Genomic DNA, 113,378 nt, shown 5'->3' on the forward strand with positions numbered 1-113,378 from the left:
ATTACGCCTGGTGCCGCATCTCCCGGCCGGGACACCAGCCTCTTCCTGGGCGAACCGCAGCGGTTTTCGGGCCGGGGGCGGCCGCCAAGGATGACCCAGCGCAGGTAGTACTGGCGCATCTGAACAGTGATGATCTTCGTGATATCCATCATGAAGACCACGCCACACGGTCCTGACCTGATCAAACAGGCCGAGCGGTGTGCCCTCCCGCAAGGCGGGAGCAACAGACCAACTTTCTCGCCGCGTGCCCGTCAGACGGAAAGCGGCCCCGGACATCGCGCGAGTGTCATCGCTTTCCGGAGACTCAACCCCAGACGGTCCCGGCAACCTCCGGGGCTGCGTGCTTCCCGGAGAAGGCCAGTGCAGACCTACGAGCCCCTCCCCCAGTCAGCCGACCGCAGACTTCTCCATCTGTTCCCGGTGCGCCCGGGCCGTGGCCATCAGCCCGTCGAGCGTGTCCCTGGTCCGCACGAGGTCGGCGATGTGCGTGGAGAGCCGCTCCCGTTCCAGTGCCATCCGCTCCAGCGCAGCGTCGGAGTTTTCCTCGCTGGGTGCGTCGACGCAGGGCAGTAGCTCGGCGATGGTGCGGCTGGACAGGCCGGCGGCGTACAACCGCTGGATGAACGCGACCCGTTCGACCTCGCCGTCCGTGTAGTGCCGCTGCCCGCTCTGGCTGCGGGTACTGGTAAGCAGCCCCTGCTCCTCGTAGTAGCGCACGGACCGGACGCTGACTCCGGCGCGTGACGCGAGCTCCCCGATCCTCACAAAGCCCCCTGGCTGAGTTCTGCGTCACAGACCCTTGCCTCTGACGTCAGTGTGAGGTTTTAGCGTAGCCGCTGTGCCCGAGGTGCGGGCACGGCGGAACCCGAAGGAGTCCTGACATGACGACCCTCTTCACCAGCTATCGGCTCGGCGGCCTCACGCTGCCCAACCGAATGGTCATGGCCCCGATGACCCGGGTCCGAGCCGCGGCCGGTGGCCTGGCCACGTCGTCGATGGCGACCTACTACGCTCAGCGGGCCACAGCCGGGCTGATGGTGAGCGAGGGGGTGCAGCCGAGCGCGATCGGGCAGTCCAACCCTGGTACACCGGGACTGCACACCGACGAGCAGGTCGAGGCATGGCGCCCCGTGACCGCCGCCGTCCACGCCAACGGCGGCCGGATCTTCGCCCAGCTCATGCACGGCGGCCGGGTCTCACATTCCGACACCACCGGCCTGCAGCCGGTCGGGCCCTCGGCCGTCCCCGCCGTCGGCGACGTGTTCACCCCCACCGGACCCCAGCCCGCTCCGACGCCGCGCGCTCTGGACATCACCGAAATGCCCGAGCACGCGCGGTCGTACGCCGAAGCTTCGCGCCGCGCCGTCGACGCGGGCTTCGACGGCGTTGAACTCCACGGCGCCAACGGCTACTTGATCTCGCAGTTCCTCTCGTCCAACGCCAACCTGCGCACGGACCGCTACGGGGGCCCGATCGTCAACCGGATCAGGTTCGCCGTCGAGGCCGTCGCCGCTACCGTCGAGGCCGTCGGCGGGGACAGGACCGGCGTCCGTTTCTCACCGGGCGGGACCTTCTGGGGAGTTCAGGAGACCGACGTCCGCGAGCTCTACACCGCGCTGCTGGCCGAGCTGGCCCCCCTCGGGCTGGCATATGTACACCTCGAGGCCACCGCCGACGAGGAGGTGCTCGTCGCCCTGCGACGAGCGTGGCCGGGCACCCTCGTCATGAACCCCGTCCTTCCGATGGGACCGAAGCAGACCAGCCGGGAGGACGCCGAACACTGGCTCGGTCTGGGCGCCGATCTCATCAGCTTCGGCCGCGCCTTCCTCGCCAACCCCGACCTGGTCGAGCGGCTGCGGGGCGGACTTCCGATCGCCCCCGTCGACGAGGCCACGTATTACCAGGGCGGTGACGCGGGCTACCTGACCTACTCGGCCCACCAGTACGCGGCTTGATTCCGAGCTGCGGCGAACGAGCGAAACCAGCGCGGGCGGTGGTGCTCAGCCTCGCTCACGAGCACTCCCGCCAGCCGCCGGTGCAGTCCTCGTCGAGATCGGGGCCGAAGGCATCAACCCTGGTGAGACCGCCCTCCGCACCGGCGCCCCGCACCACCGGCTCCCCGCCGCCTTCCCCTCCGGTCAGGGCAGCGCCACACCCACGGCAAGATCCCCCTCATCCCCTGATCCCGGCTCCAGGACCTGGAGCTGGACGCGATCGGCATGCAGCCATGCCCAGGTGCGCCAGGATGAACAGCCGGTGCAGACAGGCACGGTCCATTCGGGAGGCCTGCCCCTGATCGGCGCACACGCGAAGGGCCTGGTGCCTACCGCTCCGAGACGGGTAATACCTCTCAAGAAACAGACACCACCGCAGGCTGGCTCTCCTGCTCCCGAAGGCTGCGTAGGCGGCGAACCCGACTTCGAGGGCGTGGGTGGGGCAGGAGTTCGTCTGCCGTGTTCTCCATGTGCCGTATGCGACGCGCCCAACACTGCTGGCGATGAACGGCGTTTCCGATTCAGCCCCGACGCGTGTGAGAGCGCTGTCGTCTCCCCCGCATCCTCCACCGGTGGTCGGAAGCGCGCCGCAGCTCACCGTACCGACTCGGCGGGCGGACGTTCGCGCATCGCGCCGTAGCCGATGAAGTACGCCGGCACGCGCTTGAGCCACGGTGCGGTGGTGAGCAGTTCACTCATCCGCTCCGCCCACCTGGCTTTGCCTGGCGGGCGTCCCGTGAGCACGGGCGTGATGACCCGCGCGTGGGCGAACCGCTGCAGTGCCTGTGTCGCCGCTGTGGTCGGCCACCGGCGCCGCTGGACGCCGCGTACGTCCCGCAGGCCGACCTCACCCCTGCGCAGCGGTTCGACGAGGTACCGCGCGGCGGCAACTGCGTCTTCGACGGCGAGATTGATACCGATGCCGAAGACCGGTGACATCGCGTGCGCCGCGTCGCCGATGCACAGCAGCCCAGGGCGGTACCAGCGCCGGAGGCGGTCGAGCCGTACATCGAGCATTCTCACCTCCTCCCACGACCGCAGCGCATGCGCCCGGTCCGCGAGCCAGGGCACGGCGGCCGAGAAATCGGCCATGAATTGCTCGAGACCGGCGGCGCGGCGCTCGGCGTTGGTCCCCTTGGGGATCAGCCCGGCACACTGCCAGTACTCCCCGCGGTCGATCATCGCGGTGAGGAACCGGTCGCCGACACCTCCCACAAGCCCGTGCGGGTCGCCTTCCCGCCGTGGCAGCCTGAACCACCAGGCGTCCATGGGGCAGGTGAACTGCCGCAGCCGCAGTTCGGGCCGCGACCGGGCCAGCGAGCCCCGGCCGTCGCAGGCCACCGTGAGGGTGGCCCGCAGTTCGCCGGTACGGCCGTCGGACGTGCGATAACGCACACCGGTGACCCGTCCGTGCTCCACCAGGAAGGACGTCGCCTCGGTGCTCATCCGCAGGAAGAAGGACGGCTCTTTTCGAGCCTCGTCGGCAAGGAGGTCGAGCAGGTCCCATTGGGGCACCATCGCCACGTAGTTGTACGGGCCCGGTAGCGCGCTGATGTCCGAGACGGTGATCAGCGACCCATCCGCACCGAGCGGCAACTGGACCGTGGTCACCCGACGTTGCGGCAGACGGGCGAAGCGCTCGGCCAGACCGAGGTCGTCCAGCAGCGCCAGAGTCGACGGATGCACAGTGTCGCCGCGGAAGTCGCGCAGAAAGTCGCCGTGCTTCTCCAGGACCGTGACGGCCACGCCGGCCCGGGCCAGCAACAGGCCGAGAACCATTCCGGCGGGGCCACCGCCCACCACGCAACACATGGTCCGCTCCATCGCAGCCCCGCCCTTCGACGACATCGACTATCCGCACTAATGGGACGTATACCATTAAAAGCGAAGACATTCCCCGCATGAATGCGCGACGGGCCCCGAAGGCCCGATGAGCCAGCAGCCGACCCTTCCGCCCTGCGCCGATCCAGCCTTCAAGGCGGATCCCCTCCCACTCCACCAACAGTTGCGCGAGGACGGCCCGGCGAGGTGCGAGTTCAAGCCATGATTGGCCACCCGCTACACAGACCGTTCAGGTTGATCGTGATGACACATCCGGCCGCCCCTCGCTTCACCCCACAGGGCTCGGGGTGGAAAAACATGGAGGCACATCCCCCGCACATCTGAACCTGCGAGATGAAGACCGCTCACGGCCGTACCCGCGCCCACCAGGTGTTACCGGAACGGCACTGACCGTAATATTTGGGCCGGCATGTCGGAAGCGGCCAGTAGCCTCAGGCACCATGGGCATTCAGATCGATGTAGTGGTGGGCTACCCCATCAACGATGAGATGGAGAGAGTGCTCGGGTTGGCCGAGGCGGTCGGCGAGCCCGTCGCTGTCACGTTCATGTGGGAGGGGCGTGAAGAGGCGGAACGCGCGGTGCTCGTGCCCGCGGCCACGCTGGCGCTCTGGGAGCATTGGGCCCCCACCGCCTACCCGACGAGTGGCGCTGGGGATGAGAACCAAGCTGTGGTGGAGGAGCGGGAACTGGCCTACCCAACGGAGTTCGGCGCGTTCACGCTTTTTCGTCGTCGCGTAGGAGGGCGCACGGCGGTTGCTCGCGCAGGCGTGGTGGTCGCCGAGCTACTGGACCCCGACGAGGCGCACTGGCCCCAGGAGAAGGCCCGCAAGGTCCGCCAAGGCTTCATGGATCCGAAGCAGAAGGCGGCGTTCGAGGAATTCCTTGCCCGGCAGGCATCCCTCGATGATCAATGACGCGCCGACTTACGCTTCGCGGCAAGTCCGGCAACGACATACTCGTGCTCCATGTGCCGTCCCAACAGCAGAATCTCGATCAACGCTCTGGTCCCGGCCGCCTCGCCGTGGGCGGCCCGGGCTGCGGTCCACCACGCGTCATGAGCCGGCATGAACTTCCCTGCGGCTTTGGCCTGTTCGAGGGCGTCGCACCGGGAAAGGCACCCGGCTTGCGCATAAGGGCTTCCAGATAGCGGTCCAGAACCAGCCGGGACTCACCCCTGCCGCTGAGACGTTCGTGGTGGGTGACCACCGTGCGGCCGTCATGGACGACCAAGTCGTTGGCGTGCAGCGGCTCCCGCATCTTGCGTCCGATGAAGCGGACAGAAACGGAGCAGGATTTGCAGCGGACGGTGACCTACCCGAAGCGGTTCACTCACGGGGTGAGCCACCGGCCGGTCTCGAACACCTCCCTCGGCAGCGGCCTCAGCAGTGGCTGTTCCTGGGCGAAGTGCCCACCGACCGTGCGGGTCTTCGACCGCAACCGGCGCCCCTCGTCGTCCAGGGCTCACTGGTCGACTATCGCATTCAGCTCGGTCGGCGACGCGCTCTCGGGAACCTTCTCTGCACATGGAACTCCTCACAAAATGATCTTCGAGGTGGTTGGATCGCTCCGGGAGTTGATGATCCGGGGTGCGGGGTGGTGCGGCCGAAGCCGTGGGAAGTCTGTGACGAGTTGTGGGCGGTGATGGAGCCGCTGCTGCCGAAACTCGAGCGTCGAAGCCGGCATCCCGGACGCGAGCGGCATCCGGACCGGCTGGTGTTCCAGGGCGTCTTGTTCGTGCCGCACACCGGGATCTCCTGGGAACACTTGCCGCAGGAACTCGGCTTCGGGTCGGGCATGACCTGCTGGCGGCGCTTGGCCGAGTGGACCGGGGCCGGTGTGTGGCCCCGGCTGCATGAGGTCCTGCTCGCCAAGCTTCGCAGCGCGAACGCCCTGGACTTCTCCCGGGCGGCGGTCGACGGCTCCCCTATCCGGGCGTTGAAGGGGGAGCCAAGACCGGACGAAGCCCCGTAGACCGGGGCGGGACGGGCAGTAAGCACCACCTGATCACCGACGCCACCGGCATCCCGCTCGCCGCCACCCTGACCGGCGGCAACCGCAACGACGTCACCCAGCTGATCCCACTCCTCCAGGCGGTACCGCCGGTGCGGGGCAGGCGCGGCCGGCCCCGGCGCCGCCCGGACGTGGTGTGGGCCGACCGCTGCTACGACCACGACAAATACCGCCGCCTGGTCCGGGATCTCGGCGTGAGACCGCTGAGCGCCCGCCGGGGTACCGAACACGGCTCCGGACTCGGCACCCAACGCTGGGTCGTGGAGCGCGCGTTCGCTCACCTGCACTGGTTCCGCCGCCTGCGGATCCGCTGGGAGATATGCGACGACATCCACGAAGCGTTTCCTCACCCTCGGATGCGCACTGATCTGCTGGCGACGCCTGATCGGGTTGCGTGAGGAGTGCTGGGTGAGATGACGCGTGGGACCTTCAGGATCGCGCGGTTGTGGTGATGCGTGACGCGGCGGTTGCTCAAGGTTTCTTGTCGTGTCGGTAGGTCGGGTCAGCGGTTGAAGGCGACAGATGCCGCAAGGTCCTTTTGGGTTTCGAGTGCGGTGAGACGTTCGGTGAGTGCGGTGTGGATGGCGTGGTAGGTGTCGGAACCGAGAGTGAGGCGCAGGGGCGGGTTCGGGTGGCGGGTCGTGTCGTAGATGGCGGCGGCGAGCCTGGCCGGGTCGCCTGTGAAGACGCTGTCGTCGGCGGTCTCCAGGTAGCGCCGCGTCTGGCCGACGGCGTTGTCACGGTAGGCGGCCGTTTCGGTGGTGTAGTGCAAGGCCGAGGCGAAGCCGGTGCGGGTGGCGCCGGGTTCGACCAGGGTGAGGTGAATGTTGAAGCCGCAGACTTCGCGGCTGACGCTCTCGGTGAAGCCTTCCAGCCCCCACTTGCCCGCGTGGTAGGAGCTGTGTGTGGGGGTGCCGATCTGGCCGCCCATGCTGGAGATCTGGATGATCCGGCCTCCGCCCTGCTCGCGCATCGGCTTCAGGAAGGCCCGGGTGATCAGCATCGGAGCGAGCAGGAGGACCTCGATCTGGTCGCGGATCTGCTCCACGGCCATCTCTTCCGCGGCGCCCACTACTGCGTATCCGGCGTTGTTGACCACGATGTCCACCGGTCCGGACTGGAGAGTCCTGCCGACCACCTTGTCGACGTCGACCGGCCGGGTGACGTCGAGGATTTCGACGGTCAGCCGGTCGCCGTACGTTTCGCGCAGGTCTTCCAGAGCTGCGGGGCGGCGGACCGTGGCCGTGACGCGGTCGCCGCACTGGAGGGCGTGCTCGGTGAGTTGGCGGCCCAGGCCGCCGGAGGCTCCGGTGACGAACCAGTGTCGTACGGCCTTGTCGGAGGGGGTGGGCATGGATGTCTCCTGGAGTAGAGTCTTACCGGAATGTGTTCCGTTTAGTTAAGCGGAACGCATTCCGGAATACAATCGCAGACAGACACCGAAGGAACCCGCATGCCCGCCACCCCCCGCCGGACCAGGAGCGATGCGCAACAGAACAGGGCACGCCTGCTGGAGGTTGCAGCGCGGGTCTTCGCGGAGCAGGGGCTGGACACCGCCCCGGCCGCCATCGCCAAGCAGGCGGGCGTCGGTGTCGGTACGCTCTACCGGCACTTCCCGACTCGCGAAGCCCTCATCGACGCTGCCTACCGGCACCAGCTCACCCGTGTATGCGAGAAGGCGGCCGACCTGCTCGCCCGGCACCCGGCCGCGGAGGCCACCCGGATGTGGATGGAACACTTCATCAACTACGCCACGGCCAAGAGCGGTATGTCCGCAGCACTCAACGCGGTCATCGCCTCCGGAGTCGACCCATACGCCAACAGCCACGCACTGCTCACCAACGCCGTCGCCACTCTCCTTGAGGCCGGCGGCCGGGACGGAAGCCTGCGAACGGACGTCACCTCCGATGATGTCCTGCTCCTCATGGGCGGCATCGCCTATTCCGTGCAGCACGGCACCGAAGAGCAGGCCCGTCGACTCGTCGACCTCCTCATGGACGCGCTGACCAAGGACTCGACTGCAGGCTGAACCCAAGCTGGCGGACCAGCGCGTCGAACGCACGCGCAAGCGCGGCCACGCCAACCTATTCATCGAGCGGCTCTGCCGACACTCGTGAGGCTCCGGACACAGGACACGCACCGAGCTCCGAGCGCGCGTTCCGCTAGGAGTTCTTGAGCGATTCCCGACGTCCTGCCTGTAACTGCTGGGGGCAGGGGCTCGCCAAATTGGCTTGTACCACGAACACGGCTCGCCCTAAGGTCAGATCACTTCGACGTCACGCTCCCCAGAAACACGCCGCAGAGCGGGAGCGTCCCACCTCGCTGAGGTGCCGGAGGGGCGGCAGCAGTCTTTGTCGACCCTTCCTTTCGGAGGTCTCCTTCATGAACGTCGGTATCGGCCTGCCCATCGGCGACCCGACCACCCTGCTCACCTGGGCCCAGCGCGCCGACGCCGGGCCCTACAGCACGCTCGGCCTGCTCGACCGACTCGTCTACGACAACCCCGAACCCCTGGTCGCGCTCGCCATCCTCGCGGGCGCTACCTCCCGCATCCGCGTCCAGACCGAGGTGCTGCTCGCCCCGCTGCGCGATACCGCCCTCCTCGCCAAGCAGGCTGCCACCTTGGACCGGATGACCGGTAGCCGCCTGGTCCTCGGCCTGGGCATCGGCGGCCGGGACGACGACCACCAGGTCACGGGGATCGACAAGCGCACCCGAGGCCGACGTCTCGACGAGCAGATGGCGGTGATGCGCCGCCTCTGGTCCGGCGAGCCCTACGGCGACGGCGTCGGCCCGATCGGCCCCGCGCCCGCCCGGCCCGGCGGCCCCGAGGTGCTCTTCGGTGGCTTCAAGCCCGTGGCGCTCGAACGCGTTGCTCGCTGGGGGGACGGCTTCCTCGCCGCCGCGGCGCCCTCGTGGGCAGGCGGCCTGTTCGACACTGTCCGCACCTTCTGGAAGGAGTACGGCCGCGACGGCGAACCGCGCATTGTCGCGCAGGTCAACGTCGCCCTCGGCCCTCAAGACGTCATCGATGACGCCCAGGCCAACCTGCACGCGTACTACACCTTCACCGGCATGGCCGACCGGATGGTCGCCGGATTGCTCACCACGCCCACCGAGATCCGCGATGCGATCGCCCGCTTCGCCGACCTCGGCGCCGACGAGGTCATGCTCTACTGCTACGGCCTCGACCCGAACCAGGTAGACCGCCTCGCCGACCTCCTGTGACGGCCTCCTGACTTCGGCGTTCCAGGGGTCGGTTCGGTCTGTCGAGAGCGAGGCCGGTCCCGGCGAGCAATCCGCTGAGGATGCCGTGCCGGCACCGCAGCGCCTTGAGTCGCCTGCGGAGGAGGGTCTCCCATTCGCCGAGGGCGCGGGCTGCCAGATTGGCCAGCTCTGCTTGATACGTGCCCACACCAACCGTAACCGTCGCAGATCGCGGATCCACGTTCGCACTGGTGCAGCACGAGCCACGGCCGCTCGAGGTTGCCGACGTCGAAAGCAGCAACGGGTGGAGGGAAGGGGCAGCGAACGAGGTCACCGGCCCGGTCAGCAACGGTGAAGAGCAGCGGGGCCGGCAGCCGTCCCAGGGCGAAACGTCTGAGACTGTCACGGCGCCGACACCCGGTACGTCGGCCTCGCCGCCGCCCGAACCGGCTCCAGCAGAACCTCCTGCGGCCGCAGCCCCAAAGGATGCGGAACAAGAGCAACGGGAGGACGGCGATCGGCACATGGACAGCGTGCTTCAGGCGGCAGCCATCGCTTCAACCCGGGTGATCTGCCATCGGAACACGTGGTCGTTCCTGATCGAGCAGACTCCGCAGCACCCTCGTTTCCGTCTTCCTGAACGCATCAACGACCTCGACGACGGAATGATCGAGACGTTCCTGTCCGGCCGCTCGGTGCTGGCAGTCCTGGTCACCATGCGGAAGGTCAGCGATGACTACCTTGCGGTCACCACGATCGTTCTGGACGACCGGCCACTGGCCACCGGTGAGGCGGCCTGGCCGACCGGCCGGCGGCAGGCCCCGCGGTCCAGGACCGAGACCGGCCCGTACGGAGGTACGGCGGGCGTACGAAAACAACCCCGGCGGGGAGGGATCCCGGCCAGGTCTGCGACGTGTGTGTGGTCATGAAGGGCGGTCGCCTACGCGGCGACAGGCTCCATGAGCCTTCAGCCGAACGATCGTCCTCTTGGGCTATGGGTGGGGCCTGGGGACACGGTCCCCTCCACAGCCACGCTTTCTGTAACCAGAACGCACCCGCCGTCAACGACTCTCAGCAGTATCGACGTTCGGCCCGAGCGAACCCGTCGCTGAAACCATCGGCGTAGCCGCGGGTGTAGTCACCCATCTTGTGCCCGTGGTCTCCACGAAGTCTGTTGTTCCTGTGGCAGTCGTCCCTGGCGTCCGAGTACCCATCCCGGAAGCCGTCCCTGTAACCCTGTCGGTAGTCACTTTGATGGGAAACGTTCGTGGTCACACTGACGGGAGCGGCACTTGGTGTGGCCGCTGAAGCCTGCTGAAAACCAACAGGGGCGAGGGCGATGGTGGCAGCGAAAAGGGCGGCGCTCAGGACGGCCGCCCGCTTGCCATTGCTAGCACGCATGACTGAGTCCCCTTTCGGGAGCTATATCATATGTGGTCACTTTCCACTCTAATCGCCCTTCTGGGTGACGCAACTCGCCGACATCTCACGACGACACGGCACCCGACAGGGCGTGAACGACCCTCCCACCGCCCGGAGTTCGGTCTCATGTCCGGTTTGCGACCTTGCCCGGTCATACCCCCCACCCTGATCAGGTTGACCGACGACAAGGGGGCTTGTGGCGATCTTCGGCAAAGGGAACGGCGACGACGACGTGCTGCACCAGATCCTGAGTGAACTCGCAGCTCTACGGCAGCAGATGGCAGGCCAGCAGCACGCCATCGACCCAGCACGCCAGGACACCAACGCGGCAATCACGACCGTGTTCGCCGAAATCCGGGCCGCCGTCCGCGACGGTCTCGAGCGGAGCCGGCCCTACGCGCTCGCCGCCGGCTCGCCCGCGTCCGGCCAACCGAACCGCGGCGGATTGTAGAGACGCTGCGCCTGCCTCTCGTTCTCCCCGCGCATGACCGTCAACCACATCCACGGATTCACCTCCGGCAGCCCCGGACACACCAGACGGTGCGGAATCCGGCACACCGCGCCCGGCGTAGGCTCCGCCAGCCACGGATTCCACGCCACCCCATCCGCATTGATCAGCCAACGGAACCGCGGCGGCACCATGTGCGCGGGCACCACATTCACTGGATCCAACCGCTCCAGCAGCACCCACGCCTTCGACAGCGTCGGAAACCGGTCCGCCCCCAACCCGCACTCCCGGCACACCGGCGGCAGCGGAGGAGCAGGCGCGGTCGCCCCCTCCTCCCGAGCCTCAATCCGATCCGTCACCTGCTCGACCCGGCCCCAGTAGTCGTCATCCGACTCGTCCGGCCGCCGCTCAGGCAGCACAATCCCGTCCTCGAAAACCCCCATACGGTCAGAGTCCGCAGCCAAGCAGCATATGCGTAGAGCGCGAATCGGACGGGGCAGCCGGGACTGAACAGGCCCCCAGCGGCACGCGGGGCACGCCACGCCGCTCGCAGGGCCACACGGCACGCACGTGACGGCCGGGACAGGCGCGCTGGACAGAGCAACGCCCACCAGCGGGGTTCACAGAGAGGCCCACCGGGCCGACCATGACTCAACCCGGTCACCCGATGGTGGCGGTTATCCAAAAGGTCGACCAGGCTGAACACTGAGTCTCGACAGCGCTTCACAAGCGAGGCCGCCGCGCGTCGCCATGGCCTGCGATCGGGCGAATCGTCTGTGGCCGAAGAGAAACATCACGAGTATGGGGACACCCATCCCGTTGTGCGAAACGGCATTTCATGACCTCTTCCACTGGCCGGTACGGTCGGATTCATGGAGTGGAAATTTCCGACTGCCGAAAAACTCGCGGCTGCCTTACGTACCGGTGAAGTGACCTCGGCGGAACTGACCGACGAGGCAATCACCCGTATCGAGCGGGACGACAAGGCGATCAACGCGATCTGTGTGCCGGACTTCGACCGTGCACGGGCCGCCGCGCGCGATGCCGACCAGGCGCGCGCCCGCGGTGAGGACCGGCCGCTGCTCGGCATTCCGGTGACGGTCAAAGAGTCCTACAACATCGCCGGGCTGCCCACGACCTGGGGCATGCCGCAACACCGGGACCATGTGCCGGCCGAGGACGCGGTGCAGGTGTCGCGGCTCAAGGCCGCAGGCGCGGTGGTGCTCGGTAAGACCAATGTGCCCTTGGGGCTGCAAGATGTGCAGAGCTTCAACGAGATCTACGGCACCACCAATAACCCGTGGGATCACGGTCGCACGCCGGGGGGATCCTCCGGCGGATCAGCGGCGGCCCTGGCGTCCGGATTCGGCGCGCTGTCCATCGGCTCCGACATCGCCGGATCGTTGCGCACCCCCGCACATTTCTGCGGTATCTACGCACACAAGCCGACACTCGGGCTGGCGGCCAACCGCGGCATGGTCCCGCCGTCCGCACCGGCCTTGCCGGTCGACCTCGACCTCGCCGTCGTCGGTCCGATGGCACGCACCGCCCGCGACCTCACGCTCCTGCTCGACGTCATGGCCGGACCGGATCCGTTGACGCTCGGCGTGGCGCACCACTTGAGGTTGCCGCCCGCGCGCCACGAACGGCTCCGCGACTTCCGGGTCTTGATCCTCGACGAACATCCGCTCATTCCAACCGGGTCGGCGGTGCGGGCGGGCGTGAACCGAGTCGCCGACGCGCTTGTCGACGGCGGCGCCCACGTCGAACGGCACAGTCCGCTGCTACCCGATCTGACCGAGGCCGGGACGCTCTACAGCCAGTTGCTGGTCTCGGGCTCCGTCGCACGTTTTCCCGTCGAACCGTACGATCGGCTGCGGACCCGCGCCGCCGCACTGAGCGCGGACGACCAGAGTCTCGACGCGGCACGGCTGCGCGGGATGGTGTTCAGCCACCGCGACTGGCTCCAGGCGAACAACCGCCGCGAACTGCACCGCCACGGCTGGCGGCAGCTGTTCGCCGAGTTCGACGCCGTGGTGTGCCCGATCACGCCCACTCCCGCGTTCCCGCACGACCACAACCCCAATCCGCTGGAACGCCTGCTCGACATCGACGGCGTCGAGTACCCATACTTCGACCAGCTCGTCTGGGCCGGTCTGGCCACCATGCCCGGCCTACCCGCCACCGCCATACCAGCGGGCCGGTCCCCCGAGGGTCTGCCCGTGGGAGTGCAGCTCATCGGTCCGATGTTCGAGGACCGCACCCCGCTGCGGCTGGCCGAACTGCTCGAGCAGAACATCGGTGGCTTCCAGGCACCGAGGTAGGGCGCACTGCCTGGGTGTTCGTCGAGGACAAAGTGCGGATCACGGATCACGACGAGATCCTCCGAATGCGCGCAGTCGCTGCCCGGCACGCGCATGTCAGCCGCTTCCTGCACCACGACAGGAGGTCGTCGCCTCAGGTCAGCGGCGTGCACTCTCATCGCCGGCCTGCCGAACCACAGGGACGTGCGGTGGAGTTGAGACGGCCCACCGGTGAAGCAGCCTGAGACAGCGCGGAAGGCGCAGGTCACAGAGCCGCCCTAGGGAGGCTACGGATCTGAGTCTGGCTGGTCACCCCGTTCACTGATGGGAGTGAATCGAACGTGAGGCAGACCTTCGATGGAGAGTGTCTTGTTAGTGCAACGACTGGACGCGCACCCGGGACAGCGCCGCGACTTCATTTACGGAGGTTGATCACCCGCGGGTCAGGCCCAGCTCGCCCGCGCGTATCCCGGCCTGGAATCGCGAATCCGCGTCGAGAGCGACGAGGAGTTCGACGACCCGGCGGCGGTAGGTGCGCACCGACATGCCACGTTCTCGTGCGGCTGCCTCGTCAGTGGCACCAGAGCCGAGCGCCCGCAGGACCGTGCGTGCCTGAGCATCCAGCTGGGGGCGATCCGAGCTGAGGAAGACCTCGAGATCGGCGGCGATCTCCCAAGCGGCTTCGAACAGCGCATAGACCCCGCTGACCAGCGCGGGCGCGGCACTCATGGCGTACTGGAGCAATACGGCACCGCGCCACTGCTGTTCCGCCCGCCCTACGGCACGTACGACGAGAACACCAAGGTCGCCGTGAGTGAGTGCGGGCCCCGGGCGATCATCTGCTGGCGGGAGTCCATGCAGATCACCGACATGCGGTATCAGGGGGCCGACAAGAAGCTGCACCCCGGCGACATCATCCTCGCTCACATCCGCGGGCCCAAAGAACTCAACGGCACCACGATGACGAAGATGTTCGGCAATCTGCTCCAGCGCATCCACGAGCAGGGGTTCGCAGTGGCGCGCCTGGAGGACTACATTCAACAACCGGCAGGATGAGTCCGTGGGGAGAACCTCTCCGCGCACCATCAGCACGGACAGGACTCACCACCGGAGCCGCAGCTACGCTCTTCGAACGCGCCTCGGCTGCCCCTCCTGCAGCGTCCCTCTCCCCCACCGAGTGCCTCAGCCGTCGCCCCAACGAGCCCATTCACCTCACCCTGGCCCGCTCGTGCCGTGACCACGGACGTTCACCGTGTCGGCTGCCACGGCATGGGCCGAGCCGGGCGTACGGCGTTGCAGTGGTGGAGCATCCGCAAGCTCCGCTTCAGCCTCCCAGTGTGACCGCACGGTGTATGTCGCCGACGTAGACCTCGGGTTGCTCCCAGGCTGCGAAGTGGCCGCCGGCTGGGTGTTCCACATAGTCGCGAATGTTCAGGAACGCCTCGGCGTAGCTTCGCGGCTCCGGTTTGATGTCGCGCGGGAACACGGAGAGCACGGTCGGCGTGTCGATCCGGTCGGGGAGGGCGGCCGGTTCGACGTAGGTGGTGAAAGAGGTGCCGATCGTGCCGGTGACCCAGTAGGCGGTGACCCAGGTGAGAAGCTCGTCCGGAGTGAAGGCCGCCTCGTCGGACCAGGACTCCAGCTTCTCGACGATCCACGCCGCGAGACCGGCGGGTGAGTCGCCGAGGGCGACGGCGAGCGTGTTCGGCCGCGTCGACTGCTCCGCGATGTACCCGCCGTCGGTCCGGAACCACTGCGCCGCCCGGCCGAGATAGGCCGCCGCGTCGGGCGCGAGCTTCGCCGGGTCCGCCGTGAGCGCACGCTGCGGGGCAATGTTCGTGAGGTGCAGGGCGGCCACCCGGTCCGGGTGTCCGGCCGCGAGGAGTTCCGCGACGGTGCCACCCACGTCCCCGCCGGACACCGTGTACCGCGAGTAGCCGAGCTCCTCGAGAGCGTCCGCGACGATCCCGGCGATCCGGTTGACCGACATACCGGGAACGGTGAGCGGGGGCGCGAACGGGAAGCCCGGCAGCGCGGGAACCACCACGTGCAGGTCCGCGAGCAAGGGCAGGACGCGCTCGAACCGCAACACCGAGTCCGGCCAGCCATGCAGCAGCACGACAACCGGGGCGCCGGGATCCGCGGACCGCTGGTGGATCACACGCAGGTCGGTGTCGCCCGCCCGCACCGTCACCCAGGGGAACGCGTTGATGCGGCGCTCGTGCACACCCCAGTCGTATCCGTTCGCCCAGCGTTCGAGCAGTTCGTCGAGGTGGGTGCCGCTGATGCCGCGCGTCCCGTCGTCACTCCACGGGGTCGTGACACGCCGCGTCCGCTGGAGTCGTTCCCGCATCTCGTCGCTCATGTGTATCAGCGTACACATGATGTGTATGCTCGTACACATGACCTTGCGCAATGCAGCCGCCACCAGGCAGCGGATCCTGGAGCACGCCCAACGCCAGTTCGCCCAGCACGGGTACGCGGCGGTCACGGTCAAAGGGGTGGCCGACGCGGCCGGCGTGTCACCCAACCTCATCACGCGCTATTTCGGCGGCAAGGACGGCCTGTTCCTGGCGGCGACCCAGGTGGAGATCCCGGTCTCGAACTCCTTCGACGGCGACCGTTCCGCGCTGGGTTCGCGCCTCGCGGCGAGCATCGTCCAGCGCTGGTTCGGTGCGCCTGGGGAGGATCCGCTGCTCGTGCTGCAACGCGCGTCCGGCGAACGCCCGGAGGCGGCGGAGGCGCTGGCCGCCTTCCTCGACACGAACTCGCTGGAGCCGCTCCACCGCTACCTGCGCGACAGCGGCCTGGACGACGCGGACGCCCGCAGCCGAGCCGCAGCGATCGACGCCTTCGTGCTCGGCGTCTCGACCCGCCGCCGGGTCCTGCGTTCCGAACTCGGCGACCCCGCCGATCTCCAAGCCTGGCTGAGCGCCACCATCCAACGCCTCGCCGACGGGTGACGCACGACAGCAAGAAGTACGGAAACTCCGCTTCTGGTCAGCACCTGCGGTCCAGTCATCACCATCTGCCCGACCATCGCGATCACGGCATGCGTAACGGCCCGAACCGGGCCTCGATGGGGTTGGCCCAGGACGCGTGGGCCGGGGTGAAGCACAGTTCGACCTTGTTCCGGGCCACCCATGTTCGGATCTTGGCGCCCTTGTGGGCGGACAGGTTGTCCAGGATGACGTAGATCGGTGCTCCGTCCGGCCACGCTCGGCGGATGGATTCGAGTGCGGCGAGGGTGTTCGCGGCGCTTCTGCGCCGGTGGACGACACCCCAAAGCTGGTCGTCGCCCACGCGGTAGCAGCCATGGAACTGCCGGACGCCGTGCAGCTTGTGATAGTTCGCCGGCAGCCGGTCGGGATGCACCGCGGGCGCCCACCCGGCACCGAACTGCGGGCGGATCGCGAGGGGTTGGGTCGGGGACGAGGCGCCGTGCACCCTTCCAGGTGTCGGTTCTCCCGTCCCCGCCCGCCGGACCGGACGTGCCCGTTGGCCGGGCATCCGGCTCTCCACGTGATTCGCGAGGTCAGGTGAGGTGTTCGCTGACCTGGCCGACGAAGGCCATGTCGTCGTGGTCGATCCGACGGAAACGCGCTCCATCGGGATCGACCTCGTCGATGTTCCATGGCGTACTGATCTACGCTCCGCGGTAGCGGTAACGCTCGACCCGCATCTTCGCCGGGTTGTAGAGGACCATACGATCCTCCGCGATGCGGTCAGCTCCGCTCCGTTGTAGCGCCGCCGCAGCTGCTTCCAGGTCAGGTGAGGGTGCTTGCGACGAATCCACCGAAGCATCCTCCACCACGCGTACCAACCGAGCTAGGAGAACGTCTTCTTCGATGCGCCGTAGCGGAAGTAGCCCGCCCAGCCCCGCAGGACCGGGTTGACCTTCCGCAGCACCTCCGCCAACGAGAGCGAGGTCATGCCCTGCCCCGTCAGCCTCTTGATGTTGTGCATCACCGATGCCGGCCCCTGCTTTGCCGGAATCGTCAGCACGACGCGGCGTCCGTCACCCCGGAGCTTCCTCTGGATGTGGAAGCCCAGGAGGACGAAGCCGTCGTCTATGTGGGTGATGTGCGTCTTCTCGACCGAGAGAGCACGACGAGGTCGTCGTCGGCGTAACGCTCCAGCCGGAAGTTCGGCAGCCCTCTCTTGCGCCGATACTGCCGACGCCAGCGCGGGCTCATCTCTTCGTCCCAGAGCCGAGCGAAGTTCCGGTCCAGCACGGAGAGACAGATGTTGGCCAACAGAGGCGAGGCAACCTCACCTTGCGGAGTTCCGTTCAGGCTGTTCGCGCAACTGCCGTGCAGTTCGACGACACCAGCCCGCAAAAACGCACGGAACAGACGCAGGGCCTTCCGAAGCACGCGGTGATGTCCCCTTCCACCACCCACTCGTAGGTGAGGCTGGTGAGATGGTGGATCTCGGCGATGACATCCTGGGCCCGACGACCAGGCCGATACCCGTACCTGGACGGGTAGAAATCGACCTCGAAGTTCGGCTCCAGGACCAGTTTGAGGGCCATCTGCGCGACGCGGTCGCGCAGGGTGGGGATCCCCAAGTGACGGACCCTGCCGCCCTTCTTCGGGATCACCGCCTGCTTGACCGGCAGCGCGCTGACGGATCCGTCCTTGAGAGAGGATGGCAACTCATCCAGGAACGGAATCACTCCGTAGTCCTCGACGTGATGGCGCGTCACCGCGTCCACGCCCGGCTCGGCCCTTGCCCATCGGTGCAGCTTGAGCTGATGGTCGAGTACCCGTCGCTCGGCCGCGAAGAAGCTCGGCCACGATACCGACGGCGCGTCGCTGTTCAACAACGCTCCTCCCCGGCAGCAGCACCACTGCCATCACGCTGTCGCCCTTCCCCATGCGGCAGGCTTTCCCGACCTCGGAGTACTACGGCGACTCCGCCACGATCCGGTGCCATCAGTGAGCGTCGCACCTGCCCGTCGTCCGGCTGGCTGCTGGACGGGGAGGGCGACACCGGATCGCTTCCCACGTTCACTGAGGATCTCTGCGACGGCTTCGGTGCCCAGCTCTACCCCGGCGGCATCACCACGGACCGCACATCGCAGTCTTGGTCCGGGTCTCCAGCCGCCCAGCAGGGCCGTCGGACAGGAGAGGCCATCGGACAGGGCACTCTCCAGTACCGCAAAGCGACCCATCCACCAGGTTCAGCAGGTCGCGAACGACTCACGGGGCTTCGACCACTGGTTCAGTTTCGTTACGCCCATTCCGTCTTCGCTTGCGGGCACGAACCGTCTGGTGGTGTCGGTCCGCCCCTACGTTGTCGAGGCTACTTCCGGCCTCACCCCCAACCTGGGGTTCAGCCTGCCTCCAGCTTCAACCGGTCACCGCGATGACCAGCGGTGGGTTCCTCCTCCCACACGATTCCTCAGCGCCTCGTGGCGCACGCCCGAACTCGTCGAACGCGAACACGCACTGCGGGAAGTGCCCGGTTACGTACTCGATGCGGGCGAGTTTGGCGTTCCGGTCGCGGTCGGTGGACTCCTTCCACGACTTGGTCCGCTGGAAGGTGATGCCGTGCCGGTGCAGGATCTGCCGCAGCCGTTCCCGCCCGATCTCGATCCGGTGGGCGGCGTACGTGGTGAGGAAGTCGGCGAGCTTGCGGATATTTCACCGGGTGATGCTCAGCAGCTGCTGACCTTCCCGGTCACTGAGCCGCCGCACACGTACAGGATCTGCTACCGCCCCAACCTGATCGCCACGACGCCGCCCAGCCGACAGGCCGGGCGGCGTGTCTTCCCACACCGTGAACGTCCTTGGTGTCCCGTCTCAAAAGATCTGGTCCGCAGCCAGGGCTGTGAGCTGCGGCGACCGGATCGATTGAGACGGGCGGACATTCGAATTCTCAGCCGATCTGGTCCGATGCGTAAGAACGCCGCTCATCGTCTCCAGGGAGCTGGTCCGCCGGGACCGTGTGGGGCCGGTCGAGTTCCTTCCGACCCCCGACGACCGCTGGGCCGCAGCCTGGCGGCAGACCACCGACGACCAGAGCAACGGCTTCCTCGGCGGTGTCCGCCTCCCCGACGATCTGAGAACGGGAGGGCCCAGCGACGAGGTAGCGCCCGCCAGGAAGGTGCATGATGAACGGAACATCCCAGGACCAGTCACCAGTACACCTGCTGAAGTGAAGGTCCTGGTGGCTGCTTGAGGGATGGAGCTGCCGGAGAAGCGGCTCAGCATACGCGGCTCCCACCAGTTCGACGTCCATATACTCCCTATGGAGCAGTCGCTGCCACGCAGCCTCCACGACATCATTCTGACCAGGCTCGGCGTCATCGGAAGCACTCGGCGCATCTATCCATCCCATGCGCCCATTCTGCCGTCCCGTGCGCCGACTGACCTTTTGCCCGGACCAGTTCACCTGAGACGGCCTGCAGATCGGCCCCGTTCACCTGAGATAGGGACCAGATCGGCCGAGACAGGACACTTGGTCAGGGCACTGGCGGATCTCGTCGCCCGTTTCTTTTGACAACGAAATTAGTCAGAGGCAGTGCCTCTGACCTGGGACGACTGGGTTGACTGTCAGACAGCTCATCTCGGTATGTGCACGGTGAGGCAGCGCGATGGTCATCCGACACCAGTTACGAGGTAGTGACAATCGGGGGCCAACTTCTTGGCGCACCGAATGCTCTTCTTCGGTGAAAGCGCGCCAATTGTGCAGCTATGAACCCTAGTTGGCGCAAGGGGAACGAAGAAATCCAAGGAGACCTGAGCATGAAGCTTGGTATGAAGCGGCTCGCGGTAGTCGGCGCGCTGGGTGTGGCCTCAGCAGCAATGGCGGTATCCCCGGCGTTCGCGAAGAGCGACATCTCGATTCAGGCCACCCCCCACACCGCGCATGCTGGCCACGTGGTGAAAGTACACGGCCAGGGTGACGACGACGCTGAGCAGTACACCGTGCTCGTCCTACAGGAGCGGTCCGGCAAACCCGGCCACTGGAGCAACTGGCACGCCGTCACGCGGAGCTTCAACGGCGATGCGCGCGCAAACGTCAAGGCCACGCACACGGGCGAGCTGCAGTTCCGTTCAGTCCTGTACTCGACCGACAGGCACCACCAGCACGCGAAGACCGACCGCATCTCCACGCCAGTTACCGTCCACGTCGTCCGCTAGCCGACGCAAGAGCACCGCACGCTGATCGACCGCCTTCCCCGGAACGAGAGGGTCGTACTGGGGAAGGCGTCAGTGCGGACGGCGCGGGCGGGCGGGGAACGGTCGGCGTCGACGGCTCGCCCCGCCCGCCGCCGAGGACGTGCGCGCGAACGGCGGAGTCGGCTAGGACGCCGCGGGCGACGGTGGACCGTGCCGACGGACTCCAGGTCGGCCCACAGCGTCCACGGCCCGCGGGCGAAGAGCCACTCGGGGCGGCGGGAGTCGTCCAGGACCGTGCAGCCGTCAGCCTTCAGGTAGCCGTTGCTCACCAGTTGAACGCAGCAGCGCACGCCGTGCTCGCGCGGCAGCGGCAGCGGCAGCGGCAGCGGCAGCGGCAGCGGCAGCGGCAGCATGAACTCCTCGTCCAGCAGCCGGGTTTCAGGCCACTCGCTGCCGTGGCCATGCAGAGGACGGCGGTGCACTCCAGGCGCCCGCCTTCTAGAGGACCTCGACTGCCTCCGGCGGCGGGTCAAGGGCGAGTGGGGATCCGTCGACGTCATCGTCGCCATGGGCCGCCTGGTTCTGCCCGAGGAGATCGCCGCGGTAGTACTGTTCCACGCCGCTGACGACAACCGGTTCACCACGGGAGCCGACCTCGCCGTCGATGGCGGCCGCACCCAGCTCTGACCGGCGCGGCCAGCCCAAGGTTCAGCCGCAGCAGGTCCTGGACGAGGTGCCCGTCACCCGCCGCGTGACGACGTGGCGGAGACATCTTGGCTTTGCCTCTGGCTCACGATACTGGCAGGCCAGAAGCAAGGCGCCCGATGAGACGCTCGTGCTGCATCAGACAACGTTCGCTCTGTTGCGACTGGACAGCCATCCCGAAGAAAATCGCGGTACCTGCCTTCTGGCGGCAGAGGCAGGCATCCGAGATGATCATCCTATGGCGGATGTGATCTTCTTCGATCTGGACGGCACCCTGGTCGATCATCGAAGCGCGGTCTTGGAAACGATCGGCCAGATCGTCCAGGCCGCGCCGAACGCGACGGCTCCACCGGAGGAGCTGGTGACGTTGTGGTGGACGCTGGAGGCGCGCCACATGCGGGAATACCTGGCCGGTCAGTGCTCCTTCGCTGAGCACCACCGACGCAGGCTCCGTTCTTTCCTGCCAGTGCTCGGCGAGCCGGTTCCTGAAAGCCCCGGCCTTCTGGACGCCTGGATCGCCGAGCGCTACCTCAGCGTGTTCGAGGAGTCCTGGCGATGCTATCCCGATGTCCAGCCATGTCTGGAGACCCTGAAACGGCTTCCCCGAGGACCCCGTCTGGCTGTTCTCACCAACGGGGACCCCGAGCAGCAGCGCGCCAAGCTCGCCCGCTTCGGCCTCCTCGAATACTTCGAAGCCGTCCTGACCCCTACCGAGCTCGGTGCGGGCAAGCCCGCCGCCTACGCCGCCGCCTGCCGGCGGATGCGTACGGACCCCGCACAGGCGGTCAACGTGGGCGACATGCTGGAAAGCGATGTAAACGCAGCCACCCGCGCGGGGCTCACCGGCATCTGGCTGGACCGCGGCATCGACTTCGTCACCGGTGGACCATCGCCGACGGCAGACGATCCGGTGCTCCGCATCGAACAGCTCACCGACCTCCCCGACCACCTGTCACACACGAACGCCTGACCGGCTCTCACGGTCGTCGTAAGTGATCGACCCGGGTCAACGCTCGCCAGACGATGTGGCGGCGGATCATGCTGCCCTGTTCCTTGTGGGTGGCGTGGTCGGTGTCAACGCCGACGGCCACCGCGAGATCCTCGGCCTGGACGTCCCCTCCAGCGACGACGGCGCCGGCTGACCGGCCTTCCTGCGCTCGCTGATCACCCGCGACCTGTACGGCGTCCAGCTGGTCGTCCCCGACACCCACACCGGCCTCGTCAACACCATGGGCGCCAACCTGCCCGGTGCCTCCTGGCAACGCGGCCGCACCCACTACGCCCGCAACCTGCTCAGCCAGGTCGCCACATCCGCCCAGCCCTGGGTGGCCACGCTCCTGCGGACCGTCTCCGAACAGCCCGACACCGACGCAGTACAGGCCCAGACAGTGCACGCGCTGGACGTGCTGGGAGCCGAATTCCCCAAGGCCCTGGCCCACTTGGACACCGCCCAGCACGCACTACTGGCCTTCACCGCTTTCCCGCGCGAGATCTGGCGGCCGATCTGGTCCGACACATGGCTCGCCGCTCCATGGGACGCGAACTCCTCGCCAAGGCCCGCCCGCGAGTGAGAGCACGAACGCCCCAAGGCGTCCCTGGTGACTTCAACCTCGAATTGCAGCAGCAGCTCCAGGACACGGGCTCGTTGAAATGGGTCGGTCACTGCAGTGAGCTGAACGCGTCCTGTGCAGCAGACGGCTGTGCCCGGCTGAACGGCATGGGCGCGCTCCTCGTGACGAACGTCGTCGGCGCCCTGAGCTCGATCAACGGAGTCGTCGGCTCCTACAGTGAGCGCGTGCCGGTGGCCTGTATCTGCGGGTCGATACCGCTCAAGTCCATCGATCGCGGCCTGGGAATGCACCACACGATGGCCGATGGCACCTGGGACCGCTTCCTGGGCGCCTACGCGCAGGTGACCGCCGCACGCGGGCCAGACTGATCCCGCACAACGCGGTCACCGAGATCGACAGGCTGATGGCGAGAAAAGCTCCCGATGTACGTGGAGTTGCGCTGTCCTGCGAAGACGGGCCCTCTTGTCTCCCAACCGTCGGCCTTGTCTCCCAACCGTCGGCCTTGTCTCCCAACCGTCGGCCTTGTCTCCCAACCGTCGGCCCTGTCTCCCAACCGTCGGCTCTTTCGCCAGGCGCTGCCCCGGTCGCCGGTCTGGCTCCGTTGTTGAATTCGAACGCGTTGGTCAGGCTGCGAGTCGGTAGACGAGCCGGGACACGAGGCTACGGTCAGGACTTGAGTCCCTCGATCGCCACGGGAAGGTGGCGGGGGCCACGCAGCACCGCGTTGGCACGGTACGGCGGTGGGTCCTCGATCAGGCTGAAGCCCTTGACCCGGCGGAACAGTTCGGGCACAGCCGCATGGAGTTCCATACGGGCGAGAGGGGCGCCGAAGCAGTAGTGGATGCCGGTGTAGAAGCCCAGGTGCTCGTTGTCCTTGCGGTCGGGATCGAACCGGTCGGGGTCCTTGAAGCGTTTGGGGTCGCGGTTGGCCGCGGCCACCATGAGCCAGATCGGCGAGCCCTTGGGGATCGTGGTGCCGGCGACGTCGATGTCGGCCAGGGCGGTGGTCCACGGGACGAACTGGACCGGGGGCTCGTACCGCAGCACTTCCTCGATGAGCGGGACGGCCAGATCCGGATCCTTCTGGAACCGCTCAAGGACATCGGGGTGACGCAGCAGGGTGAGCGTCGTATTGGTGATCGCGTTGACGGTGGTCTCGTGGCCGGCGACCAAGAGCAGCACCGCGGTGGCCTCCAGGTCTGCCGGTGTCATCTCGGGAGCGAGCGCGCTGAGCATCCCGGCGTCAGGGTGGCGGCGCTTGGTCTCGATCAGCTCGGTCAAGTAGGCGCCCAACTCCTGACGTGCCCGCTGTGCCTTTTCCCGGCCGTCGTCGCCGGAGTGGGGATCGAGTGACGACGCCAGCGCATCGGCCCAGCCGTGGAAGCGCGGTTCGTCCTCGCGCGGCACGCCCAGGACCCTGCAGATGGCCGTGACGGGAAGGGGGTAGGCGAAGTCCTCGACGATGTCGACCTGGTCCTTGCCTTCGAAGGCGTCGAGCAGTTCGGTGACGAGCTCGGTCAGGTCTCCGCGCATGCCGTCGAGGAATCTGGGGCTGTGCGGGGGACCGAACGGCCGGTTGATGGTGCCGCGCAGCCGGTCGTGCACGGGCGGGTCGGTGAAGATGAAGCTGGGCGGCAGGCCGGTCTCCTCCGACGGTTGCCCGACGCGGGCGTAGCCGGGTAGACGGTTGCGCGTGTCGTTGCTCAGCCGCGGGTCGTTGGCCAGGCTCCGCACCTCGTAGTAGGTGCTGACCAGGTAGGTGCCGTCGTCCTCCCGTCTGACCGGTGTCTTGCGCAGCTCCGCGTAGAGCGGGTACGGATCGGCTCGATTGGCGTAGTCGGTGATCTGTGCGGAGATGGGGCCGGGCGTCATGGTGTCTCCTCGGGGTCCGGGCGGCACAGGGCCGGTGATCAGGCATGCGACGGGACGAACTCGACACGCCCCTCGCTCGGTGAGTGACCCGTCAGCGTGACGGTGGGCCCGTGGGTGGGTAGGCGGGGGTCGGGGAAGGCCGGGTCGAGCGGCTGCAGCGTTTCCGTGCGGCGGTAGCCCGTGCGGTACTCCGGCGGGAACGGCGCGCCGGCGGCGATCTGCCGCTCGTAGCACCCCAGCCACTTGGCACCGTCGAAGGACGCCGTGTCGATGACACGGCCGCGGAACCCGTACACCGCGACGAACCGCTCCTCGTCGAGCGCCCCCTGAGCGACGACCAAATCGTCGCCCCAGCCGAGGGAACACCCAGCCGGCATGGGGCTCCCCCCCTCGTCGGCTCATCGCAGTAGTCGACGAGGATGGCCTGGACCGGTCGGGCGGCTGCGGCCCTTCCCACCCGGTCACGCTGTGCCTCGGCGAAGCGAGGGGAGAACAGCGGCGTCTCGTCGCCGTGCAGGGCGAAGACGTCCGGTGTGAGAAAGACGCGCTGCGCGAATCCCTGGCGCCGGTTTGAGATCGACGACAGGCCTCATCTGGAACCCGCTCCCTGCGCGGGCCGCGGTCCCCGTAGGCTCCGCAGCCATCTGCGCTCGGTCCATACGGTGGTCGGCATGCCTCTCTCACAGGATGGGCCTCTGCGCACGGCGCTCGCAAGGCGAAGGCTGCCGGGCAAGCCGATGCGCACCCGACCGGCCAACCGCAAAGGGAGACGAGGCGCTGCCGGCCGCCTGAACGTCGGACGGGCGTGAGCGCGACTCGGACGGCCGTCAGTCCTGCCCCCTCCGGGCCGCCGCGACGCTCGTCACCCGGCGCGGCTCCGGACCCGATGCCTGCCACGTGCGGTGGCCCTTCGCAACCACCAGCCCGGCCCGCCCCGGAGTGGCCGGTGACGGCCACGGGCTAACCCAGCGAGGCGAGCAGGTCGTAGGCGTCGTAGGCACAGACTGCGGAGTCGGTGCCGGGAGCGGGCGGGACGGTGATGCGCCCCGCCGTCAGGTCGTGTGCGGGCGACGCGGCGCGAGTGCGGACCGCGTCGTCGCGCGGGTCCGCAACCACGGTCAGCGGGGCTGCTCCGGACAGGTCAGCATCTCCATGGGGCGGTCCGGAGGGAACTCGAGCCAGGCGCGGAGTGATGCGTGTCGTGACACACCTACGGCCGCTGCTGGGGGCGGGCTGGGGTGGGTGGCGGGAGAGTCTGCTCGGCCCAGACGGTCTTGCCGTCGAAGGTGTAGCGGACGCCCCAGCTCTGTGCGAGTTGGGCGACGATGAACAAGCCGCGCCCGCCTTCGTCGATGGTCTTCGCGTGGCGCAGCCGCGGCGCGAGGGAATTGCTGTCGTGGACTTCGCAGGTGAGTGTGCGGTCCTTCATGAGCTGCAACTGGACAGGCGGGGTGCCGTAGCTGACGGCGTTGGTGACCAGTTCACTGACGATCATTTCGGTCGTGTAGGCGGTTTCCTCATCGACTCTCCAAAGGACGAGCTGGCGGCGGGTGTGGGTGCGCGCCGTGGCGACAGCTTTGGGATGGGGGTCGAGATGCCACGTGGCGACCTGGTCGGCGGGGAATGGGTGGGTGCGGGCGAGGAGGAGGATGACGTCGCCGTGGCGGGTGTCGTTCCGCAGCCGGTAGAGCATGTCATCGCACAGATCCTGCAGTGGCCGCTCAGGGTGGGCCAGCACCCGTTGAAGGGCGTCCGGGGACGGTGAGGTGTGCAGCAGGGACGTGGTGTAGAAACCGAGGACGCTGCCGTCGGAGACAGAGACGGTGGTAGCGGCGAAGGAGGGTCCCTCGGCAGTGCCCAGAGGAGGTCCGGCCGGCAGGTCGGGGATCTCGGTGGTCCCGTCGGGATGGGCGATGACGGGTGGGGGATGGCCGGCCAGGGCGATGGTGCAGGTCTCGGCGAGCGGGTCGTAGACCGCGTACACGCAGCTTCCTGTGCGTGGCGTGGGATCGCCGGGCGGCAGAGCCGCGCGTTCCTCGGCGAGGCTTATGGCGGTGTCGTTGAGGCGGGCCAGGAGCTCGTCGGGCTCCAGGTCAAGAGCGGCCAGGGAGTGGGAGGCGGTTCGGATCTGTCCCATCGTGGTGGCCGCGTGGATGCCTTGGCCGGCGGCTTCGCCGACCACCAGTGCGGTGCGGGCGCCGGACAGGGCGAAGGTGTCGAACCCGCCGCCGCCTCCCGCCTCTGAGGGCACGTGCATGTGCGCGGTTTCAACGGTGGTCCGCGTCGCAGGGTGGGACAGCAGCAGGTGACGCTGGACTGTCAGGGCGATGGTGTGTTCGCGGGTGTAGCGGCGGGCGTTGTCGATGCACAGCGCCGTGTGAGCGACCACTGCGAGGGCGAGGGCGACATCGTCCTTGTCGTAGAGGTCGACCTGGTCGGTACGGTACAGGCTCAGCAGTCCCAGCACGGTTCCACGCAGTGTCAAAGGTGCCGTGATGAGAAAGCGGGCACCAGAAGCGCGGATCGCCTCGGCGCGTGGCGGGTCGGCTGCCAACCAGGGCGTTTCGGGTCCCAGGGCGACGAGGCGGGGCTTGAGGTCGGCCAGCGTCTGGGCGTAAGGCGTGGGGAACGGCACGGCACGCACGTCGCCCACCGGATGTGCCTGGATCTGCTCCTCGCCACCGCTGTGACCGAAGGCGGCACGGCGCAACGGCACCTCCGGTCCCAGAGGACTCAGGGGAGGTTCCTCGCCACGTACCACGGCGTCCACCACTTCCACCACGGCGATGTCGGCGAGATCCGGCACCACTGCCTGCACCAGTTCCTCGCAGGTGGCCACCACGTCGAGGGTCTGTCCCACGTGCTCGCGCACCGCGCCGAGGACTCGCATGCGGGCGCCCACCTTTTCGCATTCGGTGACATCGAGCATCTCCGCCAGCACCCCCCAGACCCTCCCTTGCGAGTCCTCCAGACGAGATGCCGAGACGGAGAACAGGTACTCCGGCCCCGGTGCGCCCTTCGGACGCACCTCCACGAGTCGCCCCCGGACGGGCGCGCCGCTCTCCAGTACGCCGTGCAGCAGGGCCTCCACCTCACCGGGTGCGGAAAGGTCGTAAACGTCGGTGATGTGTCGGCCCACGATCTGTTCAACGGGCGCTTCGTGCAGAACCGGCCTGGTGAGGTTGATCCGTAGGATGCGCAGCTCCGTGTCCAAGATCAGCAGGCCTGTAGTCGACTGGTGGAACAGAACTTCCAGTACGGCAGCGCCCGCGCCCGGCGAGAAGGCTTCGTTTTGGACCACGGCAACCCACCTCCACCCTCCAGCCTGCACCTGGCCCCGATACGCCGCTCCCCGTCTCCCGGGAGGTCTCGGACGTGCCGCCTGCGTTGCAGGCCCAGCGCGCGGTTGCGGAACGCTTGTCGGCGCATTGCCACATAGGCGCACATCATCGTCGGGACCGAGGCGGACCGCGTCGGCCGGTTCTTGGTCTGGCAGCCCCGGCTGCGAGGCTGTCCTCAAGTCCGACGATCATCTCCAGCTCGGCAACGGCCTCGTCAACGAACTCGGTCGTTCGCAAGAAAGTCCGCCCAAGGGCCCCGGTGTCGCAGGCTGAGGAAGTGCGGCCGCTGCTGAGACTCGGCTTGCCCGAATCGCAGGTGAAACGGCGAGACAACCCAGGTCAAAACCTCTGCATGTGCATTGAGCCGCGAGCACCTACAGCGTTGCACTCGCGGCCCCGGTTGCACGGTCGGGACGCAGAGGAGGTCGCGGGCAGCCGCAAGGCGGGGCCGGATCAGGCGGGCGACGGGCCGTTGGGCTGGTCGCTTGCGGAGAGCTGCTGTTCCGTCCAGATGACCTTTCCGCCGGATGTGTAGCGAGTACCCCAGCGGTCGGCGAACTGGGCTACCAGGAAGAGGCCCCTGCCGCCCTCGTCCATGGTCGTGGCTCGGCGCAGATGCGGAGAGACGCTGCTGCCGTCGGAGACCTCGCAGATGAGGCTGCGGTCGCGGATCAAGCGCACACCGATGGGGCCGGCTGCGTGCCGGATGGCATTGGTGACCAGCTCGCTGAGGATCAACTCCAGGGTGAACGCCTCCTCTTCCATATCCCAGTCACTCAGGAGCCGGGCGGCGGCAGCACGCACGCCGGCAACCGCCGAGGGGTCGGACGGTACGTCCCAGGACGCGGTGCGATTGCCGTCGAGCAGCCGAGTGCTGGCGACAAGCAGGGCTACGTCGTCGCGTGGCGCTACGCGGACCATGGCATCCATCGCTGCCCGGCACACCTGGTCCGACGTCTGCCCGGCGTGTGCGACAGCACGACGCAGGCGCTCGATGCCTTGATCGATGTCATGTTGCCGGTCTTCGATCAGGCCGTCGGTGTAGAGGACGATGGCGCTGCCCTCGGGCAGAAGTATCTCTGTCTTTTCGTAGGGCAGTCCTCCCAGCCCCAACGGCGGGCCGGCCGGTACGCCGGGCAGGTCCGCATGCCCGTCCGGGCGCACGATGATGGGTTCCAGGTGGCCCGCCCTGGCCATGGTGCAGTGACGGGAGACCGGGTCGTAGATTACGTACAGGCAGGTGGCGCCCGTGAGTGTCGGTGCCTCACCGTCACCGTCCCGGTCCTGGTCGATGCGGGTGACCAGTTCGTCCAGGTGACAGAGCAGTTCGTCAGGTGGCAGGTCGAGCATGGAGAAGTTGTGGACAGCGGTGCGCAGTTGCCCCATGGTGGCGGCGGCATGCAATCCGTGCCCCACGACGTCGCCCACCACGATGGCGACGCGGGCTCCGGGGAGGGGTATGACGTCGAACCAGTCACCGCCGACACCACCGAGTCCTGCCCCTGCCGGAAGATAGCGGTGAGCCACGTGGACCGCGCTCTGCTCGGGGAGCGCGTGCGGCAGAAGGCTGCGTTGCAACGTGACCGCCATAGTGTGCTCGCGGGTGAAGCGACGGGCGTTCTCGATACTCACCGCCGCGCGGGCGACCAGTTCCTCTGCGAGCGAGAGGTCTTCCTGAGTAAACGGTGTCGGCTCCTTCGAACGCCAGAACGTCGCCATGCCGAGAATCACTCCGCGGGCCCGCAGGGGAGCAGCGATCATGGAATGGATCCCGCATGCCACCAGTCTGCGAGCTCGGTCGGGGTCCTGCGCCTGCCAGCCGGAGAAGGCTGCCAGGTCGGCCTCCAGCACGATCTGCCCGGAACCGAAGCCGGATGCCTGTGGTGTTGACGGGTCGAAATGGATGAGCTCACCGGGAGGGTAGAGCGGTACATCCTTGCGTATGCCGTCCACTGCCACACGACGTAGTTCGGCTGCACGCAATGGGTTCGGTTCGTCGCCGCGCAGCACGGCATCGACCATGTCGACAGTCACGTAGTCGGCGAACCTGGGCACAGCGAACGCCGCCAGTTCCTGAGCCGTGTGAGTCACGTCGAGGGTGGTGCCGATGCGTATACCGGCGTCGTACAGCAGTTTGAGCCGTTCCTGGACTACTTCCACCCGGCCCATCAGTGCGCTGAGTTCGGTTGTGTCGCGCAGCGTGGCGACCCAGCCTCCCGGCCCGGGCTGCTGAGCCATGGGGCGTTGGCTGACGGCCAGGAGCCGGTCGCCTACCTCGATGACCTCGTCCGTGGTCGCCCTGCCGGACAGGAGAAGCTGCTCGGCCTTTGGTTCGAGTCCCAGATCCGTGACGGGCCGGCCGTCCCCGTCGGCCCTCAGCCCGAGCAGGCGCCGCGCTTCGTCATTGGCCAGCAACAGACGACCCTGGGAATCGACGATCAGAACACCTTCTCGTACCGAGTGCAGAACAGCATCATGGTGCTCGTACATACGGGTCATCTGCGTCGGGCCGAGGCCGTGCGTCTGACGGCGCAGGCGCCTGCTGATCAGTGCTGTTCCTCCGGTGGCCGCCGAGAGCACCACGCCGGTCGCCGCCAGGACGAGTGGCACCTGCCGCCCGGCTGCCAGGCTCACCTGCTTAACCGTGATGCCCGCGGCGACGAGACCGATGACCCTCCCGTCACCCGTGGTGACGGGAACGACGGTGCGGACCGAGGGGCCCAGCGTCCCGGCAGTCGTCTCCATGACGATCCCGCGGTGCTGCGCTGCCGCGATGCTGCCGATGTAGCGCTGGCCGATCTGCGCGGGGTTCGGATGGGTGTAGCGGATGCCGGTGGGACTCATCACGACGACGAAGTCCACGGCGGTGCGGCGGCGGGTTTCTTCGGCCTGCGGCTGAAGCACGACGGTTGGATTCGCGCTGGACAACGCCTGTCGCACAGTGGGGGAAGCGGCGACTGCCGAGGCAACGGCCAGTGACCGGGTACGGGCCTCGCGCTCGGCATCGGCCCGGTACTGGAACATCAGGGTGGCGACCGCCGCTGCCGCAAGGGCCAGGATCAAAATGGCCTGCAGGAGGAAGACCTGGCCGGCGACGGTGGGCAGCCCACGCCAGGACCGCATACGCCCGATCAGCTGGTGCATATGCCCATATAACATCGCGGAAATATCAATATCACCCCCCAGGTGACAGGCGACCTCACTGGCAGTTCGAAACGTACCCGGATGTGTACGCACGGTGAGTGCGAGTCACGGCCCGGACCACACGGACAAGGACCCGCCCTCCGAGCTCCAGGCCCTGCTCGACGCGGTCACCACCGGACACGGTCTTGATCCCTACTGCCGGATGTGACGAACCAACGGTAATCACGGGTGACACCCAGCGCGTGCGTGACCGCGCCTGCCATCGCCTGGCGCGCCGCATGGAGTCTGAAGAAGCTGATGGATGCCTATGACATCGACGGCCTGAAGCCTGAAGGCGCTCACCTCCGGGCCCGGCAAGGGTCTGCTCGAACCCTGGGCGGCGTGTGACGGGACCACCGCCTTCCGCTTCGTACGCATGGAACCCAAGGAACCCAAGGAATCCGATCAATCCAAGCAATCCAAGCAATCGCGGGATTCCGGGGACTCCGGGCAGGCCTTCGGCCGGACCTATCGATCCACGTGCCCGACGAGAAGTGCGTGGGCATCAGAGCCGCGAGCACCGTCGCGGGCGATGGTGTGGTGCCGGCCCGCCTGATCGCCGTCCTGGCAAGATAGCGGCATGGAACGTGTGCTTGGAATCGGTGGGTACTTCATGCGGGCCGCCGACCCCGCGGCCCTGAACGCGTGGTATCGCGACTGCCTGGGCCTGGACGCCGAGGAGAACGGACTGTGGCGTCAGGAGACCGGGCCGACGGTGTTCGCGACGTTCGAGTCCGAGACCGACTACTTCGGGTCCCGCGCCCAGCAGGCCATGCTCAACTTCCGGGTCCGCGACCTGGATGCGATGCTCGCGCAGTTGCGCGCCAAGGGAGCGGACGTGGCTGAAGAGACGCAGGACATGGAAGGTGTCGGTCGATTCGGCTGGGTCACCGATCCCGAGGGCAATCGGGTCGAGCTGTGGCAGCCCGCCTGACCGCGTCTTCGCGCAGGCGCGGGAGGCGGGACGGCACAGTCGGTGATGCTGTCGGCCTCAGCGGGCGAGAACACCGTCCCGGCGACTGCGAGGCTCGTGCGGGCCAATGAGGACACCGTCCAGACCCGGGAGTTTGCGCCGTTGCGACGGCCTTGGCGCGGGCGAGGAAGGTCAGGCGGCGCCGAGCGTCCGCTTCCCCTCCCGTTCCTCCCGCCCGGCGAGCAGCGCGTCGAGGACGTTCAAGGCGCGCCAGGTCCGTGTCATTCCGAATGGCGCGGTGTCAGTGCGCGTCAACCAACCCGAGCTGCCCTGGCCCCCGTTGGAGGAGCAGGTCGATCGCTTCCTGACGAAACTGGTCGGTGTGCCGCCTGCGAAAGGGTGACTGAGCGGCGCGGCCCACGGCCCCGCACCGGCTCAGCCGCCGGAGGACACCGGTGGCAGGGACGTGTCGTTCTGTCGCAGTTCGACCAACAGTTCGTTCTGCCCGGCCAGTAACTCCGTGAGGATGCGGCGGGCCGCGCGCAGGAGCTCCGCGACGTCACCGCCGGCCAGCGCGTAGCTGACGGTGGAGCCCTCACGGATGGACACCACGATGCCGGAACGACGCAGGACGGCCAGTTGCTGCGACAGGCTGGACGGCTCGATGTCGAGGTCGGCGAGCAGGTCCCGCACCGGGACGGGACCGTGTTGCAGCAGCTCGAGAACCCTGATGCGCACGGGGTGTCCCAGCATGCGGAAGAACTCTGCCTTGGCCTGGTAGAGGGGGACCCGCATCGGTGCTCGCTCCCTGCCGCGTGGGGATGGTCGTCACCTGGTGCGGTGACGCCCGGAAGGCGCCGCCGCACCACGTGCCCGTCGCTGCCGATCCTTCTCGCTCACGGCCGCACGCATCCACCTGTTGGGATGATGCTGATGTGGTGACTTGAAGAAGTCTTCACATCGTGGGCGCACGTCAGTCCGAGGATCCGGCCGTCCTAGACTTCCAACTGCTCCTCGACACGCTTGAGTTGATGGCGGGCCATCGCCAGGTTCGAACGCGCCTTGTCGAGCACGAGGTAGAGGAACAGACCGTTGCCGTTGCGTCCGGCGACCGGTCGGATGAGGTGGTACTGCGATTCGAGAGTGATCAGGATGTCTTCGATCCGGCTCTTGAGCCCCAGTTGCTCCATGGTCCGCACCTTCGCGCGGACGACATCCGTGTTTCCGGCGGCAGCAATCGTGAGGTCGAGGTCCTTGCCCCCGCCCAGCGTGCCCAGCGCCATGCCGCTGGTGTAGTCGACGACGGCCGCCCCTAACGCCCCCTCGGCCGCGGTCATCATTTCCTTCAGCGACACATCCACACTCGCCATAGCGCCTCCCCTTGATTGTCGGCTGTACGGCGGGATCGGCGATGCCCGTCCCGCCGCGTGACCGCACCGTATGCGGACGACCGAGGCGCCGAGGGGAGTATCTCCGAGGCTGACATCCGGCGATCGGAGATGAGCGCAATGGCATCGTTTCTCGACTGCTACTGCCCCATTGTGGCCAGTGCGGCGAGGGTGGCGTCGAGGTCGGTGGCACGGGGCTGGTTGAGCGGGAGCTTGGCCAGAACACGGGCCATGGCGCAACTGCCACTGACGGCCGAGTAGACCAGGCCTCCGGCGACGCCGGCGGACAACCAGCGGGCGGCCGAGCGGCGTTGTCCGACCGCGAGTCCGACGAGGACCAGGGACCCCGCGACGAAGCGGACCTGACGGTCCATGGGCCAGACGCCGCGGACGTCGGCGGGACGGTGCAGGTCGTGTCCGTGCCGGCTCCAGGCCGTGGTGCCGCCGACGAGGGTGGCGGCGGAGACGCCGTGTGCGGTGAGAGTGGCACAGGCCTGCGCGGAGCGGGCGCCGGAGGCGCACACCATGACGAGGTCACCGCGCTCGGCGGCGGGCTTCAGGACGGGCACGGCCGCGTCGAGATGGTCCAGGGGGATGTTGTGGGCGCCCGCGATGTGACCCGAGGCGTACTCGCCGGGGGTGCGCACATCGATGACGGTCAGCTCGTGGAGCCGGGCGTGGGCCTGGTCGGGGTCGAGGGAAGTGGAGGGCACGGGAATTTCCTTCTCTTTCTGGTGCTTCACCCCACGGACAGGATACCCGCGGGGGTATATCGAGGGAGTGCTTGTGGAACTTGCGATGGCAGCCGAGGAACTGAGGACGGTGGTCAACCGGCTGCGCCGGGCGCAGGGGCAGATCGCCGGAGTGATCAAGATGATCGAGGAGGGGCGGGACTGCGAGGACGTGGTCACCCAGCTCGCCGCGGCCTCCCGGGCGCTGGACAAGGCCGGGTTCGCGATCATCGCGACCGGTCTGCAGCACTGTCTGACCGATGCCGACCTGGCCGCCGACGGCGACCGTGAGCGGATGCGGGCCCGTCTGGAGAAGCTGTTCCTGTCCCTGGCGTGAATCCGCCGGGACCGGCCGAGGCAGATCAGGTCAGGTCAGGTCAGGTCAGGTCAGGTCAGGTCATCTACGAGCATGAACGCGGCGACCGCCAGCAGGACCACGGCGAAGGTGCGCTGAAGAAGGGGGCCCGAGACCTTGCCGGCCAGGCGTTTGCCGTCCCAGGCACCCAGGATCGCGGTCCCCGTGAAGGGCGCGATCAACGTCCAGTCCAGGCCCGACGCCGTGGCACCGCGGGTGAGCAGCGAGGCCAGCGAGTTGACCGAGATGATCAGCAGGCTGGTGCCGACGGCGGCCTGCATCTCGAAGGCCAGGACGGTGACCAGGGCCGGCACGGCGAGGAACCCGCCGCCCACCCCCAGCAGTCCGGTCAGTGCGCCCAGCCCCGCTCCGGTGCCGAGGGCCCTGGCCGGCCGAACAGCGCCGGGCTTCGTTGCGGACGTCGCCCTTGAGGGGCGCAGCATGCGCGTGGCCGCCAGGGCGGCGATGGCGGCGAACGCGGCGATCAGCAGCGGCTGCGGCAGCCGGGCCGACGCCGCTCCGGCCGCCACGGCCGGGAGGATGCCGGCTGCCGCGAACAGGGTGCCGGCCCGCCACCGCACATGGCCACTGCGGGCGTGGCCGAACAGGGCCGTCAGCGAGGTCGCGGTGACGATCAGGAGGCTCGCGGTGGTGGCCGCCGCCGGGGTGAAACCGAGCAGGTAGATCAGGGCGGGCACCGCGAGAACGCTGCCTCCCCCGCCCAGCGCACCCAGCGCGAGACCGACCAGGGCCCCGGCGACGAGCGCAAGAACGAACGCGCTCACGCTATGGCACCGTCGTCTCCGTCCGGGCCGGCCACCGGCAGACCGGCCCGCGCCCAGGCGACCATGCCGCCGGTGACATCGGTGGCCTTCGCCCCACGGCCCGTCAGGATCCCGACGGCCTGCCGGGAACGCCGGCCGGAGCGGCAGATCGCCACGACGGGCCTGCCCTGGGCGGCTGGTGGCAGGGCTTCCCCCGCCACCAGCCGGGACAGGGGCAGGTGCAGCGCATCCGGTGCGTGTCCCGCCTCCCACTCGGCGGTTTCACGGACGTCGAGCAGGACGGCCTGGCCGTGGGCGGCCCGCTGGTGGGCCTGGACAGGGTCGAGCCGACGGGAGGCGCGGCTGCGGAAGAACATGGGTTCATCACTCCGAAGGGGTGTTGCGGCGGGGGGCCGGGGGTCCGAGCGGGACCGACTGCCGTGCGGTAGTCCGTACGGGCCCGGGTGCGGTCGGGACCGGTGCGGGTCGGTCCGCGCAAGACCGGCCGAGGGTCGGTCCGTGCCGGACCAGGTGCGGGTCGGTCCATGCCCGACCAGGTGGAAGTCAGCCCGTACTGGACCCGGTGAGAGTCAGCCCGTACTGGACCCGGTGAGAGTCAGCCCGGCCTCGACGGCGGCGTCGAAGCTGTCGTCTACGGCGACCACGCCGCGTCCCGTGGCGTCCAGGAACGAGGCGGCGATCGCCGCGCGCATCCCGCCCGCGCAGTGCACCCACACCTCCCCCGCGGGCACCTCCCCGAGACGACCGGGCAGCTCATGGAGGGGGATGTGCACCGAGCCCGCCACGGAGCCGCCCGCGCGCTCGGAGTCGCGCCGCACGTCCAGCACCACCACGTCCTCGCCGCGACCGCGGCGGGCGGCGAGATCGGCGAAGGTCGCGCGCGGGAAGGACCGCGGCTCCACTCCCCCGGGCACCCAGTCCCCCGGGCCGCCGGTGGCGGCGGCGACCGGCCGGTCGATGCCGACCCGGGCCAGCTCCCGCTGTGCCGCGGCGATCCGCTCCGGTGTGTCGGCGAGCAGCGTGACGGGCTTGCCCCACGGGATCAGCCAGGCCAGGTAGGTGGCCGGCTTGCCGTCGCCCTCGAAGTTGAAGGAGCCGGCGACGTGCCCCTGGGCGAACGCGACACGGTTGCGCAGGTCGACCACCCATTCACCGGCCGCCAGCCGCTGGGCGATCTGTGCGGCGTCGGCCGGACGTGGCGGGGTGAGGTCGACGGGCGCGGGGCCCGCGGCGTTGGCCGGACCCATGTGCGCGTAGTACGCCGGGACGTCGTCGAGACCGGCGAGCAGGTCGGCGACAAAGGTGTCCACGTCGCGGGTGAGGGCTTCGTTGGTCTTGCGTTCCCGCCCGATCGTGGAGGTGTCCCCCTCGGCCTGGGATCCGGAGCAGAAACTGCCGAACCCGTGCGTGGGCAGCACCGGCACCTCGTCGTCCAGCTCCTCGGCAAGACGGTGGGCGGAGGCGTGCTGGGCGCGGGCCAGCTGCTCGGTCAGCCGCGGTTCGACCAGGTCCGGCCGGCCCACCGTACCGATCAGCAGTGATCCGCCGGTAAAGGCGGCCACGCCGTGCCCGTCCTCTTCCAGGACGTAGGAGGTGTGGTGCGGGGTGTGGCCCGGGGTGGCCAGTGCCCTCAGTTCCAGGCCCCGGTCCACTGTGACGGTGTCGCCGTCGACGACCGGGGTGCGGGCGAAGGACACCGAGGCCCCGGCCGGGACCAGATAGCGGGCACCGGTGACCCGGGCCAGTTCGAGCCCGCCGCTCACGTAGTCGTTGTGCAGGTGCGTCTCGGCCACGTACGCGATCCGCACGCCTCGCCGGGCGGCCGCGGCGATCACCTGATCGATGTCCCGCGGGGGATCGACCACGACCGCCTCGCCAGGGCCGCCGGCCAGGTAGCTGCGGTTGCCCAGGCCCTCGAACTCCAGGGTGTCGACGAAGAACACGGGTACGGCTCCTTCCGGATGAAAGTACCCCGGGGGGTATCTGGCATCCACCGTAACAGAGATACCCCTGGGGGTATCCCGGGAGATATGCGCGGAGGTGTTTCGGCGACGGCCACCGGCCGACGACCGTGAGCGACGACGAGCGCGAGGGCCAGGACGCCCTGGACGAGGCCCTTGAGCATGCCGCGCCAGTACGGGGCAGGCAGGCCGTACCGCTTGAGCAGCCACATGTCGCGGCACTCCTTGGTGGTGTCCAGCAGGGGGATGCTGGGGGCGGGGCGCTGGTCGGAGTCGAACTCGGCGAGCAGGACCTTGCCGCGGGCCGTGACCAACGGGCAGGGCGTGTAACCGTCGTAGCGGCGCTGTTCACGGTGCTCGCCGTTGATCTCGGCCGGCAGGTCGGCCACCAGGACGGGGGCCTGCTTGCGGACGGCAGCGCCGGTCTTGGAGGTGGGCAGGTTGGCGACGTCGCCGAGGGCGAAGACATTGCGGTGCCGTGGGTGCTGCAGGGTGCGCTTGTCCACTTCGACATAGCCGTAGGGGCTCGCGGGATCGGCCAGCGGGCCGCGCTCGACCCAGCCCGGGGCGCTCTGCGGCGGTACGGCAGGGAGCAGGTCGAACGCGAGGCCGTCCTCGCAGCCGGTCAAGTGGTCGGCCACCGTCAGCCGACGGGCCGCGCCGGACGTGGGGCCCTATGCCCGGTCGATTAATTGCCAGCCAGACAAGGGCAGTTGACGTACCTGACGACTGTCGAGTAGGTCCAGACGGTGAGGGGATCGGCCGTGGGACGTGTCCCGCGTACGAAGGCGATCCGCCCATCCAATGCAGGCCCGTCGAACACAGTCCCGCCGACCTCGGCCGAGGTGACGTAGTGGAAGTCGACGGACACCAGGTCGCCATCCACTACGTCCACGGACGCCGACGCGCCCTCGTATCAGCCTGATCCGCTGCGGTCGCGGCCGCCGTGGCGGGTGGAGCGCGACGGGTACCGCGGGCACCACGCCGCCCGGCCGCCGTCGTACGGGATGCGGTCCTGGCGAGCGCCTGCTCGGCAGGACGGGCACCGCCTTCCCCCGCCGAGGCCACCGCCCGCGCCCGCTGCGACGGTCTGCCGCGGCCGTCCCCGGAGGTCTTGGACCGCTTCGTCGGACGCCACCCGGGCCGCTGAGCCGCCGTGTCAGCTCATGGTGAGCACCATCCGGAAGCGGGCGGCACCGGAGAGCATCTTCTGGTACGCCTCGTCGGTCTCGCCCAGCGTCACGACCTCGGTCATCGGACGGATGCCGTGCAGGGCGCTGAACTCCATGGTGTCCTGGATGTCCTGCGAGGTGCCGCTGGCGTGGCCGCGGACGACCCTGCAGCCCATGATCAGCTGGATCGGGCTGATGCCGAGCGGCTCCGCGTCCGCGCCGATGACCACCAGCTCACCGCGGGGACGCAGACCGTCCACGGTCGCGGTGATGGCGGCGGAGTTCGAGGCGGTGGCCAGGACGACCTGTGCACCCCCGAGGGACTGGAGCGCCTCGGCGACCGGAGTGCCGGCCGTGCTGTCGATGTAGTGGTGCGCGCCGAGCTGCTTGGCGAAGTCGGCCTTGTCGGCACCGCGGGCGATGGCCACGGTCTCGAAACCCATCGCGGCCGCGTACTTCACCGCCAGGTGCCCGAGGCCGCCGATGCCAAGAACGGCGACCAGGTCACCCGGCCGCGCCGAGCTGCGCCGCATGCCGTTGTACACGGTCACGCCCGCGCAGGCCAGGGGCCCCGCGTCGGTGGCCGCCAGCGCGTCGGGGATCCGGGCCAGCGCGTCCACGGGCACGACGGCCGTCTCCGCGTATCCACCGTCGTACGCCCATCCGGGGACCTGCAGGTTCTCGCACACGACGAAGTCGCCCTGCCGACAGGGCGTGCAGTGGCCGCACGCGCCGCCGAACCAGCCCACCGCCACCCGGTCGCCGACCTGCCAGCCCCAGTCCCCCGTCCCCTCGCCGAGTTCCGCGATCCGCCCGGCGATCTCGTGCCCGGGGACCACCGGGAACGTCACGCCGGGGAAAGCGGCGTTCACGAAGAAGGTGTCACTGTGGCACACCCCGCAGGCGTCAACGGTGACCCGTACGTGTCGGGGGCCCGGCCGCGGTACCTCACGCTCGACGACCTCGAACGAACCGCCGGGGGCGGTCACCTGCGCGACGCGATAGCTGGTCATCCGGATCCCTGCCTTGGAGAGTCGGTCTGATCTCGAAGCGCTCCGCCCGCAGGTGGTCACGAGAGGCCGGCGACAGGAGCGCGGACCACACTCGAACCCGACTGGCTGGTTTCACGCCGGTGGTGGTGTCGGCCAGGCGGCCGGGCGGGATCCGCCTGCCGAACCTCGGCAGGCCACGGACGGACGGGCGCGGGTAGCCTCACGCTACTTCAGGTCACAGCGGGACGCTCGGCGAGTTCGCCGTCCACCGCGCGCCCTGAGCACGTGCGGGCCGCCACTCGCGAACGGCGCGAGCCGCGCGGTCCCGGTACACCGCGGTCCCGGTACACCGCGGCCACGGTGTCCCGTCACGCCCGTCGCCGCAACGCCCTCCTCGGCGTCGAGGGGAGCGGCACACCGTTCCCCGAACCCAGCCGTCCCGGCTGTCACCCCACGGGCGCCCGGAGTGAGCCCAGCCGACCGCCATGGATCGGTGTCGTGTGCCAGCGCACGGTGAAGGTGCCGTCCGGCAGCGAACACGTCACGGTCAGCCGGTGCGGGGTCTCCAGGAACAGCACGTCGAGGCGCAGGGTGTCCTGGTCCGTCCAGCCACCGCTGACCGCCGTGGGCGGACCGCCCGCGTCGACGCTCCAACCGGTCGCGCCGAGCCGCAACTCGATGAGCTCGTCGTCCTCCGCGAGCGACACGCCCCAGCCCTTCCCGTCCGCATCGGCGGTGACCGTGACACCCGTCAAGGTCCGCTGCTGCGGGCACTCACCGTCCTCCGGTGCGAACACGGCGCTCTTCCAGTCGTCGCCCCGCGCGGGCGGCTCGGGGCTCGCCTCGACGAGCGGCAGGGCCAGCTCCGCGAGGCGGCGGCGCAGGCCCTCGTCCGCCGCGCCCGGGAGCGGTTCGGCCGGAAGCGCTCCGGCGGGAAGCGGTTCGGCGCCGAACGCCGGAAGGAGGTGGCGCCACACCAGATTCAGCAGACCCTGCATCTCCTCGGTCGCCGCGGTCGTCACGATCACCGCGTCGTGCTCGGGCAGGACGAGACAGAACTGCCCGAACGCGCCGTCGCCGCGGTACCCGTGCCTGCTCCTCCAGAACTGGTACCCGTACCCCTGCTGCCAGTCCGACTGCGCGCCCTCCTGCGTGCCGTCCGCGGTGGAGATGTGCGCGCGGGTCGCTTCCGCGATCCATGAGGACGGAAGCAGCCGCCGCCCCTCCCAGACACCGTCCTGCAGATAGAACTGGCCGAGCCGGGCGATCGCGTCCGTCGTGGCGTGCAGACCGCTGAAGCCGAGGTCACGCCCGGGGGGCCGTTGGAGCCAGGCCGTCTCGCCGATGCCCAGCGGGTCGAACAGCCGGGGCCGCAGATACTCCGTCAGCGACTGGCCGCTCACGCGCTGGATGATCGCGGCGAGCGTGTACGTGCAGGGCTGGTTGTACGCGAAGACGGTCCCGGGATCCCGGTCCGGCGCGAAGAGCAGGAACCCCCGTACGATCTCGTCGCGGTCGCGTCGGATCGAGGTCGCGTAGGTCTCTTCGAGGTGGCCGCTGGCCATGGCGGCCACGTGGCGTACGAGCATGGCGCGGCTGCGCGGGTCGGTGATGTCGGCCTCGAACTCGGGGAAGTACGAGATCACGGGGTCGTCCAGGCGCAACAGCCCTTCGGCGACGGCGAATCCGGCGGCCGTGGACGTGAAGCTCTTGCTCAGCGAGTAGAGCAGGTGGCGGCGGTCGGGTGTGTAGGGCGCCCACCAGCCGGAGGCCACGAGGTGCCCGTGGCGCAGGATCATCAGGCTGTGCGGTTCGATGTCCGGCGCCGCCTCGACGGCGTCGAGGAAGGCGTGGATGCCGGCGGCGTCCACCCCCTGGGCGGCGGGGGTGCTGGCGGGCAGGGGACGGGCGCTCATGACGGCTGCCTCCGGGCGGCTCTGGCGGTGACGGGAGCGGGGCACTGTGTGCATTTCGCATCTTTCCGTCGCCGGACACCGTCTGTCCACGAGGTGCGTGCAGGACTCTTGAGGCTGAAGAGACGTGATGCGTAGGATCGTTGGGAACGGAATGAAACGTTTCAATTCACGCGACACCATCCACTTCACCGTCGACTTCACCATCGAGGGGCGACACATGGCCAAGGATTGGAACCGCCGCGTCTTCCTGCGCAGCTCCGTCGTCGGAGCGGGCGCCACCGTCGCACTCGGGTCCGGGGGCGCCCACACCGCCTCCGCGACTCCCGGATCGAGCGCCGACGCCCCGCGGGAGGGCGGCCTGCGCATCGACCGCACCACCGTCGAGTACGCCGAGACGCTGCTCGGCACCGAGGTCGAACACCCCCGACTCACCTGGGAGTTGACCGCCCCGGGCCGGGAGGCGCGGCAGTCCGCGTATCAGGTGCGGGTGGCGCTCACCGAGAAGGACCTGCGCGAGGGGCGGCGCCTGGTCTGGGACTCGGGGCGGGTCGAGTCGGACCGCAGCGTCGGCATCGCCTACGCGGGGCTCGCGCTGCGGCCCCGTAGTCGTTACCACTGGCAGGTCAGGGTCTGGGACGGCGACGGCCGCCCGTCGGCGTGGAGCGCCCCGCGCTGGTGGGAGACAACGTTGCCAAAGGACGGCTGGCAGGGATTCTGGATCGGGGCGGCGGCCCTCCCCGAACCGCCCGGCTTCGAAGGGGCGTCCTGGATCTGGTCGCCGGGCTCGACCACCGGTTCCGCCCCTGTCGGACCCCGTTGGTTCCGTACCGCGACCACCCTCCCCGCCGGCAGTGAGGTGCGCAGGGCGAGACTGGTGGCCACGGCCGACGACGACTTCACGCTCTACGTCGACGGACAGCAGGTCCTGTATCAGCCCCAGCAGACGGACGCCTGGCGCACGGGGCATCTCGCCGACGTCACCGAGCAGGTGCGCGGGGCGAGCGGCGGGCGGATCGTGGTCGCCGCCGTCGCGACCAACCGCGACAACGGGTCCGCCAATCCGGGCGGGCTCCTGCTCCGCCTGATCGTGGAGACCACGTCCGGCGACACGGTCGAACTCGTCACCGGCGACGGCTGGCGCTGCGCCGACAGCGAGCAACAGGGCTGGCAGCGGCCCGACTTCGACGACACGGGCTGGTCCGGGGCCGCCGTGCTCGCCCTCTGGGGACAGGGCCCCTGGGGCACCGGCGTGTCCGTCAGCGTCGCCGAACAGCCCGCTCCGCTGCTGCGCCGGACGTTCAGCGTCCCGAAGGACGTCGTGCGCGCCCGCCTGCACATCAGCGGACTCGCCTACTACGAGGCCGAGATCAACGGAGTCCGCGTCGGCCGTCAGGTCCTCGACCCCGGCTTCACGGACTACGAGGAGACGGTGCTCTACGCGGTGCACGACGTCACGGACCGCGTCCGGCGCGGTGCCAACGCGATCGGGGTGACGCTCGGGCGCGGCTTCTTCGGTCTGACCAGCCCCACCGCGTGGAACTGGAACCGAGCGCCCTGGCACGGTGAACCCCGACTGCTGGCGCAACTGGAGATCGACCATCCGGACGGCTCGCGCACCACCGTCGCCACGGACGGCACCTGGCGGATCACCGACGGGCCGACCCTCTCCAACTCCCTCTACGCGGGCGAAACTTACGACGCCCGCAAGGCGCCCCAGGACTGGACGCGCCCCGGCTTCGACGACCACTCCTGGCAGCAGGCCCAGCGGCAGACCGCGCCCAAGGGCACCTTGCGCGCTCAGGGGCACGACCCGATCGAGGTGGCGAAGACCGTACGCCCGGTGGACATCCGTGAGGTGAGCCAGGGTGTCCACGTCGTCGACATGGGGCGAACACTCGCGGGCTGGGCCCGGCTGACCGTGCGCGCCGAGGCGGGGACGACCGTCCGGCTGGTCCACGGGGAGCGGCTGAACTCCGACGGGAGTGTGCTCGCCCGCAACGACCTGGTGCCGGGCCGCTGCCAGACGGACGAGTACGTGTGTGCGGGCGGCGACGCGGACGAGGTGTGGGAGCCCAGGTTCTCGTACAAGGGCTTCCGTTATGTCCAGGTCAGCGGGCTGCCCGCGAAGCCGGGGCCCGAGCAGGTGCTCGGGCGGGTCGTGCACACGCGGGTGGCGTCGACGAGCACGTTCTCCTGCTCCGAACCGTTCTACGAGCAGTTGGACCGGGCGATGCGCCGCACCGTCCTCAACAACCTCCACGGCATTCCGACGGACACTCCCGTGTACGAGAAGAACGGCTGGACCGGCGACGCGCAGCTGGGGGCGCCCGTGATGGCGTACGCCTTCGGTGTGCACCGCTTCCTGACGAAGTGGCTCGGTGACCTGAGGGACAGTCAGAACGCCGAAGGACAGCTGCCGGTGATCGTGCCGAGCGGCGGCTGGGGCTACCACGATCTGGCCCCCGCTCCCGAGTGGACGACGGTGTACCCCTTCCTGCTGAGGGAGATGTACCGCGTGTACGGGGACGAGCGGCTCGCCCGTGACCACTGGGCGCCGCTCGTCCGCTACCTGGACTGGGAGATCGGGCGTCTCCAGGACGGCCTTGCGGTGACCGCCCTCGGCGACTGGCTGCCGCCGGGCTACGGCGGCAACCCGCCCGAGGACACCAGGCTGACCGCCACGGCCTATCTGCACCGCGCGCTCACCGCGACCGCGGAACTGGGCGACCTGCTGGGCGACACCGAGGTGGCGGCCCGCTACCGCAAGACGGCCGACGCGTTGAAGGAGGCGTTCAACGCGGCGTTCCTCGGCGCGGACGGCCACTACCGCACGGCGAAGGACCCCGACTACCGCCAGACCAGCAACTGTCTCCCGCTGTCCTTCGGGCTCGTGCCGCCCGGCGCCCGGGCGAGCGTGGTCGACTCGCTCCTGGCCGACATCGCACGGCGTGGCAACCACCTCAACACGGGGGCGCTGGGCACCAGCGTGCTGCTGCGCGAGCTCTCGGCCCAGGGGCATCCCGAGGTGGCCCACGCCCTCGCCACCCAGCGCACCTACCCCGGTTGGGGGTACTGGTTCGACAACGGCGCCGACACCATGTGGGAGATGTGGCCGCTCGACTCCCGCTCCCGGGACCACTACTTCCTGGGCACCGTGGTGCAGTGGCTCTACGAGAACGTGGCGGGCCTGCGCCCCGGCGACGCGGGCTACCGCACCTTCACGGTCCGCCCGGACGGCCGAACGGGCGTGGACTGGGCCCGTACCTCGGTGCGGACCGTACGCGGCCTGGCGGCGGTCGCATGGTCCTTCGTGGACGGGACGATCCGGCTGTCGGTGGGAGTGCCGATCGGGGCGACGGCGGAGGTGCATGTGCCGGCGACCGACCGCTCTGCCGTCGCGTCGCCTGCCGGTGCGAAGTGGGTGCGCTCGGAGCCGGGGTTCGTCGTGTACGCGGTACCGCACGGGAGTTGGGAGTTCGTGGCGCGCGTCTGAGTCGCGCCCGGGGACGCCGCGGCAGGTCGGCGCGGGCAGGTGCGGGAGGGGTTGTGCGAGCCGTGTCAGAGGGTTGCGCAGGCGCTGTGAGGGCTTGTCGGATCGCCGCCATAATGCCGGGATGATCAACCCCTCCCCCACATCCGCGCCGGTCCCGCGCGTCCCCGTCGTCATCATCGGTGCGGGACCGGCCGGGCTCACCGTCGCCAACATCCTGCGGGCCGCGTCCGTCGACTGCGTGGTCCTCGAGACCGAGAGCCGGGAGTTCGTCGAACAGCGGCCCCGCGCCGGATTCATCGAGGAGTGGGCGGTGCGCGCGCTGCGTCGACGGGGGCTGGCCGACCGGCTGGAAGAGCGGGCGCAGGCGCACAGCGAATGCGAGTTCCGGATCGACGGCGAGCAGCACCGCTTCCGGTACGCCGCGCTGACCGGGGACCGGCACTTCGTCTATCCGCAGCCGCTGCTGGTGACGGACCTGGTGCGCGAGTACGCCGACGTGAAGGGCGGCGAGATCCTTTTCGGTGTGCGGGACGTCGCCCTCCATGGCATCGACGGCGACCGCCCGACGGTGCTCTTCACCGATCCGCAGACGGGTGAGCGCCGACGGATCGACTGCGACATCGTCGCCGGCTGCGACGGCGCGCGCGGAGTGACCCGCGCCCATGTGACCCCGGACCGGGGCACGGTGGCCCGGTACGACTACGGGGTCGGCTGGCTGGCGCTGCTCGCCGAGGCACCGCCGTCCAGCGACTGCGTCGTCTTCGGTGTCCACCCGCGCGGATTCGGCGCCCATATGGCCCGCAGCCCCGAAGTCACCCGCTACTACCTGGAGGTGGCGCCCGGTGAGGACCCGGAGAACTGGTCGCACGACCGCGTGTGGTCGGAGCTGCACGCCCGGCTGTCGGCCTCCGGAGTCCCGGCGCTCACCGAGGGACCGCTGATCGAGAAACGCGTCCTCGACATGCACAGCTACGTCGTGGAGCCGATGACGTACGGGCGGCTGTTCCTGGCCGGAGACTCCGCGCACCTCGTCGCACCGATCGCCGCGAAGGGCATGAACCTCGCGCTGCACGACGCACTGCTGCTGGCCGACGCGCTCGTCGCCTACTACCTCAGAGGGGACGCCGACGGGCTGCGCGGCTACTCGGCGGCCTGTCTGCGGCGGGTGTGGGAGTACCAGGAATTCTCCCGGTGGTTCGCGGAGTTGCTGCACGGACCGTCCTCGGGCGATCCCTTCCGTGCGGGTTCCGCACGAGCCCGTCTCCGGCGGCTCCTCGGCTCACCCGCGGCGGCGGCCACCTTCGCCGAGTCGTACATCGGCAAGGACACCGGTCCGATGTCCGCGACGACACCGTGAGATGAACTGCGGTGGATGAGGCCTGAATTCTTCGCACGGGTGCGCTACGCGCAAAGAATTCCGGAAAACGGGGCCCCGGAATCGCCCGCCTTTGAACACACAACGTCACACCCGCCGTACAACCGGGAAAGGTGAGAGTCCGGTGCGCAGCGAGGGATGACCATGGTCAAGGTGCAAGTCTCCACGGATGAGTTGGTCGCCGGAAGATACCGACTGCTGGAGGGCGTCCACCACGAGGAGGGGCGTGCGGGCTGGCACGGTCAGGACGTCGAGTCCGAGCGGCCGGTCACCCTGACGCGCTCCCGGCTCCCGGCCCATCTCCGTGAGGAGGCGGAGCTGCGCACCGCCGTCCGGATCACCCGGGAGTCCGAGGCCCTGGGGCTGGTCTGCCCCGGCCGGGTGTCCGTCGTCGTCGACGTCGTCGAGGACGAGGATTTCCTGTGGACGGTCACCGCACGGCCGGAGGGCGTTCCGCTCAGCGCGCTCCTCGGGCACGGCCCGGTGGACTACGTCCGCGCGGCCCGGATCGGGCTCGGCGTCCTCGACGTCCTGGGCGCGGCCCATCGGGAAGGGATCACACACGGCGATCTCAGCCCCGGCCAGGTGTGGGTGGAGGAGCGGGGCGGGGTCACGGTGGCCGGCTTCGGGCTGATGGGGGCCAGCGCGTCCCCGCGCGTCACGGCACCGTCGTACGCCTCTCCCGAGCAGGCCCGTGGTGAGGGCGGTGGACCGGCCACGGACCTGTGGTCGCTGGGCGCGATCATGTACGAGATGGTCGAGGGCCGGCCCGCCATCCGGGACCGGGGAGGGCTCGAAGCGACGTTCCGCGCCGTGGAACGGCTGCCCATCCGGGCCCCGTTGAGCGCCGGGCCGCTCAGTCCGGCCATTCAGGGGCTCCTGCGCAGGGATCCGGTGGAGCGGGTGCCCGAGTCGGTCGTGCGGGAGGCGCTCACGCGCATTCTCAAGGCGGAGCCCGACGAGGACTCGATGCCCACCGAGACCCTGCCGATCTTCCGGGACCTCGACGCCCCGCCGGCGAGGCGGGTGTGGGGCAAGGTGCCCCTCAGCCGCCCGGTGCTGCTGGGCGGGGCGCTGGCCGTGACGGTCGTCTGCTTCGCCGGGCTCACCGCGGCGGGCGGGCTGTCCGAGCGCGGCGCCTCCGCGTCCGGTCCCGCGCCGTCCCCCAGCGTTTCCGCCACACCGTCCCCCGCGCCGAGCGCCTCACCCAGCAGCACCGTTCCCCAGCAGGCCCCGTCGACGTCCCCCTCCCCCTCTTCTTCCTCATCCGCTTCCACCTCCCCTTCTCCGTCCCACACCGTCACCGAGGATCCGCCGACCGGCTTCTTCCGCTACACCGCGCCCCAGGGCTTCTCCGTCGAGCTGCCCAAGGGCTGGCAGCCGGTGCGGACCGAGAATTCCGCCGACGGCTCCTATCGGGTCACGCTCGGCGCGAGCGGGGACCCGCGCACGCTGGTCGTCACCTACAGCACCCAGCTCACCTCGGACCCCGTCGCGGTCTGGCGCGAGGTGGACGCCTCGCTGCGCGGCGACTCCATCGCCTACGAACGGCTGGGCGGCATCCGCGCCGTCACCTACCAGGGCTACAAGGGTGCGGACATGGAGTGGCTTTCGACGAACGACGGGGTCCGTGAGCGCACGTTCGGACGCGGTTACCTCATCGGTGACCACGAGGGCTTCTCGCTCAGGTGGACGACCCCGGCCGCCGACTGGGACACCGCCGCCGACCAGGCCGCCCTGACCACCTTCCTGCGGACCTTCAAGGGCGGATCACAGTGAACCCGTATGGCAACAGCCGTCCCTGCGCATCAGCCGCCCCACTTCGAACCAGTCGTCCTCGGTCGCGGCGCGCCACCGCTCCGATGCCGACGCCGACCCCGACGCCGAGACCTTCGACGGCGGCTCGAACGCGGCCACCAGGTCCTGCGTCACGTACGGCGTTCCGCCTCTCAGCACCGACACCGTGCGGACGAGGGTGTCGAAGTCCGCGAAGGGATCGCCGTCCACCACCGTGAGATCGGCGAGTTTCCCCGGCTGTACGGTGCCGAGGTCGCCGTCGAGGCCGAAGAGGCGGGCCGGCAGGACGGTCGCGGTGCGCAGCGCCCCGGCCGGGGACAGCCCGCCGCGGTGCAGGGCGCGCAGGCCCAGGTGCAGGGAGAGCCCGACCGGTACGAGCGGCTGGTCCGTGCCGAGCGCGACGAGACCGCCCGCCGCCAGTATCCGCCGGTAGACGTCCGTCTCGGTGCGCAGGGTGGCCAGTTGGGCCGCGGTGGGCGGGACACCCGCGGACCGCCGTACGGCGGCGGAGTCCCACGGAGGCATGACAACGGTGACGCGGGGGTCGTCGGCGAGCCCCGGATCGGCGCCGAGCAGCGGCGCGGAGGTGAACGGCGTGGCGATGAGGGCGAAGTTGACGCCCTTCCCGGTGTAGATCTTCACGACGTCCTCGTACGCCCGCCCGGTCGCGGTCAGGGCGTGTCCGAACTCCCCGCGCTGGGTGGCCAGCAGATGGGTCGTCAGGTCCTGTCCGCTCTGGACGCCGGGTGACAGGAGGTGGCTCCCCGAGCGCACCCCGAGCCGTTCGTGCGCGAATCGCGCCGCTTCCTCCATCACCCAACTCGGCGCACGCACATAGGTCTTGACGAAGTCCCAGTCGAGGGCGGCACCCCGCTCCAGCGACCTGCGCAGACCGTCCCCCGTGCGGTGGGCGCGCCCCATGCTGTAGGCGACCCGCGAGCCGTCGAGCAGTTCGCCGGTCGTCAGCAGGCGGGGTCCGGCGAGCTGGCCGACGGCCACCGCCTCGCGGATGCGGGCCTGCTCGTAGGCGAATCCGCCCAGGGAGACGGCCGTCGTGATCCCGTACGTCAGTTGTCCGACGGTCTGGCGGCCTCCGTAGGTGCTCTGCCAGGGGTGGGTGTGGGTGTCCCACAGCCCGGGGATCACCGTGCGGTTCGAGGCGTCGATCCTGCGGAGGGCGCCACGGCCGCGGGCCTGGTGCGGCGCGACCTCGGCGACGCGTCCGCCGCGTACGACGATGTCCACGTCGTCCCTGAGCGACTCGCCTGTGCCGTCCCACAGGCGACCGGCGTGCACCACCGTGTCGGCGGGGGCGGGCCGGTGCTGGTCGAGCGGGACCCGGACGGTGCGGCGGCCGTGCCCGTCGATGCCGATGAGCCGCAGTCGGCCCGCCGAGAGGTACAGGACGGTTTTCGAGTCGCCGGACCAGGAGGGGTGGTCGGCGGGCTCGGTGGCGAGGGTGCGCGGGGCCCCGGTCGGGGTGCCGTCGGGGGCGACGGGCAGCAGGCACAGTGCGGACTCGACGACGACCGCCATCCAGCGTCCGTCGGGTGACCAGACGGGTCCGGAGTCGTAGCGGTCGGCGATGCAGACGTGGGGTGCGACAGCGTGGAGGCGGTCGGTGCCGGTCGTGGTGTCGACGATCCGGATGACGTTGTAGCCCTCGCGGAAGCGGAGGTTGAGGCGGTTGCGGTCGCACAGTGCGAGGTATCTGCCGTCGGGCGACCAGCTGGGGCGGCCGGGCAGCCCGCCGCCGCCGAGCGGGGTCACCAGGACGCGTTCCTCACCGCCGGCCAGATCGCGCAGGACGAGCCGTCCGGTCATGTCGACACAGGCGAGCCGCTTCCCGTCGGGCGAGAGCGCGGGATGGACCCGCCCGCCCGTGGCGAGCGCGGTCTCCTCGCCGGTGGCGAGATCGCGCCGGTACACGCCGAGCAGTCCGTCGCGGTCGTCGGCGTACACGAGGGACCGTCCGTCGCGTGCCCAGACCGGTGCGAGCAGATAGCGGGTGGGCCCGGACGTCCGCAGCCGCTCGGGTGGGCGCCCGCCCGAGGTTCCGGCCAGCCAGAGCGAGTTGAGGGCGGCGAAGGCGATCCGCCGTCCGTCGGGGGACAGCGCGGGCAGGTGGATGCCCCGTACCGGGCGCACCCGAGCCTCGCCGAGGTCGTACTCCTTGGTCCGGTACCGCGGCCGGTCCACCGGCAGTTCGCCCTGGAAGGGGATCGGCTCGGTCCGCGCCGGCTTCTCCGGTCGTACGAGGGTGAAGTGGCCGTCCACGGTGAGGAGCAGTTCCCCCGCCGCGGTCCAGCGTGGCGGCACGGGTGCGAGGTCTCCGGCGAGCGCGACGGGCGTGCCGTCGACGACGAGGGTGCAGGAGGCGCTCGGGGCAGCGGTGACGCGCAGGTACGCGAGGCGGCGGCCGTCGGGGGCGAGGGCCGGGGTCATGACCTGTGCGGCCGTGGTCTCCGTGTGCTCGACGACGACCGGGCCCGCGGCGCCGGCCGGTACCGCGGCGATGGTGCGTGCTTCGAGGCCGGGCCCCGTGGGCAGGGTGACGGCCTTCGCACGGACGAAGAGGACGCGCCTGCCGTCCGGCGACCAGGTGGGGTCGAAGTCCTCCCAGGGGCCGTCCTGCAGCGGGCCGTCCTGACCGGTGAGCCCGGTGACGCGGGTCAGTTCGCCGCTCGCCAGATCCAGGACGTGGATGCGGTACGGGCTGCCCTCGACCGGGTCGCCGCCGCGCTCGGAGGCGAAGGTGATGCGGGTGCCGTCAGGGGACCAGGCCGGGGCGCGGTCGTCCCAGGGGCCGTCGGTGCGCTGCCGTACGTCCGAGCCGTCGGGGCGCATGGTCCACAGGTGGTAGCCGCCGCCCTGGTACGCGCAGAACGCGATGAGCTTGCCGTCCGGGGAGTACGTGGGCCGGTCGGGTTCGAGGCCGGCCGGGGTGAGGGGCACGGCACGGCCGCCGGTGCGTGGGAGCGACCACAGCACATGCTGGATCTCGACGATCAGCCGGTCGCCGGCCGGCGAGAGTGTGGCCGCGCCGTTCGTGGCCTCCGAGAACGACAGGGAGAGCGCGGCGCGGCTGCGCGCCGCGGCCGGAACGGTGCTGAGGGCAGTGGGGGTAACGCCGACGACACTCGCGGCGCCTGCCGCGGCGAGGAGTTGACGACGGGAAGGACGAGAGAGAGGGGAGCGCGGGGAAAGCGGGGAGGGACGGGAGGTGGGGAGGGCTTCGGGACTCCGGTCACGTTCCATGACAGAGAACGCTTACTCATCTCAAAGCCCGGGGGCAACAACGCCATTCACGCCACACGGGTACCTCCCGTACGCGAGGCCTTCCTCCCGACGCACCTCTTGTCGCCGCCTCACCGCCGACCTAGACTCCTCTCTGAACTGAAGTTGGTTCAGTAAGTGTCTCGTGCCACGGACGGGAGCAGACCGCATGCTGGATTCACTCGGTGGCAAGGCCGCCCTCGTCACCGGCGCGGGCCAGGGCATCGGGCGGGCCATCGCCGTGGAGATGGCCCGCCAGGGGGCGTCGGCGGTGGCCGTAGCCGACCGGAACGCGCAGACCGCCGCTCTCACGGCCGAGTTGGTACGCGCTGCCGGGGCGAAGTCCGAGGTGATCGTCTGCGATCTGCGGGTCCGCGACGACATCGAGATGATGGTGACGCGCGCGGCGGAGCGGTTCGACGGACTGGACGTGCTGGTCAACAACGCCGGGGTGATCGAGAGCACGGTCACGACGGACCACGACCGCGCCGTCGACTCGCTCTCCGAGGAGGTCTGGGACGCCGTCTACGAGGTCAATCTCAAGGCCGTGTGGCTGACGACCAAGTTCGCGGCGCCGTATCTGCGCCGCTCGCGGCGCGGCCCCTCCATCGTCAACGCCGCGTCCGTCTCGGGCCTCACCGGCTTCCCCAACGCCCCCGCCTACGGAGTCACCAAGGCCGGGGTCATCCATCTCACCAAGGTCACCGCCGTCGATCTCGCCCCGGTGCGCTGCAACTGCTTCTGCCCCGGCGTCATCGACACACCTCTGGCCCAGGACTTCTTCGCCGCGGCCGAGGACCGGGACGCGAGGGAACGGGAGCTCACCGCCCCGCAGTTGGTGGATCGGCTGGGGCGCCCGGAGGAGGTGGCGCGGCTGGCCTGCTTCCTGGCGTCCGACAGTGCGGCGTTCATCACGGGTGCCGCGTATGTGATCGACGGCGGCGCGCTCGCCTGGCGCGGCGTCAGGGGCTGACGACGGAAGCGGGAGTGGTCGCGATGGAAGCGAGACTGGCAGGGAGGACGGCGCTGGTGACGGGCGCCACCGGAGGCATCGGCGAGGCGGTCGTCCGGCGGCTCGCGGCCGAGGGCGCCGCGGTCGTGGTGACCGATCTGGACGCCGACCGCTGCGAGAAGCTCGCCGAGGAGGTCGGGGGCGGCGCCCTGGGCCTGGCTCTGGACGTCTCGGACGAGTCGGCCTGGCAGGAGGTCGTCGCCAGGGCGACGGCCGCGCTCGGCGGTCTGGCCGTACTGGTCAACAACGCGGGGATCGCCGCGATGGGCACCGTGGAGACGGAGACCAAGGAGACCTGGGACCAGGTGCTCGCGGTCACCCAGACCGGCGTCTGGCTCGGCATGAAGCACGGTGGCGCGGCCATCGAGCGCTCCGGGGGCGGGTCCGTGGTCAACGTCGCGTCGATCTTCGGCACGGTGGGCGGGTTCGGCGCCCAGTTCTCGTACCACGCGGCCAAGGGCGCGGTCCGTCTGATGACCAAGAACGCCGCGCTGCACTGGGCGCGGCGGGGCGTACGCGTCAACTCGCTGCACCCCGGCTTCATCGAGACGCTCCGCTCCCGTGAACTGTGGCGCGGTACGCCCCGGTTGACCGCGATGCTCGACGGCACCCCGCTCGGCCGGCTCGGCACACCCGACGAGGTGGCGGCCGCGGTCGCGTTCCTCGCCTCCGACGACGCGAGCTTCATGACGGGTTCGGAGCTGTACGTCGACGGAGGCTGGACGGCGCGCTGAGCGGGCCAGGGCTACGACGTCACGGCGGCGGTGTAGCGCAGGACGCCCTCGGTCTCCGTGCGCGCGACCCGGCCACGGGCCACCAGCACGTCCAGGTGGGCGGCCGTCTCGTTCACGGCGAGCATCTGGTTGAAGGCGCCGAGGTCCGCGAAGGGCAGCTGCCGCCGGGTCCACCCCAGCTCCTGGGCCACCGCGTAGGCCGTGAGCGTACGGTCGCCGAGGACCGCCAGGGCCTGCGCGAGGCGGTCGTCGTGGTGGTCGAGCAGCTCGCCGACGCGCGTGTGGACGCTGGGGCCGACCGGGCCGTGGGCCGGCAGGAGCCGGGCGTCGGCGAGGGTGGTCAGGAGGCGCAGCGAGTCGAGGTAGTCGCCCAACGGCAGTGCGGTGGAGCCGAGTTCGAAGCCGATGGACGGGGTGATGTGCGGCAGCACGTGATCCCCGGAGAAGAGCAGCCCGCGGGCCTCGTCGAGGTAGACGACATGCCCCCGGGTGTGTCCCGGCGTCGGGACGACCCGCAACCGCGTGTCGGCGAAGTGGATCTCCTCGTCCCCCAGCCAGCGGTCCGGGGCCTCCCACACGCTCGGGTCGAAGCCTCCGTGGTCCATCGCGGCGACCCGCTCGGCGAGTTCGTGGGCCCCGGCCCGGCGCAGCGTGTGCAGCGAGCCGGACGGCCGGTCCGTGCCCGTCTCTCCGAGCAGTTCCAGACTGCGTCGCTCGCCCGAGCCGAGGTAGACGCGGGAACCGAGCAGCCTGCGCAGTTCGACGGCCTGGGTGTAGTGGTCCCGGTGGATGTGGGTGACCAGGACATGGGTGATCTCGCCGAGGTCGTGACCGATGGTGGCCAGCGCGTCCTCCAGCGCCTTGCGGGACTCGGGGATCGACCACCCCCCGTCGATCAGGACCAGGCCCTCCGTCAGCCCTTCCAGCGCGTACACGTTGACGGCCCGCAGCCCGTCGTCCGGCAGCGGAAGCGGGATGCGGTGAACGCCGGCTCGTACGGTCTCGGCGCCCGCGTCCGCCCAGCGGCCTCGGTCGAAGCGGGCGGTGTGAGCCGTGGGGGTGGTCATGCATCTCCTTGCCGGTGCTGTTCGTGATCCGGTTGTCCGTGCTGTTCGTGATCCGCTTGCTGATGTGGATCGCGATCCGTGAGTCTGTGTGGTTCCTGACGCGCGGCGAGCCGCGCGTGCAGTTCGTGGGCGAGTCTTCGGGCCGCGGACCGGTCGAGCTTGCCGACGGTGGTCTGCGGCAACTCGCTGACGGAGAAGGCGAATTCGGGCCACTTGGCCTTGGACAGGCCGGTGCGGGCGAGATGTTCGGTGATCTCGTCCAGTCCGATGCCGGTGCCGTCTGAGGCCCCGGCTTCCTCTCTGTGAGCCCCCGCCTCCGCCACGACGAGGGCGGCGGCGCGTTCGCCGAGCAGCGGATCCGGTACGGGTGCCACGCAGACCCGGGCGACTCCCGGATGGCTGGCGACGGCACGCTCGATCTCCGTGACGTCGAGATTGCGGCCGCCGCGGATGATGACGTCCTTCTCCCGGCCCATCACGGTGACCGTGCCGTCGTCGCCGGTCATGAGCAGATCCCCGGTGGGGAAGAAGCCGTCCGGGGTCAGGGCCGGCGACTCGACCTTGCCGTCGTGGGCGTAACCGAGGAAGAGCGAGGGCCCCCGGACCTGGGCGCGACCGGCCCGGCCCGGCCCCAGGGCGGTGCCGTCGGCGTCCACGGCGCGCAGTTCGGTGCCGGGGAACGGGCGGCCGTCGCGGCCCAGCCGGATCTCCTCGGGGTCGTCGGGCCGCGGCGAGGTGTGCCCGAGGCACTCGGACATGCCGAAGACCCGCAGGATCCGGGTGCCGAGGGAGCGTTCGGCGCGGGCGAGAGCCCCGCGGTCCATGGGTCCGCCGCCGACCGTGATCGAGCGGACCCCGTCGAGGACGCGTGATCCGGCCGCCGCAGAGCCCATCTGGAGGGCCATCGTCGGGACGCACATGGTCCACCGGACGTCGTGGGCGGCCATCCGCGCGAGCGCCTGTTCGCGGTCCCAGCGGCCGCTCAGAACGAGCGGTCCGCCGAGCATGAGGGCGAGGCAGACCCCGAAACAGTAGGCGGCGGTCGAGGAGAGCGGGACGACGGCGGCCACCGCGTCCCCGGCGCGCAGTCCGTTGACGTCGATGGTGCACGTGCACGCGTACCGCAGCGCGCTCTCGGACTGGACGACCCCCTTGGGGCGCCCGGTGGAGCCGGACGTGAGGCCGATGAGGGTGCCGCCCGACCAGCGGGAGGCGTCTCGTGGGCCGCGGCCCGCGAGGACCGTCCAGCCGTCCAGCGCCTCGGCGGGCCGCGCGCCGGGCAGGGGCGGGGTGCCGCTGCCCGGCGCGTGCCACTCGTCGAGGGCGGAGGGCTCGGCGATCACCGCGTCCGGACGGATGTCCTCCAGGGCGGCGGCGAACTCCGCCCGGGTCGTGTGCCGGTTGACGAGGGCCAGGACCCCACCGGTCATCCCGGCGGCGAGGGTCGCCGCGACGGTGCGCCAGGAGTTGTCGGCCTGCAGCAGCACCGTCCCGCCCGGCGTGCCGTCCGGTGTCATCGCCTCGGCCAGCTCGGCCGCGCGGTCCAGGAGGTCGCGCGCGGTGTGCAGGCCATGGTCGTCGACGACGGCCGTGAAGTCGGCACGTTCGGCCCGCTCGTAGAACTCCCGTACTGTCTGTCGCATCCGCTTCCCCGCCTTTTCGCGAAGGGTGGTGGAGCCCCGGTGTTCGGCCGTGTCAGGCCCGTGTTCGGCCCGCGGACGGCGGCGGGGCGTGCTCAGCCCGCGTACATCTCCTGCTCGCCGCCCATGACGGCGATACGGCGTCCCCGCATGTCGCCGACCTGGGCGACGGCGGCCGCCCACTCGGGGCTGTCGAGAGCCTTGCGCAGGTCCTCGGGGGTGTCGAAACCGAGGACGGAGAGGCCGTCCCAGCCCTCCGAACGCGGTTCGAGCGCCGCGTCGAGGTCGGTGTGCCGCCAGGACCTCAGTCCGGGCAGTCGGCGGGTGAGTTCGGCGTGCTCGCCGCGCCACCAGTCGATGAACCGCTCATGGGTCCAGTCGGACGGCCGGGCGGCCAGCAGGACGAGGTTGTACATCGCGCCCTCCTCAGGTGAACAACACTGCGGGCGAACGCCCGATGAGCAGCCGCCGCACCCGGCCCGAGCCGTCGAGCCGCGCCGAGGCCACGAAGCTCGCCTCCGGCTCGCCGAGGCGCCGCACCTCGCCGAGGAACAGCTCGTCCCCGCCGACGGTGCTCGCGGCCAGCAGATGGTGGGTGCGCACGCCCACCTCGCGCTGGTCGAGGTAACCCTCCAGCTCGGGCCGGCCGCCGTGGAAGTCGCTGGCGCCGTCGCCGCCGGTGGAGAAGAGGATGGAGAAGGAGAAGTCCTCGCTGATCATGTCGAGGATCCGCTCGGCGTCGGCGCTGTCCAGGGTGGCGAACCAGGTGGTCAGGAAAGAGGCGGTGGACTGTGTGGTCATGGCCGGTCCACGAGGTCGAAGTCGGTGGTGAAGAAGGACTGGTAGCGCGCCATCAGCCCGTCGGGCGACAGCCGCACAGCGGAGAGGAACGCGCCGGTGGTGACGCCCTTCTCGACCACGAAGCCGTACGCCGTCTCGACGTCACCGTCGGCCGCGTACCGCCTGATCTCGTGCGTACGGTCCACCGCCTCGCGTCCGGCGATGTACGCGGCGAAGTCCTCGCGGGACTCCCCCGTGCGCTGCCCGCCGGGCAGGGCGATGAGGAATCGGAAGCCGGGTTCCAGGAGTTCCAGGACCTTGTCAGGTTCCTGGCTGTCCATTCTGGCCATGTAGTCGCGAAGCACCATTGCTGATCGTTCTCCCTCAGTGCCGTGAAACAACCTGAGTTCAGTTCAGTTTGACTGTAATCCGGATGTCCCGACCCCGACAAGGGGCGGGACGCACCCGGAGTTCCGGAACTATCCGGCGACCATGCGCACCACGCACCCCTCGATCATCTCGCTGATCTCGGTGAGCGGGATCGCTCCGGTCGGGCGGTACCAGCGCCAGACACTGACGATCATGCCGAGGACGGCGAGGCCGAGGGTGTGCGCGTCCCGGACCGGGAAGGCGCCCTTCGCCATGCCCCGCATCAGCAGGTTCGTCCAGTCCCGCTCGACCATCTGCACCAGCTGACGGGCCGCGACGCGCTCGGTCTCCTCGCGCTTGGACTTGCGCTGATTGGCGAGCAGCGACATGTTGGCCTGCAGGATGCGCATCTGGCGAATCTCCTGCTCACTGACCGCGAAGGCCGAGCGAACCGCCGCGCGCAGCTCCTCGACGGGATCCACCGCGTCGGCCGTCGCCTCCGCGAACATGTCGTGGGAGCGCTGGAGTTCCAGGCGCATGATGGTGAGCAGGCAGTGGGCCTTGGACTCGAAGTAGTGGTACAGGGCGGTCTGCCCGATCCCGACCCGGTCGGCGACCTCGGACCACTTCGTGCTCTCGTAGCCGTCCTCCCCGAACCGCTCCACGGCGGCCACGAGAATGGCCGCGCGCTTGGACCTGGGCCCCTCCTGCGGATCCACGATCCGTGCCCTCGCCATCGTCTCTCCCTCTGCTCCACGACCGCTGTCGATCGCCGCCCGGTACCGATCACCGCTCGGGGTCGATCACTGCCCGGTGTCGATCACCGCTCGGTCGTCCGAGAGTAGACCCTAGTTCAGCTCGGGTCACCGTGACCGCCGTGGTCACCGGGCGGCGGTGGCGAGTGAACGAAGTCCGGTCGGCGCTTGGCGACGAAGGCGCTGACACCTTCGCGGCCCTCCCCCGAGACAGCGGCGGCGGCCAGCCCGCGGGCCTCGGCGTCCAACTGCTCGTCGAAGGACGCCGACAGAGCCCCGGCGACCAGCCGCCGTGTCACGCCGTACGCCCCCGTCGCCCCGCGTGCCAGCGCCCTCGCCGCCGCCGCGGCCTCCGCCGCAAGGCGCTCGGGTGCGACGACCCTGCCGACCAGTCCCATCGCGAGCGCCTCGGCGGCCGTGATCCGGCGGTTGGTCAACAACAGGTCCCGTGCCCGCCCGGGGCCCACGAGCCGGGGCAGCGACCAGGTGACCCCGGCGTCGGGCGAGTACCCGATCCCCGTGTAGGCCGCCGTGAAACCGGCGTCGGACGCGGCGAAGGCGAGGTCGGCGGCGGCCGTCAGCCCCAGTCCGGCCCCGGCGACCGCGCCCTGCACGGCCACCACCAGCGGCGCGTCGAGCCCGGCGAGGATCCGCAGCGCGCCGTGCAGAGCGTCGGTGACGTCCGCGAGGTGCCCGGCCAGCCGGTCCCCGTGCACCGCCGCGAACTCCCTCAGGTCGCCGCCGACGCAGAAGGACCGGCCCCGCCCGGTGAGCAGCACCGCCCGGACCCGCGAGGTCTCGCACTGCCGGGCGGCGTCCAGCAGCCCCCGGGCCATCGCGAGGTCGATGGCGTTGCCGTCCCCGCGGCACATCTCCACGTGGGCCACCGCGTCGCCGTCGACCTCCGTCGTGATCCTCATCGTGCCGTCCACCCGCCGTCCACGGTCAGCACCTGTCCGGTGCAGTACGAGGAGGCGTCCGAGGCCAGGAAGAGCAGTGCCCCGTCCAGTTCCCCCGCTTCGCCGCCCCGGCCGAGCATGGTGCCGCGCTCGACCCAGCGCCGGGACCGATCGTCGGCGAACAGCCCTTCGGTCATCTCGGAGCGGAACCATCCCGGGGCGAGCGCGTTGACCCGTATCCCCGATCCGCCCCACTGCCCGGCCAGTTCACGGGTGAGTCCGACGAGCCCGGCCTTGGAGGCGGCGTAGGCCGCACCCCCCAGGGGGGCGCCGGAGACGAGCCCGAGGACGGACGACACGTTCACGACCGATCTCTTACCGGCTGAGGGTGCCTGGGCCAGCAGTCGGGCCAGGTGGAACGGAGCGACGAGGTTGACGTCGAGGACGTGGGCGAAGTCCTCCGGGCTCTCGTCCTCGGCGCGTACGGATCCGGGAGTGCCCGCGTTGTTGACCAGCACGTCGAAGCCTCCGCCGTGCTCCAGGACGGTCTCGACCAGCCGCACCCGGTCCGCGTCCCGGGAGACGTCACAGACGACCGGGCGGATACGGGGATCGCCGCCGGCCAGTTCCTCGAGCCGGTCCGGGCGGCGCGCCGCGGCGAACACGGTGGCACCGGCCGCGGCCAGCACGGCGGCGAACCGGGCGCCCAGACCCGAGGAGGCGCCGGTCACCAGGGCGGTCCTGCCGTGCAACGAGAACAGGTCCGGGGCGGCCGTGGTGGTCATGCCTCCACTCCGATCGGCAGCGCGGTCGCCCCGCCGTCCAGGACCAGCGTCTGTCCGGTCATCCACGCCGACGCCTCCGAGGCGAGGAACACCGCCGCGCCTGCCACGTCCTCCACCGTGCCGAGCCTGCGCAGCGGCAGCCGCGCGGTGAGGATCGGTTCCCTCGGCTCCCAGACGGCCCTGGCCAGCTCGGTCTTGATCAGCCCGGGCGCGATCGCGTTGACCCGGACGCGCGGCCCGAGTTCGTACGCGAGCTGCCGGGTCATGTGCAGCATCGCCGCCTTGGTGGCGTTGTACCAGCCGATGTGCGGGTCGACGACCAGTCCGCCGACGGACGCGATGTTGACCACCGTTCCGCCGTGCTCGCTCATCCACGCCCGCCAGGCGCAGCGGGTCCAAGCGATCATGCCGTACTGGTTGACCCGAACGGTCTTCTCCGCGCGCGCCAGGTCGAGATCGAGCAGGTCGCCCATGTACGGGTTGGTGGCTGCGTTGTTGACCATGACGTCGAGCCGTCCGAGGCGGGCCATGGTCTCGGCGACGCACCGCTCGGCCTGCTCGGGCTCCCCCGCGTTCGCGACCAGCTCGTGGACCTCGCCGTCGCCCTCGACACGCAGCAGCTCCGCGCGGGCCGCGGAGAGTCCGTCCGCCTTTCGGGCGGCGATCACCACATGGGCGCCCGCCTCACGACAGGCCTTGGCGATGCCCAGGCCGATCCCTCGCGAGCCCCCGGTGATCACGGCCACCCTGCCGTCCAGTACGCGTGCGCTCATGCCGACTCCTCGGGATATTTGGCCAGTTCACGCCGGGCGACCGTACGCAGATGCACTTCGTCGGGCCCGTCCGCGATCCGCAGCGCCCGGGTGATGGCGTACAGCCTGGCGAGTACGGTGTCGTCGCTGACCCCGGCCGCGCCGTGGGCCTGGACCGCGCGGTCGACCACCCGGTGGGCGACCTCCAGAGCGGCCACCTTGATGGCGGCGACCTCGGTACGGGCGGCGGAGTTGCCCGAGGTGTCCATCAGCCAGGCCGACTTGAGGACGAGCAGCCGCAGTTGCTCGATCTCGATGCGGCTGCGGGCGATCCACTCGCGTACGACGCCCTGTTCGGCGAGCGTGCCGCCGAAGGCCGTACGCGTCAGGGTCCGGCGGCACATCAGCTCCAGCGCCCGTTCGGCGAACCCGACCGCGCGCATGGCGTAGTGCATGCGTCCGGGCCCCAGCCGCCCCTGAGCCAGGGCGAATCCCTCCCCTTCGCCGCCGAGAAGCGACGACACCGACACCCGTACATCCTCGAAGAGCACGTCGCCGTGGCCGCAGCGGTCGGTGTAGCCGAACATCGGCAGATCGCGCAGGACGGTGATGCCCGGGGTCTCGCGTGGAATCAGCAGCATGCTCTGCTGCTGGTAGGAGGGGGCGTCCGGGTCGGTGACGCCCATCAGGACGATCAGCCGGCAGTCCGGGTCGAGGATTCCGGAGGTGTACCACTTGTGGCCGTTGACGACATAGCCGTCTCGTTCGCGGGTGATCCGGGTACGGATGTTGCGCGCGTCGGAGCTGGCGACCTCCGGCTCGGTCATGGCGAAGCACGACCGGATCTCGGCCGCAAGGAGGGGGCGCAGCCAGCGGTCCTGCTGCTCGGACGTGCCGAACAGGGCGAGCAGTTCCATGTTGCCGGTGTCGGGGGCGGAGCAGTTGAAGACCTCGGGGCCGATGACCGAGCGTCCGGCCAGCTCGGCGAGCGGTGCGTACTCCAGGTTGGTGAGCCCTGCGCCCCATGCGCCGTGGGCGAGGAAGAGGTTCCACAGGCCCTCCGCCCGCGCCTTCTCCTTCAACTCGCGTATGACCGGCGGTAGTTCATGCGGGTTGTCGGCCTCGGCGAGTTGCCGCTCGTAGACGGCCTCGGCGGGCATGACGTGCTCCTCCATGAACGCGGCCATGCGCGTGCGGAGTTCGTCGGTCCGTGGGGAGAGTCCGAAATCCATGGTGGCGCTCCTTCATGACCGTGGGGCGAGGATGTCGCGTGCCGTGCGGATCATCGCCGCGATGGTCGGCGGCAACCGCTCCTGGTCGGGGTCGTGGTGCTTGCCCTCACGGTGTCTGCGCAGGTTGTGGCCCATGATCGCGGCCATTTTGGTGCGGGCCAGGGCGCGGAACCAGTCGAAGGCGGGGGGCATGGGACGGCCGTCGAGATAGCGGGCCAGCAGTTCGTCCTCGGTGGGCAGGCCCGGTACGGGACGGCCGAGCCGGGGGAAGTTCCGGTGGTCGGCGAAGAGCAGGAACCAGCCGAGGTCGACGCGCGGATCGCCGAGGCCCCAGATCTCCCAGTCGACGACCGTGGACGGACGCTCGCCCCGGCAGAGCACGTTGCCGAGCCTGAAGTCGCCGTGGATCAGCACGGGCGGGAGACTCTCGGGGATGCCGACGGCCAGCAGGCCCAGTACCTCCTCGGCCCCCGGCCGCAGTGGGGCCGGTACGGCACGCATGGTCCGCGCCCAACGTTCCAGTTCGGCCGCCGGATCCAGAGGTTCGGCGCCGTCGAGGTGCATGCGGTGCAGGTCGCGCAGGACACCGGCCAGCGCCAGCATCCGCGTGCGGCACAGCTCCGGGTCCAGGCGGTGCTCGTCGAGGACGGGCTCGATCGCCTCTCCGGTCACGAACTCCATGGCGAACCAGGCCGGTTCGCGTTCGTCGACGGCGAAGACCTCCGGTACGGGCACCGGCGATCCGGCGAGGGCGCGCAGGATCCGGGCCTGGCGCAGTACGTCGTTGCGCCCGACGGGCCGCTGCCCCTCAGGCACGGCTTTGACGACGTACGCCCGGGTGCCCGCGGTGATCGAGTAGGTGAGTCCCGAGTGGCCGCCGGGCAGGGTGCGCAGATCGCCGAAGGGCTCGTTCGGGTGCCGGGCGGCGAGCCCGGCGCGGACGCGGTCCGCGAGTCGTGTCACCTCGGTCGCGGTGCTCAACGCCCGGCCCCCTTCGGTTCTTTGGGCAGTCCCAGCACGCGTTCGGCCAGGATGTTCCGCTGGATCTCGTCGCTGCCGCCCGCGATGCGGTAGCCGGGTGCGCCCAACAGGTGCTCGGTCCAGGCGAAGGTGCCCCACTCCCCGGTGTCGGCGGCGAGGCGCGGTCCGAGGAGCTGTTGGACGAGATCGGTGGTGGCGCGCAGGGTGGCGGTGGCGTGGAGCTTGCCGACCGAGGCTTCGGCGCCAGGTTCGCGTCCGGCGGCCAGCGCCGCCGTGACCCGCAGGCCGATGAGCCGCTGGACCAGGCCGCGGACGAAGAGGTCGGCGGACCGCTGCTGTTCGCCGCCGGTCAGCGGGCGGGGCAGCTGCCGGGCGAGGTCGAGGGCCCGGTCGGCGTTGTCCAGGCCGAGGCCGCCGGAGTCGAGGCGTTCGGCGGCGAGGACGGTCAGCGTCACCCGCCAGCCCTCGCCGACCGGGCCGAGCCGGTCGGTGTCCGGCACGAACACGTCGTCGAGATAGACCTCGTTGAAGCTGGAGCCGCCGGTCATCTGCCGGATGGGCCGCACGACCACGCCCGGCGCGTCCATCCGGACCAGGAAGACGGTGATGCCGGCGTGCTTGGGCGCATCCGGGTCGCTGCGGCAGACGGCCACGCCCCAGGTGGCGACGCGGGCGCCGGAGGTCCAGATCTTGTGACCGCTCAGGACCCAGCCGTCATCCTGACGGACGGCCCGGGTGCGGACGGCGGCGAGGTCGGATCCGGCTTCGGTCTCGGAGAAGAGCTGGCAGGCGAGTTCGTCGGTGCGGAGCATGGGCCGCAGCCAGCGCCTCCGCTGTTCCTCGGTGCCCCAGATCCGGATCGCCGGGGCCACGAGCTGCTGGGTGACCGGGAAGACCTCGGTGCGCCGGGGCACGTCGAAACGGGACTCCTCGGCGCGGTACAACTGTCCGTAGTACGGGGGGAGTTCACGACCACCGTGCTCCGGTGGCCAGTCCAGCGCGCCCCAGCCGTGGTCGAAGCGGGTGCGCTCCCAGTCCCGTATCCGGTCGGTGTGTTCGCGTTCCTCCGCCTCACTCCAGTTCTCGAAGACGGCCACCGAGTCGTCGCCGACGCCCCACTCCCGGTGGTCGGCGCGCGGCGCCGCCACACCGGTCAGCCATTGCCGGGCCGCGGCGCGGAACTCCTCGGGCTCGGGGATACCGCTCATGGTCCTCCTTCCGGACGGGGTCTCACCGGGTCAGTACGGTGCAGGCGCTGACGCCCGGCGCCCCGTACACATGGGTGAAGCCTGTCGACGGGCGGTCCGGCAGCTGCCGTTCGCCCGCACGGCCGCGTAGTTGTTGGACGATCTCGTGGACCTGACGCAGGCCGGAGGCGCCGATGGGTTCGCCGTTGGCGATGCAGCCGCCATCGGTGTTGACCGGCAGGGCGCCGCCGGGCGCGGTCGCGCCGGCGGAGATCAGTCGCTCCTGCTCGCCGTGCTCGCAGAACCCGCACTCGGCCAGGTGCATCACCTCGGCACCGCTCTCGGTGTCCTGGAGCTGGCACACGTCGATGTCCGACGGCCCCAGCCCGGCTTCCTCGAAGGCGAGTCGCGCGGCGTCGGCGCTGACGCTGGCCGGGGTGCCTACGGGCGCCCAGGGGCTGAACACCTCGAAGGAGCCGAACCGCCGGGTGCGGACGACGGCCGCCCGCAGCGTGACCGCGGTCGCGTCCAGTTCGCGGGCGACCGCGTGGCTGCACAGGACGAGCGCCACGGCGCCCTGGCCGGGTGAGCAGAACATGTACCGGGTCAGCGGGTCGTTGACCATGCCGGAGGCCAGGATCTCGTCCGCGCCGAGCGGTGTGCGCCGCCAGGCGTGGGGGTTGCGGGCCCCGTTCGCGTACGCCTTCTCCGCGACCAGGGCCAGCGTCCGGGCGGTGATCCCGTGATCGTGCATGTACCGCTGGATCTTCATGGCGAAGAACTGGGTGGTCACCATCAGCCCGTCGCGTCCGTACGCCTCGTCGAGGCCCCAGTCGGCGGGCCGTGGATCGAAGGCGCCGCGCGGGTGCTTGTCGAAACCGACGGCGACGGTCACGTCCGCCGCCCCGGAGCGGATCGCGTTGACCGCCGAGACCAGGGCGCTGCCGCCGGTCGCACAGCCGTTGCGGACGTTCACGAACGGCACGCCGGTCAGGCCGAGTTCAGCCACCAGCGTGTCGGCGTTGCCGGCCGCGTCGCTGCCGCCGTACGCCGCCCGGACGCGGGACCAGGGCAGTCCCGCGTCGGCCAGGGCGGCGCGCACGGCCCGCACGGCGAGCTGCCGGCCGCTCGCCTCCGTGCGGGCGAAGGAGGTGATTCCGGCACCGCACACGAGCACCTCTTCGGTCGTCATACGGCGACTCCCCTGGCCCGTGGTACGCCGGCCGCCGCCGCGATGGTCACCGGCATGCCGATCTTCAGGTCCTCGGCCCGCAGGTCGAGCACGGCCAACACCCGGACACCTTCCGGCAGTTCGACATAGCCGACGGCAAACGGCTCGAACCCGGCGGCGGGCGGGACGTACGGCGGTGACTTGGGCGCGTGGCGCTGCACGGTCCACGTCCACAGCGTGCCCGTACCGGAGAGGACGACCGGCTCGGCCGGTCCGCCGCAGCGCGGGCACGACGGGTCGGCGGGGTGGACGGCCACCGCGCAGTCGGCGCACCGGGAGCCGCGCAGCGGCCCCCCGGGCTCCGGCAGGGGGCTCAGCGCCCCTTCCACTGCGGCTCCCGCTTCTCCAGGAACGCCGACACGCCCTCCGCCGCGTCCTCGGAGTTGAGCATCACACCGACCGCGAGGTGCTCCATGACCATGAGCGACTGGATGTCGGCGTCCAGGCTCCGGTCGATGGTCATCTTGGTGATCCACATGGTGAACGGGCTCTTGTCGACGAGCTGGTCGGCGAACTCCTCGACCGTCGCGTCCAGCTTGTCGGCCGGCGCCGAGGAGTTGATGAGACCGAACTCGGCGGCCTCGACCCCGGTCAGCAGCTTTCCGGTGAGCATCAGCTCCTTCGTCTTGCGGACGCCGATCATGCGCGGAACCCGGTAGATCGGCCCGGCCCCGCCGAACAGGGCTCGGCGGATGTGGAAGTCGCCGATCAGGGCGTCGTCCGCGGCGATCGCGAAGTCGCAGGAGATCATCAACTCGAAGCCGCCCGCCGTGACATGGCCTTCGAGGACCGCGATCGACGGGGTCTTCATCGAGTACAGCCGATCACAGACCTTCGCCGACTTCACGGCGACGTCGATCGCGTTGGACCTGCCGACGAAGTCGGCCTTGAGGCTGTCCAGGTCGAACCCGGAGCAGAAGGTGTTGCCCCGGCCGCGCAGCACCAGCACGCGCAGCTCGGGGTCGGCGTCGACCTCGGTGATGATCTCGTCCAGCCGGTCGAGGATCGGCACTGTCACGCAGTTCTTCTTGTGCGGCCGGTTCAGCCAGACCCGTGCGACGTGGCCGTCCCGCTCGAACTGGATCTCGTCTTCGACTGCCATGAGCTCCTCCAAACTGAACTGAATTCAGATTGATTCTGTGGGCGTTAAGATGCCCCTGTCAATGGACGGGGAAGCGATTCCCGAAACGGTCGGGCACTCAGTCCGTACGGCTCGCTCGGTTCGTACGGCCGGTGAGGCCCAGCAGCCCGGCCAGCCGTAGACGATGGTCGTCGGCGGTGCCGAACAGCGCCTCGTCGGCCCTGGCCCGGCGCACATAGAGATGGGCGGGGTGCTCCCACGTGAAGCCGATCCCTCCGTGGAGCTGCACGTATTCCGCCGTCGCCAGCCGATAGGCACCGGAGCAGGCGACGGCCGCCGAACTCGCCGCCACCGGCAGCTCCGCGCGCCCGCCCGCGAGGCAGGCCGTCGCGTACGCCGAGGCGGACCGCGCTCCTTCGAGGTCGACCAGGAGGTCGGCGAGCCGGTGCTTGACCACCTGAAAGGACCCGATGGGGCGCCCGAACTGGGTTCGATGCCTGACGTACTCAAGGACAGCGTCCAGCGCGTGCGCCGATCCGCCCACATGCTCGGCGGCCAGCGCCACCCGCCCCGCGTCCAGGACCGCCGCCACGATCGCGACGGCCTGCCCGGCCTCACCGACCGGCTCGGCGGGCGCGCCCCGGAAACGTACGCGTGCCTGCCGACGCGTGGGATCGAGGACGCGCCGGGCCACCCGCTCGCAGCTCCCGGAACCGACACCCGGCCCGGTCCCGGTCCCGCGGTCCGGTTCACAGGCGAACAGCCGCGTACCGTCCGGCGCTTCGGCCGCGACCAGAATCAGCTCGGCCCCCTCCCCGTCGAGTACGAAGTCGGCCTCGCCGCGCAGCACCCAGCCGCCGGCGCCACGCTCGGCGGTCACGTTCGCCGCCTGCGGGAATCCGGCCACCGTCGCGGTGAGCGAGCCGTCCGCGATCCCCGGCAGCCAGCGCTGACAGGCCTGCCGGTCACCGCTTCGCAGGAGCGTGTGCCCGGCCAGTACGACGGTCGCCAGCAGCGGCGACGGGCACAGCACACGCCCGGTCTCCTCCAGAGCCACGGCGAGCTCGGCGAAGGTATAACCGGCGCCACCGAACTCCTCGGGGAAGGCCAGCGCCTGCACCCCGATCTCGCCCGCGAGCCGTTCCCACAGCAGCCGGTCGTGACCGCGGGGCCCCGCCGCCTGCTTGCGGACCTCCTCGGGCCCGCAGGTTTCCTTCAGCAGTTCTCGCAGCACCTCGCGGAGTTGGCGCCGCTCCTCACTCTCCAGCAGCAGCGTCGGATCGGTGTCGAGCCGGAACATACGAGCCTCCCTAGACCGTGAAGCGTCCGCCGTTGGCCAGCAGCACCGCGCCGACGAGATTGGCCGCCGCGTCACCGGCCAGGAACAGCGCGACGTCCGCGATCTCCTCGGGTGTCGCGTAGGGGCGTACACGCGGGTCGGCGAAGCCCCGGCGCAGCGCCTCGGGCGTCCTGGCGGCCATCCCCGTCTCGGTCGGCCCGGGTGCCACCGTGTTGACGCGGATTCCGAACGCGATCGCCTCCTTGGCGACGGACTGGCTCAGTGCGTGCGCTCCGGCCTTGGACGCCGCATAGTGCGGATAGCCGGCCTGGGTGTCGAAGGCCGAGGAGGAGCCGACGGTGACGACCGCACCGGAACGGTTCGGTGCCATCGCCCGCAGTGCGGCGCGCAGGACATGGAAGGTGCCGTCGAGATTGACCCGCATGACGCGCCGCCACGCGGCCTCGCCGAGCCGTGTGGTCACCTCGGGCGGCCGGTCGGCCAGCAGGGCTTCGGCGATCCACTGCTTCGCCCCGGGGTCGTCGACTCCGGCGGCGTGCACCACGACGTCCAGACGTCCGTACGCGCGCACGGCCTCGTCGAAGACCCGGTCGACCTGCGCGCCGTCCCCGACGTCCACGGTCACCGGCCGCGCTCCGGGCAGTTCCTTCGTGACTGCCCGGGCCGCGGCGGCGTCGATGTCCGCCACCAGCACCAGGGCGCCCTGCGTGGCGAGCCGCCGGGCGACCGCGGCCCCGATGCCGGAGCCCGCGCCGGTCACCAGCGCGGTCCTGCCCGTGAAGTCTTCGTGTGCCGGGCCCTCGCCGTCCATGAGATCCACCGCCCCACTCGGTTGCCGTGCCGGGTTGTCACACTCGGCCACTGGACCAGTTACTGAACTGACTTCATTTTTGTTAACCTCTCAGGTATGTCAACAGGCGGGACGAGAGCGATCCGAATGACGCGATGGGGCGGCCCACCGGTGCTCACCGAGGTGGCACGGCCGGTACCCCGCGGCGAAGAGGTCCTGGTGCGGGTCGAGGCGGCCGGGCTGTGCCGCTCCGACCTCCATGTCCTGGACGCGGTACCGGGCGCCCTGCCGTACCGGACACCGTTCACCCTCGGCCACGAGGTCGCGGGCCGAGTGGCCGCGCGCGGCCCCGAGGCCTCCGGCCCCGCGATCGGCGAGCGCGTGGTCGTCTACGGCCCCTGGGGCTGCGGGCGTTGCGCCCGCTGCTCGGCCGGGGCGGAGAACCACTGCGACGCGCGCCCCGCCCTGGACGCGGCCCGCGCCGGTACGGGGGCGGGGCTCGGACGCGACGGCGGAATGTCCGACCACCTGCTCGTACCGTCCGGGCGGTTGCTGGTTCCGGTGGGCGACCTGGACCCCGTGCAGGCCGCGCCCCTGTCCGACGCCGGACTCACCTCGTACCACGCCGTGGCCGGCGTCCGTCCGGCGCTCGGGGAGGGCGCGAACGCGGTCGTCCTCGGGGTCGGCGGGCTGGGGCATCTGGCGGTACGGATCCTGCGCGCCACCACGTCCGCGTACGTCCTCGCCGTGGACGTACGCGAAGAGGCACTCGCCCTGGCCGACACGTGCGGTGCGCACTTCGGCACGCTCCTGGGCCCCCGCACGGCCGAGGTCCTGCGACGGCAGGTCGGCGGAGCCGGGGCCGACGCCGTGCTGGACTTCGTCGGCAGCCGGTCCAGCCTGGAGCTCGCGACCGGCGTCCTGCGCGCGGGCGGAGAGCTGGCCGTCGTGGGAAGCGGCGGCGGTGAGCTGACCGTCCGCAAGTCCGGCGCGCTTCCTCCGGGGCTGCGGATCTCGCTGCCCTTCTGGGGGACGCGGCCGGAACTGAAGGAGGTCGTGGACCTGGCACGCGAGGGGGTGTTGACGGTGGAGACAGAGCAATTCCCGCTGTCGGGAGCGATGGAGGCGATCGACAGGCTCCGCTCCGGCGACCTGCGGGGGCGCGCGGTACTCGTACCCGACTGAGCCCGGCACCTGCCCGCCCTCGACCTCGCCCTCGCTCCCCGCCCTCACCCTCGCCTTCGCCCTCGCTCCCCGCCCTCGGCCGGGCACGCCCGCAACCATCTGCTGTCCGGGCTCTCGACTACAGAAGTGAGTTCAATTAGGGTCTGGTTCCACGCAACGACGCGACAAGGCGGTGGGCCGCTGTGCACGCTCGAAAAGTGGATCTGCTGGTGATCGGCGGTGGCATGGCCGGCCTCACGGCCGCCGCCAGGGTGGCGCACGAGGGCGGCTCCGTCGTCCTGGTGGAACGGGCGGGGCGCCCCGGAGGCTCGGCGCGCCTGGCCGGTTTCGTCTGGACGGCCCCCACCCTCGACGAGTTGCGCCGCGTCAACCCGGACGGCGATCCGGAGCTCGCGCAGGCGCTGTTGGAGGGGTTCGCGGAGGGGGTGGCCTGGATCGGCTCGCTCGGTGTGGAGTGCCGCCCGCCCGTCCCCGTGCTCGGCTTCGGCCGTGGACACCAGATCGACACCCACCACTATCTCGACACCTGCGAGCGGCTGGTCCGCGACCGGGGCGGGGAAGTACGGGCAGGCACCGAAACCCGCACGCTGGTGACGGAGGACGGCGTGGTCAAGGGTGCGGAGTGCGTACTGCCGGACGGATCCGTGCGGCGGATCGACGCCGCCTGGACCCTGCTCGCGACCGGTGGCTTCCAGGGTGACCCGGAGCTGCGCGCCGAGCACGTCCACGACCAGGCCCGCGACATCGAACTGCGCGCCAACCCGCACAGCCGGGGCGGCGGGCTCGCGCTCGGCCTCGCCGCGGGGGCGGCGTTCGGCAAGACGGACGCGGGCTTCTACGGACACCTGATGCCGGCGGGCGTATCCCTGTCCGACCCGGCGCGCTTCGTCGACCTCGCCCTCTACTTCAGCGAGCACGCCCTGCTCTTCGACCTCACGGGCGAGCGATTCGTCGACGAGACCGTCGGGGACCATCTGACCACCATGGCGCTCCTGGAACGACCGGGGGCCCGGGGGCTGTTGGTCGCCGACGCGCGAGTGCACAGGGAGTGGATCTCGGCCTCGTACGTGGAGGGGATCCCGGGCATGGACAAGTTCCAGGTGTGCCACCGCGCCGGTGCTCGCAGCGCGGTCGCGGAGAGCCTGGAGGAGTTCGCCTGGATGCCCGAGGAATGGGGCTATCCGGGCGCCCGGATCCGGGACCGCGTCGAGGAGTTCAACTCCGCCGTGCGCGGCGGCGGCGAGACGGTTCCCGGGCGGCTGCTCGACCGTCAGCCGCTCGACGAGCCACCTTTCTACGTGATCGAGGCCGCCCCCGCGATCACGTTCACCTTCGGCGGTCTGCTGATCGACGCCGAGGCGCACGCCCTGTCCGCGGACGGGCGGCGGACGGTCCCCGGCCTGCTGGTGGCCGGTGCGGACGCGGGCGGACTGTACCGGCGCGCCTACGCCGGCGGCCTCGCCCCCGCGCTGGTGTTCGGCCTCGCGGCCGCTCGGACCGCGCTCGGCCGAGGCAGGGAAACGCACTCCGACAAATCCGGTGCAGCGGTCTTGCCCGCCCGCCTTCCGAGTGTCTAGCTTACCGAATTGAGTTCAATTTACCTAAGCGGTTCGTGGCACGAACCCGCTTCCTGAAGAGGGAGGGACTGTGAGTCAGTTCCTGCTTGTCCTGGTCAGCGGTGTGGCCGGCGGAGCCGTGTACGGGCTCATCGGACTCGGGCTGGTCATCATCTACCGGGCCACCGACGTCGTGAACTTCGCGATGGCCTCCCTGGCGACCCTGGGCCTGTACGTGGCGGTCTCGCTCCGGGACCGCGGTGTGGCCACGGTGCTCGGCGTGCTGGCGGCGATCACCATCACCGTCGTGGCGGGCCTGCTGGTCCGCGAAACGGTGATCAGGCCGCTCGGCCAGGGGCAGTTGTTCTCGGCGCTCGTCCTGACGATGGGCGTCTCGCTGGTGGCCGAGAGCGCAGCCGGTTCGATCTGGGGCGACCAGCCGAAGGCCTTCCCCAGCCTGGTCGACGGAACGGTGCGCTGGTCGGGTGCGGCGCTGCCGGCCCAGAGCCTGCTGACGATCGCCATGGCCGCCGTGGCGATGGCACTGGTCGGCTATCTGTTCGGACGGACCACTCTCGGCTCGGCCATGCGTGCCGTGGCCGAGAGCGCGGACACCGCGCGGGTCGTGGGGCTGGGCGCGCAGCGTCTCGCGCGGATCGCCTGGGCCCTGGGCCTCGGCCTCGCCGCGCTGGGCGCCTGTCTGTACGCGCCGCGGGCCGGGCTGGTGCCCACCATGCTCAGCGCACCGCTCTTCCGTGCCTTCGCCGGGATCTTCCTGGGGGGTCTGACGAGCATGTACGGGGCTGTCATCGGCGGACTGACCGTCGGCGTGCTGGACAACCTGGCGGCGAACTACGTCTCCGCCAGCCTCCGGGACACGTTCGTGTTCTCGTTCACTGTTCTGGTGCTGCTCGTCCGACCGCAGGGCATGTTCGGCACCCGCACCTTCCAACGGGTCTGAGAGATCCGAGGGACCTGAGGAGTCGCATCCATGGTCTTCAACCGTTCCGTCCTGGCGAAGGCGGCACTCGGGCCGGCCGCCGGCACGGTGCTCATGGCCTTCATGGCGTCCGGTGCGATCCCGGCGTACCAGATGTACTCGGTGGCACTCGCGGCGGTCTACTCGATCGTGGTGCTGTCGGTCGGCCTGCTGGCCGGCTGGTCGGGCATCTGGTCGGTGGGGCATCCGGCGTTCTTCGCCATCGGCGCCTACTTCGCCGCCTATGGCAGCGGTCACGACTGGCCGCTGGAGGCGGTAGTGCTCGGGGCGGTCGTCACCGGCGCCGTCCTCGGCACCTTCCTCGGCTACGCGGGCGCCCGGTTCTCGACGCTCTACATCGCCCTGCTGACCCTCGCGTTCACGATGGTGGCGCTGGAGCTGATCAATCGCTGGAGCAGCGTGACCGGCGGTGACCAGGGAGCGCCGGTGCTGCAACTGCGCAGCGTCCTTGGCCTCGGCACCCTCGCGGGCGGCGGCACCGAACCGCAGTACCTCGCGGTGGGGGCCGCCGCCGTGGTGCTCGCGCTGGCCGTACCCGCAGCCGCGTCGGGACTGCGGATGCGGCTGGTCGCCGCCAAGTCGCATCCGCTGGCGGCCCGTACGATCGGGATCGCGCCCGAGGCGCAGTCGGCCCTGGCATTCGCGGCGAGCGCCGCGTGCACCAGCTTCGCGGGCGTGCTGCTCGGTCTGATCACCGGCTTCGTCAGCCCCGACCCGTTCTCGCTCGGCTTCGGCATCGCGCTCGTCGCGGCCTGCGTCCTCGGCGGGGTGGGGACCGTCCTCGGTGCGGTGGCCGGTGGTGCCTACCTGACCTGGAACCCCTCGCTCTCGTCCGCCGTCGGGCTGCCGCAGCCGGTCGTGCAGGGCCTCGTGCTGATCGGTGTCCTTCTCTTCCTTCCCGGAGGGGCCGTGCCCTTCCTGGCGCGGCCCGTGCGGGCCCTGCTCCGGCGTGCCCTGCCCCGACGGGAGGAACGGCGGAGGGCGGCGGCGCTTCCTCTCGTCAGTCCCGCCGCCGACCTGTCCGGCGACACCCCGCCACCGGTGCGGGCGGCCGGTGCGGACTCCCCGGCACTGCTGCGGCTGGAGCATCTGTCCGTCGCGTACGGCGGACTGAAGGCCCTGGAAGACGCCTCATTGTCGGTGCGCCAGGGCGAGATCCTGGCCGTCATCGGGCCCAACGGGGCGGGCAAGACGACCCTGTTGAACGTCCTGTCGGGGCTCACCGGCAACGGCCGGGTCAACGGCAGCGCCGACTTCGCGGGCAAGCCGCTGCTGAGGACGAGGGCGACCGCACGGCGTCGGCTCGGCATCGGCCGCACCTTCCAGCACGCGGAGGTCTTCTCCGAACTCACCGTCGCCGAGAACGTATTGTGCACCCGGCGCCGGATCACGGCCGGGCACCGGGCCTCCGTCGCGCGGCTGCTCGACGCCGTCGGTCTCGCCGACGTGGCGGACCGCCGCCCGGCCGAGCTCCCGTTCGGTCTGCAAAAGCGCCTCGACCTCGCCCGCGCGATGGCCGAGGAGCCGAGGCTGCTGGTGCTGGACGAGCCGTTCGGAGGCCTGGACGCAGGCGAACGGGCGCTGCTGGCCGACCACATCAGGCGGCTGCAGGCCCGCGGCACCGCCGTCGTGGTCATCGACCATGTGCTGGACGACCTCTTCTCCGTCGCCCACCGGGTGCTCGCCTTCGACTTCGGCCGCACGATCGGCGAGGGCACACCGGACACCGTGCTGGAGGATCCCGAGGTGCGTTCGTCGTACCTGGGTACGGTCGGCGGCAAGGCGGAGCTGCCCGAGCGGGTCGGCGAGCGGTCGGTGATCCGGCTCCGCGGGGTCGGCCACACGTACGGCGGCGTGGTCGCGCTGCGGGATGTCGACCTGGACGTCCGGGAAGGGGTCGTGCTCGGCGTCACGGGCGCCAACGGCGCGGGCAAGAGCACGCTCGCCGGTGTCCTGCACGGCTCGTTGCACCCCGCCCGGGGCAGCAGGGTGACGGACATCGGCGGGGGCGGGACCGCCCGCACCAGTCTGGCGCCCGAGGGGCGGGCCCTGTTCAAGACGCTCTCGCTGCGGGAGAACCTGGAGGTCGCGGCGTACGCGGCCGGTATCACCGGTGCGCCGCTGCGCGAGCGTCTCGAGGAGACGACCGAGTGGCTGCCGCCCCGGCTGCGCGACCGGATGTCCACCTCCGCCGCCGCGCTGTCGGGAGGTGAGCAGCAGATGCTCGCCATCGCCCGCGCGCTGATCGTCCGGCCGGACGTCCTGATCGTGGACGAACCGGCGCTCGGTCTGGCTCCCGCGCTGGTCGACGAGGTCTACGACCGGCTGGTGCGGCTGGCCCACGACGGACTGACGGTCGTGCTGCTGGAGCAACTGCTCAGCCGGGCCATGTCCGTGTGCCACGAGGTGGTCGTGCTCCACGAGGGCGTCGTCGCCGCCCAGGGAAGGCCCGGCGACCCGTCGTTCGCCGCCCTGGCCGAGGCGGCGTACTTCAGCGGGGACCGGGAGACCGCGGTGAGTACCGCCTAGGAAACCTCTCCCCCTCAGCCCAGCCCCCTTGCGCACGACGCACCGCGGAACTACCCCGCTCGCTCCGCATGAAATGAACTCAGCTCGGAAAATGAGGTGGACCGTGTTCCGGATAACCACAAGACTCCGCCGTACGGCGGGGACGATAGCCGTCCTCGCCACCGTGACCCTGGCGGCCAACGCCTGCGCGGGCCAGGACTCCGCAGGGGCCGGCGGCAGCCCATCGGAGATCAACATCGGCGCGTGGGTGCCGCTCACCGGACCTACCGCCTCCTACGGCGTGCCGGAGAAGGCGGGCGCGGAAGCGTACTTCAAGATGCTCAACGCCCAAGGCGGGATCAACGGCCGCAAGGTCAACTGGACCGTCAAGGACAACGCCGCCGATCCGCAGCAGACCGTGCAGATCGCGCGTGAACTGGTCGGCCAGGACAAGGTCGTCGCCATCGTCAACGCCAATGGCACCGCGCAGGCCGAGGCTTCCTTCCCCTTCGTGCTCCAGCAGTCGAAGGTTCCGATCCTCAACGAGGTGGGCGGCAGCGAGGCCTGGTACAAGCCGCCGCGCCCCGGGCTCTTCGGCACCCAGACCCTGTACGAGGACCAGGCGTCGGCGGTCGCCGCCTGGGCGGTCCAGGACGGCGCGAAGAAGATCCTCGTCGTCCACAGCGACCCGGCCGCGTTCGTCAATGTGGCCAAGCAGGTGGAGCCCGTCGCGAAGAAGGTGAACCCGTCGGTGGAGGTGGACCGGCTGACGGTCAAGTTCGCGACGACGGACTACACACCGGTGATCAGCAAGGTGAAGGCCAAGAGTCCCGACGCGGTGGTGCTGATCCTCACCTCGCCCGAGGCGGCGGCCTACCTCAAGGAGGCCAAGCTCCAAGGGCTGAAGCAGGCCACCTACGCCTACGCACCCGTCGCCGCGGAGTCGACCATCGCCCTGGCGAAGGACGCCGCCGAGGGGCTCAAGGCCATACAGCTGGTGAAGGCTCCCTCCGACGCCGACCCGGCGGTGCAGGAGTTCAGGACCGCGATGGCCACGTACGAACCCGGTCAGGACGCCGGATTCCTCGCGCTGTGGGGGTGGAGCAACGCCAAGGTGTTCGCGCAGATCGCGAAGACCATCAAGGGACCCGTCACCTCAGCCGCGATCACCAAGGCGTACGAGAAGGCCACCGCGGTGGATCCCGGCGTCTCGCCCGTGATGCGGTTCAGCGCGAACGATCACCTCGGAACCCGCAGCGTGCAGCGCGTGGTCGTGAAGAAGGGGGTCTGGGTCTCCAGCGGCGACTTCTACACACCTCCGGCGCGCGACTGAGTCCCGTACGGCGGGCGGGAGCGCCACCTCGAGGCGGTGCCCGCCTCGTGGGCGAGGCCGGGCCCCGCCGCACGGGTTGAAGATCGAGCCAGGTCGACGCGCGTCAATGGCCCTTGGCAGCCGGCCTTCGCCGGGAGAGCCACAGGGCGACCGCCTCCGAGATGGGCTGGCCGGTCTCCAGTTCGATGAAGCCGAACTGCCCGCCCTGGTTGCCCTCAAGGAACCACCAGACGCCGTCCTCGTCCTCGGCGAAGTCGAAGGCGGCATACGCGAGTCCGGTGAACGCGGTGTACTCCTGGACCGAGCGGGAGATGCGGCCGGGCACCGGGATGGGCTCCCAGCCGTGTCCGGTCTCGCCGAAGCGCCCGTCGACCTGCCCGGCCTCGGCGACCTTCCGTGCGGCGAACAGCTGGTTGCCGATACAGGTGAGCCGGATGTCGGCCCGCTTGGGGATGTACTGCTGAAGCAGCGCGGGACCGGCCGCGACGCCGGAGAAGTCCGCGTCGGGGCCGATCAGGGTGGTCGGCAGGGCCACCGGGGGTTCGCCGGGCGGCGGCCCCGAGGCGGACTTCACCACCACCTGCCGGTACTCCTCCACGAACTGCTGGGCCACCCGGGGAGCGGTGGTGATCACGGTCGAGGGGACCGCGAAGCCACTGCTGTGGGCGACCCGCAGCTGCCAGGGTTTGTGCCGGGCCTGCTCGGCCCGGCGCGGGTGGTTCATCCAGCGGGTGGAGGCGGAGTAGAGCATGCCGAACAGCGCCTGCTTGGTCTCCGCGGTGAGCCAGGGCGAGGGCTCCGCCGCGTGCGCCGCGGGTTCACCCGGACGGCGTACCCACACGGAACGCAGGCCGCCCATGCTGAGCACATGGCCGTTGACCGAGAGGTAGCCGTCGAAGTCGCCGTGCGCGTAGTCCGCGGACAGCACCGCCTTGCCCGGCAGGTCGGCCGGGTCCAGGCGCACCATCGGCACGCCCTGTTCGTGCAGCCTGGCCACGACCATGTCGGCGGTGACGTCCTGCTCCGCCGTGAGAATGAGTACCGTCATGTGAGTGGGGGGCCGTCAGTCGTCGAAGTGCGTCTGGGAACCGGCGGTGGAGGTGGTCGTGCCGGTGGCCATGAGAAGGGCGTGGTCGCTGACGGCCGGGCGGCCGTCCGGCAGCACGTTCAGTTGCAGGGACACGTCGAAGTGGTACGGGGGTATTGCGGCCGAATGCCCTGTGGGCAAGGCGTAGTTGAGGGTGAACGGTCGCACGAAAGTTCCTCCCGCCATCTCACGATGCTCTGCACCCTTCCCTACGTGTCGCGACCGTAAGGAATTCATCACTTTCCGCCACATCAGGGTGAAGGGCATCACATCGCGTCGTTTCAGGCTTGCTTGTTTCCGTATTGCACGTGTGTGTGCTTGGTTGTCTGCTTGACCCAGGCCGAAAGCTTCGGCCAAGGCTTCATTCTCTGTAATCTAGACGCCGTCCCACCCAGGAGAGTTCCCGGTGACCGTAGTTCTCGATCCGAGTGCCCAATCCGCCCCGATCCAGGGCGTGTTGGACCCCATTTCGTGTGACGCACGCGACTTCGGCGCCTATGCGCGAACCGGCGGCTGGACCTTCGCCCTGAAGGTGGCGAGGAGCGTGCGCCCCGGTGGGCAGTCCGCGGACGAGACGCCGAAGGTGTCCGCGAAGGAGTTCGCCGAGCTGGCCGAGTGCTCCCCCGAACGGGTGATGCGCTATTACAAGGCGTGGGACAGGGCCGCCGACGAGGGTCTCGTCCCGCACTTCGAAGTCCTCGTCCCGGGCCAGGACATCGAGCTGCCGGACGCCGAGGCGTGGCAGACGTACTACGTGTCCCGCTCCAGCGCCTCCTCCGAGCGCGGCAGCGCCATCACCGAGGCCGCCGCGGCCGAGGGCATCCGCCCCACCAAGGCCCTGGAGGTCGCCGAGAACCCCACCGCGCTGCGGGCGGCGATCCTCGCCGACCCCTCCACGGCCCAGGCGGCCCGGGCCGCGCTCCTCGACCGGGTGAAGGAGGACCCGGCGCTGCAGGCCGAGCTGGCCCGTGACATCGCCCGCACCGACGAGCTGAAGAAGGCGGTCGCCACCGAGACCAGGGCGGCCGACCGGATCGGCTACGTCCGCCAGATCGCGGAGAAGGGCCAGATCAGGACACCGGCCGGACAGACCCTCGACGCCCCGGCCGAACTGCGCTCCGAGGCCGAGCGCCACCTCTCCCTCCTCGACGAGCTGGACGAGGGCGAGGACACCGGCGAGTGGGCGACCGAGGCGTACGACACCATGAAGAACCTCGTCGTCGAGACCGTCGAGGCGGACCCCGAACTGCGCGTCCAGGAGCGCCGCACGAAGTTCTACAGCAGCCTGCAGAAGGCCACGAAGGTCTTCGAGGAGCTGACCTTCGACGATGCCGACGACATCTACGAGGACGACATGGTGCAGCGCCTGGAGGAGCTCCAGCAGGCGATCGGCTCCTGCATCACGGCACTTCGCAGCGCGGCTCCCCGCCCGTGAGCCGTGCCGGTGGTCTCCCGGGAACGGCCTTGCTCCCGGGAGACCACCGGTCTCACCGGGGAAGACCGGACGGGTCGGTCGCCCACCGGGTGTTGGGCTGTTCGGCGAGCCGGAAGGCGATCCTGCCGCCCTTCGTCGTCAGGCCGGCATCCGTCCAGGAGCGTTGCGTGGGCCGCCCGTTGACGCGTACGGAGTCGATGTAGGGGTGTGCGGCGTCCGCGCCGGGCGCGGCGATGGTGAGGTCGGCGCCGCCCGGACGGTCCACGACCGCGCTCGGGAAGAGCGGGGCGCCCAGCAGCATCGAGTCGCTGCCCGGGCTCTGGGGATACAGACCGAGGGCGGAGAAGACGTACCAGGCGGACATGGTGCCCAGGTCGTCGTTCCCGGGCAGCCCCGAAGGACCAGTGCCGTACACGGTGTTGAGGATCTGCCGTACCGTCGCCTGGGTCTTCCAGGGCTGTCCGAGGGCGTTGTACAGCCAGGGCGCGTGGATGCCGGGTTCGTTGGTCGGGTCGTAGCGCAGCGGGTCGCCGCCGCGCACCGACCAGGAGCCGTCCGCCGCGTGGAAGAAGCCGTCGAGGCGGGCGGCGGCCTTCTCTCGGCCGCCCATCGCGGCCGCCAGACCCTGGACGTCCTGCGGCACCATCCAGGTGTACGTGGCGCTGGTGCCCTGGGCGAAGCCGAGGTCGCTGCCCGGGTTGAACGGGCCCACCCAGGAGCCGTCGAGCCTGCGGGCCTGGATGTAGCCGGTGTCGGCGGTGGCGGCGGGGTTGAAGACATTGCGCCAGTAGGCGCCGCGCTCGGCGAACACCGCGGCCTCATGGTCACGGCCGAGCAGCTTCGCCCACCGCCCGAGCGCGGAGTCGGCGACGGCGTCCTCCAGGGTCTCGGCGGCGCCGCCCCAGCAGTGACAGACGTCCTGCGCGGCGTAGTGCGAGCTCAAGTACTGGGCGAGATTGGGCCGTTGGCCCACGCACTGTCCGGGGCAGCCCGCGTCCGAGAGACCGTCGGCGTTCGGGACGGTGGCCTGCCGGACCAGCGAGTCGAAGGCGCCCTCGTAGTCGAAGTTGCGCACGCCCATGGCATAGAAGGTGGCCAGGGTGGCCGCCGAGGGATCGCCGGTCATGACGTGGGTGGCGCCGCTGATGTGCACCCAGCGGTCCCAGACCCCGTTGTTCTGCTGCGCGAAGTTGTAGAGGGACTGGGCGAAGTCGCCCGCGATCCTCGGTTTCAGCAGGGCGAGCAGCTGTATCTGGGCGCGGTACTGGTCCCAGCCCGAGAAGTTGCTGTACTGCGCGCGCTGGCCGCGGGCGAGGCGGTGCACGGCGCCGTCCATGCCGTAGTACCGGCCGTCGGCGTCGCTGATCAGGTCGGGCTGCATCAGTGCGTGGTAGAGCGCGGTGTAGAAGGTGGTGCGCTGGGCGGAAGTGCCGCCCCCGACGCGTACGGTGCTCAGTTCACGGTCCCAGGCGCGGGCACCCGCGTCGGCCACCTCCCCGACGCTCGCGTGCGACGGGATCTCCCCGCGGAGGTTGGCCTCGGCGCCGCCGAGGCTGACGTACGAGATCCCGACGCGCATGTGGACATCGTTGTCAACGCTGGTGTCGAAGCCGACGTATCCGCCGGAACCGCGGCCCGCGCGGTTCGCCCCGGTGGCGTACCCCTCGCCTCCCGAGGCGGAGGCCGAACCCGCCGACAGCGTGCCGTCCTGCCACGTGCCGAAGTCGGAGAAGGCACGGTCGAAGGAGGCGCTGAAGTACAGCTTGTAGTAGCTCTTGCGGTTGTTCGTGCCGCCGTTGGCGCGGCGTCCGCAGAAGGCGCCGGTGAGGACCCAGCCGGTCACCTTGCGGTGCGCGGTGTCGATGTCGACGTGCGCGTCCTGGCTGCCGTTGAGGGAGTTGGACACGCGGAAGAGCAGGTTGGCGGGGCGGTCGCTCGGGAAGCTGAAGTCGGCGACACCGGCACGCTCACTGACGGCCAGGTCGGCGGTGGCGCCCGTCTTGAGACCGAGGGTGTAGCGCCCGGGTACGGCCTTCTCCTCGGCGTGCGTGAAGTTCGCGGCGTAGACCGCGTCCTTGGTGTCCGCCGAGGGCGAGGACGTCACGTCACCCACGAACGGCATGATCGGTACGTCCCCGGCGGCGCCCGGGTTGCAGCCGGCGCCGTTGACGTGGGTGAGGCTCAGACCCCGGATGCGGGTGGTGTCGTACTGGTAGCCGTTGGCGGCTCCCGTGCTGGTCTGATCACCGGTGGTGCTGGTCGGGGACCAGGCGATCATCCCGTAAGGGAGAGTGGCGCCGGGGTAGGTGTTGCCGCCGTTCGCCGATCCGATCAGTGGGTCCACGGCGGAGACCGGCCGCGGAGGCGGAGGGCCGGCCGCGTCCACCGGGGCGGGAAGGGCGAGGACGACCGCCGTGGTCACGACCACCGCGGCGGACCTGCTCGCGGTGCGACTGCCGAACCGTCTTGCTGTGCGCAGCCATTGGGGGCGCATACGTGGTGTCACCTTCCGTTGGACGAGGAGGTGCGATGACGGGTCGGACCGGACTGTCCCCGACGACTGGCCGCCTCGGGCGCCGGTCCGGGCGCGAGGATAGAAGGCGGCCGGGAGCGCCGGAAGTGGCGTGTGCGGACTGCTGGTTACGGGGTGGTGAAGGGTGCGGGCGGGTACGGGAGCGCGGGCGGGACGAGGGTGCGGAGCTCGGGCGGGCGGGGCTCACCGGTGGCCCGCGGGGCTCGGACGGGCAGGGCTCGCGGGTGGCCCTCAGTCGGTCGCGTTCGCCATCGCCGTCTCGGCCGCCGCACGGTAGAAGGCCATCCGGTCGACGAGCGGCTGGGGTGCGTGCGGGGCGAAGCAGAGGTCGAGGTTCTCCGCCGATGCGGCCGCCGCGGCCTCGCTGCGTGGGAAGAGCGCCTGCTCGTACGCGGCCAGGGCCTTCTCGGTGTCGTCCGGGTGGGCGGCGATGGCCGTCGCGAGTTCGGCGCCGTCGAGCATGGCGAGGTTGGCGCCCTCACCGGCGAACGGGGACATCAGGTGCGCGGCGTCTCCGAGCAGGGTGACGCCCGGAACGCGGTCCCAGCGGTGCCCGACCGGGAGGGCGTGGGCTGGGCGGGCGACGAGCACCCCGTCCGCGTCGGCGATCAGTGCCCGCAGCCGCTCGTCCCAGCCTTCGAAGTGCTCCAGGAGACTCGCCTTGGCCGCTTCGACGTCCGTGAAGTCGATGGGGCCGGACGTGGCCCAGTCGGCGGGCGTGCGCAGCGCGGCGTAGACGTGCAGCGAGCCGCCGGGGGTGCGGTGGGCGAGGAAGCCGTGGCTCTCGGCGAGCGCGAACATCATGCCGTTGCCCACGACGGCGGCGCTCTTCGGGTGCCGGGTGTCGGCGTCGAGGAGGTGCGCCTCGACGAAGGAGAGGTCGAGGTAGGCGGGGGTGGCGTCCGAGACGAGCGGCCGCACCTTCGACCAGGCGCCGTCGGCACCGATCAGCAGATCGGCGGTGATCGTCCGCCCGTCCGCGAACGTCACCTCGTGGCGGCCGTCCTCCAGCGTCCGTACGCCGGTGACCTTGGCGCCCCAGCGGAGGGTGCCGTCGGGCAGGGAGCCGAGAAGGAGGTCGCGCAGCACTCCCCGGTCCACCTCGGGCCGTGTGCCGCCCTCGCCGTCGTCCGCCATCCGGACGGTGGCCTCCCGGTCGAGGATGCGCATGGCCTCGCCGCCGGCGTGGATGACCGCCCGGAACTCCTCGTGGAGTCCGGCGGCCAGCAGAGCGGCCTGACCGGATTCCTCGTGTATGTCCAGCATGCCGCCCTGTGTGCGGGCGGTGGGTGAGGCGTCCAGGTCGAAGACGGCGGACTCGATGCCGTTCAGGTGCAGTACGCGGGCGAGGGTGAGGCCGCCGAGACCGGCACCGACGACGGCGATGGGGTGGTGAGTGGACAAGGTGTCGCTCCTTCGGAACGGGTGACGCGGGCCGCTGTCACCCCTCGAAGGTAGCGAACATGTTCGTTGCGAACAAGTACGTTGCGATCGAGTTCGTTCTCCTTGGGCGTGGCTGTTCGGGGTGCGGGAGGGTTGTGTCGGTAGGTGCGGCTGTCGCGAGGAGGGCGAACCAGGTGCGCGAACCAGGGGGCGGGCGGGCCCGCCGGAGAACCGGTGACAGGCAGCCTCGCCGGAGGCTCTGTAGCGGGCAGCTCCGTCCAGGACAAGGTGCCGAGGGGCGGACTGGCCGCGCGACAGCAAAACGCCGCGGAGTAGATCTCGTGGGCGGCCGAGGGCTACGGACCAGGTTCGCGCGGGCCCGATCCGGTGGGAGCCGCGCCGAAGCCGCCCCCCTGCCTAGCCGGAAAGCCGAGGGCGCGGACGGTAGCCGCCCCGAAAGTCACCGGCGCGGGGCCGAGGCCACAAACGGCACTCCCCCGGGGCCGGCCCGACGAGCCGGGGCCACCGACGGCACCCGGCGCGCGGCCGGCCCCCGGAGGGGTGCTACCAGCGGCCCTCCACCTGCTCCTTGATCCGTCGGTCGTAGAGTTCGTCGATCGCGTCCAGCGTCTCCACCGGCAGCGCCGACAGCTTCGCGGCGGTCGCGTTGGCGTGGGCCTGTTCGGGCGAGCGGGCGCCCGGGATCACGGTGGTCACTCCGGGCTGCTGGATGATCCAGCGCAGCGCCAGCTGGGCCGGGGTGACGCCCCCCGGGGCGAGCGCGGAGAACTCGGCCGCCGCCTCCACGCCGGTCACGAAGTCGACGCCGGAGAAGGTCTCGCCCTGGTCGAAGGACTCTCCGTGACGGTTGTACGTCCGGTGGTCGTCCGCCGCGAACACCGTGTCCTTCGTGTACTTGCCCGAGAGCAGCCCGGAGGCGAGCGGAACGCGGGCGATGATCGCGACGCCCGCCTCCCGCGCCGCCGGCAGGACCTGCCGCAGGGGCTTCATACGGAACGGGTTCAGGATGATCTGCACGCTCGCCACGTTCGGCCGGGCGATCGCGGTCAGGGCCTCGCCACAGGTCTCGACACTCACCCCGTACGCGGCGATCCGTTCCTCCTCGACCAGTGTGTCCAGCGCGTCGAACACCTCGTCCGACGAGTAGACGGGGGTCGGCGGGCAGTGCAACTGGACCAGGTCGATGCGGTCGACGCCGAGGTTGCGCCGGGAACGGTCGTTCCACGCACGGAAGTTGTCGAGGACGTAGTTCTGCGGAATCTGCTCGACCCGGCGGCCCATCTTCGTCGCCACCATCACGTGCAGGTCGGGGCGGGCACTGAGGAAGGACGCGATCGCCTGCTCACTGCGCCCGTCGCCGTACACGTCCGCGGTGTCGAAGAACGTCACCCCGGACTCCGCCGCCGTCTCCAGCACCGACTCGGCGTCCGCAGCGCTCACGTCACCCCAGTCGGCGCCGAGCTGCCACGTACCGAGACCGATGACCGATGCCTTCTGGCCTGACCTGCCGAATTCACGCTCGTCCATGCCGTCAGTCTGACATCTCCACCCGTTCGCACAGGACGCGCACCCCGCCCGCGTCCGCCCGCGCCCCCCAAGCGGACGCAACCGTGCGTCATTCACTCACATGGGTGAATCGTTTTGACGGACAGGTGATGCGTGTCAACCGTCACCTACCGTGAACCGCGTGACCGACCATATAGAAAGTGAAGGACGCACCCCCTGGTCCCGTCGGGGGTTCCTGATGAGCGCGGCCTCGCTCACCGCGCTGCTGCCACTCGCGATGCCGGACCGCGCCGCCGCGGCGGAGGAGCTTCCCGGTTTCCCCGAGGGTGTCGACCTCTACCGGTCGGCGTACCGCAACTGGGATGGCGAGATCACCGCCACGGGACTGTGGTCCTGCGCTCCGGCCGACCCGGACCAGGTGGTCGCCGTGGTCAACTGGGCCCGGAAGCAGGGCTGGTCGGTGCGCGCCCGGGGCAGTTCCCACGGCTGGTCCCCCCTGACGATCGCCCCGGGGACCGAGGCGGGCGCTTCCGTGCTGCTCGTCGACACGGCCACGCATCTCACCGGTCTGTCCCTGGAGTCCACCGACCCCGCCGTCGTACGAGCCGGTGCGGGCGTCACGCTGGAAGCTCTGCTCGGTCATCTGGAGGACCACGGCCTCGGCCTCACGGCGACGCCCGCGCCCGGCGACCTGACGCTCGGCGGCGCCCTGGCCATCGACGCCCACGGTACGGCCGTTCCGGCCCACGACGAGAACAGGCTGCCCGGACACACCTACGGCTCACTCAGCAATCTCGTCCTGTCCCTGACGGCGGTGGTGTGGGACGCGGGCAGCGACGCCTACGTCCTGCGGACGTACGAAAGGGACGACCCCGACGGTGCGGCGCTCCTCACACATCTCGGCCGCGCGCTCGTCACCGAGGTGACACTGCGCGCGGGCGCGAACACCAACCTGCGCTGCGTCAGCCGTACCGACATCCCCGCCGCCGAGCTCTTCGCGGCGCCGGACGAGGCCAAGGGCGGACGCACCTTCGCGAGCTTCCTGGACGAGTCGGGGCGTGCGGAGGCGATCTGGTTCGCGTTCACCGAGCACCCCTGGCTGAAGGTCTGGAGTGTCGCCCCCACCCGGCCACCGGCCTCCCGCCGCGTGGGGTCGCCGTACAACTACCCCTTCTCGGACAACATCCCCACGGTCGTCGCCGAACTCGCCGGGCGCATGGTGGCCGACGCGGCCTGGTATCTGGCCCCGCTCCTGGGCACCGCGCAGTTCACCGCGGCGGCCGCGGGACTGACAGCCACCCTGTCTGCCGACATCTGGGGACCGTCGAAGAACACACTGCTCTACATCAAGCCCACCACACTGCGGGTCACCGCCAACGGATACGCGGTGCTCACCTCGCGTTCACAAGTGCAGCGCGTCATCGCCGAGTTCACGGCCTTCTTCCGCGAGCGGCTCACCGACTACGCCGCCCAGGGCCGCTTCCCCGTCAACGGCCAGGTGGAGATCCGGGTGACCGGCCTCGACCACCCGTCCGACGCCGATTCGGCGGGCGCCCGTGCGCCACTGCTGTCCGCGCTGCGCCCCCGCGCCGACCACCCCGAATGGGACACGGCCGTCTGGCTGGACGTGCTGACACTGCCCGGGACGCCCGACGCGGAGGCGTTCTACCGGGAGTTGGAGCGCTTCCTGCTCACGACGTACGACGGCGAGTACGCGCTCACCCGCGTCGAGTGGTCCAAGGGCTGGGGCTATACGGACGAGGCCGCCTGGTCCGACGAGGAGGTGCTGGGCACCGCGGTGCCCGCCTCCTTGCGGGACGGGGTGGGTCCGGGCTGGGACGAGGCGGCCGCCGTCCTGGACCGGCTCGATCCTCACCGGATCTTCGGCACCGCCCTCCTCAAGCGGCTCTTCCCCTGATGTCCGGTCCTGCGAAGCGCGGTGGTCTCACTCGGCGGCGGCGGTCAGTCGCTCCTGTTCGGGCGTGCGCGTCTCGCGGAACAGCAGGCGCGCGGGAACCGTGAGGAGCCACCAGTACTTGGCGGCCGTCGGCGAGGCCAGCGACACCGGAATCGAGGTGGCGAAGACGAGGACGGTCAGGAGGCCCCTCAGGACCGACTGCCTGATCTGCGTGGGGGGCACGGTCGGCTTGGCAAGGGTTGGACTGGCCCACAGGCGGGCGGACATGGCTGTGAGCAGCCCTATGGCGAGGACGATCGTCGCCGCGTAGACCGAGGTGGCCACGGCGGTGCTGCCGTACTCGCTGATGAGGCGCGTGGGGAACGGGAGCGCGGCCACGACGGCGAGCAGAGCGAGATAGAGACGGAGCAGCCAGTTGTCGAGCGCGGCGATCTGCCGGAAGAGCGCGTGCTGGCCCAGCCACAGGGCGCCGATGACGACGAAGCTCAGCAGATACGCCCCGAACTTGGGCAGAGCGTCCCTCAGCGCGGCTCCGACCTCGCCGTCGGCCAGTCCCTCGGGAACGGTGATGTCGAGCGCGAGCAGCGTGATGGCGATCGCGATCACCGCGTCGCCGAAGGTGACGAGCCGGTCGGGATCCATCATGGCGTCGCGGCGGGGCAGGCGCGGGACACGGTTGGTCATCAGAAGGGCACCAGGGGTGTGAGGAACGCCTGTTGGCGTCTATGGAATCGGCAAGCGGTCAGAGTACAGGCGGCCACTCCCGTGCACTCCCGCCTCAGAAGAAGCTGAGAAGTTCCTGTGCCAGGCTACGAGGCGCCGGGAGGCGGGCGATCATCACCGCCGCCCCTGAGCACCCCCCACTTCGCGACCGAGCGTCTCCAGGAGACAAGCCTGATGAGCCCCAGCATTGTCAACGGCCTGCCCGCACACGTCCTGTTCGTGCACTTCGTCGTCGTCCTCGTACCGCTGAGCGCACTGGCCGTCGTCGTCTGCGCGATCTGGCCGCACCTCGCGCGGCGGCTCGGCGTCGTGCCGCCGGCGCTCGCGCTCGTGGCGCTGGTGAGCGTGCCCCTCACCACGCAGGCGGGAGAGTGGCTGGAGAAGCACGTCGACAACTCGTCTCTGGTACAGCGACACGCCCAGCTCGGTGACGGTCTGCTGCCGTGGGCCCTCGGCCTGTTCGTGCTGTCCTCGGCGCTGTGGTGGGCGGCCCGCCGCACCACCCCCGGCCAGGGAGACACCCAGGGTCCGGCGGTGCGTCTGACGTCCGTGCCGGTACGGGCCGCCGTGGTCGTGCTGTCCCTCGTCGTGGCGACAGGCGCCGTGGTGGACGTCTACCGCATCGGCGACTCCGGCGCCAAGGCCGCCTGGCACGACGCCTACTCGAAGACCGCGCAGAGCCAGGGCAACTGACCGAGGTCGCCACCAGCGGCCCGCTCAACCGCTTGCCGCACAGCCGAGGTTCCCGACGGCGGAACCTCGGCTGTTTGCCGTCCCGGGGATGGTCGATGCGTTCAACTCCTTGTGGACCCAGGTCAATTCAAAGCCCGCTTTGCTTCATCTCTTGACGAGTTTGGTTCAGACCTTTAGGTTCACCGATCACTGCAGCTCCATGAATGCACTCAACGTTCACGGACATGAACGCCCCCCACTGTCAGCCTCCCCGAAGGGCTGTGACCCTCTGATGGCAAGACGATCCCTCGCGCGCTCCACCGCGCTGCGCGCCACTCTCACCACGGCGGTGTTCGCTCTCTCCGCCGGCGCCCTGAGCGTCTCCCCCGCCTCCGCCGCCACCGGGACCATCTCCGGACTCGCGGGCAAATGCCTCGACGTGGCCGGCGCGAACTCCGCGAACGGCACGGCCGTTCAGCTCTACGACTGCAACGGCACGACCGCCCAGCAGTGGACCGTCGGCTCCGACGGAACCGTACGGGCCCTCGGCAAGTGTCTTGACGTCACCGGCAACTCGACCGCGGACGGGGCCAAGCTCCAGCTGTGGGACTGTACGGGCGGCGCCAACCAGAAGTGGACGGTCTCCGCCGCCCGCGACCTCGTCAATCCGCAGGCCAACAAGTGTGCCGACGTCACCGGGAACACCTCGGCCAACGGCACGCCGATCCAGATCTGGACCTGCACGGGCGCCGCCAACCAGAAGTGGACCGCGCCCGCCGCCGACGGCGGAGGCACGCCCCCCTCCGCGCCGATGGCCGTCGCCCCGTACCTCTACAACGGCTGGGGCAACCCGCCGAGCCCCACCACCGTCATGAACGCCACCGGCGTCAAGTGGTTCACGCTGGCCTTCGTCCTCAGCAACGGCTACTGCAACCCGCAGTGGGACGGCGGCCGCGCGCTGACCGGCGGCGTCGACCAGCAGACGATCAACACCGTGCGCTCGGCCGGCGGCGACGTCGTCCCCTCCTTCGGCGGCTACAGCGGCAACAAGCTGGAGAGCTCCTGCTCCAGCGCCGGAGAACTGGCCGCCGCGTACCAGAAGGTCATCAACGCGTACGGACTCAAGGCGATCGACATCGACATCGAGGCCGACGCCTACAGCAACACGACGGTCCAGCAGCGCACCGTGGACGCGCTCAAGACCGTCAAGGCCAACAACCCGGGCATCAAGGTGTACGTCACCATCGGCACCGGGCAGAGCGGACCCGACACCGGGCTGATCAACCGGTCCGCGGCGTCCGGGCTGACCGTGGACGCCTGGACCATCATGCCGTTCGACTTCGGCGGCGCCGGCCAGAACATGGGCACGCTGACCCAGAGGGCCGCGGAGGGCCTGAAGGCGGCACTCAAGAACGCGTACGGCTACAGCGACGACCAGGCGTACCGGGACATGGGCATCTCCTCCATGAACGGCATCACCGACAACAACGAGACCGTCACCACCGCCGACTTCCAGACCATCCTCGGCTACGCGCAGACGCACCACCTCGCGCGGCTGACGTTCTGGTCGGCCAACCGTGACCGTCCCTGCCCGGGCAGCTACCCGAACGACGACACCTGCTCCGGAGTGGCCCAGAGCAACTGGCAGTTCACCAGCATCTTCGCCAAGTACACCGGCTGACGGACGCACTTCCCCCTTCCCCCCATCACCACAGGAGAAATCCGTGTCCAGATCCGTGCTCAGACGGAAGAGACTGTCCGGTCTCCACCGGATACCGCGAGTGCTGACCGTGTTCGCGCTCGTGGCGACCACCGCGTCCGGCATCGAGTTCGCCTCGCAGGACTCGGCGAGCGCGCAGACCGCGGCGGCCGCCGCCCTGCCGACCGGCTATACCACCGTGGTCAACAAGGGCAGCGGCAAGTGCGTCGACGCCCGCTCGGCCGCGAGTGCCGACGGCACCGCCGTCCAGCAGTACGCGTGCAACGGAAGCACCGCGCAGAACTGGCAGTTGGTGGCCACCAGCGGCGGCTACTACCGCGTCAACAGCAACCTGGACACCACAAAGGCGTGGGACGTCACCGACGTCTCCACCGCCGACTCCGCGCCCGTCCAGCTGTGGACGTACTCCAGCGGCAACAACCAGCAGTGGCTGCCCGTCGCCGAGGCCGACGGCGCCTACCACTTCGTCAACCGCAACAGCGGGAAGTGTCTGGACGTCCCGAGCGCCTCCACCGCGGACAGCGTGCAGCTGGCGCAGTACACCTGCAACGGCACCGCCGCGCAGTCCTTCACTCTGGGCGGCGGCACGACGAACCCGCCGGGCACTCCGGACTTCGGCCCCAACGTGACGGTGTTCGACCCGTCGATGTCGGCGGCCGGCATCCAGTCCAAGCTGGACTCGGTCTTCTCCCAGCAGGAGACCAACCAGTTCGGCTCGGCCCGCCAGGCCCTGCTGTTCAAGCCGGGCACGTACAGCGCGAACGCCAACGTGGGCTTCTACACCCAGGTCGCCGGCCTGGGCTTCTCGCCGGACGACGTGACCATCAACGGATCCGTGCACGCGGAGGCCGACTGGTTCCAGGGCAACGCCACCCAGAACTTCTGGCGCGACGCCGAGAACCTGTCGGTCAACCCGACCGGTGGCGCGGACCGTTGGGCCGTCTCCCAGGCCGCCCCGTACCGGCGCATGCACGTGCGCGGCAACCTCGCGCTCGACGACGGCGGCTGGTCCAGCGGCGGCTTCATCTCCGACACCAAGGTCGACGGACAGATCCAGTCCGGCTCCCAGCAGCAGTTCCTCACCCGTAACTCGCAGATGGGCAGCTGGTCCGGCTCCAACTGGAACATGGTCTTCGTCGGCGACCAGGGCGCACCCGCCCAGTCCTTCCCGACGTACACCAACGTCGCCAGCTCGCCGACGATCCGCGAGAAACCGTTCCTGTACGTCGACAGCGCGGGCGCCTACCAGGTGTTCGTGCCCGGTCTGCGGTCCAACGCCGTCGGCACCACGTGGAGCGGGAAGACACCGGCGGGCAAGTCCCTGCCGATCGACCAGTTCTACATCGTCAAGCCGGGCGCCACCGCGGCCGACATGAACTCGGCCCTCGCGGCGGGCAAGAACCTGCTGGTCACCCCTGGCGTCTACCACCTCAACCAGACGATCAACATCACACGGCCCGACACGGTGGTGCTGGGCATGGGGCTGGCCACCTTCGTGCCGGACGGCGGGATCACCGCCGTCACCACCGCCGACGTGGACGGCATCCAGCTGGCGGGTCTGCTCATCGACGCGGGTACCACCAACTCGACGACCCTGATGCGGATCGGCCCGTCCGGTTCGTCCGCCACCCACGCGGCCGACCCGACACAGCTGTCCGACGTCTTCATCCGGATCGGCGGCGCCACCGTCGGCAAGGCGACCAACTCGCTGGTGATCAACAGCGCCGACACGATCATCGATCACACCTGGATCTGGCGGGCCGACCACGGCAACTCCGGCACGGTCGGCTGGACGACCAACACGGCGGACAACGGCCTGACCGTCAACGGCAACAACGTGACCGCGTACGGCCTGTTCGTCGAGCACTACCAGAAGACCCAGGTCACCTGGAACGGCAACGGCGGCCGCACGTACTTCTTCCAGAACGAGATGCCCTACGACCCGCCGAACCAGGCCTCCTGGATGAACGGCACCGGGAAGGGCTATCCCGCCTACAAGGTCGCCTCCTCCGTAACCAGCCACGAGGCATGGGGACTTGGCAGCTACTGCTACTTCAGCAGCAATTCCGGCGTGGTCGCCGATCATGCCTTCGAGGTGCCGAGCGTGTCGGGGGTCAAGTTCCACGACATGGTGACCGTCTCGCTGGGCGGTGTCGGCACCATCACCCACATCATCAACAGCACCGGTGGCCCGTCCAACTCCAGCATCAACGTCGCCTACCTCACCAACTACCCGTAAACCGCCCGGAAAGGATCGATCAGCGGATGCACACCATGAGATCTGGTTCCGCCCGCGCGGCCCTGAGAATCCTCCTCCTGCTGGCGGCGCTGCTCGGCCTCGCGGTACCGCCCGCCGCCCACGCGAGCACCGCGGCGACCCCGTTCAAGGTGCTCGCGCTCTACAGCGGCACCTACGACGCGGCGCACATCGACTTCGACAAAGAGGCCAACGTCTGGTTTCCGCAGCAGGCCGCGGCGAACGGCTTCACCTACACGGCCAGCACCGACTGGGACCTGCTCGCCAACGGCGGGGTCAACGCCTACCAAGTCGTCCTGTTCCTCGACGACCTGCCGCAGACCGCCGCCCAACGCACCGGTTTCGAGACGTACATGAGGGGTGGCGGCGGCTTCATGGGCTTCCACGTCTCCGCGTTCACGACCGATGCGGCGAGCTGGTCCTGGTACCACAACACGTTCCTCGGCTCGGGGAACTTCGTGTCGAACACCTGGGGTCCGACCGCGGTGACCCTGAAGGTGGAGGACCATACGAACCCGGCTACCGTGAACCTGCCGGCCACGTTCACCTCGTCGGTCAGCGAGTGGTACAGCTGGTCCAACGATCTGCGGCAGAACCCGGACATCAAGATCCTCGCGTCGATCGACCCGAGCAGCTTCCCGGTCGGCACCGATCCCAACCAGTCCTGGTACAGCGGCTATTACCCGATCCTGTGGACCAACACGCAGTACAAGATGCTGTACGCGAACTTCGGCCACAACGCGATGAACTACACGACCAACACGCGTCTGTCCTCGACGTTCGCGAGCGCGACACAGAATCAGTTCCTGCTGGACGGTCTGAAGTGGCTGGGAGGGGCCGACACCGGCACGCCCCCGGCCGACTCCCCCTCCGAGACCGCCTGGTACTCACTGACGAACGCCGGCAACGGCACCTGTGTGGACGCCCGTTCGGCCGCCACGGCGAACGGGACCGTGATCCAGCAGTACGCCTGCAACGGCACCCAGGCCCAGCAGTTCCAGTTCCGCTCGACCGACAGCGGGTACCGGCGGGCCGCCCTCCGTGTCAATCCACAGCAGGTCATCGACGTGACCGGTGTCTCGACGGCCGACAACGCGCCACTCCAGTTGTGGAGTTACTCGGGCGGACAGAACCAGCAGTGGCTGCCGGTGAAGGAGAGCACCGGGCGCTACCACTTCACGGCTCGCCACAGCGGCAAGTGCCTGACCGAGGCGAGCGCCTCGACGAACAGCGTCCAGCTCACCCAGCGCACCTGCGACGGCTCCGCGGCACAGAGCTTCACGCTCACCGCGCAGCCCTGACAGCGACAGGCCGGTGCCCCCGCCGCACAGGGCGGGGGCACCGGTGCGTCACGTCAGGGTCCGGCCAGGCGGGCGAGTTCGGTGCCGGCGAGCAGGAAAGCGCCCACGCCGAAGTTCGCGGTGCTGTCGTAGGTGACGGGCTGGCTGGATTCGGGGCGGTCGCCGACGTTCTGCACATAGCCGAGGAAGCCGTCGGGGTGTACGGCCGTGCTGACGAGGCCGTTCCAGGCGCGGGCCACGACCGGGAGGTGGGTACGCCGGCCGACCAGGCCGGCCCGGATCGCGTAGGAGGTGCCGTAGAGGAAGAAGGAGGTGCCGCTCGTCTCGGGGCCGGGCAGATGGGTGGCGTCGGCGAGGTTGACGTTCCAGAAGCCGTCGGTGCGCTGGATCCCGGCGACGGCCGTCACCAGACGTACAAGGGTGTCGCGGTACTCACCGGTGTGCCGCTCAGCGGGCGGCAGCGCCTTGAGCGTCTTGGCGTGTCCGCCCGCCACCCAGCCGTTGCCGCGCGACCAGACCACCGACTTGCCCGCGGGCGAGAGAATCCCGCCGGCGATCCCGGGGAGGAACCGCTTGTCCCGATACCAGAGCCCCGTTTCGGCGTCGTACAGGCCGGGTCCGCCCTCCACACGCTTGGTGTGGCCGTAGAGGGCGTACAGCTTCCGCCAGTACCGCGGGTCGCCGCGGAGCGCTCCGATCCTGGCGAACGGAGGCATCGCCATGTGCAGGGCGTCGTCCCACCACCAGTCGTCGTTCTCGTCCGGCTGGTCGGTGCAGACCATGCGGTGGAGCGACTCCTCGATGGCCAGCCGTTGTCGCCGGGGTCCGTGTGCGCGCCGATCCACTGGTCGGCCACGCGCCGCAGGACGGCGACGACCGCGGCTCTCGAGGGCAGCGGCGCGGCGGGCGGAGCGGCTTGCGCGGTGCCCGTGAGGGCGGGCTGGAGCGAGGCGGCGGCCGCGAGGGCGGCTCCACCGGTCAGCAGGCGTCGTCTACGCATATGAACAACTCCTACGGATGGGGACTCTCATCCTCAACACCCGTCTCGGTCGCCGTCCATGGCCCATCGTCAACTTGTCGCGAACCAGACCAGGTTCACATCCTGATGCGATCTTCATGGAGCAGAACCCAGGCCGTACGGCCTCCCGCTCACCGCGGCCCATGTCGCCCACCGGGCCCCCGACCTCACGTTCCACGCCCGCAGAGCTACGGCGTGTGGTCATCCATGCCCTGGTCAGCACGGTCCGTGAGCTATGTTGAGTTCTCGTGGGACACGAAGGAGGCACATCGGTGCCATCGCCGCAGCAGGCACGCGCTCAGGCGTCTGCGATCACCTCGGGCAAGACGGCTCCGGAGGTGGGCGCGGCACCCACGTCCCAGCTCAGGGAATTGTTCGACGGCCCCCGGCTCTCGCCCGGACAGCGCCGTATCGCCCAGTACCTGATCGAGCACATCACCGAGGCGGCGTTCCTGTCGATCACCGATCTCGCCGAGCGCGTCGGGGTCAGCCAGCCGTCGGTGACCCGGTTCGCCGCGGCGGTCGGCTTCAGCGGCTACCCCGCGCTGCGGGAGAAACTGCAGGCCATCGCGCTCAGCACACTCTCCAGCACCCCGGGCGCACCCGCGGAGGACCACGGCAACGAACTGCAGTTGGCGGTGGACGCCGAGATCGAGAACCTGGAGAACCTGCGCCGCGACTTCGGCGATCCGGACCAGGTGATCACCATCGGCCGCGCACTGTCGCAGTCGACCCCGCTCACCGTTCTCGGCCTGCGCATCTCGGTGTCGCTGGCCGAGTACTTCGCGTACGCCGCCCGCCGCATCCACCCCGATGTGCGCCTGGTGACGCGCGGCGGGAGCGTCGCCTACGACGCGCTGCTCCAGTCGCGCGAGGCGGGCGGAACCTGGCTGCTCGCCTTCGGGATGCCCCGCCATGCCCAGGAGACACTGACCGCGGTGCGGGTCGCGCGCAGCGCGGGGCTGAAGGTCGCCCTGATCACCGACCTGGCGCTCGGACCGCTCGCGGACGAGGCCGATGCCACCTTCACCGTGGGCACCGGGGCCCGTCTCGTCTTCGACTCCTACGCCGCGCCGGTCATGATGTCGGCGGCGCTCCTCCAGGCCATGTCCGACGCCGATCCGGAGCGGACTCAGGCCCGGCTGGAGGAGTACGAGCAGATCGCGGAGCAGCATCAGTTCTTCCTCAAGGACTGACCCCGCAGGGCTCTCTCCCTCCCCCCTACACCCCGTACGCCCCCTGCCCTCACGGCATCACGGGATCATTCGCCCATATCGCGGATGAATTTTTTCATGTCCTTGCGTATCCGGCGGTATATATAAATACTTCTCGCGGATGAGACCAGGAGGCCTCCGGGTCACGTCCTACGGCCATCCGGGGCCGTCCGCTCCTACCCGCATGGGGCCCCGGATGTTCGGACGGGCCCCGCGTGAGCGGGTGCCCGTGGCGGCGGCCCCGGCCATCCCCTAGACCGGGGCCGCCCCATAACCCGCAGACCCTTGCCGCCGACGTAACCCGGAAGCGATGAACATGGCCCTGACGACGTACTCACCGATCACCTCGGACTGGCCGTGCCAGGTCAAGACCCCCGGCAGCTTCGACTGGGAGCGCTCCGCGACCAAGTGGCTGCGCGATCTGGTGCCGTCCCGCTACGCGAGCTACCCGGTGCTCATGAAGCACCCCGTGCTGCTCGCCCGCCACGCCCAGATCCAGGTGCAGCACGAGATCCGGGTCGCCCGGACCGCCCTGCAGACCGCCCGGGCCGAACTCCCCGCTCTCGGCCTGCACGAATCGGTCATCGAGCACACCATCAAGATGTACGCCGCCGAAGTGCTGCAGCTCAATCACATCGCCCGTAGCGTCCGAGCGGTGACCCAGGCACTCGTCGACCACGGCGCCGGGCGAAACTGAGGTCCCGGGTCCAGATGGTGGTCCCGGCGGGATCATCACCGGGAGACGTCGTGGACACCCAGAGGCCGAGGACCGAACAGACCGCTGGAGCAGCGGAGCAAGCCGCGGGCGCGCGGGCGCTGGACGTGCGGTGGATCCACGGATCGCCGTCGGCCAAGCACAACACCGATCCCGACATCCAGGTCCACGCCCACGACGCGCACACGGTGATCCTGCGGCAGAACATGGCCGTCGACTACGAGGCGCCGTTCCTTTTCCTGCTGTTCGGCGAGACACGGGCCGTGCTGATCGACACCGGCGCCACGGCCTCGGCCGACTGCTTCCCGCTGCGCCGGGTGGTGGACGAGCTCATGGAGAGCCGGCTGGCCGCCCGCCCCCGGGCGGGTTACGAGCTGTTGGTGCTGCACACCCACCCCCACGGCGACCACGTCGCGGGGGACGGACAGTTCGCCGACCGTCCCGGCACCACGGTCGTCGACGCGGTCCTCGACAAGGCCTGGCCGTTCTTCGGCTTCGACGACGACCCCGAGGGCGTCGCCCGCGTCGATCTCGGGGGCCGGGTCCTGGAGTGCCTGGCCACGCCGGGCCACCACGCGGCCGCGGTGACGTACTTCGACCCCTGGACCGGCTTCCTCCTCACCGGTGACACGGTCTATCCCGGCCGTCTGTACGTCGAGGACTGGGACGCGTTCACCCACACCGTCGACCGCCTGATCGGCTTCTGTGCCGAACGGCCGGTCACGCACGTGCTCGGCTGCCACATCGAGATGTCCAGGCAACCGGGTGTGGACTATCCCGTCCGCACCACCTACCAGCCCGACGAGCCGCCCCTGCAGATGACGACGGGCCAACTGCACGACATCCGTGCGGCGATCGACACCGTGGGCGACCGCCCGGGACGGCACGTCTTCGACGACTTCGTTCTCTGCCGCCGTGATGATCCCGACGGCCGGTAGGAGCCGTACGGCCGGATTGTCAGAGGCGCGCAGTACGGTCCTGTCATGGCAGCCAGAATCGATCTGACCCTTGACTGCGCGGACGCGAAACTCCTCGCCGAGTTCTGGAAGACGGCACTCGGGTACATCGACGAGCCTCCGCCCGCTCCCTTCACCACCCGCGAGGAGTGGCTCGCGCAGTTCGACCTTCCGGGGGACGACTCCGAGGACGACGGCGCGTGGCTCTGCGATCCCGACGGCGTCGGCCCCCGCCTGTCCATCCTCAGGGTTCCCGAGCCGAAGACGGCGAAGAACCGCCTTCACATCGACGTGCGCGTGCCGGGGCACGGCGGTCCCGAAGAGCGGTGGGCGCGGATCAGGGCAGAGTCCGAGCGGCTCGTCACGGCGGGCGGCTCCGTCCTGGAGGAGTTCGACGGGCACCACGTGGTGATGGCCGACCCGGAGGGCAACGAGTTCTGCGTCGCCGCCGGCTCGGCCTGAATCGGCCGGTGCTTCGGGGGCGATACGAACCGGGCGAGCGGGAACACGAAGGGGAGGAACTGCCCTACGAGAGCACAGGACGGAACTCATGGACTCCACGGCATGGACGGTGGTCCTCATCGTCGCGATCCTGGGTGCCGCCGCACTCGGGGTGGCGATCGCGGTCCTGGTACGGCTCGTGCGCACCCGCCGCGACCTCAGGCGCGCCGGGCTTCCGACGGGGTCCCGCTGGGTCTTCTGGGGTGCGGTCGCCTATCTCCTGCTGCCGACCGACCTGCTGCCCGACCCGATCTACCTGGACGACATCGGCGTACTCCTGCTCGCGCTGCGGTCGTTGCGCCCGCCCGAGGCGATCGACGCACGCGGTACCGCGGAGCGCGGGAACCCTCGGGAGCGAACGGGACGTTGACGGGGTGAGCGGGCGGGAAGCGGGTGCGCCCGTGCCGGTGGTCCGCGAGGACCGTCACTTCGACGGGCGGCACGATGAGCGAGTTGGTTCCCGGGGGCAATGTGCCCCTGCCGGGCGGCACCCTGACGATCCGGGTGCCGGGTCCCTTCGACGTCTCCGCACTCATCACCGACGACAGCGGCAAGGTGCGCGGCGACGCCGACTTCGTGTTCTACAACCAGCCGACGGCGCCGGGCGCCCGGCTCACCGGGGAGCACCTCACCGTCGACCCGCCGCGCCTGCGGTCCGGCGCGAGCCGCGTCACCGTGGTCGTCAGTCCGGCCGATCCCGGTACGCCGCTCGGCCGACTGCCCGCTCCCACGCTGCACGTCAGCGGTCCGGGCGGCGACACCCTCGCCCGGTTCACACCCCCGCGCCCACAGCGGGAGACCGTACTGCTGCTCGCCGAGATCTACCGACGCGGCACGGCGTGGAAGCTGCGCGCACTGGGCCAGGGATACGCGGACGGACTGGCCGGCATCGCACGGGACTTCGGGGTCGAGGTCGCCGAGGACGCCACCGGGGACGATCCGGCGCCGGTGGCGGCTCCCGACCCTGACGGCTTCCTCGACCTGGTCAACTCGGTGCGCGGCGCGGCCGGTTCCCCACCCATCTGTCTCGACGCGCGGCTCGCGACCGCGGCCCGCGCCCACGCCTCCGACATGGCAGCACGCGGACTCCTCAGCTCCGAGAGCGCCCAGGGGATCTCCGTCTACCAGCGCATCACGTCCGCCGGATACGCGTATCTGACCGTCGGCGAGCACCTCGTCTCCGGCCCGCGCACCCCGGGCGAGTTCGTGGAGTACTGCCTCACCACCGAGAAGTCCCGCGACACGCTGTACAACCCGGCGTACAGCCAGGCGGGGCTGGCGTACGTCCCCGGCCGGCGTTCCGGCGACATGTACTGGACGGCGCTGTGGGCCAGGCCCTTCAGCCACGGGGGTCTGCGGCAGACGGCGGACGAGGTGGTCGCGCTGACCAACGCCGAGCGGGCCGCGGAGGGCCTGGCGCCACTCGCCGTCGACGCCCTGCTCACCACCGCGGCCCAGGCGCACAGCGACGACATGGTCGCCCGCGCCTTCTACTCCCACACCTCCCCCGACGGCAGCCGGCCGTGGGACCGGGCCGCCGCCGCGGGCTCCGAACGCCGCACCATCGGGGAGAACATCGCCTGCGGCCAGCGCTCCCCCGCCGAGGTCGTCCGCGGCTGGATGAACAGCCCGGGCCACCGCGCCAACATCCTCAAGCCCGACTTCACCCACATAGGCATCGGCTTCGCGGGCGGCGGCACGGCGGGCACGTACTGGACGCAGCTTTTCGGCCGCTGAAGGATCTTTTCCGCTTTCCTTCGCGTCACATGCAACCCATCTGCCTCTCCTGCGCGTAGAGATGGTGCCGGCGTTCGCATCCGCGGCGCGGTACACAGAGGGAACTCGGGAGAAGAATCAGATGGTCTCAGGAACGGTGGGCAGAGGTACGGCGCTGGGCGCGGTGCTGTTGGCCCTCCTCGCAGTCCCCGTACAGGCCGGCACCGCCGCGGCCGCGGATCTGCCGACACCCGACGACGCCGGTCTGCAGGCGGTGTTGCACACGGCCCTGTCCCAGGGAGCCCCCGGTGCGATGGTGCGGGTCGACGACAACGGCACCGTCCACCGGCTGTCGGAGGGAGTCGCCGACCGGGCCACCGGGCGTGCGATCACCACGACCGACCGGTTCCGCGTCGGCAGCGTCACCAAGAGCTTCTCCGCCGTGGTCCTGCTGCAACTGGTGGACGAGGGCAAGCTCGACCTGGACGCTTCGGTGAACACCTATCTGCCCGGACTGCTGCCCGACGACCGGATCACCGTGCGCCAGGTGATGAGCCACCGCAGTGGGCTGTACGACTACACCAACGACATGTTCGCGCAGACGGTCCCGGGCTTCGAGTCCGTCCGCAACAAGGTCTTCAGCTACCAGGACCTGGTCACCCTGTCCCTCAAGCACGGGGTCACCAACGCACCGGGCGCGGCCTATTCGTACTCCAACACGAACTTCGTCGTCGCGGGCATGCTCATCGAGAGGCTCACCGGCCACTCCGTGGCCACGGAGTACCAGAACCGCATCTTCACGCCGCTGAACCTGACCGACACCTTCTACGTGCACCCCGACACCGCCATCCCGGGCACGCACGCCAACGGCTACCTCACGCCGGACGAGGCCGGTGGGGCCCTGGTCGACTCCACCGAACAGACGGTGTCCTGGGCGCAGAGCGCGGGCGCGGTCATCTCCAGCACGCAGGACCTGGACACGTTCTTCTCCGCGCTGATGAGCGGGCAGCTCATGTCCGCCGCGCAGCTCACGCAGATGCAGCAGTGGACGACGGTCAACAGCACCCAGGGGTACGGCCTCGGCCTGCGCCGCCGTGACCTGTCCTGCGGTATCTCGGTGTACGGGCACACGGGCACCGTGCAGGGCTACTACACGTACGCCTTCGCCTCGAAGGACGGCAAGCGCAGCGTCACCGCGCTCGCCAACACCTCGAACAACGTGAACGTGCTGAACACGATGGCCCGCACGCTGGAATCCGCGTTCTGCGGCAAGCCGACGACCGCGAAGCTGCGCAGCGCGACCTCCTCGGCGACCACCGTGGAGCGCCACGAGGACATCGCGCCGGGCATCGCCCGCGACTGACGCGCGAAGGTGCGGCCGGACCACCCGTCCGGCCGTACCCCTCCGCCGGACTGGCCCCGGGACGGGCTCATGACTTCTTCAGGTCGGACCGGTAGGTCCGGTACAGGGCGCTGCCGTCGCCGCAGCGCCTCGGGGGCTCGCTGCACTTCTGGCAGGCGAGCAGGTGGTCGAAATACGCCCGGTAGCTGTGGGGGGCGAGCGTAGGGCGTTGCTGCGACATGACGTTCTCCCCGTGGACGGCGACTGCGACGCCCGTTATTGACCAATATTCAACAGCTTGATGAGCATAGGCGGAATGACCGGTCCCAGACCCGAGGTCGCCGGACCCTGGCCGAATCCCACGCACACACCCCGATACTGGTGGCATGGGATTCGCCGTCTTCATGACCCTGCCGGGACTGGTCATCCTGCTGACTCTAGCGGCCTTCGCGGACCAGCTGTTGCTGCGCGCCGGACGGGCCGGCCTTCTGCCGTGGCGCAACGGCGTGCGCCAGGGCCAGATATCCGCGACCGGCTTCGAGCAGTTGCACGCGAGTCTCTCACCGGGCAAGCAGAACGAGCTCAAGGAGCGGCAGTCGGCCCTGGTGCTGCGGGACGACGAGGAGGACGGGGCACCCCCGCACCGTACGACGATCGACCTGGCGGGCGGGACGGCGGTCGTGCGCAGGCCCCGCTCATGACCTTCGACGACCTCGTGGAGCGGGCCGCGGCGCTGGTGCGCCCCGGTCGGCGTGCGATTCTCGGGATCGCGGGAAGCCCTGGCGCGGGCAAGACGACGCTGGCCGAGCGTCTGGTCGGGGAGCTGAACGGCGACGCGCCCGGCCGGGTCGCGCAGGTGCCGATGGACGGGTTCCATCTCGCGGACGTCGAGCTGGACCGGCTGGGCCGCCGGGACCGCAAGGGCGCTCCGGACACCTTCGACGCGGCGGGCTACGCGGCGCTGTTGGGCAGGCTGCGTGACGAGGACGAGGACGACATCGTCTACGCGCCGGGCTTCGAGCGGACTCTGGAGCAGCCGATCGCGGGCGCCGTCCCGGTCTTCCGCGGCGCCCGCCTGATCATCACCGAGGGCAACTACCTCCTTCTGGGGGACGGGGCGTGGGCGCGCGTACGGTCACGGCTGGACGAGGTGTGGTTCTGCGAGCTCGATGAGGAAGAGCGTGTACGGCGTCTCGTCGCCCGCCACGAGGAGTTCGGCAAGGACCACGACACGGCGGTGGCCTGGGTGCTCGGCACGGACCAGCGCAACGCCGACCTGGTCGCCGCGACACGGCACCGTGCCGACCTTGTGGTCGGCGCGGAGGTCACCGCCGCAGCTCCAGCGCGGGTTCCCCCCGGTCATCACCCGCGGGATTCCCGATCAGTGCGGTGAACGCCTCGGTGCGGATCGTCAGGCCCGCCGGTGTGTCTGCGAAGGTGGGGGCGAGAGGGCCCGGGGAGCCGTAGCGCACGGCGAAGACGTGCAGGTCCTGCGGGGCGCCGGGAGCCGGTCCGGCTTCGAGTGCCGTGGAGGCGACGAGGTGGCGCCAGCCCTCGTCCGGGTTGCCGTAGCCGCGCGGGTCGGCGGCCAGAGCGAACGCCGCCAGCTCCTGGGTCGTCTCGGAGCGGGCGTCGAAGTGGTCCACGCCGTCCGCTCGTGGATGTGTCAGCGTGAGCGGGCCGGCGGAGGTCACGGCGGCCTCGGCGGTCCTGCGCACCCGGTCCCCGTCGTCGGTGGCGTACGGCAGTCCGGCGAGCAGGTACGGCGTCCCGTCGAGGCGTTCGACGGCGACCGTGGTCCACAGGCTCGTGCCGTCCGTGACGTACAGGGACCGGACATGGCGCAGGACGTGGTCGCGGCCGACGACCGGCTTGGTGACGAGCTTGGCGCTCAGGCCGTCGCTCTCGAGGTCGCGCACCCGTACCTCGCCCATGGGGCGGCTGAGCAGGAAGCCGTCGACGACCGGGCCGAAGCCGTGCTGGCGGTTGACCGCGGCGGGCAGGTAGTACGTGCCCGCCGCCTCGACCAGCGAAGGGGTCATCCGCTGGTCGAAGGCCACCGAGACCGTGCCCGCGCGCAGCTGATGCCGTGCGGGGTTCTTCGACGGCGTGCGGTGCCAGCGCGTGGCGTCCTGGATCTGCCAGACCAGCATGAACGCGAAGTGGCCGTCGACCGCGCCGTCCGGCCCGACCGCGTGCCGGCCCCAGCGGGTGTCGCCCCGATAGCGGCCGAGGTCGGCGCCGATCCTGGCGCCGAAGTAGCGCAGTCCGAGGACGGACTCGAAGCCGGAGTGCTGTTCGCTGTAGCGGGGGCCGCCGTTGTCGAAGCCGCCGTTCGGCAGCCGGGCGTCGATGTAGCGGGCGAGCGCGTGCCCGTCCTCGGCGAACATCTCCTCGCCGCTGATCCGATGGGCCTGGGCGAGGAAGGACAGGGAGATCGGACCGTAGTTGTTGTCGTAGGCGCCGCCGTGCTCGGGCGGCAGCAGGGCGCCCCGGTCGAGGACGCGGTGGGCGCGGATCCTGTCGGTGTACAGGGCGAGCGCCCGCTCGCGGACCCCCTCGCCCTCCTCGGGTGGGAGGTGCCGTGCCAGCATCAGCCCGCCGACCACACACCCGATCGCCTGGTTGCCGGCCTCCTGCGGGTTGAAGAAGGTGGCTTCGGTCAGCCAGCGCCAGTAGCCCTTCGCCAACTCGACGACCACGGCCCGCTGTTCGTGGTCGACCAGGCCGTCCGAGAGGTCCAGGACGTTGACCGCCTGGAGCAGCGCCCACACCGTGCTGGGCCAGTCGCCGATCGGGTGCGCGCCCGGCGCCAGGACGTAACGGGCGTGCGGGAGGCCCGAGTCGCGGATCGTGAGGTTCGGGTAGCCGGGGTTGTCCTCGGTGTGGACGCGCTCGCCCAGGTGGAAGGCGAGGCTGCGGCGGACCGCCTCGGGCAGCCGCGGGTCCTTGCCGCGCTGCCAGGCCAGGGCCAGCAGGGAGGTGACGCCGAGGGAGGTGTCGCCGATGTCGTCGGCGGCGTCGGGGTGTTCGAGGCTGCCCTCGGGCGTGATGCGGGCCAGGGCCTGTTCGACGACGTCGGCGAGGACCGTGTCGTACGCCTCCTGGGTGTCCGGGAGGTAGTGCAGCGGGCCGCGCTGGTGGAGAAGGTGCACGGGTGGATCAGCCCTTCATGCCGGAGGTGGCCATGGCGTGGGTCGTCGGGGTCAGAAGACGGGTGCGGGGTGGCGGGCGCGGAGTGTGACGCTCAGTGTGTGAGGGCCGTGTCCACCGATGCAGACACGGTTCCCGGTTGTCGCGTCGGTGCCGCCCACCACGGTGTAGTCCTGCCCCGGGTCGTACCGCAGTACGTCGCTCCGGTCCGGCCCGGCGAGCGGTTCGCCCGCGTCGACGTCGACCTCGACCCGGATCTCGTCGTCACCGACCCGGTACGTCATCGGCGCGGTCGTCAGGCACCAGCGTCCGTCGCCGATCGGTAGGGCGCCCTCCGGCACGCCGCCCGGCCGGAAGGTCAGTTCGAGGGCCCAGGGCACCCGTGGTCCGCTGATGTCGATCCGCAGGTCGGCACCGTCGTCCCTCAGGTCCACCTCGACTCGGGTCGTGTGCGAGACCTCGTCCCGAGGCCGGTCCGGGAAGGCCATCGCGGCCGAGAAGCGTCCCTCGTCCGCCATCCGGTAGACCCCGTCGTCCCGCCTCCGGTCCGTCGGGAGCGGCTGGTAGTAGGCGGCCGTGAGGGTTTCGGTGAGCAGGTAACGGTTGTCGGCGAGCCGTTGCATGTCGGCGGCGCGGAACGGGCCCAGGTCGAAGAATCCCCGTGAGAGGCGGACCGCGTCGAGGACGGCGTCGCCGGCGAACAGGCGCAGGAAGGTGGGATTGCAGGCCAGGCCCGAGCGGATGCGCCGGTGCTCGGGCACGTCCGAGCCGCCGTACAGGACGCTGTGCACGGTGGCGGAGGCACGTGAGGCAAGGCGCGCCGTGGTGACGTACCGGTCGCGGGGAAGGGGTTCCGGCGCCGGTGCCGGCAGCACGCGGCACAGGTCGGGGGTGAGCATGGTCTCGGCGAGCAGGTTGGGGTCGTCGACACCACCGGCCGCTGCCCACCTCGTCGCCCGGCTGAAGTCGCCCCGGCCGGTACGGATCGCGAGCAGCCGGTAATGCGGCAGGTAGGGCGCCAGTGGGAACGGGTGGTTCTGGTCCTGCCGCCGCGAGTGGACGGTTTCCACCGTGCCGTCCGGTCTGATGAGGTCCAGGGTCGCGGTGAGGTTGCGTTCGACGGCGTCCCACAGGTCGGTGCGGCCGAGGACGTCGGCCAGGAGCAGCAGCGACGGGTTGGACACGTGGGACGCGTAGACAGCGCTGCGTTCCGAGTACAGGCCTTCCGCGTCGATGTCGACGCCCTCGGCGAGCCACTCCTCGACGCGGTCGAACAGCCGGTCGTCCGGGAACGACCGGTGCAGCCGGGCCAGCGCCGCGCACAGTTCCCAGCGGTGGTTCGGGGTGTGCACCCCACCGGTCAGGAGACCGCCGGAGGCGGCGCCGGCGATCTCGGCGAGCGCGGCCGTGACGTCACGCAGTTCCGGCCCCGCGCCCGCGGCGAGGACGTGCGCGTCGCACACGTCGTTGACGGTGAACGCGGAGTCCGGCGGTGACTGCACGTTGTCGCCGCCGGCGAAGAGGCCGGTGGCGGTCTGCGCGGCCCGCAGGGCACGCAGGTGGGTCATCGCGGCGACGACGGCCTGCCTGCTGCCGTGCAGTGCCGAGTCCGGAGAACGGTACGCCGCGACCAGAGTCTTCACCCGGCGTGCCAGAGCGCGGTGGGTCACACTGGCGGGTTCCTCGTCGGGGGCGGCCGCCAGCGGGGCGGCCAGCCGGTCGGCTGCGCCGGCCACCGCGCGGACGAACTCGTGGTCGAGCGGGGTGGGCACGGTCAGTCCTTCAGGCCGGCATTGATGTCGGCGCCCATGACGTAGCGCTGGAAGACCAGGAAGATGGCAATCAGCGGGATCATGGAGATGACCGATGCGCCGAGCAGTACCGACCAGTTGATGTTCTGAGCGCCGACGATGCTCTGGATGCCGATCTGCACGGTGAACTTGTTGGGGTCGTTCAGCATCAGAAGCGGCCAGATGTAGTCGTTCCACCGCCACTGGAAGGACAGGATGGCGAGGGTCAGCATGATGGGCCGGGAGAGCGGCACCATGATCCGCAGGAAGATCGACAGTTCGCGGGCACCGTCGATGCGTGCGGCTTCCACGAGTTCGTCGGGAACCGTCAGGAAGAACTGGCGGAACATGAAGCATCCGGTCGCGGTGAGCACGGCCGGGAGGATGATGCCGGCGAACGAGTTGTAGAGGCCGAGGTTGCGGACCACCAGGAACTCCGGGGCGAGCATGACCTCGGACGGCAGCATCGTGGTGGCCAGGATGCAGATGAAGAAGACTTTGAGCCACTTGTTGTCGTACTTGGCCAGCGCGTACCCGGTGCAGCAGCTGACTCCCACCGTGAGGATCGTCGTGATCACGCACACGATGGTCGTGTTGATGAAGTACTGGGAGAAGTTGGCACTGCGCCACGCGGTCAGGTAACCCGACAGTGTGGGGTTGTGCGGAACCAGCGTCAGCGGATAGGAGAACAGGTCGCTGGCCGGCTTGAGGGAGCTGAGGATGAACCACAGCACCGGCAGCCCGTAGAGGCACGCAAGGATCCACAGCAGTGTCGTCGCGGGTACCGCCCGCCGGAACCCTCCACCGCCTGCGCCGCGGGACCGCTTCTTGGAGACGGGCCGTCCGGGATCGGCGTCGACCGGGCGTGGCGTGTCTGTGGTTGTCATCGGTTCTCCACCCGCCGGTTGACGATCAGCTGGATGATCGCGACGGCCATCAGGATGAGCATGAGCACGAATGACGCGGCGCTCGCGTAGCCGATCTGGCCCCGTTTGAAGCCGGTCTCATAGATGTACTGGACAAGCAGGTTGTTCGACGTGCCGGGTCCGCCGTTGTTGAGGGCGACGAACACCGGGTATTCCTTCATCGCGTTGATCGTGTTGAGCAGGATGACGATGAACGAGGTGGGCGCGATGCTCGGCAGCGTGATGCTGATGAACTGGCGCCATGGGCCGGCGCCGTCGAGCGAGGCCGCCTCGTAGTACGACACCGGTACGTTCTTGATCGCCGCGATGAACAGCAGCATCGAGAAACCCGTCCAGGCCCAGGATGCCGCCATCACCACCACTATCAGCGACAGGTCCGCGTTCGACTGCCACGGAACGGCACTTCCGCCGAGCTTCTCGATGACGTAGTTGACCAGCCCGAAGTTCTCACCGAACAGCCACCGCCACAGGACACCCACGACGATGGGCGACAGAAGCCATGGGATGAAGAAGATGACGCGGGCGACCGACGCGCCCTTCGCGTGCTTGCTCACCAGCAGGTTGGCGGTGAGCAGCGAGACCGCGAAGTTCAGCGGTACGAAGAGCACGGCGTACAGCAGCGTCCGGCTCAGCGCATCGTAGAAGGTGGAGTCCCCGAACAGGTTGTGGTAGTTGTCCAGTCCGATGAACTGGTACGCCCCCACACCCGTGTAGTTCGTGAAGGAGTAGACGAGCCCGATCACCGCCGGCCAGACGAAGAACAGCGCGAAGAGCACGACATTGGCCGCGATGAGGACGAGCGGCGCAAGGGTGTACTTACTGCGTCTCCTGGGCGGGCTCGCGGTCACGTCCGAGGCGCGTTTTGTCATCTTCCTGACTCCGTGCTGGTGGAATGGATTCCTGTGGGCTCACACCATGAGCCCGGCATTTCGTGGGCGCCCGGGCCGGGCGGCGGTGTCTCGCCCCCGCCGCCCGGCCCTCTGGCCTACGATCCGCCGCCGACCTGCTGGTTGTAGCCGGCCACGATGTTCTCCAGGGCCTTGTCGACCGACTGCTGGCCGTTGATCGCCTTGCCGAGCTCCGTTTTGGTCGGGTCCTCGGCGAGGCTCTTGCCCTTCAGCACCCAGTTGGTCTGTGCGCCGTTGAAGTAACCCGAGATCGGGGCGTAGAGCGGGATCTCCTCGTTGTACAGCTTGAACGCCGCCTGCGCCGCGTCGGAGGTGAAGGGGTACTTCGGGTTCAGACCGCTTTCGACGGGCAGGAACCCGGACGCCTCACACAGCTCGCGGTAGTGGTCCGGCGTGTAGACCCAGGACAGGAACTTCTGCGCGGCGGTGGCCGCGGCGCCGTTGTTGTTGAAGCCCACCATCATGCCGCCGCTGTTGACGTCGCTGGCCTGGACCGGCTCGGCGGGAGTCGGGACGCTCGCCCAGTCGAACTTCTTGATGCTGTCCGCGAAGGAGGCGACCTGCCAGACGCCGGACCAGTAGGCGACCACGTCACCGCTCTGGAACATGGCCGACGGGTCGGCGCCGCTGGTCCACACCGACTTCGGCATGGTCTTGTCGTCGTTCAGTCCCACGAAGTAGTTCACGGCCTTCTTGGTCGCCGCGTCCACCGAGAACTTGCCGGAGGAGTCCGCGTGGACGTACGTCCCGCCCATCTCGTACACCATGGCGCGAAGCCGGGACGGCGACTGGTCGAACGTCAGGGAGTACTTGGCGCCGGTCTTCTCCCGGACCTTGTTCGCCGCGGCGATGAAGTCGGTCCAGGTCCAGGTCTTCGAGGGTGAGGTCGGGACGGCGACCCCGGCCTTCTTGAACAGCGTCTTGTTGATGAACAGGCCGGACGCGGTGACGTCCGAGGGGATGGACAGCACCTTCCCGGACGAGTCCTTGGCGAGGAAGTTGGCGTTGATGTTGTTGGTCTTGTTGTTGGCGATGGAGCTGAGGTCGATCAGCTTGTTCGACCAGATCGGGTCCAGCGCCGGCACGTCCGCCACGTCGGGCAGGGAGTTCGCCTGCGCAGCGTTGTGCAGCTTCGTCGGGTAGCCGTCGTAGGGGATGTTGACGAGCTTGACGTTGACGCCGGTTTCCTTCTTGTACTCCGCCACCAGCTTCTTCCAGCCCGCGTCCTGCCCCGGAACCGTGGAGATCCAGAACGTCAGCGACTTGGAAGTCCCGCCCGAGCCGGACCCCGACCCGCAGGCGGAGAGCAGCAGGGCACCTGCCGTGGCCACGGCAGCGAGGGGAACCAGGCGGCGCATACCGCCGCGGCCGAGTCGGCGGGAGCGCCGCACACCCACAGTGGTCATCTTCGATCCCATTTCGTCGTAGCGGAAGAAGCACGGCGCCAGCCGAGGCGGCACGGGTGCATTTTGCGGAGGATTTCGCTTTCCGGGGGCACGGCCTCGCCCGGCCGTGTCGCCTTGACGGGTGGGGTCCCCGGCCATGTCGGCCGACGTCGCACAAGCACGCCCTCGTGCGGCTGCCGTACTTCGCGTACGGGCTGAAGGCTCACCCGGAGTCGGCGTCCCGGCCGACTTAGAAAGCGCTTGTCCGGACATTGGCAGACCGATAAGGAAGCCGTCAATCCTTCGCCTGCACACCTTCGGTCACATTTTGGACTCCCTTGGCCACGGCAAGCCGGGCGGCACCCACGACGGTACCGAGATCCCCGATCTGGCTGCTGACCACCTCGGTGGGCCAGCTGAGCCGGCCCAGTTCGGCCCGCACCCCCGGCAGGAGCTGCGGATCCGCGCCCGTGCTGCCGCCCAGCACGATCAGTCCCGGGTCCAGTACAGCGGCCACCGCGGCGGCCAGCCGACCCACGTCGGCGGCGTGCCGGGCGACGAGCCCACGGGCGGGTTCCCGGCCCGCGGCGGCCAGCGCGAAGAGCCGCTCGGTGGTGCGGGGGTGCGGGCCGTCGCCGGCCCGCCAGGCCCGGGCGGCCCGGCCCAGCAGGGCGTGCGAGCCGACATAGGCCTCCAGGGCCTCCTGGCGCGGCTCCCGGTCGTCGTCCCAGGGATACGGCAGCCGGGCCAGCTCACCGGCCGCGCCATTCGCCCCGCGCAGCACCTGGCCGCCGATGACGATGCCGAGACCGACACCGACACCGATCCGCAGATAGCCGAAGGTACGACGGCCCCGCGCGGCGCCCTCATGCAGTTCGGCGAGGGCCGCGCAGTTGACGTTGTTCTCCAGGTGGACCGGCACGCCCGCCGGCAGCGCGACGGACACGGCGTCGAAGGCGGGCCCGGCCTTGGCGGTCGCCGGGCGCATGCCGGTGCCCGCGCGGTCGGGCTCGGTGACGTCACCGACGGCGACCACGATGGCCCGCAGCGGGGCGCCGTCGGGCAGCGCGGCCAGCGCCTCGCGCACGGCGTCGGGGGCCCTGGTCCGGGGGGTGGCTGCCTCGGCGAGCAGGGTGCCGTCCAGGGCGCAGCCGCGCACCCGGGTACGGGCCGGGCCGAGGTCCACGGCGAGGACCGAGCCGGAGGCGGGCCCGAGCCCGTAGACGGCGGCGGAGCGGCCGGTACCGCTGGACGCGGTGCCGGAACAGGCGGCCAGCCGCGCGCTCTCCAGTTCCGCGACGGCGGCGGAGACCGTCGGCTTGGACAGGCCCGCGAGGCTCGCGAGCTGCGGCCGGGTGGCACGGCCGGCCTCGGCCAGCACGGCGAACACCGCAGCGGCGCTCTCGGTGAGGCGGGGAGCCTCAGCCACGACGTGTTCCACAGTTCCCCCATGGGTCAGGGGCCGCGCTCCCCGGGTGACGGGATGCGGCGACGCGATGTCCTCGTGCCGCGCGGTCCCGCCCTGCGGCGGCGTCCCGTTGATCGACTGCGCGACAACTCTTGACGCACTGTACTTAGTTAGTTAACTTCCTAACTAAGTCCACGGTACTCGCCTGCCGTGCTCCGCAAGAAGCCCGTCCCGGGGCTTCCCGACGTGTTCGGCTCCCGCAACCTCGGTTCTGCCAGATACGGTTCGCCCGCCGTCCCGGCACAGTGCCATGTTCTTCGGCGCTCTTCGCCCAGACGACGAAAGAGGATCCGTGCAGGACCTTTCCTCCTCCCCGCTCGTGGTCGGTATCGACGTGGGTGGCACCAAGACCCATCTCCGCGCGCTCGTCGGCGCGGACCCGGTCGCCGATCACGTCCGGCCGAGCAGCGGCTGGCGGCCGCACGAACCGGCCGCCGCCGCCCGCTGGCTGACGGCACTGGTCCACGAGGCCCTGCCCGTCGACACCCGCCCGGCCGCACTGGCCGTCGGCGGGCACGCCTGTGAGACCCCCCGCCAGTGCGCCGGCATCACCGCCGCGCTGCGAGAGGTCCTCGACATGCCCATCCTGGTGGTGGGCGACGCCGAACTCCTCGTTCCCGCCGCAGGGCTGGACAAGGGTGTCGGTCTCGTGGCCGGTACCGGTTCGGTGGCGGTGGGGCGACTGGCCGACGGCAGCCCCGTTCAGGTCGGCGGCTGGGGCGCGGCGCTCGGTGACGAGGGCGGCTCCGCCGGTCTCGTACGGGAAGCGGCGCGCGCCGTGTGGGCGGCGCACGACCGCGGTGAAGCCCCGGACGAACTCGCCCAGGGGCTCATGGCCGCGTTCGGGGTGAGTGAGGTGCCCGCCCTGGGCGCCGCGCTGGAGAGTGCCACGGACGTGTCGGCCGAGTGGGGTCGGCACGCGCCCGTCATATTCGCGGCCGCCGAGCAGGGTTCCCCGATCGCGCGGTCGGTGATCGCGGACGGGGGCCGGTCCCTCGCCGCGCTCGTCGTGCGGCTCGCCGAGCGCGGGGTCGCCGTCGACGACGTGGTGGTCGCCGGCAGCACTGTGCTCTCCCAACCCGCCCTGTACACCTCCTTCACGACGTCACTCACCGAGTCCGTACCCGGGGCACGACCCAGGCCACTGCGGGCAGCGCCCGTCGAGGGGGCGTTGGCGTTGGCGCATGCCCTCATATGAGGGGACGGGGCGGCGCGACGCTCGCGGGTCGACCGCTGCCCCGCGGGGCAGCATGCGTTGCCGCGGTGCGGGCGCCTGACAAGTAGCTTGCGCTGGAGGCGCGTCGCCCGCACAGCGGGCGCACAGGGTCGGCGCATTCGTCCGTACGACACTTTGTCGCCCCCCACGCTTCGCAAGCGTGACATCAATCGGCCGTAGATCTTCGCTCGTATGACTCGTCCTCACCACAGGGGCACAGTCGCTTCACGACTTCACCCGGCTGTCGGAGGACCCATTCCACTCAGGAGAGGCACATCCATGCCGTCATCAGCCGGGCAGCAGTCCGTCCCTTCGGTCCCCGTCCGTGAACGCGCCCTGAACCGACGGGTGTTCCTGCGCAACTCGCTCGGCGCCTCGGCGGGGCTGCTGGCCGCTCCGACCGTCGTCACCTGGCTCGCCGCCGCGGACGCGAAGGCCGCGACGCGCCCCGCCGCCTTCGTGGACGACTACACCACCAACGTCCTCGCCAACCTGACGCCCGAGACCAACGCAGTGGTCCGGATCCTCGGCGGCATGAGCAAGGTGTGGAAGACCGGCGGTGCCTGGAACACGGGCACGCCGCTCATGCCCGAGGTGCTGCGCGCCAACATGCGTTACTGCGCCCACCTCACGCACGCCCGCACCGACGCACAGGCGAAGGAGGCGTTCATCTACGACCGGCAGCACCAGAGTTACGCGATGATCGCCGGACTGGGCCCGCTGGCCGACCTGTACAAGACAGGTGCCAAGGCGGTCACCTCCATCACCAGCGCTCCTGACGGCACTCCTTCCGGCAAGATCAACGACGCGGTGCCGGCCGACGCTCCGGCGGGCTCCGCGCAGGGCGCCGGTTCCCACGACTCGGCGCTCGGCAAGGTCGCCGAGCTGGTGGACACGGTGCGCGGCCCGTACGCCTCAGGCAACCCTGGCAAGTACGCCTTCCAGTACCCGCGTCCGTGGCGTATGAACGAGAACAGCGAGGTCGTCGACACGGGGAAGGTCGACGCGCTCGGCTTCCCGGTCTACGACTCCGACGTGATCGTCGCACCGCAGCTGCTGTGGCAGCGCGGCACGACCGCGGTCGACGACGGCGGCTTCCCCAGCGGCCACACCAATGCCTTCCACCTGGCGGGGCTGGCGTACGCGTACGCGGTGCCCGAGCGCTTCCAGGAGCTGGTGGCGCGCGCCTACGAGCTGAGCCACACCCGGATCATGGCGGGCATGCACTCCACCGTCGACGTCATCGGCGGCCGGATCATGGCCACGGCCCTGGCCGCCGCCACGCTGGCCGACCCGGCCAACGCCGCCCTCAAGGCAGCGGCGCGCGCCCAGGCTTCCGCGTACTTCCAGCAGCAGACCGGTTCGACGGCGGACACCCTGTACGCCTACGCGCACTCCGCGAGCGCCGCCACCGACCCGTACGCCGACCGGGCCGCCAACGCCCGCGCGCTCACGCCCCGGCTGACGTACGTCCTCACCCGGCACGGCCGCTCCGAGGGCATGACCGTGCCCAAGGGCGCCGAGGTCCTGCTGGAGACGCGGCTGCCCTACCTCGACGCCGCCCAGCGCCGCGAGGTGCTCCGCACGACCGCCCTGCCCTCCGGGTATGTGCTCCTCGACGGCTTCGAGCAGTGGGGCCGGCTCAACCTGTTCGCCGCGGCGGACGGGTACGGGGCCTTCGAGTCCGAGGTGAACGTCACCATGAACGCCGCGGACGGGGGCTTCAGTGCGGCCGACACCTGGCGCAACGACATCTCCGGGTGCGGCCGGCTGGTCAAGCGCGGCACCGGTGCGCTGACCCTGACGGGCCACAACGCCCACACGGGCGGCACCGTGCTGGAGGAGGGCGTGCTGACGGCCGGTTCGTCGGGTGCGCTGGGGTGCGGCGACGTGCGGGTGGACGGCGGGACCCTGCGGGTGAGTGCGGCGTCGTCCCCGCGCGTGCGCGGCAGCTACACGCAGGCGTCCGGCGCGAGCCTGGAGGCGACGCTCCGTGCGGGCCGCGTGCCCGCGCTGACGGTGGAGCGACGGGTGGTACTGAGCCGGGACAGCGCGCTCACGCTGCGGCTGGACGCCGACCACCCGCCGGTCCACGGCACCACCGTCCCGGTGCTCCGGACGTCGTCGCTGCGAGGCCAGTTCGCCCGTATCACGGTCCAGGCGGACGGATACCGGGCCGTGCCCGTGTACTCGGTGGACGGGCTGTCCGTACGACTCGTACGGCATTGATCCCCGCCCCGGGGACGGACCATCCCGCTCCGGAGACGAACTGAGTGACAGGACCCGTGGACCGTGCGTGAACGGTCCACGGGTCCTCTTCGTTTCCGTGCGCCGCGTCTTCGGCTCCGTGCGCCGCGTCCGATTTCCGCCAGCCAAGGCGGTGGCCATGGCGCAGAGTGGACAGCGGAGACACACTTCGAAAGGACACGACCGATGCCGGTGTACACAACGATCGACAGCCCTCTGGGCGAGCTGCTGCTGGTGGGCGAGGAGTCGGTCACCGCGAAGGGCGGCACGGCGCTGGTCTCGCTGTCCATGCCCGGCCAGAAGTCCGGAGCCGTCGTCCGGGACGGCTGGACCAGGGACGAGAAGGCGTTCACCGAGATCGTCTCGCAGCTGCGCGCGTACTTCGACGGGGCGCTGACCGACTTCGACATCGAATACGTGAGCGGCGCGGGCAGCGACTTCCAGCAGCGGGTGTGGAAGGCGGTGGAGACCGTCCCGTACGGCACGACCGTCAGCTACGGAGAGATCGCCGCGCGGATCGGCGCGTCGAGGGCCGCCGTGCGCGCCGTGGGCACGGCGATCGGCGCGAACCCGCTGCTGCTCGTGCGCCCCTGCCATCGCGTGATCGGGGCCAGTGGCTCCCTCACGGGTTACGCCGCCGGCCTGGAGCGCAAGCAGCAGCTCCTTGACCTGGAGCACGCACGCCCGGCCACCTGAGGATCGCCACCATCATGAACACGCTCGACACCACCCACCTGGCGGGTCCGGTCGCCGACCGCGTCGCGGCCGACGACTGGACCGCACTGACCGACGAGCTGAACGAGCACGGACACGCACTGACCGCTCGGCTGCTGACCCCCGACGAATGCCACGGAATCAGGGCGCTCTACGACGAGACCGACCGCTTCCGCACCACCGTCGACATGGCC

General features: G+C 70.0%; 102 protein-coding genes and 3 pseudogenes (1 of these 105 cut by a window edge). 48 read left to right on the top strand and 57 right to left on the bottom strand.

The features are described from left to right. Window positions 1-387: 387 nt before the first annotated feature. Window positions 388-765 (bottom strand): MerR family transcriptional regulator, encoded by a 378-nt coding sequence (locus ACIRA5_RS37525; RefSeq protein ID WP_403698660.1) that lies wholly within the window; start codon window positions 763-765, stop codon window positions 388-390. A 116-nt stretch (window positions 766-881) separates the two neighbouring features. On the opposite strand from ACIRA5_RS37525, the gene ACIRA5_RS37530 reads away from it, so the two are divergent. Next, complete coding sequence (locus tag ACIRA5_RS37530) at window positions 882-1,955, top strand: alkene reductase (RefSeq protein WP_403698662.1); 1,074 nt, start codon at window positions 882-884, stop codon at window positions 1,953-1,955. Between the two features lie 633 nt (window positions 1,956-2,588). On the opposite strand, the gene ACIRA5_RS37535 is transcribed toward ACIRA5_RS37530, so the two are convergent. Next, a complete protein-coding gene (locus ACIRA5_RS37535) occupies window positions 2,589-3,818 on the bottom strand; it encodes an FAD-dependent oxidoreductase (protein ID WP_403698664.1) in 1,230 nt (409 codons plus the stop codon). Window positions 3,819-4,276: 458 nt separating this feature from the next. Here ACIRA5_RS37535 and ACIRA5_RS37540 point away from each other — a divergent pair, with 458 nt between their 5' ends. Beyond that, window positions 4,277-4,750 carry a hypothetical protein gene (locus ACIRA5_RS37540; protein WP_403698666.1) on the top strand — a complete coding sequence of 158 codons (474 nt, stop codon included), beginning with the start codon at window positions 4,277-4,279 and terminating at the stop codon, window positions 4,748-4,750. A gap of 727 nt (window positions 4,751-5,477) precedes the next feature. Further along, window positions 5,478-6,263: pseudogene (locus ACIRA5_RS37545) on the top strand (IS5 family transposase). Between the two features lie 85 nt (window positions 6,264-6,348). Here the strand turns inward: ACIRA5_RS37545 and ACIRA5_RS37550 are convergent. Beyond that, window positions 6,349-7,200, bottom strand: coding sequence for an SDR family oxidoreductase (locus ACIRA5_RS37550; RefSeq protein WP_403698668.1), 852 nt, complete (start codon window positions 7,198-7,200; stop codon window positions 6,349-6,351). Between the two features lie 99 nt (window positions 7,201-7,299). Between ACIRA5_RS37550 and ACIRA5_RS37555 the strand changes: the two genes are divergently transcribed. The 4 genes from ACIRA5_RS37555 to ACIRA5_RS37570 all read left to right on the top strand — a co-directional run bounded on the left by ACIRA5_RS37555 (window position 7,300) and on the right by ACIRA5_RS37570 (window position 10,926). Beyond that, complete coding sequence (locus tag ACIRA5_RS37555; protein ID WP_403698670.1) at window positions 7,300-7,875, top strand: TetR/AcrR family transcriptional regulator; 576 nt, start codon at window positions 7,300-7,302, stop codon at window positions 7,873-7,875. Window positions 7,876-8,228: 353 nt separating this feature from the next. Further along, window positions 8,229-9,074: an LLM class flavin-dependent oxidoreductase gene (locus ACIRA5_RS37560; RefSeq protein WP_403698672.1), complete on the top strand. Its 846-nt coding sequence runs from the start codon at window positions 8,229-8,231 to the stop codon at window positions 9,072-9,074. A 179-nt stretch (window positions 9,075-9,253) separates the two neighbouring features. Beyond that, complete coding sequence (locus ACIRA5_RS37565; protein ID WP_403698673.1) at window positions 9,254-9,982, top strand: hypothetical protein; 729 nt, start codon at window positions 9,254-9,256, stop codon at window positions 9,980-9,982. A gap of 689 nt (window positions 9,983-10,671) precedes the next feature. Next, window positions 10,672-10,926 carry a hypothetical protein gene (locus ACIRA5_RS37570; RefSeq protein WP_403698675.1) on the top strand — a complete coding sequence of 85 codons (255 nt, stop codon included), beginning with the start codon at window positions 10,672-10,674 and terminating at the stop codon, window positions 10,924-10,926. Here the strand turns inward: ACIRA5_RS37570 and ACIRA5_RS37575 are convergent. Next, entirely contained in the window at window positions 10,869-11,366 is a 498-nt protein-coding gene (locus tag ACIRA5_RS37575) for a DUF6083 domain-containing protein (protein ID WP_403698676.1), read from the bottom strand. The two genes, ACIRA5_RS37570 and ACIRA5_RS37575, sit on opposite strands and share 58 nt — an antisense overlap. Window positions 11,367-11,795: 429 nt before the next feature. Between ACIRA5_RS37575 and ACIRA5_RS37580 the strand changes: the two genes are divergently transcribed. Continuing rightward, window positions 11,796-13,247: an amidase gene (locus ACIRA5_RS37580; protein WP_403698678.1), complete on the top strand. Its 1,452-nt coding sequence runs from the start codon at window positions 11,796-11,798 to the stop codon at window positions 13,245-13,247. A gap of 411 nt (window positions 13,248-13,658) precedes the next feature. Here ACIRA5_RS37580 and ACIRA5_RS37585 read toward each other — a convergent pair whose 3' ends face one another. Further along, window positions 13,659-13,955: a DNA-binding response regulator gene (locus ACIRA5_RS37585; RefSeq protein WP_403698679.1), complete on the bottom strand. Its 297-nt coding sequence runs from the start codon at window positions 13,953-13,955 to the stop codon at window positions 13,659-13,661. Between the two features lie 9 nt (window positions 13,956-13,964). On the opposite strand from ACIRA5_RS37585, the pseudogene ACIRA5_RS37590 reads away from it, so the two are divergent. Continuing rightward, window positions 13,965-14,282 (top strand): annotated as a pseudogene (locus ACIRA5_RS37590) (polysaccharide deacetylase family protein); the annotation flags it as partial. Window positions 14,283-14,550: 268 nt separating this feature from the next. Here the strand turns inward: ACIRA5_RS37590 and ACIRA5_RS37595 are convergent. Next, a complete protein-coding gene (locus ACIRA5_RS37595; protein WP_403698681.1) occupies window positions 14,551-15,591 on the bottom strand; it encodes an epoxide hydrolase family protein in 1,041 nt (346 codons plus the stop codon). A gap of 37 nt (window positions 15,592-15,628) precedes the next feature. On the opposite strand from ACIRA5_RS37595, the gene ACIRA5_RS37600 reads away from it, so the two are divergent. Beyond that, complete coding sequence (locus ACIRA5_RS37600) at window positions 15,629-16,189, top strand: TetR/AcrR family transcriptional regulator (protein ID WP_403698683.1); 561 nt, start codon at window positions 15,629-15,631, stop codon at window positions 16,187-16,189. Between the two features lie 91 nt (window positions 16,190-16,280). Here the strand turns inward: ACIRA5_RS37600 and ACIRA5_RS37605 are convergent. Beyond that, a pseudogene (locus ACIRA5_RS37605) lies at window positions 16,281-16,646 on the bottom strand (transposase); the annotation flags it as partial. Window positions 16,647-16,770: 124 nt separating this feature from the next. Between ACIRA5_RS37605 and ACIRA5_RS37610 the strand changes: the two are divergent. Next, window positions 16,771-16,971, top strand: coding sequence for a hypothetical protein (locus ACIRA5_RS37610; RefSeq protein ID WP_403698684.1), 201 nt, complete (start codon window positions 16,771-16,773; stop codon window positions 16,969-16,971). 83 nt (window positions 16,972-17,054) lie between these two features. Here ACIRA5_RS37610 and ACIRA5_RS37615 read toward each other — a convergent pair whose 3' ends face one another. From ACIRA5_RS37615 to ACIRA5_RS37625, 3 genes are all read right to left on the bottom strand, one after another. After that, window positions 17,055-17,192, bottom strand: coding sequence for a group II intron maturase-specific domain-containing protein (locus tag ACIRA5_RS37615; RefSeq protein WP_403698686.1), 138 nt, complete (start codon window positions 17,190-17,192; stop codon window positions 17,055-17,057). A 325-nt stretch (window positions 17,193-17,517) separates the two neighbouring features. Beyond that, window positions 17,518-18,051: a reverse transcriptase domain-containing protein gene (locus ACIRA5_RS37620; RefSeq protein ID WP_403698688.1), complete on the bottom strand. Its 534-nt coding sequence runs from the start codon at window positions 18,049-18,051 to the stop codon at window positions 17,518-17,520. Window positions 18,052-19,109: 1,058 nt separating this feature from the next. After that, entirely contained in the window at window positions 19,110-19,571 is a 462-nt protein-coding gene (locus ACIRA5_RS37625) for a DUF6193 family natural product biosynthesis protein (RefSeq protein ID WP_403698690.1), read from the bottom strand. 407 nt (window positions 19,572-19,978) lie between these two features. Here ACIRA5_RS37625 and ACIRA5_RS37630 point away from each other — a divergent pair, with 407 nt between their 5' ends. After that, window positions 19,979-20,377: a hypothetical protein gene (locus ACIRA5_RS37630; RefSeq protein WP_403698692.1), complete on the top strand. Its 399-nt coding sequence runs from the start codon at window positions 19,979-19,981 to the stop codon at window positions 20,375-20,377. On the opposite strand, the gene ACIRA5_RS37635 is transcribed toward ACIRA5_RS37630, so the two are convergent. Beyond that, window positions 20,374-20,838 (bottom strand): hypothetical protein, encoded by a 465-nt coding sequence (locus ACIRA5_RS37635; RefSeq protein ID WP_403698693.1) that lies wholly within the window; start codon window positions 20,836-20,838, stop codon window positions 20,374-20,376. The two genes, ACIRA5_RS37630 and ACIRA5_RS37635, sit on opposite strands and share 4 nt — an antisense overlap. A gap of 85 nt (window positions 20,839-20,923) precedes the next feature. On the opposite strand from ACIRA5_RS37635, the gene ACIRA5_RS37640 reads away from it, so the two are divergent. The 4 genes from ACIRA5_RS37640 (at window position 20,924) to ACIRA5_RS37655 (ending at window position 23,000) form a co-directional block, all read left to right on the top strand. Further along, entirely contained in the window at window positions 20,924-21,043 is a 120-nt protein-coding gene (locus tag ACIRA5_RS37640) for an SDR family oxidoreductase (protein WP_403698695.1), read from the top strand. Next, complete coding sequence (locus tag ACIRA5_RS37645; protein ID WP_403698697.1) at window positions 21,021-22,031, top strand: HAD family hydrolase; 1,011 nt, start codon at window positions 21,021-21,023, stop codon at window positions 22,029-22,031. The genes ACIRA5_RS37640 and ACIRA5_RS37645 overlap by 23 nt, the downstream gene beginning before the upstream one ends. Before the next feature lie 181 nt (window positions 22,032-22,212). Beyond that, window positions 22,213-22,632 carry a transposase gene (locus ACIRA5_RS37650; protein ID WP_403698859.1) on the top strand — a complete coding sequence of 140 codons (420 nt, stop codon included), beginning with the start codon at window positions 22,213-22,215 and terminating at the stop codon, window positions 22,630-22,632. Then, complete coding sequence (locus ACIRA5_RS37655) at window positions 22,593-23,000, top strand: thiamine pyrophosphate-binding protein (protein WP_403698861.1); 408 nt, start codon at window positions 22,593-22,595, stop codon at window positions 22,998-23,000. Before ACIRA5_RS37650 ends, ACIRA5_RS37655 begins: the two co-directional genes overlap by 40 nt. A gap of 298 nt (window positions 23,001-23,298) precedes the next feature. Here the strand turns inward: ACIRA5_RS37655 and ACIRA5_RS37660 are convergent, their stop codons facing one another. From ACIRA5_RS37660 to ACIRA5_RS37680, 5 genes are all read right to left on the bottom strand, one after another. After that, entirely contained in the window at window positions 23,299-24,504 is a 1,206-nt protein-coding gene (locus ACIRA5_RS37660) for a cytochrome P450 (protein WP_403698699.1), read from the bottom strand. A 38-nt stretch (window positions 24,505-24,542) separates the two neighbouring features. Further along, window positions 24,543-24,881, bottom strand: coding sequence for a hypothetical protein (locus ACIRA5_RS37665; protein WP_403698701.1), 339 nt, complete (start codon window positions 24,879-24,881; stop codon window positions 24,543-24,545). 583 nt (window positions 24,882-25,464) lie between these two features. Next, window positions 25,465-25,620 carry a hypothetical protein gene (locus ACIRA5_RS37670; RefSeq protein WP_403698703.1) on the bottom strand — a complete coding sequence of 52 codons (156 nt, stop codon included), beginning with the start codon at window positions 25,618-25,620 and terminating at the stop codon, window positions 25,465-25,467. 94 nt (window positions 25,621-25,714) lie between these two features. Beyond that, the gene (locus tag ACIRA5_RS37675) at window positions 25,715-27,805 is read right to left on the bottom strand and encodes a SpoIIE family protein phosphatase (RefSeq protein ID WP_403698705.1); all 2,091 of its coding nucleotides are present in this window, start codon (window positions 27,803-27,805) and stop codon (window positions 25,715-25,717) included. A 493-nt stretch (window positions 27,806-28,298) separates the two neighbouring features. Then, on the bottom strand, window positions 28,299-30,989 hold the full coding sequence (locus tag ACIRA5_RS37680) for a SpoIIE family protein phosphatase (protein WP_403698707.1): 2,691 nt from the start codon (window positions 30,987-30,989) through the stop codon (window positions 28,299-28,301). Between the two features lie 246 nt (window positions 30,990-31,235). Between ACIRA5_RS37680 and ACIRA5_RS37685 the strand changes: the two genes are divergently transcribed. Further along, window positions 31,236-31,376 (top strand): hypothetical protein, encoded by a 141-nt coding sequence (locus tag ACIRA5_RS37685; RefSeq protein ID WP_403698708.1) that lies wholly within the window; start codon window positions 31,236-31,238, stop codon window positions 31,374-31,376. Window positions 31,377-31,608: 232 nt separating this feature from the next. Continuing rightward, on the top strand, window positions 31,609-31,962 hold the full coding sequence (locus tag ACIRA5_RS37690; RefSeq protein WP_403698710.1) for a VOC family protein: 354 nt from the start codon (window positions 31,609-31,611) through the stop codon (window positions 31,960-31,962). A 414-nt stretch (window positions 31,963-32,376) separates the two neighbouring features. Here the strand turns inward: ACIRA5_RS37690 and ACIRA5_RS37695 are convergent, their stop codons facing one another. The 3 genes from ACIRA5_RS37695 to ACIRA5_RS37705 all read right to left on the bottom strand — a co-directional run bounded on the left by ACIRA5_RS37695 (window position 32,377) and on the right by ACIRA5_RS37705 (window position 34,042). Beyond that, window positions 32,377-32,736, bottom strand: a complete 360-nt coding sequence (locus tag ACIRA5_RS37695; RefSeq protein ID WP_060900065.1) for a helix-turn-helix transcriptional regulator — start codon at window positions 32,734-32,736, stop codon at window positions 32,377-32,379. 200 nt (window positions 32,737-32,936) lie between these two features. Beyond that, window positions 32,937-33,311, bottom strand: a complete 375-nt coding sequence (locus ACIRA5_RS37700) for a hypothetical protein (protein WP_352050186.1) — start codon at window positions 33,309-33,311, stop codon at window positions 32,937-32,939. 158 nt (window positions 33,312-33,469) lie between these two features. After that, a complete protein-coding gene (locus tag ACIRA5_RS37705; RefSeq protein WP_403698712.1) occupies window positions 33,470-34,042 on the bottom strand; it encodes a rhodanese-like domain-containing protein in 573 nt (190 codons plus the stop codon). A 73-nt stretch (window positions 34,043-34,115) separates the two neighbouring features. On the opposite strand from ACIRA5_RS37705, the gene ACIRA5_RS37710 reads away from it, so the two are divergent. After that, complete coding sequence (locus ACIRA5_RS37710; protein ID WP_403698713.1) at window positions 34,116-34,397, top strand: metal-sensitive transcriptional regulator; 282 nt, start codon at window positions 34,116-34,118, stop codon at window positions 34,395-34,397. A 50-nt stretch (window positions 34,398-34,447) separates the two neighbouring features. On the opposite strand, the gene ACIRA5_RS37715 is transcribed toward ACIRA5_RS37710, so the two are convergent. The 6 genes from ACIRA5_RS37715 to ACIRA5_RS37740 form a co-directional block, all read right to left on the bottom strand. Continuing rightward, complete coding sequence (locus ACIRA5_RS37715) at window positions 34,448-35,200, bottom strand: sulfite exporter TauE/SafE family protein (RefSeq protein ID WP_403698715.1); 753 nt, start codon at window positions 35,198-35,200, stop codon at window positions 34,448-34,450. Then, on the bottom strand, window positions 35,197-35,556 hold the full coding sequence (locus ACIRA5_RS37720) for a rhodanese-like domain-containing protein (protein WP_403698717.1): 360 nt from the start codon (window positions 35,554-35,556) through the stop codon (window positions 35,197-35,199). The genes ACIRA5_RS37715 and ACIRA5_RS37720 overlap by 4 nt, the downstream gene beginning before the upstream one ends. Window positions 35,557-35,769: 213 nt before the next feature. Next, window positions 35,770-37,143, bottom strand: a complete 1,374-nt coding sequence (locus ACIRA5_RS37725; RefSeq protein WP_403698719.1) for a rhodanese-like domain-containing protein — start codon at window positions 37,141-37,143, stop codon at window positions 35,770-35,772. Next, window positions 37,032-37,802 carry a hypothetical protein gene (locus tag ACIRA5_RS37730; protein ID WP_403698721.1) on the bottom strand — a complete coding sequence of 257 codons (771 nt, stop codon included), beginning with the start codon at window positions 37,800-37,802 and terminating at the stop codon, window positions 37,032-37,034. The genes ACIRA5_RS37725 and ACIRA5_RS37730 overlap by 112 nt, the downstream gene beginning before the upstream one ends. 518 nt (window positions 37,803-38,320) lie before the next feature. Next, entirely contained in the window at window positions 38,321-39,346 is a 1,026-nt protein-coding gene (locus tag ACIRA5_RS37735; protein WP_403698723.1) for an alcohol dehydrogenase, read from the bottom strand. 425 nt (window positions 39,347-39,771) lie between these two features. Next, entirely contained in the window at window positions 39,772-41,241 is a 1,470-nt protein-coding gene (locus ACIRA5_RS37740) for a serine hydrolase domain-containing protein (protein ID WP_403698725.1), read from the bottom strand. A gap of 151 nt (window positions 41,242-41,392) precedes the next feature. Here ACIRA5_RS37740 and ACIRA5_RS37745 point away from each other — a divergent pair, with 151 nt between their 5' ends. The 3 genes from ACIRA5_RS37745 to ACIRA5_RS37755 all read left to right on the top strand — a co-directional run bounded on the left by ACIRA5_RS37745 (window position 41,393) and on the right by ACIRA5_RS37755 (window position 47,888). Then, window positions 41,393-44,734: a family 78 glycoside hydrolase catalytic domain gene (locus ACIRA5_RS37745; protein WP_403698727.1), complete on the top strand. Its 3,342-nt coding sequence runs from the start codon at window positions 41,393-41,395 to the stop codon at window positions 44,732-44,734. A gap of 121 nt (window positions 44,735-44,855) precedes the next feature. Beyond that, window positions 44,856-46,091: a 4-hydroxybenzoate 3-monooxygenase gene (locus tag ACIRA5_RS37750; protein WP_403698729.1), complete on the top strand. Its 1,236-nt coding sequence runs from the start codon at window positions 44,856-44,858 to the stop codon at window positions 46,089-46,091. Between the two features lie 162 nt (window positions 46,092-46,253). Beyond that, window positions 46,254-47,888, top strand: coding sequence for a serine/threonine-protein kinase (locus ACIRA5_RS37755; protein ID WP_403698731.1), 1,635 nt, complete (start codon window positions 46,254-46,256; stop codon window positions 47,886-47,888). On the opposite strand, the gene ACIRA5_RS37760 is transcribed toward ACIRA5_RS37755, so the two are convergent. After that, the gene (locus tag ACIRA5_RS37760) at window positions 47,880-51,164 is read right to left on the bottom strand and encodes an amidohydrolase family protein (protein ID WP_403698733.1); all 3,285 of its coding nucleotides are present in this window, start codon (window positions 51,162-51,164) and stop codon (window positions 47,880-47,882) included. The two genes, ACIRA5_RS37755 and ACIRA5_RS37760, sit on opposite strands and share 9 nt — an antisense overlap. 187 nt (window positions 51,165-51,351) lie before the next feature. On the opposite strand from ACIRA5_RS37760, the gene ACIRA5_RS37765 reads away from it, so the two are divergent. Both ACIRA5_RS37765 and ACIRA5_RS37770 read left to right on the top strand, forming a co-directional pair. Beyond that, entirely contained in the window at window positions 51,352-52,155 is an 804-nt protein-coding gene (locus ACIRA5_RS37765; protein WP_403698735.1) for an SDR family NAD(P)-dependent oxidoreductase, read from the top strand. Between the two features lie 23 nt (window positions 52,156-52,178). Further along, on the top strand, window positions 52,179-52,928 hold the full coding sequence (locus ACIRA5_RS37770; RefSeq protein ID WP_403698737.1) for an SDR family NAD(P)-dependent oxidoreductase: 750 nt from the start codon (window positions 52,179-52,181) through the stop codon (window positions 52,926-52,928). Between the two features lie 11 nt (window positions 52,929-52,939). Here ACIRA5_RS37770 and ACIRA5_RS37775 read toward each other — a convergent pair whose 3' ends face one another. From ACIRA5_RS37775 to ACIRA5_RS37855, 17 genes are all read right to left on the bottom strand, one after another. Next, window positions 52,940-53,995: an MBL fold metallo-hydrolase gene (locus ACIRA5_RS37775; RefSeq protein ID WP_403698739.1), complete on the bottom strand. Its 1,056-nt coding sequence runs from the start codon at window positions 53,993-53,995 to the stop codon at window positions 52,940-52,942. Continuing rightward, entirely contained in the window at window positions 53,992-55,638 is a 1,647-nt protein-coding gene (locus ACIRA5_RS37780) for a class I adenylate-forming enzyme family protein (RefSeq protein ID WP_403698741.1), read from the bottom strand. Before ACIRA5_RS37780 ends, ACIRA5_RS37775 begins: the two co-directional genes overlap by 4 nt. Window positions 55,639-55,730: 92 nt before the next feature. Continuing rightward, entirely contained in the window at window positions 55,731-56,051 is a 321-nt protein-coding gene (locus ACIRA5_RS37785) for an EthD family reductase (RefSeq protein WP_403698743.1), read from the bottom strand. A gap of 10 nt (window positions 56,052-56,061) precedes the next feature. After that, the gene (locus ACIRA5_RS37790) at window positions 56,062-56,436 is read right to left on the bottom strand and encodes a nuclear transport factor 2 family protein (RefSeq protein ID WP_403698745.1); all 375 of its coding nucleotides are present in this window, start codon (window positions 56,434-56,436) and stop codon (window positions 56,062-56,064) included. Further along, window positions 56,433-56,783, bottom strand: coding sequence for a nuclear transport factor 2 family protein (locus ACIRA5_RS37795; RefSeq protein ID WP_355309208.1), 351 nt, complete (start codon window positions 56,781-56,783; stop codon window positions 56,433-56,435). The genes ACIRA5_RS37790 and ACIRA5_RS37795 overlap by 4 nt, the downstream gene beginning before the upstream one ends. A gap of 111 nt (window positions 56,784-56,894) precedes the next feature. Further along, entirely contained in the window at window positions 56,895-57,521 is a 627-nt protein-coding gene (locus tag ACIRA5_RS37800; RefSeq protein ID WP_403698747.1) for a TetR/AcrR family transcriptional regulator, read from the bottom strand. 116 nt (window positions 57,522-57,637) lie between these two features. Further along, window positions 57,638-58,459 (bottom strand): enoyl-CoA hydratase-related protein, encoded by an 822-nt coding sequence (locus tag ACIRA5_RS37805; protein ID WP_403698749.1) that lies wholly within the window; start codon window positions 58,457-58,459, stop codon window positions 57,638-57,640. Further along, on the bottom strand, window positions 58,456-59,223 hold the full coding sequence (locus ACIRA5_RS37810; protein ID WP_403698751.1) for an SDR family NAD(P)-dependent oxidoreductase: 768 nt from the start codon (window positions 59,221-59,223) through the stop codon (window positions 58,456-58,458). Before ACIRA5_RS37810 ends, ACIRA5_RS37805 begins: the two co-directional genes overlap by 4 nt. After that, entirely contained in the window at window positions 59,220-59,996 is a 777-nt protein-coding gene (locus tag ACIRA5_RS37815) for an SDR family oxidoreductase (protein WP_403698753.1), read from the bottom strand. Before ACIRA5_RS37815 ends, ACIRA5_RS37810 begins: the two co-directional genes overlap by 4 nt. Continuing rightward, a complete protein-coding gene (locus tag ACIRA5_RS37820) occupies window positions 59,993-61,207 on the bottom strand; it encodes an acyl-CoA dehydrogenase family protein (protein ID WP_403698755.1) in 1,215 nt (404 codons plus the stop codon). Before ACIRA5_RS37820 ends, ACIRA5_RS37815 begins: the two co-directional genes overlap by 4 nt. Window positions 61,208-61,219: 12 nt before the next feature. Further along, the gene (locus ACIRA5_RS37825) at window positions 61,220-62,188 is read right to left on the bottom strand and encodes a phosphotransferase family protein (protein WP_403698757.1); all 969 of its coding nucleotides are present in this window, start codon (window positions 62,186-62,188) and stop codon (window positions 61,220-61,222) included. After that, window positions 62,185-63,396 carry an acyl-CoA dehydrogenase family protein gene (locus ACIRA5_RS37830; protein WP_403698759.1) on the bottom strand — a complete coding sequence of 404 codons (1,212 nt, stop codon included), beginning with the start codon at window positions 63,394-63,396 and terminating at the stop codon, window positions 62,185-62,187. The genes ACIRA5_RS37825 and ACIRA5_RS37830 overlap by 4 nt, the downstream gene beginning before the upstream one ends. Window positions 63,397-63,418: 22 nt before the next feature. Continuing rightward, entirely contained in the window at window positions 63,419-64,567 is a 1,149-nt protein-coding gene (locus ACIRA5_RS37835; RefSeq protein WP_403698761.1) for a thiolase family protein, read from the bottom strand. Beyond that, the gene (locus tag ACIRA5_RS37840; protein WP_403698763.1) at window positions 64,564-64,935 is read right to left on the bottom strand and encodes a Zn-ribbon domain-containing OB-fold protein; all 372 of its coding nucleotides are present in this window, start codon (window positions 64,933-64,935) and stop codon (window positions 64,564-64,566) included. The genes ACIRA5_RS37835 and ACIRA5_RS37840 overlap by 4 nt, the downstream gene beginning before the upstream one ends. Further along, the gene (locus ACIRA5_RS37845) at window positions 64,920-65,708 is read right to left on the bottom strand and encodes an enoyl-CoA hydratase/isomerase family protein (protein WP_060896214.1); all 789 of its coding nucleotides are present in this window, start codon (window positions 65,706-65,708) and stop codon (window positions 64,920-64,922) included. The genes ACIRA5_RS37840 and ACIRA5_RS37845 overlap by 16 nt, the downstream gene beginning before the upstream one ends. A gap of 97 nt (window positions 65,709-65,805) precedes the next feature. Further along, a complete protein-coding gene (locus ACIRA5_RS37850) occupies window positions 65,806-66,987 on the bottom strand; it encodes an acyl-CoA dehydrogenase family protein (RefSeq protein ID WP_403698765.1) in 1,182 nt (393 codons plus the stop codon). A 10-nt stretch (window positions 66,988-66,997) separates the two neighbouring features. Then, the gene (locus ACIRA5_RS37855; RefSeq protein ID WP_403698863.1) at window positions 66,998-67,798 is read right to left on the bottom strand and encodes an SDR family NAD(P)-dependent oxidoreductase; all 801 of its coding nucleotides are present in this window, start codon (window positions 67,796-67,798) and stop codon (window positions 66,998-67,000) included. 126 nt (window positions 67,799-67,924) lie between these two features. On the opposite strand from ACIRA5_RS37855, the gene ACIRA5_RS37860 reads away from it, so the two are divergent. From ACIRA5_RS37860 to ACIRA5_RS37880, 5 genes are all read left to right on the top strand, one after another. Next, the gene (locus tag ACIRA5_RS37860; RefSeq protein WP_403698767.1) at window positions 67,925-68,962 is read left to right on the top strand and encodes an NAD(P)-dependent alcohol dehydrogenase; all 1,038 of its coding nucleotides are present in this window, start codon (window positions 67,925-67,927) and stop codon (window positions 68,960-68,962) included. Window positions 68,963-69,159: 197 nt separating this feature from the next. Further along, on the top strand, window positions 69,160-70,539 hold the full coding sequence (locus ACIRA5_RS37865) for an FAD-dependent oxidoreductase (RefSeq protein WP_403698769.1): 1,380 nt from the start codon (window positions 69,160-69,162) through the stop codon (window positions 70,537-70,539). Window positions 70,540-70,609: 70 nt separating this feature from the next. Then, window positions 70,610-71,479 carry a branched-chain amino acid ABC transporter permease gene (locus ACIRA5_RS37870; RefSeq protein WP_403698771.1) on the top strand — a complete coding sequence of 290 codons (870 nt, stop codon included), beginning with the start codon at window positions 70,610-70,612 and terminating at the stop codon, window positions 71,477-71,479. A 30-nt stretch (window positions 71,480-71,509) separates the two neighbouring features. Continuing rightward, window positions 71,510-74,047, top strand: a complete 2,538-nt coding sequence (locus tag ACIRA5_RS37875; protein ID WP_403698773.1) for an ATP-binding cassette domain-containing protein — start codon at window positions 71,510-71,512, stop codon at window positions 74,045-74,047. A gap of 103 nt (window positions 74,048-74,150) precedes the next feature. After that, a complete protein-coding gene (locus tag ACIRA5_RS37880) occupies window positions 74,151-75,359 on the top strand; it encodes an ABC transporter substrate-binding protein (protein WP_403698775.1) in 1,209 nt (402 codons plus the stop codon). A gap of 103 nt (window positions 75,360-75,462) precedes the next feature. Here the strand turns inward: ACIRA5_RS37880 and tgmB are convergent, their stop codons facing one another. Together tgmB and tgmA are read right to left on the bottom strand one after the other, a co-directional pair. Continuing rightward, window positions 75,463-76,407 carry an ATP-grasp ribosomal peptide maturase gene (gene tgmB / locus ACIRA5_RS37885; protein ID WP_403698776.1) on the bottom strand — a complete coding sequence of 315 codons (945 nt, stop codon included), beginning with the start codon at window positions 76,405-76,407 and terminating at the stop codon, window positions 75,463-75,465. Between the two features lie 15 nt (window positions 76,408-76,422). Beyond that, the gene (gene tgmA, locus ACIRA5_RS37890) at window positions 76,423-76,614 is read right to left on the bottom strand and encodes a putative ATP-grasp-modified RiPP (RefSeq protein WP_060896220.1); all 192 of its coding nucleotides are present in this window, start codon (window positions 76,612-76,614) and stop codon (window positions 76,423-76,425) included. A gap of 238 nt (window positions 76,615-76,852) precedes the next feature. On the opposite strand from tgmA, the gene ACIRA5_RS37895 reads away from it, so the two are divergent. Next, window positions 76,853-77,881, top strand: coding sequence for a hypothetical protein (locus tag ACIRA5_RS37895; protein ID WP_403698778.1), 1,029 nt, complete (start codon window positions 76,853-76,855; stop codon window positions 77,879-77,881). 52 nt (window positions 77,882-77,933) lie between these two features. On the opposite strand, the gene ACIRA5_RS37900 is transcribed toward ACIRA5_RS37895, so the two are convergent. The 3 genes from ACIRA5_RS37900 to ACIRA5_RS37910 all read right to left on the bottom strand — a co-directional run bounded on the left by ACIRA5_RS37900 (window position 77,934) and on the right by ACIRA5_RS37910 (window position 83,345). Further along, window positions 77,934-80,375: a GH92 family glycosyl hydrolase gene (locus tag ACIRA5_RS37900; protein WP_403698780.1), complete on the bottom strand. Its 2,442-nt coding sequence runs from the start codon at window positions 80,373-80,375 to the stop codon at window positions 77,934-77,936. Window positions 80,376-80,645: 270 nt separating this feature from the next. Next, window positions 80,646-81,818 carry an FAD-dependent oxidoreductase gene (locus tag ACIRA5_RS37905; protein ID WP_403698782.1) on the bottom strand — a complete coding sequence of 391 codons (1,173 nt, stop codon included), beginning with the start codon at window positions 81,816-81,818 and terminating at the stop codon, window positions 80,646-80,648. A gap of 543 nt (window positions 81,819-82,361) precedes the next feature. Next, on the bottom strand, window positions 82,362-83,345 hold the full coding sequence (locus tag ACIRA5_RS37910) for an aldo/keto reductase (protein ID WP_403698784.1): 984 nt from the start codon (window positions 83,343-83,345) through the stop codon (window positions 82,362-82,364). Between the two features lie 217 nt (window positions 83,346-83,562). Between ACIRA5_RS37910 and ACIRA5_RS37915 the strand changes: the two genes are divergently transcribed. Next, complete coding sequence (locus ACIRA5_RS37915; RefSeq protein WP_403698864.1) at window positions 83,563-85,242, top strand: cholesterol oxidase substrate-binding domain-containing protein; 1,680 nt, start codon at window positions 83,563-83,565, stop codon at window positions 85,240-85,242. Window positions 85,243-85,269: 27 nt separating this feature from the next. On the opposite strand, the gene ACIRA5_RS37920 is transcribed toward ACIRA5_RS37915, so the two are convergent. Beyond that, the gene (locus ACIRA5_RS37920; RefSeq protein WP_403698785.1) at window positions 85,270-85,926 is read right to left on the bottom strand and encodes a TMEM175 family protein; all 657 of its coding nucleotides are present in this window, start codon (window positions 85,924-85,926) and stop codon (window positions 85,270-85,272) included. Between the two features lie 213 nt (window positions 85,927-86,139). Here ACIRA5_RS37920 and ACIRA5_RS37925 point away from each other — a divergent pair, with 213 nt between their 5' ends. The 4 genes from ACIRA5_RS37925 (at window position 86,140) to ACIRA5_RS37940 (ending at window position 91,915) form a co-directional block, all read left to right on the top strand. Continuing rightward, entirely contained in the window at window positions 86,140-86,658 is a 519-nt protein-coding gene (locus ACIRA5_RS37925) for a DUF2231 domain-containing protein (protein WP_403698787.1), read from the top strand. 271 nt (window positions 86,659-86,929) lie between these two features. Then, on the top strand, window positions 86,930-88,318 hold the full coding sequence (locus ACIRA5_RS37930) for a ricin-type beta-trefoil lectin domain protein (RefSeq protein ID WP_403698789.1): 1,389 nt from the start codon (window positions 86,930-86,932) through the stop codon (window positions 88,316-88,318). Between the two features lie 121 nt (window positions 88,319-88,439). Continuing rightward, a complete protein-coding gene (locus ACIRA5_RS37935; RefSeq protein ID WP_403698866.1) occupies window positions 88,440-90,596 on the top strand; it encodes an RICIN domain-containing protein in 2,157 nt (718 codons plus the stop codon). 26 nt (window positions 90,597-90,622) lie between these two features. After that, entirely contained in the window at window positions 90,623-91,915 is a 1,293-nt protein-coding gene (locus tag ACIRA5_RS37940) for a ThuA domain-containing protein (protein ID WP_403698791.1), read from the top strand. A 53-nt stretch (window positions 91,916-91,968) separates the two neighbouring features. On the opposite strand, the gene ACIRA5_RS37945 is transcribed toward ACIRA5_RS37940, so the two are convergent. Beyond that, window positions 91,969-92,697 carry a glycoside hydrolase family 88 protein gene (locus tag ACIRA5_RS37945; RefSeq protein ID WP_403698793.1) on the bottom strand — a complete coding sequence of 243 codons (729 nt, stop codon included), beginning with the start codon at window positions 92,695-92,697 and terminating at the stop codon, window positions 91,969-91,971. Window positions 92,698-93,205: 508 nt separating this feature from the next. Between ACIRA5_RS37945 and ACIRA5_RS37950 the strand changes: the two genes are divergently transcribed. The 7 genes from ACIRA5_RS37950 (at window position 93,206) to ACIRA5_RS37980 (ending at window position 99,398) form a co-directional block, all read left to right on the top strand. Then, a complete protein-coding gene (locus ACIRA5_RS37950; RefSeq protein WP_403698795.1) occupies window positions 93,206-94,129 on the top strand; it encodes a MurR/RpiR family transcriptional regulator in 924 nt (307 codons plus the stop codon). A 334-nt stretch (window positions 94,130-94,463) separates the two neighbouring features. Further along, on the top strand, window positions 94,464-94,844 hold the full coding sequence (locus tag ACIRA5_RS37955; RefSeq protein ID WP_403698868.1) for a hypothetical protein: 381 nt from the start codon (window positions 94,464-94,466) through the stop codon (window positions 94,842-94,844). Between the two features lie 50 nt (window positions 94,845-94,894). After that, window positions 94,895-95,800, top strand: a complete 906-nt coding sequence (locus tag ACIRA5_RS37960) for an MBL fold metallo-hydrolase (RefSeq protein ID WP_403698797.1) — start codon at window positions 94,895-94,897, stop codon at window positions 95,798-95,800. A gap of 45 nt (window positions 95,801-95,845) precedes the next feature. Beyond that, a complete protein-coding gene (locus tag ACIRA5_RS37965; RefSeq protein ID WP_403698799.1) occupies window positions 95,846-96,280 on the top strand; it encodes a VOC family protein in 435 nt (144 codons plus the stop codon). An 88-nt stretch (window positions 96,281-96,368) separates the two neighbouring features. Further along, window positions 96,369-96,689: a DUF1232 domain-containing protein gene (locus ACIRA5_RS37970; RefSeq protein ID WP_403698801.1), complete on the top strand. Its 321-nt coding sequence runs from the start codon at window positions 96,369-96,371 to the stop codon at window positions 96,687-96,689. A 74-nt stretch (window positions 96,690-96,763) separates the two neighbouring features. Then, complete coding sequence (locus ACIRA5_RS37975) at window positions 96,764-98,056, top strand: CAP domain-containing protein (RefSeq protein ID WP_403698803.1); 1,293 nt, start codon at window positions 96,764-96,766, stop codon at window positions 98,054-98,056. A gap of 121 nt (window positions 98,057-98,177) precedes the next feature. Next, a complete protein-coding gene (locus tag ACIRA5_RS37980; protein ID WP_403698805.1) occupies window positions 98,178-99,398 on the top strand; it encodes a serine hydrolase domain-containing protein in 1,221 nt (406 codons plus the stop codon). A 67-nt stretch (window positions 99,399-99,465) separates the two neighbouring features. On the opposite strand, the gene ACIRA5_RS37985 is transcribed toward ACIRA5_RS37980, so the two are convergent. Next, the gene (locus tag ACIRA5_RS37985) at window positions 99,466-99,618 is read right to left on the bottom strand and encodes a hypothetical protein (protein WP_164331877.1); all 153 of its coding nucleotides are present in this window, start codon (window positions 99,616-99,618) and stop codon (window positions 99,466-99,468) included. A gap of 145 nt (window positions 99,619-99,763) precedes the next feature. Here ACIRA5_RS37985 and ACIRA5_RS37990 point away from each other — a divergent pair, with 145 nt between their 5' ends. Together ACIRA5_RS37990 and ACIRA5_RS37995 are read left to right on the top strand one after the other, a co-directional pair. Further along, window positions 99,764-100,078 carry a DUF6191 domain-containing protein gene (locus ACIRA5_RS37990; RefSeq protein ID WP_388532706.1) on the top strand — a complete coding sequence of 105 codons (315 nt, stop codon included), beginning with the start codon at window positions 99,764-99,766 and terminating at the stop codon, window positions 100,076-100,078. Continuing rightward, the gene (locus ACIRA5_RS37995) at window positions 100,075-100,770 is read left to right on the top strand and encodes a nucleoside/nucleotide kinase family protein (protein ID WP_403698808.1); all 696 of its coding nucleotides are present in this window, start codon (window positions 100,075-100,077) and stop codon (window positions 100,768-100,770) included. Before ACIRA5_RS37990 ends, ACIRA5_RS37995 begins: the two co-directional genes overlap by 4 nt. Here the strand turns inward: ACIRA5_RS37995 and ACIRA5_RS38000 are convergent. From ACIRA5_RS38000 to ACIRA5_RS38025, 6 genes are all read right to left on the bottom strand, one after another. Next, window positions 100,703-102,532, bottom strand: coding sequence for a hypothetical protein (locus ACIRA5_RS38000; protein WP_403698810.1), 1,830 nt, complete (start codon window positions 102,530-102,532; stop codon window positions 100,703-100,705). The genes ACIRA5_RS37995 and ACIRA5_RS38000 overlap by 68 nt on opposite strands. A 51-nt stretch (window positions 102,533-102,583) precedes the next feature. Next, window positions 102,584-104,302, bottom strand: a complete 1,719-nt coding sequence (locus ACIRA5_RS38005) for a hypothetical protein (protein ID WP_403698812.1) — start codon at window positions 104,300-104,302, stop codon at window positions 102,584-102,586. A 2-nt stretch (window positions 104,303-104,304) separates the two neighbouring features. Next, window positions 104,305-105,207, bottom strand: coding sequence for a carbohydrate ABC transporter permease (locus ACIRA5_RS38010; protein ID WP_403698814.1), 903 nt, complete (start codon window positions 105,205-105,207; stop codon window positions 104,305-104,307). Continuing rightward, window positions 105,204-106,115 (bottom strand): carbohydrate ABC transporter permease, encoded by a 912-nt coding sequence (locus tag ACIRA5_RS38015; RefSeq protein WP_403698816.1) that lies wholly within the window; start codon window positions 106,113-106,115, stop codon window positions 105,204-105,206. Before ACIRA5_RS38015 ends, ACIRA5_RS38010 begins: the two co-directional genes overlap by 4 nt. Before the next feature lie 116 nt (window positions 106,116-106,231). Further along, entirely contained in the window at window positions 106,232-107,560 is a 1,329-nt protein-coding gene (locus tag ACIRA5_RS38020; RefSeq protein ID WP_403698818.1) for an extracellular solute-binding protein, read from the bottom strand. 274 nt (window positions 107,561-107,834) lie between these two features. After that, a complete protein-coding gene (locus tag ACIRA5_RS38025; protein WP_403698820.1) occupies window positions 107,835-108,968 on the bottom strand; it encodes an ROK family transcriptional regulator in 1,134 nt (377 codons plus the stop codon). A 331-nt stretch (window positions 108,969-109,299) separates the two neighbouring features. Between ACIRA5_RS38025 and ACIRA5_RS38030 the strand changes: the two genes are divergently transcribed. The 4 genes from ACIRA5_RS38030 to ACIRA5_RS38045 all read left to right on the top strand — a co-directional run. After that, on the top strand, window positions 109,300-110,205 hold the full coding sequence (locus tag ACIRA5_RS38030; RefSeq protein ID WP_403698822.1) for an N-acetylglucosamine kinase: 906 nt from the start codon (window positions 109,300-109,302) through the stop codon (window positions 110,203-110,205). 297 nt (window positions 110,206-110,502) lie between these two features. Next, window positions 110,503-112,452 carry a phosphatase PAP2 family protein gene (locus tag ACIRA5_RS38035; RefSeq protein WP_403698824.1) on the top strand — a complete coding sequence of 650 codons (1,950 nt, stop codon included), beginning with the start codon at window positions 110,503-110,505 and terminating at the stop codon, window positions 112,450-112,452. A 204-nt stretch (window positions 112,453-112,656) separates the two neighbouring features. After that, window positions 112,657-113,166: a methylated-DNA--[protein]-cysteine S-methyltransferase gene (locus ACIRA5_RS38040; protein ID WP_403698826.1), complete on the top strand. Its 510-nt coding sequence runs from the start codon at window positions 112,657-112,659 to the stop codon at window positions 113,164-113,166. Window positions 113,167-113,180: 14 nt separating this feature from the next. Beyond that, a protein-coding gene (locus ACIRA5_RS38045; protein ID WP_403698828.1) for a 2OG-Fe(II) oxygenase crosses the window boundary here: on the top strand, window positions 113,181-113,378 show its beginning. It continues 540 nt past the right edge of the window; 198 of the gene's 738 nt are visible here — the first part of the coding sequence; its start codon is at window positions 113,181-113,183; the stop codon falls past the right edge of the window.

The sequence above is a fragment of the Streptomyces sp. NPDC096311 genome (genome assembly GCF_044763085.1).
Classification (GTDB): domain Bacteria; phylum Actinomycetota; class Actinomycetes; order Streptomycetales; family Streptomycetaceae; genus Streptomyces.

Coding starts and splice junctions, on each gene's coding strand:
- ACIRA5_RS37530 (WP_403698662.1), top strand. CDS start 882: ATGACGACCCTCTTCACCAGCTATCGGCTCGGCGGCCTCACGCTGCCC.
- ACIRA5_RS37535 (WP_403698664.1), bottom strand. CDS start 3,818: ATGGAGCGGACCATGTGTTGCGTGGTGGGCGGTGGCCCCGCCGGAATG.
- ACIRA5_RS37540 (WP_403698666.1), top strand. CDS start 4,277: ATGGGCATTCAGATCGATGTAGTGGTGGGCTACCCCATCAACGATGAG.
- ACIRA5_RS37550 (WP_403698668.1), bottom strand. CDS start 7,200: ATGCCCACCCCCTCCGACAAGGCCGTACGACACTGGTTCGTCACCGGA.
- ACIRA5_RS37555 (WP_403698670.1), top strand. CDS start 7,300: ATGCCCGCCACCCCCCGCCGGACCAGGAGCGATGCGCAACAGAACAGG.
- ACIRA5_RS37560 (WP_403698672.1), top strand. CDS start 8,229: ATGAACGTCGGTATCGGCCTGCCCATCGGCGACCCGACCACCCTGCTC.
- ACIRA5_RS37575 (WP_403698676.1), bottom strand. CDS start 11,366: ATGGGGGTTTTCGAGGACGGGATTGTGCTGCCTGAGCGGCGGCCGGAC.
- ACIRA5_RS37580 (WP_403698678.1), top strand. CDS start 11,796: ATGGAGTGGAAATTTCCGACTGCCGAAAAACTCGCGGCTGCCTTACGT.
- ACIRA5_RS37585 (WP_403698679.1), bottom strand. CDS start 13,955: ATGAGTGCCGCGCCCGCGCTGGTCAGCGGGGTCTATGCGCTGTTCGAA.
- ACIRA5_RS37595 (WP_403698681.1), bottom strand. CDS start 15,591: ATGAGCGACGAGATGCGGGAACGACTCCAGCGGACGCGGCGTGTCACG.
- ACIRA5_RS37600 (WP_403698683.1), top strand. CDS start 15,629: ATGACCTTGCGCAATGCAGCCGCCACCAGGCAGCGGATCCTGGAGCAC.
- ACIRA5_RS37615 (WP_403698686.1), bottom strand. CDS start 17,192: ATGCACAACATCAAGAGGCTGACGGGGCAGGGCATGACCTCGCTCTCG.
- ACIRA5_RS37625 (WP_403698690.1), bottom strand. CDS start 19,571: ATGGGATGGATAGATGCGCCGAGTGCTTCCGATGACGCCGAGCCTGGT.
- ACIRA5_RS37630 (WP_403698692.1), top strand. CDS start 19,979: ATGAAGCTTGGTATGAAGCGGCTCGCGGTAGTCGGCGCGCTGGGTGTG.
- ACIRA5_RS37640 (WP_403698695.1), top strand. CDS start 20,924: ATGGGCCGCCTGGTTCTGCCCGAGGAGATCGCCGCGGTAGTACTGTTC.
- ACIRA5_RS37645 (WP_403698697.1), top strand. CDS start 21,021: ATGGCGGCCGCACCCAGCTCTGACCGGCGCGGCCAGCCCAAGGTTCAG.
- ACIRA5_RS37655 (WP_403698861.1), top strand. CDS start 22,593: ATGGGACGCGAACTCCTCGCCAAGGCCCGCCCGCGAGTGAGAGCACGA.
- ACIRA5_RS37660 (WP_403698699.1), bottom strand. CDS start 24,504: ATGACGCCCGGCCCCATCTCCGCACAGATCACCGACTACGCCAATCGA.
- ACIRA5_RS37665 (WP_403698701.1), bottom strand. CDS start 24,881: ATGCCGGCTGGGTGTTCCCTCGGCTGGGGCGACGATTTGGTCGTCGCT.
- ACIRA5_RS37680 (WP_403698707.1), bottom strand. CDS start 30,989: ATGCACCAGCTGATCGGGCGTATGCGGTCCTGGCGTGGGCTGCCCACC.
- ACIRA5_RS37690 (WP_403698710.1), top strand. CDS start 31,609: ATGGAACGTGTGCTTGGAATCGGTGGGTACTTCATGCGGGCCGCCGAC.
- ACIRA5_RS37695 (WP_060900065.1), bottom strand. CDS start 32,736: ATGCGGGTCCCCCTCTACCAGGCCAAGGCAGAGTTCTTCCGCATGCTG.
- ACIRA5_RS37700 (WP_352050186.1), bottom strand. CDS start 33,311: ATGGCGAGTGTGGATGTGTCGCTGAAGGAAATGATGACCGCGGCCGAG.
- ACIRA5_RS37720 (WP_403698717.1), bottom strand. CDS start 35,556: ATGTTCTTCCGCAGCCGCGCCTCCCGTCGGCTCGACCCTGTCCAGGCC.
- ACIRA5_RS37735 (WP_403698723.1), bottom strand. CDS start 39,346: ATGACCAGCTATCGCGTCGCGCAGGTGACCGCCCCCGGCGGTTCGTTC.
- ACIRA5_RS37740 (WP_403698725.1), bottom strand. CDS start 41,241: ATGAGCGCCCGTCCCCTGCCCGCCAGCACCCCCGCCGCCCAGGGGGTG.
- ACIRA5_RS37745 (WP_403698727.1), top strand. CDS start 41,393: ATGAAACGTTTCAATTCACGCGACACCATCCACTTCACCGTCGACTTC.
- ACIRA5_RS37750 (WP_403698729.1), top strand. CDS start 44,856: ATGATCAACCCCTCCCCCACATCCGCGCCGGTCCCGCGCGTCCCCGTC.
- ACIRA5_RS37755 (WP_403698731.1), top strand. CDS start 46,254: ATGGTCAAGGTGCAAGTCTCCACGGATGAGTTGGTCGCCGGAAGATAC.
- ACIRA5_RS37760 (WP_403698733.1), bottom strand. CDS start 51,164: ATGGAACGTGACCGGAGTCCCGAAGCCCTCCCCACCTCCCGTCCCTCC.
- ACIRA5_RS37765 (WP_403698735.1), top strand. CDS start 51,352: ATGCTGGATTCACTCGGTGGCAAGGCCGCCCTCGTCACCGGCGCGGGC.
- ACIRA5_RS37770 (WP_403698737.1), top strand. CDS start 52,179: ATGGAAGCGAGACTGGCAGGGAGGACGGCGCTGGTGACGGGCGCCACC.
- ACIRA5_RS37775 (WP_403698739.1), bottom strand. CDS start 53,995: ATGACCACCCCCACGGCTCACACCGCCCGCTTCGACCGAGGCCGCTGG.
- ACIRA5_RS37780 (WP_403698741.1), bottom strand. CDS start 55,638: ATGCGACAGACAGTACGGGAGTTCTACGAGCGGGCCGAACGTGCCGAC.
- ACIRA5_RS37785 (WP_403698743.1), bottom strand. CDS start 56,051: ATGTACAACCTCGTCCTGCTGGCCGCCCGGCCGTCCGACTGGACCCAT.
- ACIRA5_RS37790 (WP_403698745.1), bottom strand. CDS start 56,436: ATGACCACACAGTCCACCGCCTCTTTCCTGACCACCTGGTTCGCCACC.
- ACIRA5_RS37795 (WP_355309208.1), bottom strand. CDS start 56,783: ATGGTGCTTCGCGACTACATGGCCAGAATGGACAGCCAGGAACCTGAC.
- ACIRA5_RS37800 (WP_403698747.1), bottom strand. CDS start 57,521: ATGGCGAGGGCACGGATCGTGGATCCGCAGGAGGGGCCCAGGTCCAAG.
- ACIRA5_RS37805 (WP_403698749.1), bottom strand. CDS start 58,459: ATGAGGATCACGACGGAGGTCGACGGCGACGCGGTGGCCCACGTGGAG.
- ACIRA5_RS37810 (WP_403698751.1), bottom strand. CDS start 59,223: ATGACCACCACGGCCGCCCCGGACCTGTTCTCGTTGCACGGCAGGACC.
- ACIRA5_RS37815 (WP_403698753.1), bottom strand. CDS start 59,996: ATGAGCGCACGCGTACTGGACGGCAGGGTGGCCGTGATCACCGGGGGC.
- ACIRA5_RS37820 (WP_403698755.1), bottom strand. CDS start 61,207: ATGGATTTCGGACTCTCCCCACGGACCGACGAACTCCGCACGCGCATG.
- ACIRA5_RS37830 (WP_403698759.1), bottom strand. CDS start 63,396: ATGAGCGGTATCCCCGAGCCCGAGGAGTTCCGCGCCGCGGCCCGGCAA.
- ACIRA5_RS37835 (WP_403698761.1), bottom strand. CDS start 64,567: ATGACGACCGAAGAGGTGCTCGTGTGCGGTGCCGGAATCACCTCCTTC.
- ACIRA5_RS37845 (WP_060896214.1), bottom strand. CDS start 65,708: ATGGCAGTCGAAGACGAGATCCAGTTCGAGCGGGACGGCCACGTCGCA.
- ACIRA5_RS37850 (WP_403698765.1), bottom strand. CDS start 66,987: ATGTTCCGGCTCGACACCGATCCGACGCTGCTGCTGGAGAGTGAGGAG.
- ACIRA5_RS37855 (WP_403698863.1), bottom strand. CDS start 67,798: ATGGACGGCGAGGGCCCGGCACACGAAGACTTCACGGGCAGGACCGCG.
- ACIRA5_RS37860 (WP_403698767.1), top strand. CDS start 67,925: ATGACGCGATGGGGCGGCCCACCGGTGCTCACCGAGGTGGCACGGCCG.
- ACIRA5_RS37875 (WP_403698773.1), top strand. CDS start 71,510: ATGGTCTTCAACCGTTCCGTCCTGGCGAAGGCGGCACTCGGGCCGGCC.
- tgmB (WP_403698776.1), bottom strand. CDS start 76,407: ATGACGGTACTCATTCTCACGGCGGAGCAGGACGTCACCGCCGACATG.
- ACIRA5_RS37900 (WP_403698780.1), bottom strand. CDS start 80,375: ATGCGCCCCCAATGGCTGCGCACAGCAAGACGGTTCGGCAGTCGCACC.
- ACIRA5_RS37910 (WP_403698784.1), bottom strand. CDS start 83,345: ATGGACGAGCGTGAATTCGGCAGGTCAGGCCAGAAGGCATCGGTCATC.
- ACIRA5_RS37915 (WP_403698864.1), top strand. CDS start 83,563: ATGAGCGCGGCCTCGCTCACCGCGCTGCTGCCACTCGCGATGCCGGAC.
- ACIRA5_RS37920 (WP_403698785.1), bottom strand. CDS start 85,926: ATGACCAACCGTGTCCCGCGCCTGCCCCGCCGCGACGCCATGATGGAT.
- ACIRA5_RS37925 (WP_403698787.1), top strand. CDS start 86,140: ATGAGCCCCAGCATTGTCAACGGCCTGCCCGCACACGTCCTGTTCGTG.
- ACIRA5_RS37930 (WP_403698789.1), top strand. CDS start 86,930: ATGGCAAGACGATCCCTCGCGCGCTCCACCGCGCTGCGCGCCACTCTC.
- ACIRA5_RS37940 (WP_403698791.1), top strand. CDS start 90,623: ATGCACACCATGAGATCTGGTTCCGCCCGCGCGGCCCTGAGAATCCTC.
- ACIRA5_RS37945 (WP_403698793.1), bottom strand. CDS start 92,697: ATGGTCTGCACCGACCAGCCGGACGAGAACGACGACTGGTGGTGGGAC.
- ACIRA5_RS37955 (WP_403698868.1), top strand. CDS start 94,464: ATGGCCCTGACGACGTACTCACCGATCACCTCGGACTGGCCGTGCCAG.
- ACIRA5_RS37965 (WP_403698799.1), top strand. CDS start 95,846: ATGGCAGCCAGAATCGATCTGACCCTTGACTGCGCGGACGCGAAACTC.
- ACIRA5_RS37970 (WP_403698801.1), top strand. CDS start 96,369: ATGGACTCCACGGCATGGACGGTGGTCCTCATCGTCGCGATCCTGGGT.
- ACIRA5_RS37975 (WP_403698803.1), top strand. CDS start 96,764: ATGAGCGAGTTGGTTCCCGGGGGCAATGTGCCCCTGCCGGGCGGCACC.
- ACIRA5_RS37980 (WP_403698805.1), top strand. CDS start 98,178: ATGGTCTCAGGAACGGTGGGCAGAGGTACGGCGCTGGGCGCGGTGCTG.
- ACIRA5_RS37985 (WP_164331877.1), bottom strand. CDS start 99,618: ATGTCGCAGCAACGCCCTACGCTCGCCCCCCACAGCTACCGGGCGTAT.
- ACIRA5_RS37990 (WP_388532706.1), top strand. CDS start 99,764: ATGGGATTCGCCGTCTTCATGACCCTGCCGGGACTGGTCATCCTGCTG.
- ACIRA5_RS37995 (WP_403698808.1), top strand. CDS start 100,075: ATGACCTTCGACGACCTCGTGGAGCGGGCCGCGGCGCTGGTGCGCCCC.
- ACIRA5_RS38010 (WP_403698814.1), bottom strand. CDS start 105,207: ATGACAACCACAGACACGCCACGCCCGGTCGACGCCGATCCCGGACGG.
- ACIRA5_RS38015 (WP_403698816.1), bottom strand. CDS start 106,115: ATGACAAAACGCGCCTCGGACGTGACCGCGAGCCCGCCCAGGAGACGC.
- ACIRA5_RS38020 (WP_403698818.1), bottom strand. CDS start 107,560: ATGACCACTGTGGGTGTGCGGCGCTCCCGCCGACTCGGCCGCGGCGGT.
- ACIRA5_RS38035 (WP_403698824.1), top strand. CDS start 110,503: ATGCCGTCATCAGCCGGGCAGCAGTCCGTCCCTTCGGTCCCCGTCCGT.
- ACIRA5_RS38040 (WP_403698826.1), top strand. CDS start 112,657: ATGCCGGTGTACACAACGATCGACAGCCCTCTGGGCGAGCTGCTGCTG.